This is a genomic window from Streptomyces sp. NPDC043867 (genome assembly GCF_056435845.1).
On the sequence record NZ_JBWKDS010000025.1, the window covers coordinates 15,454 to 128,620 of the forward strand.

Here is a 113,167-nt window from a genome sequence, read left to right on the forward strand (position 1 = left end):
GGTGCCGGAAGCAGGGACTCCCGGACGGGTGCCGGGAGCGGGGACTCCCGGACGAGTGCCGGAAGTGGGGACTCCCGGACAGTGCCAGGAGCGCAAGGCTCCCGAGCGGGTGCCGGAAGCAGGGACTCCCGGACGGGTGCCGGGAGCGGGGACTCCCGGACGAGTGCCGGAAGTGGGGACTCCCGGACAGTGCCAGGAGCGCAGGGCTCCCGGACGAGTGCCGGAAGTGGGGACTCCCGGACGAGTGCCGGGAGCGGGGACTCCCGGACGAGTGCCGGAAGTGGGGACTCCCGGACGGGTGCCGGGAGCGGGGACTCCCGAGCGGGTGCCGGGAGCGGGGACTCCCGAGCGGGTGCCGGAAGTGGGGGCTTCCGGACAGGCGCCGGGAATTCCGTCCCGGGCGGGCCGGGAAACCGCCCCGGCGAGGCCGGGGAACTGGCTCCCCGGATGCGGTGACTATCTCCCGGCCTGTGAGGGCGGTCACCCTTCCGTTCATTTAGTTCACGCTTACCGGGCGAGGCAGACTGACGGCATGCGCCTCCCCCGCGTCCCCACCCCCCGCAGCCTGGCCGGCCAGCTCTTCGCCATGCAGGCCGTGCTCATCGCGGTCCTGGTCGCCGGATACGCGCTCTTCACGTACATCAGCGACCGCAGCCAGGCCGAGGAGGCCGCGGGCCGCCAGGCCATGGCGGTCGCCCGCTCGGTCGCGGAAGCCCCGTCGGTCCGCGCGGCCATCCGCAGCCCGGACCCGACCCGGACCCTCCAGCCGTACGCGACCCGGGTGCAGCGGCACACCGGCGTGGACTTCGTGACGATCATGGATCCGCGGGGCATCCGCTGGACCCACCCGGACCGGAAGCTGATAGGCAGGCACTTCCTCGGCCACACGGCCCGCGCCCTGGAGGGCGAGTCGTTCACCGAGACGTACACCGGCACCCTCGGCCCGTCCGTCCGCGCGGTCACGCCGGTCACCGACGGGGGCCGCGTCGTCGGCCTGGTCAGCGCCGGCATCAAGGTCGAGGCCATCACGGCCCGGGTCCAGGACCAGGTCACGGCGCTGCTCGGGACCGCGGCCGGGGCACTCGCCCTCGGCGCCGTCGGCACGTACGTGATCAACGCCCGGCTGCGCCGCCACACCCACGGCATGAACGCCGCCGAGCTCAGCCGCATGCACGACTACCACCAGGCCGCCCTGCACGCCGTACGCGAGGGCCTGCTGATGCTGGACGGGCAGTACCGGGTGGCGCTGATCAACGACGGGGGCCGGGAACTGCTGGGGGTCACCGGCGAGGTCGTCGGCCAGTCGGTTGCCCGCCTCGGCCTGCCGGCGCCGCTGACCGGCGCCCTGCTGTCCTCCGAGCCCCGGATGGACGAGGTGCATCTGACGGCCACCCGGGTGCTGGTGCTGAACACCTCGCCGGTGTCGGGCGGCGAGCGCCGGGGCACCGTGGTGACCCTGCGCGACGTCACGGAACTGCAGTCCCTGATGGGCGAGCTGGACTCCGAGCGCGGGTTCACCCAGGCGCTGCGCTCGCAGGCGCACGAGGCGGCGAACCGGCTGCACACGGTGGTGTCCCTGATCGAGCTGGGGCGTGCCGGGGAGGCCGTCGGCTTCGCCACGGCGGAGCTGGAACTGGCGCAGGCGCTGACGGACCGGGTGGTGGCGGCGGTCAGCGAGCCGGTGCTGGCGGCGCTGCTCCTGGGCAAGGCGGCGCAGGCCAACGAGCGGGGCGTCGAGCTGGTGGTGTCCGAGGAGAGCGGCCTCGACGACGGACTGCTGCCGCCCTCGCTCCCGGCCCGGGACCTCGTGACGATCCTGGGGAACCTGATCGACAACGCGGTGGACGCGGCCCAGGGGACGGTGGGCGCCCGGGTGACGGTGACGGCCCGCACGGACGAGGACGGCCTGGTCCTGCGGGTCGCCGACACGGGGGAGGGAGTGGCTCCCGCGCACGCGGAGGCCGTCTTCCAGCGGGGCTGGTCGACGAAACCGGCGGGGCCCGGCGGGCGGGGGCTGGGGCTGGCCCTCGTACGCCAGGCGGTGAGCCGTCACGGTGGTGCGCTCGGCGTGACGGAGGCAGCCGGGGGCGGGGCGGAGTTCGAGGTGCGGATGCCGTTGCCTACGGTGGGCTCCACCGCGAACCGCTCGAACCCCGCGAACCCTTCCACGCCGGACCCCACGAACCCGACCGGGAACGGGCGCGCCGGCCCACCCGCGCCGGACCCCGCGGCCCCGCCCGCCCCGGACCTCTCCGACCCGCCCACGGAGGGGCCCGCCACCCCCGTCCGCCCCGGTGACCGCGTGCCCGGGGCCGCCGGCCCCGCCCTGCCTGGAGGCGACGCATGACCGAGCCGATACGTGTACTCGTCGTGGAGGACGACCCGGTCGCCGCCGACGCGCACGTCATGTACGTCGGCCGCGTGCCCGGCTTCACCGCGGTCGGCAAGGCCCACACCGGCGCGGAGGCACGGCGCGCGCTGGACCGTACGCCGGTGGACCTGCTGCTGCTCGACCTGCACCTGCCGGACGGGCACGGGCTGCAGCTCGCCCGCTCCCTGCGGGCCGCCGGCTATCACGCGGACGTGATAGCCGTGACGTCCGCGCGGGATCTGGCCGTGGTGCGGGAGGGCGTCTCCCTCGGGGTGGTCCAGTACGTGCTGAAGCCGTTCACCTTCGGGACCCTGCGGGACCGGCTCGTGCGGTACGCGGAGTTCCGCGCGGCGGCGGGCGAGGCCAGCGGGCAGGACGAGGTGGACCGGGCGCTGGCGGCCCTGCGCGCGCCGGGTCCCGCGGCGCTGCCGAAGGGACTCAGCGCACCCACGCTGGAGCGGGTGACGCTCACGCTGCGGGATTCCGGCGAGGGTCTGACCGCGGCGGGCGCCGCCGAGGCCGTGGGCATCTCCCGGATCACGGCACGCCGCTACCTGGAACACCTGGTCGACGCGGGCTGGGCGGTGCGCAGTCCGCTGTACGGACAGGTCGGACGACCGGAGCTGGTGTACCGGTGGGTGGAGGACCGGCCGAAGCAGAGACGCACAGACGCGTGACGACCGCGCCCGCCCGATGCACGGACGCGGTCAGCCGCCCCCCTCCCCGCGCGCGGACGCGGTGACGCCCGCCCGCCTCCCCCCGCCGGTCGCCGGTCGCCGGTCGCCGGTCGCCAACCATCCGGCTGTGCAAGGTCATTGACCTGACTAGACCATTCCTCTTACGTTCACGGGGCAGACAGACTCGGCCGACGAAGGCCCGTAGGAGGTCGTGCCCGTGCGCCCCACCGCCGCCCGCCCCCGTAGCACCGCCCCGCCGCTCCTCGCCGCTCTGCTCACGCTCCCCGCCGCCCTGGCCCTGACCGCCTGCGGCGGCGGGTCCGGCAGCGATCCGGACACGGTGAAGGTGTCCTTCAAGCAGTCCACCGACAACTCGGTCAAGGTGATGGACACCTATCTGGCGGACATCAAGAGGCAGTTCGAGAAGGCGAACCCGGGCAAGAAGGTCGAGCTCGTCCCGATCAAGGCCCCGGACTCCGAGTACTACACGAAGCTCCAGCAGATGCTGCGGTCGCCGAAGACCGCTCCCGACCTGGTCTACGAGGACACCTTCCTCATCAACTCCGACATCACCAGCGGGTACTTGAAGCCGCTCGACGGCTACCTCGCCAAGTGGGACGACTGGGACCGGTTCGTCGGCACGGCCAAGGCGGCGGCGAAGGCGCAGGACGGAAAGACGTACGGCGTCCCGGACGGCACGGACACCCGCGGGCTCTGGTTCGACAAGGGGATCTTCGCGAAGGCGGGACTGCCCGCCGACTGGCGGCCGAAGACGTGGGACGACGTCCTCACCGCCGCGCGCACGATCAGGAAGAAGGTCCCCGGCGTCACCCCGCTCAACGTCTACACGGGCAAGCCCGCGGGCGAGGCCGCCACCATGCAGGGCTTCGAGATGCTGCTGTACGGGACGGGCGACGGGACGTCGGATCCCCTGTACGACGAGGCGTCCAAGAAGTGGATCACCGGGAGCCGGGCGTTCAGGGACGCCCTCACCTTCGTGGAGACGGTCTACCGGGAGAAGCTCGGCCCGGACGTCTCCGACGCCCTCGACCCGAACTTCGGCACCAGGGTCCGCGGCGAACTCCTCCCGAAGGGGAAGCTCGGCATCGACCTGGACGGCAGCTGGCTGCCGCAGGACTGGGGCAGGGGCGCCGGGCACGAGTGGCCCGAGTGGTCGCGCAAGCTCGGCCTCGCCCCGATGCCGACGCAGACCGGCCAGGCTCCCGGCAAGGTGAGCATGTCCGGCGGCTGGACGTGGTCGATCCCGGCGAAGGCGGCCAACCCAGACCTGGCGTTCGAGTTCATCGAGACGATGCAGACCAAGGCGAACGCCCAGAAGTGGTACATCGCCAACTCCGGGATCGCGGTGCGCGAGGACGTCGCCTCCGACCCCGCGTACCTGAAGGCGCAGCCCGGCATCGAGTTCTTCACGGACCTGGTCGCGAGCACGCACTACCGGCCCGCGTACCCGGCTTACCCGAAGGTCTCCACCGCGATCCAGGAGGCCATGGAGGGGGTGACGACGGGCGACAGCTCGGTCGAGGAGGCGGCGAGCGGCTACGACGAGGAACTGAAGTCCGCCACCGACGGACAAGTGACGTCGAAGTGAGCGTCGGCACCCGGGCGGACCGGCACCCGGGTCCGGGCGGGCGAGGCGCCCCGGTTCCGGTCCCGCCGGCCGGCCCGGGGACCGCGCCTCCGCGGCGGGGCGGCCCGGGCCGCTCCCTGGTGCGGGTGCTCCCCCTCACCCCCGCCGTCGTCCTCCTGCTCCTGTTCCTCGCCGGACCGATCGGCTACTGCGGCTACATCGCCTTCACCGATCTCCAGCTCACCGGCCAGGCCCACTCGTCCTTCACCGGCCTCGACAACTTCCGGACCGCCTTCCGGGACGAGGCGTTCCTGAACGCGGTCCGGCTCACCCTCGTCTTCACGGTGCTCTCCTCGCTCGTCGGCCAGAACACCCTGGGCCTGGCTCTCGCCGCGCTGATGCGGCGCGCGTCGAAGCCGGTGCGCACGCTGGTCGGCGGCATCGTCATCACGGCGTGGGTGCTGCCGGAGGTGGTGGCGGGTTTCCTGCTCTACGCCTTCTTCCGCCGCGAGGGCACGCTGAACGCGCTCCTGGACTGGCTCCACCTGCCGTCCCAGAACTGGCTGTTCACGCTGCCGATCCTCGCGGTGTCCTTCGCGAACGTGTGGCGGGGCACGGCGTTCTCGATGCTGGTGTACTCGGCGGCCCTGAACGAGATCCCGAAGGAGATCACGGAGGCGGCGGAGGTGGACGGCGCGGGCGGCTGGCGCCGCATGTGGCACATCACGCTCCCGCTGATCCGCCGCTCCATCGGCACGAACCTGATGCTGAACACGCTGCAGACGCTGTCGGTGTTCGGGCTGATCTGGGTCATGACGCGGGGCGGCCCCGGTGGCAGGAGCCAGACGCTCCCCCTGTTCATGTACGAACAGGCCTTCCAGAAAAGCATGATCGGTTACGGGACGGCGGTGGCCCTGCTGCTCCTGGTGGTCGGCTCCCTGTTCTCCCTCGTGTACCTGCGCCTGCTGCGGACGGAGGTCTGAGATGGCGTCGCCGGCCCGGGTCGTCAAGCGCGGCGCCAGGTCCCGTCACGCGGGCCGGCGACTGGCGGCGGACGCCGGCCTGCTCGCCGTGGCGGCCGCGTTCGCGCTGCCGCTGGCCTGGGTGGTCCTGTCCTCGCTGGACGCGCACGCGGACCTGCGGGTGAAGGCACCGGACGGGGTCACCCTCGCCAACTTCGACGCGGTCCTGACGCGGGACATCATCTTCACCCCCCTGCTCAACAGTCTGATCCTGTGCGGCGGCGGCACGCTGCTGACGGTGGTGTGCGCGGCGCTGGCCGCCTATCCGCTGTCGCGGTTCCGCTCCCGCCTCAACCGCCCGTTCCTGCTGACCATCCTGTTCGCGACGAGCCTGCCGATCACGGCGATCATGGTCCCGGTCTACGCGCTGTTCGTCCGGGTGAACCTCATCGACACGGCGCAGGGCACGATCTTCTTCTTCGCCGCCTCCCAACTCCCCTTCGCCATCTGGCTGATGAAGAACTTCATGGACGGCGTGCCGAAGGAGCTGGAGGAGGCGGCCTGGACGGACGGGGCGTCGTCCTTCCAGTCGCTGCTGCGGATCGTGCTCCCGCTGATGGGGCCGGGCGTCGCGGTGGTGACGGTCTTCTCGTTCGTGATGATGTGGGGGAACTTCTTCGTCCCCTTCATGCTGCTGCTCACCCCGGACCAGATGCCCGCCTCCGTGAGCATCAACGAGTTCTTCGGGAACCGCGGAATGGTGGTGTACGGGCAGCTGGCGGCGTTCTCCGTGGTCTACTCGACGCCCGTGCTGCTGCTGTACGTGCTGGTCGCGCGACGGCTGGGCGGCGGGTTCGCGCTGGGCGGAGCCGTGAAGGGGTGAGCCTCTCCCGCCCCGGGCCACCCGTGAACGGCCCCCCGTCCCCCGCCTACACAAGCACCCGGAGACACCCGACGATCTCCGGCCACGGCACACCGACGGCTGAAACCGTATGTTCCTACAATGCGTGTTTGTGGCCGAACAGACCGTAGTCATTGCAGCCCCGCACCCATAGCTTGTGCCCGTGCACCAGCCGCCTGCCCCCCAGCCCACCCCGCCCTTCAACGCCCTCGCCGCCCGCCGACTGCGCGCCGGGCTCGGCATGGGACCCGAACACGTCGCGTACGGACTGCGCGCCTCGTACGGGCTGCCCTATGTCACGCCCGATCTCGTCGTCGCCTGGGAGCGGGGCATCGCCGCACCGAGCAGTCCCGAACTCACCGCGCTCGCCGCCGTGCTGTGGTGTTCACCGGGTGAACTCATCGGCAGACCGCGGACCTTGCGCGAGCACCGCATCGCGCGCGGCCTCGCCCCCGAGGACGTCGCCCGCACCGTAGGGCTGGAACTCCTCGCGTACCAGCGGATGGAGGAGACCGACGAGTGGCGGGGCAGCGAGCGGCAGTCGAGCGCGCTCGCCGAGCTGCTCGACCTCTCGCTGCCCGACTTCGTCACGGTGACCGGGCGCGACGGGAAGCTCGGGGAGCTGCTGCGCAGCGCGGTGACGACGCGCTGGCAGGCGTACGTACGCCCGGTGGGCAAGACGGTGCCCCTGGACCGGCGGCTGCTGGAGGACGCCCTCCAGGAGCTGCACACCGAGTACCAGGGGCAGATGGCGGCCACACTGAGCTGGGCCGGCGGCTCGGCGGCGGGCGACTCCAGCGACGCCGGCCGGGACTTCATGGACCGGATCGTCGACCACTTCTGGTCGACGATCCAGCGCAGCACGTACTGAGGACGGGAACACGCGACCGCGCCGCGCTCCCCGGTCGTCCGCAGGGGCCTAGAAGACCGACTCCGCCTCGTCGATCCGGTCCTTGGGGACGGTCTTCAGCTCGACGACCGCCTCCGCGAGCGGCACCATCTCGACCTCCGTGCCGCGCAGTGCGGTCATGCGGCCGAAGTCACCGCGGTGCGCGGCCTCGACCGCGTGCCAGCCGAAGCGGGTGGCCAGCACCCGGTCGTACGCGGTCGGCGTGCCGCCGCGCTGGATGTGGCCGAGGATGACCGGCTTGGCCTCCTTGCCGAGCCGGCGCTCCAGCTCGTACGCGAGAGCCGTGCCGATGCCCTGGAAGCGCTCGTGGCCGAACTGGTCGATCGCGCCGTGCCCGTAGTCCATGGTGCCCTCGGCGGGGTGGGCGCCCTCGGCGACGCAGATGACGGCGAACTTCTTGCCGCGCGCGAAGCGCTCCTCGACCATCGCGACGAGGTCGGAGGGGTCGAAGGGCCGCTCGGGCAGGCAGATGCCGTGGGCGCCGGCGGCCATGCCGGACTCGAGGGCGATCCAGCCGGCGTGCCGGCCCATGACCTCGACGACCATGACGCGCTGGTGCGACTCGGCGGTGGTCTTGAGACGGTCCATCGCCTCGGTGGCGACGCCGACCGCCGTGTCGAAGCCGAAGGTGCGGTCCGTCGACGAGATGTCGTTGTCGATCGTCTTCGGTACGCCGACGACCGGCAGGCCCGCGTCCGACAGCATCCGGGCGGCGGTCAGGGTGCCCTCGCCGCCGATCGGGACGAGCACGTCGATGCCGAACTCGCGGGCCATGTCCTGCGCGTTCTCACAGGCCTCGCGGAGCCGGTCGCGCTGGAGCCGGGACGAGCCGAGAATGGTGCCGCCGCGGGCGAGGATGCCGCTGACCGCGTTGAGGTCGAGGGTGCGGTAGTGGCCGTCGAGCAGGCCGGCGTAGCCGTCCTCGAAGCCGATGACCTCGTCCCCGAAATTGGTGACCGCTCGGTGCACGACCGACCGGATCACTGCGTTCAGCCCCGGGCAGTCGCCGCCTGCGGTGAGAACTCCGATGCGCATCGTGCTGTGTCTCCTGCTCGCTGTTGGTACGTGTGAGCCAGACCGATTGTTTCACGCTCCCCGGGCGGCCGCCGCTCCCGTCCACCGGGCACGCACCGCCCCCGCGCCCCGTCGCGCGACCCCCGCGGAGCCCTTGTCCCGCCTCACCAGGACGTTCGGCCTGGCGGGCGCCCTAGCCAGCCGCGGAGGTATTGTCAAGAGGGTTCTGCTCACCATAGCGGGTATTTTTCCCGAGCCACGAGAAGCACCAAAGCCGGCCCAGTGATGAAACGGAGAGCACGCGTGACGCGCAGCGTGTACGTGACCGGGATCGACCGCGGCGACGGCCGCCAGGTCGTCGAGCTGGGAGTCATGGAACTCCTGACCCGCCAGGTGGACCGGGTGGGGGTGTTCCGTCCGCTCGTCCACGACGGTCCGGACCGGCTCTTCGAGCTGTTGCGCGCCCGCTACCGGCTCACGCAGGACCCGGCGACGGTGTACGGCATGGACTACTACGAGGCGTCCGCGCTCCAGGCCGAGCAGGGCACCGACGAACTGGTGTCGACCCTGGTGGACCGCTTCCACCTGGTCGCGCGCGACTACGACGTGGTCCTCGTTCTCGGCACCGACTTCGCGGACACCCAGTTCCCCGACGAGCTGGCGGTCAACGCCCGGCTCGCCAACGAGTTCGGCGCCTCCGTGATACCGGTCGTGGGCGGGCGCGGGCAGCCGGCCGAGTCGGTGCTCGCCGAGACCCGCAACGCCTACCGCGCCTACGACGGGCTCGGCTGCGACGTCCTCGCGATGGTCACCAACCGGGTCGCCCCCGCCGACCGCGCGAAGATCCACGAGCGTCTCGCCGACCGGCTGCCCGTGCCCTGTTACGTGCTCCCGGACGAGCCCGCGCTGTCCGCCCCCACGGTCTCCCAGATCACCCACGCCCTCGGCGGCAAGGTGCTGCTCGGCGACGAGTCGGGGCTGGCGCGCGACGCGCTCGACTTCGTCTTCGGCGGCGCGATGCTGCCGAACTTCCTGAACGCGCTGACGCCCGGCTGCCTGGTGGTGACCCCCGGCGACCGCGCCGACCTGGTGGTGGGCTCGCTCGCCGCGCACAGCGCCGGCACTCCCCCGATCGCGGGTGTCCTGCTCACCCTGAACGAGCGGCCCAGCGACGAGATCCTCACGCTGGCCGCGCGCCTCGCCCCCGGCACCCCGGTGGTCTCCGTGCCCGGCAACAGCTTCCCCACCGCCACCGAACTCTTCGGCCTGGAGGGCAAGCTGAACGCCGCTACCCCGCGCAAGGCGGAGACGGCGCTCGGTCTCTTCGAGCGGCACGTGGACACGAGCGAGCTGCTGAAGCGGGTGTCGGCGCCGAGCAGCACCCGCCTCACCCCGATGATGTTCGAGCACAAGCTCCTGGAGCAGGCCCGCTCCGACCTGCGCCGCGTCGTGCTGCCCGAGGGCACCGAGGCCCGCGTTCTGCACGCCGCCGAGGTGCTGCTGCGCCGGGGCGTGTGCGAGCTGACGCTGCTCGGCCCGGTAGACCAGATCCGCAAGAAGGCCGCCGACCTCGGTATCGACCTCGGCGGTGTGCAGATCGTCGACCCGCAGACCTCCGAGCTGCGGGACCGTTTCGCCGAGAAGTACGCCGGCCTGCGCGCCCACAAGGGCGTGACCGTGGAGCTGGCGTACGACGTCGTCGCGGACGTGAACTACTTCGGCACGCTGATGGTCGAGGAGGGGCTGGCCGACGGCATGGTGTCGGGGTCCGTGCACTCCACCGCGGCCACCATCCGCCCGGCCTTCGAGATCATCAAGACCAAGCCGGACGCGAAGATCGTCTCCTCCGTCTTCTTCATGTGCCTCGCCGACAAGGTCCTGGTCTACGGCGACTGCGCGGTGAACCCCGACCCGAACGCGCAGCAGCTCGCCGACATCGCCGTCCAGTCGGCCGCGACGGCCCGGCAGTTCGGCGTCGAGCCGCGGATCGCGATGCTGTCGTACTCGACCGGCACCTCCGGCTCGGGCGCGGACGTCGACAAGGTGCGCGAGGCGACCGAACTGGTCCGCACGCGCCGCCCCGACCTGAGCGTGGAGGGGCCGATCCAGTACGACGCGGCCGTGGAGCCGTCCGTCGCGGCCACCAAGCTGCCGGAGTCGGAGGTCGCCGGGCAGGCGTCCGTGCTGATCTTCCCGGACCTCAACACCGGCAACAACACCTACAAGGCCGTGCAGCGTTCGGCCGGCGCGATCGCCGTCGGCCCGGTGCTGCAGGGTCTGCGCAAGCCGGTCAACGACCTGTCCCGCGGCGCCCTCGTCCAGGACATCGTGAACACCGTCGCCATCACCGCGATCCAGTCCCAGACCCCGAGCGAGAAGGCCACCGCCCAGTGAGCTCCACCCGCGTCCTCGTCCTCAACTCCGGTTCCTCGTCGCTGAAGTACCAGCTGCTCGACATGCGCGACAGGACCCGGCTCGCCATGGGCCTGGCCGAGCGCATCGGCGAGCGCACCGGCCGGCTGAAGCACACCCCGCTCACCGGCGACGGCACCTCCCGGGAGACGACAGGTCCGATGGCCGACCACGAGGCCGCCCTGAAGGCCGTCGCGCAGGAGCTGGCGAACGACGGACTCGGCCTGGACTCCCCCGAGCTGGCGGCGATCGGCCACCGCGTGGTGCACGGCGGCAAGCTCTTCACCCGGCCCACCCTGATCGACGACTCCGTGCTCGCGGAGATCCAGCGGCTGATCCCGGTCGCCCCGCTGCACAACCCGGCCAACCTGACCGGCATCCTCACCGCCCGGGCGCTGCGCCCGGACCTGCCCCAGGTCGCCGTCTTCGACACCGCGTTCCACACGACGATGCCGGAGGAGGCGGCGCGCTACGCGATCGACGTGCGGACCGCCGACGAGCACCGCATCCGCCGGTACGGCTTCCACGGCACCTCGCACGCCTTCGTGTCGCGCGCCACGGCGCGGCTCCTCGGCAAGGACCCGTCCGAGGTGAACGTCATCGTGCTGCACCTGGGCAACGGGGCGTCGGCGTCCGCGGTGCGGCAGGGCCGGTGCGTGGACACCTCCATGGGGCTGACGCCCTTGGAGGGCCTCGTCATGGGTACGCGCTCCGGTGACATGGATCCGGCCGTCATCTTCCATTTGATGCGTGTTGGCGGGATGTCCACGGACGAGATCGACACTCTCCTCAACAAGAAGAGCGGTCTGGTCGGCCTGTGCGGCGACAACGACATGCGGGAGATCCGCCGCCGGGTCGACGAGGGCGACGAGCAGGCGCGGCTCGCCTTCGACATCTACATCCACCGTCTGAAGAAGTACATCGGCGCCTACTACGCGGTGCTCGGCCGGGTGGACGCGGTCGCCTTCACGGCCGGCGTCGGCGAGAACGCGGCGCCGGTGCGCGAGGCCGCGGTCGCGGGCCTTGAGGGGCTGGGGCTGGCGGTCGACGGCGAGCTGAACGCCGTACGGTCCGACGAGCCGCGGCTCATCTCCCCCGGGCACGCGCGGGTCGCGGTGGCCGTCGTACCGACCGACGAGGAACTGGAGATCGCCACGCAGACGTACGCACTCGTGGACGGGTCCGCCGACCGGTCCGACGGCCTCACCTGAGCGGCCTCCCGCCCCTTTGTATCTTCCGCCAGACGGAATATTCCGTAGCGAAACAAACCGATAGGATCGCCCTATGCGCCGTTCGAAAATCGTCTGTACCCTCGGCCCCGCGGTCGACTCCCACGAGCAGCTCGTCGCGCTGATCAAGGCCGGCATGAACGTTGCCCGTTTCAACTTCAGCCACGGCTCGCACTCCGAGCACCAGGGCCGCTACGAGCGGGTCCGGGCCGCCGCCGCCGAGACGGGCCGCGCCATCGGCGTGCTCGCCGACCTCCAGGGCCCGAAGATCCGTCTGGAGACCTTCGCCGAGGGCCCCGTCGAGCTGGTGCGCGGTGACGAGTTCACCATCACCACCGAGGACGTCCCCGGCGACAAGACGGTCTGCGGCACGACCTACAAGGGTCTGCCCGGCGACGTCTCCAAGGGCGACCAGATCCTGATCAACGACGGCAACGTCGAGCTGCGGGTGGTCGAGGTCGACGGCGCCCGGGTCAAGACGGTCGTCATCGAGGGCGGTGTCATCTCCGACCACAAGGGCATCAACCTGCCCGGCACGGCGGTGAACGTGCCCGCGCTGTCCGAGAAGGACATCGACGACCTGCGCTTCGCCCTGAGGATGGGCTGCGACCTGGTCGCGCTCTCCTTCGTGCGGGACGCCCACGACGTGAACGACGTCCACAAGATCATGGACGAGGAGGGCCGCCGGGTCCCCGTCATCGCCAAGGTGGAGAAGCCGCAGGCGGTGGAGAACATGGAGGCCGTCGTGGCCGCCTTCGACGGTGTCATGGTCGCCCGCGGCGACCTGGCCGTCGAGTACCCGCTGGAGAAGGTCCCGATGGTGCAGAAGCGCCTGGTGGAGCTGTGCCGGCGCAACGCCAAGCCGGTGATCGTCGCGACCCAGATGATGGAGTCGATGATCACCAACTCCCGCCCGACGCGCGCCGAGGCCTCCGACGTCGCCAACGCGATCCTGGACGGCGCGGACGCGGTCATGCTGTCGGCCGAGTCCAGCGTCGGCGCGTATCCCCTCGAGACCGTGAAGACGATGTCGAAGATCGTCATCGCGGCCGAGCAGGAGCTGCTCTCCAAGGGCCTGCAGCCGCTCGTCCCCGGCAAGAAGCCGCGCACGCAGGGCGGTTCGGTGGCGCGCGCCGCCGCCGAGATCGCCGACTTCCTCGGCGGCAAGGGCCTGGTGGCCTTCACCGAGTCCGGCGACACGGCCCGCCGGCTGTCCCGCTACCGCGCCGCGCAGCCCATCCTGGCGTTCACCACGGACGAGGGCACCCGCAACCAGCTGACGCTGAGCTGGGGCGTCGAGTCCCACGTCGTGCCGTTCGTGAACAGCACCGACGAGATGGTCGACCTCGTCGACTCCGAGCTGCGCAAGCTCAACGTCTTCGACGAGGGTGACGTCGTCGTGATGACCGCGGGTTCGCCCCCCGGCGTCCCGGGCACCACCAACATGGTCCGGGTGCACCACCTGGGCGGCACCGGCCGCGACTGATCCGGTCCCCGTACGACGCCGAGGGCGCCCCCCGTGACGGGGGGCGCCCTCGGCGTCCGTGCGGGGCCGCGGGTCGGGCGCGGGGGCCCGTGCGCACGACGAAGACCGCGACCCGGCCCTCGCGTCGGCGAGGAACCGGGCCGCGGCCCGTGTGCGGCTCCCGAGCGGGTCCTTGGGCCGGCCTTCCGGGCCGGCGGGTGCGGCGGTCAGCCGGTGGTGTACTGGTGCAGCCCCGGCACGGTCAGGTCTCCGCCGAACTGACCGGCCTGCACGACCTTCACCTTGGTGAAGTAGATCAGCGGGATGTTCAGCGGCGGCGGGTTGTCCGGGTCGAAGGTGACCGGGATCAGACCGAGCAGGTTGCCGGAGATGCTCTCCGTGTACATGACGGTCTTGCCGTTGCGGATGGTGGACGTCGAGCCCTTGGCCGCCTGGACGTGGTACGTCCTGCCGGCCTGCTTGTCGTCGACCGTCTGGTGCAGGTCGCCGATGTCGGTGCCGTCGGAGATCACGTACTTGAGGACCTTCTTGACGGTGCCGTTGGCGGTGCGCACCTTCACGATGCCCTGGTAGTCGGCGCCCTTGAGCAGCAGCGAGCTGGCGTTCAGGTACCACGGGTCGTCGGGCAGGGACACGGTCTTCTCGACCCCGCCCTCCTCGTCGGTGGCCGTCGGGCAGCCCTCGGCGTCCGCGCTCTCGCTCGCGGAGGGGCTCGGAGAGGCGCTCGGGGAGGCGGTTGCCTCGTCGGTGGCCTCCGCCGCCTTCTCCGTGGCGTCCTCGGCCGTCTTCGTCGCCGTGCCGGTGGTGTCCTTCACGGTGTCCTCGGCCGTCCCGGTGGCCTTGCCGGCCGTGTCCTCGACGGGGTCGGACGCCTCCTTGCCGGGGGCGGCCGTGGCGGAGGCGGACGGCGTGGGGGTGGCGCTCGGCTTCTCGTCGGGCGTGAGGACGTCCTTGATGGCGTCGCCGATGCCCAGCGGGTCCAGCGGGTTCTTGCTGTTGCTCTCGGACGGTGCCGCGGTCGCCTTCGGCGTGTCGTCGCCACCGCTCTGGGACGTCCTGCTCGGGGACGGCGTCGGCGTGGACTCGGCCTTGTCGTCGGAACCTGAATCCGGCGAAGAGGTCTTGTCCGGGGTCGCCGTGGCCGAGGGAGCGGGCTCCGTCGCGTCGGCGCTCTCCGAGGCGGAAGCGGATGCGGACGGCGACGGGGAGGCCGACGGCTTCTCGGATCCGTCCAGCGCCTCGACGCACTTCTGGTACTCGTCCGCCGTCAGGCTCTTGGACGACGGGTGGTCCTCGGCCTGCGCGAGCGTCGGCGTCAGTCCCATTCCCATCAGGACGGCCGTCGGCATGGCCGCCAGGGCTATCGCCTTGCCGGCCGGCACGTGGAACCTGGTGAACAACGGCTTCCTGGGCGCCGCGTGGCGCGGCCCGGTTCTCACAGCGGACTCGTCCACGGCCGTCCCGTGGGTCAGCTCGTCAGCCGGCACTGTGCCTCCCGTTCGCCCCGTTGACCGGGTTCGTTCCTGACAGATCGTTCGGCTCGTTCGGCTGGACGGACTTGCTCAGTCCGGGCACGGGCCCGGTGGCCATACTGTCGGGGGCCTCGCTCGTGCGGGCCGCTCCGGCCGGCTCCTTGACCCGCGCTCCGGGCGCCCAGGAGACCGCCATCGCCCCGCCGATCAGGGCGAGCAGGAAACCGATCAGGAAACCGCCGAGGTTCGACACCGGGATGGACACCAGGGCCAGGAGGATCGCCGCGACACCCGCGAAGGTGCGCACGTGCTTCTGGAACCAGAGGGTGAGCCCCAGCACCACGAGCAGCACGCCGATGATCAGGGACCCCGCGCCCGCGGTGGTGGCCATGGCCAGCGTCAGATGGCCGATCTGCAGATTCGCGTACGGGAAGTAGGCGATGGGCAGCCCGCTGAGCAGGACGAACAGGCCGGCCCAGAACGGCCGGTCACCTCGCCAGGCACGGAATCGCAGCCTCTGCTGGGTGGACTGGCCGGGCGCGGCAGGAGTCTCGGCGCTCATGGAAAACAGCTCCCTGGAACGGCTTTGCTGTGAGAAGTACGCGTACTGCGGAAGGGACGGGGCGGACGGGGCAGCCGGCGGCTCCCCCGTCCGCCCCAGGGAGTGCCTAGTAGCACTCCTTGACGCCCTTGGACAGCGACATCTTCAGGCCGCTGAGCTTGAACGTTCCGGCGGTGGTCGCCCACGCCGTCTGCTTGACGCCGGTCAGCGTGGCCGAGTCGGCCTGCTGCGCGAAACCGTAGGGGTTCGCCTGGTCGCCCTTGGCGATGCCCGGACCCTTGCTGGCGTCCTTGGCGGCAACACCGATGTCGATGTTGCGGAACGTCGCGTCGGCCTGCAGGTCCTCGACGTCGATGTACAGGTTCTCGGCCTGGACCGCGGTGTCGCCACCGCCGGCCTTCAGCATGAGACTCACGGAACCGAAGATGGGCACGTCCGGGGTGACAACGGACTGGCACATGTTCGTGATCGACGCGGACTTGAACGCCGAGACGGCGACGGGGTGAGCCGTCTTCTTGCCGTCCAGGGTGTAACCCGAGTCAATGGCTCCGTACTGCGAGAAGCCCGTACCGTCGAGCCGGTCCGCCGTCACCTTGAACGACTGACCGGAGACGCTGAACGACGCGGCGAGAGCGCCCTGCGCGAGGGCGACACCTATCACTGCCGTCGCGGCCACACTGGGCACCATCACGACGGCGAACCGCTTCCATCTGGTTCCGCCACGCACCTGGGACTCCATATTTCCTCCTTCTCGGACGTACATCTCCTGGCCCTGACTGCCCCATGACGGCGGCTCAGCCGGGCAGGGATGGGAGAAGTGCTACGTCCTCGGGAAGGAGAGCGCCCGATCTCGACAGCGCGAACCGCGCCCGAATCACCGGCGATCACCCCCGAGCGACAACCACTGGTCGCGCCTGACGCACATCACGCACAACCTGCTGGACAGGCTCCGCCGAAGCAGAGACCCCCCTGTCCAAGAACCGGCACCACTGCTGCCGGCCCTACTCGGTGGGGACCCAGAGAACCCGGTTGCCCGATTGGCTGTCGGGGGTACGGAAATGGACCGAGCGTCGCCGATCGTGGTGCATTCTCGCCGTCGGCACAAGGGGGTTCGTTACTCGCTAGTAACGGGCGGATAACCGAACAACGACCCGCCGGTCTCGGACGACGACGCAGGGTGGCCCGGAGCGAGGGGGCAAAGTACTTGATTCACGGACGGAATCCGACAGATCAACGCCCGTGACTTACTCCAAGTAACAGCGGCCGCGATTACCAAGTTTTGGTAAAACGCGGCCGCACGGTCACTTCGGGGGCGAACTTTTCACTCGGGCATCACACGTCCGGGCGTTTAGGGACTGGTCAGAAGAGGGCCCGCGCCAGTGCCCTGCGCGCCGTGGCCACCCGGGGGTCGTCGGCACCGACGACCTCGAACAGTTCGAGCAGCCGGAGCCGCGCCGCGTCCCGGTCGTCGCCGGCCGTACGCCGTACGGCCTCGATCAACCGCCCGAACGCGTCCTCCACGTGACCGCCCACCAGATCCAGGTCCGCGGCGGCGATCTGCGCCGGCACGTCACCCGGCTTCTCGGCCGCGGCCCTGCGCACCTGCTGCGGGTCGGCGTCCTGCACCCGCTGGAGCAGCTCGGCCTGCGCGAGCCCCAGCTTGGCCTCGCTGTTGGCCGGATCGTCGCTCAGCACGTTCTTGTACGCCTGTACGGCTCCGGCCAGGTCGCCCGCGTCCAGCGCCCGTACGGCGGCTTCGAGCAGCGCGTCGTAGGGGCCGGCCGGGACCTGCGGCGCCGCCGGGGCGGCGGCCGGCCCGGCCTCCGCGTCGACGGTCAGGCCGGTGAGCCCGAAGCGCTCCTCCGCCACCTGGACGAGCTGGTCCAGCGTGCCGCGGATCTGCGTCTCGCTCGCGGCCCCCTGGAAGAGCGGGAGCGCCTGGCCGGCGACCACCGCGAAGACGGCCGGAATCCCCTGGATCCCGAACTGCTGCATCAGCATCTGGTTGGCGTCGACGTCGATCTTGGCCAGCACGAAGCGACCGGCGTACTCGACAGCCAGCCGCTCCAGGACCGGGCTGAGCTGCTTGCACGGCTCGCACCACTCGGCCCAGAAGTCGATGACGACCGGTACCTCGGTGGAGCGCTGCAGGACATCGCGCTCGAAACCCGCCTCGTCTACGTCGATGACGAGGCTGGCGGGGGACACGGCCCCGCCGCCGCCCTGCCTGGCCGTTTCGGCGCGCGCCTGCTCCGCCTTCGCCTTGGCCTCCTGGGCCGCCTTCACCGCGGCGAGGTCGACGACTCCGCTCATGGACATGTTCCGTGGCTGCATGAGTACATCCTCCCCCTTCCGCGCGCACGAGTGAAAAGCGTGCCCGAAGCCAGACCCGCGGCATGGTCGAAGCCCGGCCTGTTTGCGTACTGTTCGGCGCCGGGTCCCCACCTGGCGCCTGTGGTTGTCGCTCGCGCGGCTCGGCCGCACGCAGCTTTCGCTACGGGTCGTAGCGTAACTCGCCGGAGGCACCGCTGTCCGCCCCGTCCCGGTGATCTCCCTCACGACTTCACACAACAGCCGGATATCGTCCCCGGCATGCCCGGATATGGTCGCTGACATGCACCGTCGCACTCCGGCCTCCCGTACGGGGCGCCCCCGCAGCGCCGCCGCGGACGCCGCGATCCTGGACGCGACCCGCGCGGTCCTGGTCGAACTGGGCTGGTCCAAACTCACGTTGGGGGACGTCGCGACCCGTGCCGGGGTGGCCAAGACGACGCTCTACCGCCGCTGGGCGGGCAAGAACGAACTCGTCGTCGACGCCGTGGCCGTCCTCTTCGACGAACTGGAACTTCCCGACCGCGGCAGCCTCGCCGCCGACATCGAGGGCGTCGTCCTCCAGTTCGCGGCGATCCTCGGCCGCCCCGAGACGAAGACGGCCCTGATGGCCGTCGTCGCGGAGTCCACCCGCGACGAACCCCTGCGCGAGCGCATCCGCACGTCGATCGTCGACCGCCAGAAGCGCCTCGTCGTGGAGGGCCGCTCGCGCGCCCAGGAGCGCGGCGAGCTGCCCCCCGAGGAGGATCCGGAGTCGGCCGCCCGCACGGCGGACCTGATCTTCGACGTGGTCGCGGGAGCGGTGGTGCACCGCACCCTGGTCAGCGCGGAGCCCGCGGACGAGGAGTGGGTCCGCAGCTTCACCCGTGTACTCCTGCTCGGCCTGACGGGCGCGGCGACGCAGGACTGAACCGGGGGCGTTTCAGTCCGTCCGGTGCCTGTGCATGCGGGCGTCCGGGGGCGGCGCCCCCGGACGCCCGCCCGTCGCACACGGGGGTGACTCAGAACCCCGCCGGTTCCGTGTACACCCCCCACTCCTCCCGGAGCACCCCGCAGATCTCCCCGAGCGTCGCCTCGGCCCGGACCGCGTCGAGCATGGGCCCGATCATGTTCGAACCGCTCCGCGCCGCCGCGAGCATCGCGTCCAGCGCCCCCCGGACGGCCGCGTCGTCGCGCCCGTCCTTGCGGGCGGCCAGCATCCGCACCTGCTCCCGTTCGACCTCGTGGCTGACCCGCAGGATCTCCAGGTCGCCGGTCACGGAACCGTGGTGCACGTTGACGCCCACCACCCGCTTGTCCCCCTTCTCCAGGGACTGCTGGTACTGGAAGGCGGACTCGGCGATCTCGCCGGTGAACCAGCCGTCCTCGATGCCCCGCAGGATGCCCGAGGTGATCGGCCCGATCGGGTGCTGCCCGTCGGGGTGCGCCCGCAGCCCCCGCTCCCTGATCTGCCCGAAGATCTTCTCGGCCTCGGCCTCGATCCGGTCGGTGAGCTGCTCGACGTACCAGGAACCGCCCAGCGGGTCGGCGACGTTGGCGACGCCGGTCTCCTCCATCAGCACCTGCTGCGTGCGCAGCGCGATCTCCGCCGCCTGCTCCGAGGGCAGGGCGAGGGTCTCGTCCAGCGCGTTGGTGTGCAGCGAGTTGGTGCCGCCGAGGACCGCGGCCAGCGCCTCCACGGCCGTGCGCACCACGTTGTTGTACGGCTGCTGCGCGGTCAGCGAGACGCCGGCCGTCTGCGTGTGGAAGCGCAGCCACTGCGCCTTCTCGGACGCGGCGCCGTACACGTCCCGCATCCAGCGGGCCCAGATCCGCCGCGCCGCGCGGAACTTGGCGATCTCCTCGAAGAAGTCGACGTGCGCGTCGAAGAAGAAGGACAGGCCGGGCGCGAACACGTCCACGTCCAGCCCGCGGCTCAGCCCGAGCTCGACGTACCCGAATCCGTCCGCGAGCGTGTACGCCAGCTCCTGCGCGGCCGTGGAGCCGGCCTCCCGGATGTGGTACCCGGAGACGGACAGCGGCTTGTACGCGGGGATCTTCGCCGCGCAGTGCTCCATCAGGTCGCCGATGAGCCGCAGGTGCGGTTCGGGCTGGAAGAGCCACTCCTTCTGCGCGATGTACTCCTTGAAGATGTCCGTCTGGAGGGTGCCGTTCAGCACGGACGGGTCCACGCCCTGGCGCTCGGCGGCGACCAGGTACATGCAGAAGACCGGGACGGCCGGCCCGCTGATCGTCATCGACGTCGTGACGTCACCGAGCGGGATGCCCTGGAACAGGACCTCCATGTCGGCCGCCGAGTCGATGGCCACGCCGCAGTGCCCGACCTCGCCCAGCGCGCGCGGGTCGTCGGAGTCGCGTCCCATCAGTGTCGGCATGTCGAAGGCGACGGACAGTCCCCCGCCGCCGTTGGCCAGGATCTTCTTGTACCGCTCGTTCGTCTGCTCGGCGTTGCCGAACCCGGCGAACTGCCGGATGGTCCACGTCCGCCCCCGGTAGCCGGTTGCGTGGAGCCCGCGGGTGAACGGGTACTCCCCGGGCCAGCCGATCCGGTCGAAGCCCTCGTAGGCGTCTCCGGGCCGCGGCCCGTACACCGGCTCCACGGGATCGCCGGAGAGCGTGGTGAAATCGGCCTCGCGCTTGCGCGAAGCGTCGTACCGGGCCTGCCAGCGTCGGCGGCCCTCCTCGATGGCGTCAGCGTCCATGCCTTCGAATTTACTAGGACGTCCTAGTAAATGTCGATGGCTGACCGCCGTACACACCTGTACGGCGGTGGCGCGCTGTCCGGCCGGGTCCTGGTCCCGGAACCGCGGTCAGGCCTCGGCGACGGCGGGCGAGTCGTCCGCGACCCGGGGCTCGAGCTCCCGGCTGACCTTGCGCTCCACGAAGAACGCGGCCGTCGGGATCGTGCCCGCGACGAGCACCCACAGCTGCTTGCCGACCGGCCACTTCGCCTTGGAGCCCAGGTCGAAGGCGAAGACGAGATAGACGACGTAGAGCCAGCCGTGCGCGATACCGACCACCTTGGTGAAGTCCTCGGCGCCGTCGATGTGCAGCAGGTACTTGGCGATCACGCCGAGGGTCAGCAGGACCAGCAGCACACCGGTGACGTAGGCCATGACGCGGTAGCGGGTCAGCACGCTCTTTTTCATGCCTACGAGCGTAACCGCCGGTTTCGTACGGTCTTCGCGCGCCCCCGCGGCCGGACGGCGGCCGCTACTCCTCGTCGAAGTCCTGCGCCGCGAGGCGCAGCGGGCGGAGCATCGCGAAGATCTCCGCGCACTCCTCGGCGTCGTACGCCCCGAGGCCGAAGTCCATCGCCATCAGGTCGCGGGTGGCGGCGTCGACCACCTCGCGGCCCTTGTCCGTGATGGAGGCGAGGGTGCCGCGACCGTCGTTCGGGTTGGGGCGCTTGGCCACCAGTCCCGACCTGACCAGCCGGTCCACGGTGTTCGTGACGGACGTCGGGTGCACCATGAGCCGCTCGCCGATCTTCGACATGGGCAGCTCGCCCTCCTTGGAGAAGGTGAGCAGCACCAGCGCCTCGTACCGCGCGAAGGTCAGCCCGTACGGCTTGACGACCGCGTCGACCTCGGCGAGCAGGATCTGGTGTGCCCGCATGATCGAGGTGATCGCCGCCATGGACGGCACGGCACCCCAGCGCCGCTTCCACAGTTCGTCGGCGCGGGCGATGGGATCGAAGGCGAGAGCGAGGGGCTTCGGCACGGCAAAGACCCTACCGGCCGGTCATATCGTGGTCAGCCCCGTCTCGCCTTTCGGTCGCCGACCCCACGCCACCCGCGTCTTCCCGGGCCGCGAGGGCCTCTCCGCCCTCCGTGCGCCGGGCCTCGACAGCCAGCAGGGCGCAGCACAGGATGCCCAGCACCCCGGCGCCGGCGACCGTGGCGGCCACCCCGGCGAACTCGGCGGCGACGCCCGCCAGCGCCATCCCGACGCCCTGGACGGTCATCAGGCCCGCCGCGTTGAGGGCCATCGCCCGCCCGCGCAGGTCGTCCGGCACCGCCCGCACGAACCACTGGTCGAGGCCGAGCGTGTACGCCGACCCGGCACCGGCGAGCAGCAGCAGGAGCAGCGACCAGGCGAGGCCGGGGTGCAGGGCGTAGCCGAGGTAGGGCAGCGGGGAGAGGCAGACGAGCGGCAGGGTGATCCGGCCGCGGGTCGCCGGCCGCAGCCGTGAACCCGCGTACAGCTCCCCGGCGACGGTGCCGACGGGCAGCGCGCACATCAGCAGCCCGAGCCCCGCGGGACCGGCGCCGAGCCCGTCGGCGCAGGGGGCGGCAAGCGCCTCGGGGACGACGAGGAACAGTGGCGGCACCCAGCACAGCAGGAGCAGCACCCGTACCCGCCGGTCGGCGAGGACCTGCCGGGCGCCGCGCAGGGAGTCCTTGACCAGGGCCGCCCCGGAGCCGGCCCGGGCGGGGCGCCGGGCGGTGCCGAGGCGCAGCAGCGCGGCGGAGGCGAGGAAGGTGCCGACGGTGATCACGAGCGCCCCGCGCGGCGGTACGGCGCTCAGCAGCAGCCCGCCGAGCCCGAACCCCGCGAGCAGCGCGCTCTGCGAGACGATCCGCAGCAGAACGCCCGAGGACGAACAGTTCGCCGTCGCCGAGGACGTCCGTGAGAGTCGTCTTCCAGGGGACCCGGATGACGACCCTCACGCCGCGCCCTGCTGGCCGACCCGGCCCGCATGATCGAGGGGCTCGCCGGCCTGGTGGAGGCGGCCTGGCGCGCGCTGGTGGAGCCGGACTGGCCGCGGCTGCGGGCGCTGCTGGAGGCGGATGTGGCGTTCCACTCCCGCCGGCTGGCGGAGGTGGGCCTCGGCGGGCTGCTGCCGGAGCTGGACCGGAGGTTCGCCTGGCACGCGGGGACGCTGACGGTCGACGCGCGGGCCTCGCACGAGCGGGAGTTGATGGGGCAGGGTCTGGTCCTGATGCCCAGCGTGTTCGCGTGGCCCGACGTGGTCAGCGGGTTCGACCCGCCGCGGCAGCCCACCGTCGTCTACCCGGCACGGGGTATCGGCGGGCTGTGGGCCGAGCCGGGCGGCCGCGCCCCCGACGCCCTCGTACGGCTGCTCGGCCGCGGGCGGGCCGCCGTGCTCACCGCGCTGGACGAACCCGCCACCACGACGGGCCTGGCGCACCGGCTGCGCCTGGCCCCGTCGTCCGTGTCCGGGCACCTCTCGGCGCTGCGCGGGGCGGGGCTGCTCACCTCGCGGCGGTACGGGCACCAGGTGCTCTACGAACGGACGCCGCTGGGGATGGCGCTGACGTCGGGCGGGGTGTGAGGGCAGCGCCCCGGCCGAGGACGGCGCGGGGTCCGGGTGCGGGGGGCCGGCGCGCACTCGCGGGGCGCAACCTGGATCCGCTCAGCCCGGGACGGGTTGCCGCCCGCGTCCGTCAGGACGAGGCCGCCCTCCCGCGGGAGCGCCCCGCGGGCGCCGGGCTCGCACACCCATCCCGGCGCCGGCCGGGACGAGGGGTGCCCGGCGCACGGCGGGACCGGACCCGCCCGGGTCCCTGAGTCGCGCGGACTACGCGGACAGGTGGCGTTCGATCGTCTCGACCTTGGACGTCAGACCGTCCGTCACCGACGGGCGGATGTCGGCCTTCAGGACGAGGGACACCCGGGGCGCCCGGCGCTCCACGGCGGCCACCGCGCGCCTGACGACGTCCATGACCTCGTCCCACTCCCCCTCGACGGAGGTGAACATGGCGTCGGTGCGGTGCGGCAGGCCCGACTCGCGGACCACGCGGACCGCGTCGGCGACGTACTCGCCCACGTCCTCGCCGACGCCCAGCGGCGTCACGGAGAAGGCGACGATCATGACGCCTTCACGACTCCCTCGCGGCGCGCACGGGACGCGATGACCGCGTCCTCGGCCTCGCGCCGCAGCCTGCGCTCGGCGAAGAACCCGCCGGTGGGCAGTACGGAGAGCACGAAGTAGAGCGCGGCGGTCCCCAGCGGCCACTTGGTCCGGTTCCAGGCGTCGGCCCAGAAGATCACGTACAGGATGAAGAGGACACCGTGGATCGCGCCCATGACGGGCACCGCGTTGAAGTCCGTCGTGCGCTTGAGCACCGAGCAGACGAGCAGCAGCAGGAAGGACACGGCCTCGGGGGCCGAGACCAGGCGGAGACGGCGGAGGGCGGTGGCGGTCTTCAGGTCCACGGGTCACCTTCGGGGATTCGCGTCGGCGGACAGGAGCGCTTTGTGAACGCACGCACAAGCGTCCGTTCATTGTGGCATCCGGGCCCGGCTGCCCCGGTCCGGGGGTGACGGCCGACCGTCCCCTAGGGGTGCGGTCAGGGGCGTTCTCCACCCGTGGGCCCTGTCGGCGGCCACGCCGGGCGGCTACCTTCGCACCGTGGCGATGTTCCGACTCCAAGGCAGCAAGGTGCTGGCCGTAGACATGACCGGCGACGCCGTGAAGGCGAAGAACGGCTCGATGGTCGCGTACGACGGGCAGATGGCCTTCAAGAAGCTGAGCGGCGGCGGCGAGGGGATCCGGGGAATGGTGACCCGGCGCCTCACCGGCGAACAGATGATCATGATGGAGGTGAAGGGTCAGGGGACCTGCTGGTTCGCCGACCGGGCCTCCGAGATCAACCTCGTGAATCTCCAGGGGGACAAGCTGTACGTCGAGTCGAGCAACCTGCTCGCGACGGACGCCGGACTGCGGACGGGCACGTCCTTCACCGGCCTCCGCGGCGCCTCGCAGGGCAACGGCCTGTTCACGACGACGGTCGAGGGCCACGGCCAGGCGGCGATCATGTCCGACGGCCCGGCGGTGGTGCTGCGGGTCAGCTCCCAGTACCCGCTCACCGTCGACCCGGGCGCGTACATCGCGCACCAGGGCGATGTACGGCAGTCCTTCCAGTCCGGTGTGACGTTCCGCACGTTCATGGGCGAGGGCGGCGGCGAGGCCTTCCAGATCCGCTTCGAGGGCGACGGCCTGGTCTACGTACAGCCCAGTGAGCGCAACACGATCGCGGGGGATGTGTGAGATGCCCTTCCGTGAGATCAACTCGAAGATGGTCGAGGCGACCGTCCTCCCCGGGCAGCGGTTGTTCAGTCAGCGCGGCGCGATGCTCGCGTACAAGGGGGAGGTCTCCTTCACCCCGAACATGCAGGGCGGCCAGGGCGGTGTGATGTCGATGATCGGCCGCCGCCTGGCGAACGAGGCCACCCCCCTGATGACCGTCGAGGGCTCCGGCACGGTGTTCTTCGGGCACGGCGGCCATCACATCGAGGTCATCACCCTCACGGGCGACACCCTGTTCGTGGAGGCGGACCGGTTGCTCGCCTTCGACGGGACGCTGGAGCAGAGCACGATGTTCATGGGCTCGCAGGGCGGGGTCATGGGCATGGTGCGCGGCCAGGTGACGGGTCAGGGGCTGTTCACCACGACCCTCAAGGGCCACGGCTCGGTCGCGGTCATGGCGCACGGGGGCGTGATCCAGGTCCCGATCACCCCGCAGCGCCCGGTCCACGTCGACCCCCAGGCGTACGTGGCGCACCACGGCGACGTGCGCAACAAGCTGTCCACGGCGCTCGGCTGGCGCGACATGGTGGGCCGCGGCTCGGGCGAGGCGTTCCAGCTGGAGCTGAGCGGCAGCGGTGCGGTGTACGTCCAGGCCTCGGAGGAGAAGCTGTGAGCGCGTACGGAGCCTCGGGCCCGGTGGTCTTCGATCCGGCGACCCTGCCGGTCGACGACAACGTGAACAAGTACACCTTCTGCGTTGAGCTCAAGGGGAGCCAGTGGTTCCTGCAGAAGGGCAAGATGATCGCCTACTACGGATCGATGGAATTCAACGGCATCGGACACGGCCGGCTGGACCGTCTGGTGCGTACGTCGTTCCATTCGCCACTGCACGCGAGCGACTGGGTGGTGGCGGAGGGTTCGGGCAAGATGCTGCTCGCCGACCGGGCCTTCGACGTGAATTCGTACGACTTGACTGAGGGCAACCTGACCATTCGCTCGGGCAACCTCCTCGCTTTTCAGCCAACTCTCGCGCTGAAGCAGTCCATCGTCCCGGGCTTCCTGACGCTGATCGGCACGGGCAAGTTCGTGGCCGCCTCGAACGGCCCCGTGGTGTTCATGGAACCGCCGATCCGGGTGGACCCGCAGGCCCTCGTCGGATGGGCCGACTGCCCCTCCCCGTGCCACCACTACGACCACGGGTACCTGACGGGCGTCATGGGCGGTCTACGTGCGATGACGGGCATCGGCGGGGCGTCCGGGGAGGAGCACCAGTTCGAGTTCGTGGGGGCGGGTACGGTCCTGCTCCAGTCGTCCGAGGCGCTGATGGCGGAGCAGGCCACCGGAGCGGTTCCGCAGCAGGCCGGGGTACCGGGCGGCGGCGGGGTACCGGGCCAGCACGGAGGGCAAGCCGGCGCACCGCGTCTTCCCGGACAGCTGGGGGACCTCCAGCGTCGCTTCGGGCTGTGAGCGGTAGTCTGCGGAGTGTGACGTCGAACGCGTGCGCGTAGTCACACCGCCCTCACTAGTTCGCCTTTCAACCTTTTAGGTAGACTTCATTTATGGAGACCGAGACGGCCACGCGCTGGCTGACCGATGCGGAGCAGTGCGCCTGGCGCACCCACCTGGAGGTCAACATGCTGTTGACATACCAGCTCGAAAAGGACCTCCAGCCGTTCGGACTGACGATGAACGACTACGAGATCCTGGTGAATCTCTCCGAGTCGGAGGACGTACGGATGCGGATGAGCGACCTCGCGTCCGCCACCCTCCAGTCCAAGAGTCGCCTCTCTCACCAGATCACCCGCATGGAGAACGCGAACCTGGTACGTCGTGAGAACTGCGAATCCGACCGAAGAGGACTGTACGCGGTCCTCACCGACCACGGCCTGGAGACGATGCGGAAGGTCGCCCCGCACCATGTGGCGTCCGTGCGCAGGCACTTCATCGACCTGCTCTCCCCGGAGGCCCTGAACAGCCTCCACAAGTCGCTGACCCCGATCGCGGAGCAGCTGCGGGGCCAGCGGGGCCGTCCCTGACCGTCACCCGGTGCCGGCGCCCCGCGCCGACCGGCCCACGGGCAGCCTGAGTTCGAACAGCGCCCCACCTCGGGGCGCCGCGCGGACGGTGAGCGTGCCGCCGTGCCGCAGCGCGACGTCGCGGGCGATGGCGAGGCCGAGACCGGCCCCGCCGTCGTCCCGGCTGCGGGCGTCGTCGAGCCGGACGAACCGCTCGAAGATCCGCTCCCGCTCCTCCTCCGGCACGCCCGCCCCGTCGTCCTCGACCCCGAGCACGGCCCAGGCGCCCTTCCGGCGCAGGGTGACGGCGACCCGGTCGCGCGCATGGCGTCGCGCGTTGTCCAGCAGGTTGGCCAGCACCCGCGCCAGCTGCCCCCGGGAGCCGGTCACCCCGACCGCCTCCGCGTCCACCGTGACGCCGGTCCGCTCGGCGGTCTCCTCCCGGACCAGCGCCCCCAGGTCGAACCGGGCCTCCCCCGGCCCCTCCCCCGCGTCCAGCCGCGCCAGCAGCAGCAGATCGGCCGCCAGCCGTTGCAGCCGTACGGTGTCCTCGACGGCTCCTTCGACATCGAGCAGTCCGGGATGGGCCGCGCCCACCTCCAGCTGGGTGCGCAGCGAGGCGATCGGGCTGCGCAGCTCGTGCGAGGCGTCGGCGACGAACCGGCGCTGCCGCTCCACGGAGGTCTCCAGGGCGGCCAGTGTCTCGTTGGTCGTCCGGGCGAGCCGGGCCACCTCGTCGTGTGTGGCGGGCACGGGCACCCGCCGTGCCAGGTCCTCGGAGGCCGTGATGGCGGCCATCTCGCTGCGGATGCCCTCCACGGGCCGCAGCGCCCGGCGGGTGACCAGCCAGGTCACCCCGGCCACCACGCCCAGCAGCAGGGGGAAGCCGATCAGCATCACGGTCAGCGCGGTGCCCACGGCGCTCTGCTCGGTGGACAGCGGCCGGCCCGCGTACACGGTGAGACCGCCCTCGTCCCGGACGCTCACCTCCACGGCGGCGAAGCGGTAGTCCGCCGTGTCCCCGTCGATCGTGGCGGACCCGTCGCTGTGGCTCACCTCGTCGCCGATCTCGCCGGGTTCGAGCGGGTCGTCGCCGCGGCCGCCCCCGTGGTCGTCGTCCTCGCCGGCCGCCGGGGGCTCGGGCCGCACGGCGTCGACTCCCGTGCCGCTGATCCGCTCCAGGTGCTCGCTCACCGCGACCAGCCGCCCGGACTCGTCCACCACCTGCACCGGCTGGTCGTCGTCCAGCGACAACTCGTCGTAGGGGGTGCCGGCGGACAGGTCGGCGGCCACCTCCCGCGCGGCCCGCTCCGCCTGGGTGCCGGCCTGCACGATCAGGTTGGACCGCAGCGACAGCAGTACGGCGGTCCCGGCGGCGACCAGCGCGATCGCGACGACGACGGTCGCGCCGAGGGTGGCCTTGGCCCGTACCGAGCCGAACAGGCGCCTCATCGCGCGTCCAGCCGGTACCCGGCGCCGCGCACGGTTCGGATGAGGGCGGCCCCCAGCTTGCGGCGCAGCGTGCTCACGTACACCTCGACGATGTTCGGGTCACCGTCGTACGCGAAGTCCCAGACGTGCTCCATGATGCCGGCCTTGGACACGACCTCCCCGGCCCGTACGACGAGCTGTTCCAGGACCGCGAACTCCTTGGTGGTGAGGGTGACTTCGTCCTCGCCGAGGAAGACGCGCCGGGCCGCCGTGTCGACCTTGAGGTCGCCGACGACCCGCACGGGCGAGGCCCCGGCCGTGCCGCGCCGGCGCAGCAGCGCCTTCACGCGCGCCACCAGCACCACGTACGAGAACGGTTTGGTCAGGTAGTCGTCGGCGCCGGTGTCGAGCCCCTCCGCCTCGTCGTACTCGCCGTCCTTGGCGGTGAGCATCAGGATCGGCACGTCGTGGCCGGCGGCGCGGAGGGCGGCGCAGACGCGGTACCCGTTCATGCCGGGCAGCATGATGTCGAGGATCACCAGGTCGTACGTCCCCTCACCCGCCCGGTGGAGTCCGGCCGGCCCGTCGTGGACGACGTCCACGGCGAAGCCCTCCGCGGTCAGTCCCCTGGCGAGCGACAGGGCCAGCCGCTTCTCGTCCTCCACGATCAACAGGCGCATGCGACCAGCGTCCCAAACCGAAGCTGAAGAGCCCTTCAGGCGCCTTCAGGACGGCTTCAGCGGCCGTCGGGCAGGTTGGTTCCCGTCGAGACACGGCCTTGGAGTCGAAACCGGGAGGACATCTCATGAAGCGCAACATCGTCATCGCCGCCGCCACCGCCGCGGCCCTGATCGCAGGCGGCTCCGCGACGGCTCTCACGGTCGCGGGTGACGACGAGGGGCCGGCGCGGCAGCCGAGCGCACGGGGCGCGGACGACGCCCGGGACGATTCCCGCGACGACGACGCCGCGGAGGCCAAGTTGGAGGCCGCGCGGGCGAAGACGGCCGAGGTGAGCGCGGCCGAGGCCGTCGACGCCGCGCTGGGTCACACGCCGGGTACCGCGGTCTCCGTGGACCTCGACGACGACGCGGGCGAGGCGGTCTGGGAGGTCGCCGTCCTGACCCGGGGCGGCAGCTGGCGCAGCGTCGCGATCGACCCCGGCACCGGCAGGGTTCTCGGCTCGCACACCGACGACGAGGACGACACCGCCGAGGTCCGGGCCGCCCTGAAGGGCACCTCCACCTCCGCGGTCGAGGCGGCCCGCGCCGCCGCCGCGAAGGGGACGGTGACCTCCCTCGACCTCGAGGACGAGGACGGCGGGAGCGGTTTCTGGGACGCGGAGACCCGGTCCGCGGACGGCGTCGAGCACGACTGGCGCGTCGACCTGCGCACGGCGCGGGTGACCCCGGCCGCCACGTCGGACGACGACTGACCCTGGGGCACCGCCCGGGTAACTCCTGTTGTGCACCGGGGAGCAGGCACCCGGCGCCGTGGTCGGGGTGGGACGGCGGACCCCGCGCCTACGGGGTGCGCTCGCGCGCCCACCCTCCCGCGCGGCTGCCCGCACCGCAATCGGCACGACCCGCACCCGCCCTCCCACAGGAGGCCCCGACCCGCCACGTGGGGGCGAAGGCGCACCCGGCCTCAGCCGGACGTCAGCCCCGCCACCAACTCGTCCGCCGCCCCGTAGGGATCCAGCTCCCCCGCCACGATCCGCTCGGCCAGCGCGCTCAGCCGCCGGTCCCCGTGCAGGTCACCGATCCGCTCCCGCAGCGCCGTGACCGCGATCGTCTCGACCTCGCGAGCGGCCCGCGCCAGCCGCCGCTCGCCCAGCACCCCCCGCTCCTCCATCCACGCGCGGTGCTTCTCCAGGGCCTCGACGACCTCGTCGATCCCCTCCCCCCGCGCCGCCACCGTCTTGACGATCGGCGGCCGCCAGTCCCCCGGCCCCCGGGACTCCCCGAGCCCGAGCATGTGGTTCAGCTCGCGGGCCGTCGCGTCGGCCCCGTCCCGGTCGGCCTTGTTCACGACGTAGACGTCACCGATCTCCAGGATCCCGGCCTTCGCCGCCTGGATCCCGTCGCCCATCCCGGGCGCGAGCAGCACCACCGAGGTGTCGGCCTGCGAGGCGATCTCCACCTCGGACTGCCCGACACCGACGGTCTCGACGAGGATGACCTCGCAGCCCGCCGCGTCCAGGACGCGGATCGCCTGGGGGGCCGCCCAGGCGAGCCCGCCCAGATGCCCGCGGGTGGCCATCGAGCGGATGTACACCCCGGGATCCGACGCGTGCTCGGACATCCGCACCCGGTCCCCGAGCAGCGCGCCCCCGGAGAACGGCGACGACGGGTCGACGGCGAGCACCCCGACCCGCCGGCCGAGCCGCCGGTAGGCGCTCACCAGCGCCGACGTGGAGGTCGACTTGCCGACACCCGGCGACCCGGTCAGCCCCACCACGTACGCGTTCCCGGCGAGCGGGGCCAGCGCCGCCATGACCTCACGGAGCTGCTCGGACGCCCCCTCCACCAGGGAGATCAGCCGGGCCACGGCCCGCGGCCGTCCTTCCCTGGCCTGGGCCACCAGTGAGGAGACGTCCTGCATCACAGCTCCGTTCAGTCGAGTCGGTCAGTAGTGAGGAACCGCGGAGGAACCCCGTGGAGCCGTCAGGCCCTGGGCACCCGCACGATCAGCGCGTCACCCTGCCCGCCGCCACCGCACAGCGCGGCCGCGCCCACGCCACCGCCGCGCCGCCTGAGCTCCAGCGCGAGGTGCAGGACGAGGCGGGCGCCGGACATTCCGATCGGGTGACCCAGCGCGATGGCACCGCCGTTGACGTTCACCTTCTCCGAGGACACGCCGAGGTCCTTCATCGACTGCACGGCGACCGCGGCGAACGCTTCGTTGATCTCGATCAGATCAAGATCCGCGACGTCCAGGCCCTCCTTCCTCAGCGCGTGCCGGATGGCGTTGGACGGCTGCGACTGCAACGAGTTGTCCGGCCCGGCCACGTTGCCGTGCGCGCCGATCTCGGCGATCCACTCCAGGCCCAGCTCCTGCGCCTTGGCCTTGCTCATCACGACCACGGCCGCCGCACCGTCCGAGATCTGCGAGGAGGTACCGGCCGTGATCGTGCCGTCCTTGGTGAAGGCGGGGCGCAGCTTGCCGAGCGAGTCGGCGGTGGTCTCGCCGCGGATGCCCTCGTCCTGGCTGAAGACGACGGGCTCGCCCTTGCGCTGCGGGATCTCGACCGGCGTGATCTCCGCCTCGAAGATGCCGTTCTTCTGGGCGGCGGCGGCACGCTGGTGGGAGAGCGCCGCGATCTCGTCCTGTTCGGGGCGGGCGATGCCGAGGCGGGCGTTGTGCTTCTCCGTCGACTCGCCCATGGCGATGTTCTCGAAGGCGTCCGTCAGACCGTCGTACGCCATGGCGTCGAGCATCTGGACGGCACCGTACTTGTAGCCCTCGCGGGACTTCGGGAGCAGGTGCGGGGCGTTCGTCATGGACTCCTGGCCGCCGGCGACCACCACGTCGAATTCGCCGGCGCGAATGAGCTGGTCGGCGAGCGCGATGGCGTCGAGGCCCGACAGGCACACCTTGTTGATGGTCAGCGCCGGCACGCTCATCGGGATGCCGGCCTTGACCGCGGCCTGCCGTGCCGGGATCTGCCCCGCCCCGGCCTGCAGAACCTGGCCCATGATGACGTACTGCACCTGGTCGCCGCCGATACCCGCGCGGTCGAGGGCGGCCTTGATCGCGAATCCTCCGAGGTCGGCTCCGGAGAAGGACTTCAGCGAGCCGAGCAACCGTCCCATCGGGGTGCGGGCACCCGCGACGATCACGGAGGTCGTGCTGTTCGTTCCAGACATGAGGTGCGATCCCCTTACCGGCTTGCACAGCCGAGGAGTGAACGAGGGTTTACTGAGAATGTACTGAGCGGTACGCCACCCGTCATCCGGCCCGCGGTGTGATCGCGCGCACGTTGCGTAACCACCCGAGGAGCGCTGCACTGACTCCATGCTGACGCGAATCGACCACATCGGGATCGCCTGTTTCGACCTGGACAGGACCGTCGAGTTCTACCGTGCGACGTACGGCTTCGAGGTCTTCCACTCCGAGGTCAACGAGGAGCAGGGCGTGCGAGAGGCCATGCTCAAGATCAACGGGACGTCCGACGGCGGCGCCTCCTACCTCCAGCTGCTCGAACCCACCCGCGAGGACTCCGCGGTCGGCAAGTGGCTGGCCAAGAACGGCGAGGGGGTGCACCACATCGCCTTCGGCACGGCGGACGTCGACGCCGACGCCGCGGACATCAGGGAGAAGGGCGTACGCGTCCTCTACGACGAGCCCCGGCGCGGCTCGATGGACTCCCGGATCACCTTCCTGCACCCCAAGGATTGTCATGGCGTGCTGACAGAACTGGTCACTTCGGCGGCTGTTGAGTCACCTGAGCACTGACCTCCGTATATCTGGGCCGGTAGGGTTGGGGACGGCCGCCGCCACATCGGGGCGGCCCGGGGCCTGCCGTTGGGCCGGCCCCGGGGTTCTGTCTGCGACAGGACCGAGGGCCGGGGTCCAGGTTTCGGGGGGCGAGCGTCGGGGCAGCAGCCCGTGCTCCGCCGTTGATCTGACACCATTCCCCGGGGGCCCCGTTCGGCGGACGGACGGAGCTCGTTCGGAAAGACTTGCGACCAGGGGACGGATGGGACCGCGCAGTGCGGGGCTACGAACGCCAGGAGCGAGAGCCGGCGGCTGACGTCGACCACCTCTCTCGGTTCGAGGCCGAGATGGAACGGCTGAAGACCGAGCGGGAGAAGGCCGTCCAGCACGCCGAGGACCTCGGCTATCAGGTCGAGGTGCTGCGCGCCAAGCTGCACGAGGCGCGCCGCACTCTGGCGTCCCGTCCTGCCTACGACGGAGCCGACCTCGGCTATCAGGCCGAACAGCTGCTCCGCAACGCCCAGATCCAGGCCGACCAGCTGCGCGCGGACGCCGAGCGGGAGCTGAGCCAGGCCCGCGCGCAGACGCAGCGCATCCTCCAGGAGCACGCCGAACAGGCCGCCCGGCTCCAGGCGGAGTTGCACCAGGAGGCCGTCACCCGCCGCCAGCAGCTCGACCAGGAGCTGGCGGAGCGCCGGCAGACCGTCGAGTCCCACGTCAACGAGAACGTGGCCTGGGCCGAGCAGCTGCGCGCCCGCACCGAGCAGCAGGCCCGCCGGCTCCTGGAGGAGTCGCGTGCCGAGGCCGACCAGGCGCTGGCCGCGGCCCGCGCGGAGGCCGAGCGGATCGCCGCCGAGGCCCGCCAGCGGCTCACCACCGACGCCGAGACGGCCCGCGCGGAGGCCGAGCAGCTGCTGCGCCGGGCGCGTACGGACGCCGAACGCCTGCTGAACGCCGCGTCCACGCAGGCCCAGGAGGCCACCCAGCACGCCGAGCAGCTCCGCAGTTCCACCGCGACGGAGTCCGACGCCGCGCGGCGCCAGGCCACCGAGCTGAGCCGGACCGCCGAGCAGCGCATGGCGGAGGCCGAGAAGGCGCTGCGCGAGGCGCGTGCCGAGGCCGACAAGCTGGTCGCCGAGGCGAAGGAGGCCGCCGCCAAGGCGCTGGCCGGCGCGGAGTCGGCGAACGAGCAGCGCACGCGGACGGCGAAGGAGCAGGTCGCCCGGCTGGTCAGTGAGGCCACCAAGGAGGCCGAGACCACCAAGGCGGACGCCGAGCAGCTCGTCGCCGACGCCCGGGCGGCGGCCGAGAAGATCGTCGCGGAGGCCGAGGAGAACGCCCGCACCCTCACCGCCGAGGAGACCGCCTCGCAGCTCGCCAAGGCGGCGCGCACGGCCGAGGAGGTCCTCGACAAGGCGTCGGAGGACGCCAGGAAGACCACCAGGGCGGCGACCGAGGAGGCCGAGCGGATCCGCTCCGAGGCGGAGGCCGAGGCGGACCGGCTGCGGGCCCAGGCGCACGACATCGCCGAGGAGCTCAAGGGCGCGGCGAAGGACGACACCAAGGAGTACCGGGCCAAGACGGTCGAGCTGCAGGAGGAGGCGCGCCGGCTGCGCGGCGAGGCCGAGCAGCTGCGCGCCGACGCGGTCTCCGAGGGCGAGCGGATCCGCGGCGAGGCCCGGCGTGAGGCCGTCCAGCAGATCGAGGAGGCGGCGAAGACCGCCGAGGAGCTGCTGGCCAAGGCGAAGGCGGACGCGGACGAGCTGCGGACGACCGCCACCGCGGACAGCGAGCGGGTGCGCACCGAGGCCATCGAGCGCGCGACGACGCTGCGCCGGCAGGCCGAGGAGACGTTGGAGCGCACGCGCGCCGAGGCGGAGCGGCATCGTGCGGAGGCCGTCGAGCACTCCGAGGGCATCACGGCGGACGCCGAGCGGGCGGCGCTGGAGCTGCGCGAGGAGACCGAGCGGGCGCTCACGGCCCGGCGGGCCGAGGCCGCGGAGGAACTGAACCGGCTGCGCACGGAGGCCGAGGAGCGTCTCGCCGTCGCCGAGCAGGCGCTGACGGACGCCCGCGCGGAGGCCGAGCGGATCCGCCGCGAGGCCGCCGACGAGGCGGAGCGGCTGCGCACGGAGGCCGCCGAGCGGATCCGTACGCTGCAGGGGCAGGCCGAGGCGGAGGCGGAGCGGCTGCGCACGGAGGCGGCGGCGGACGCGTCCGCGTCGCGGGCCGAGGGCGAGAACATCGCCGTACGGCTGCGTTCGGAGGCCGCGGCGGAGGCCGAGCGGCTGAAGTCGGAGGCCCAGGACACCGCCGACCGGGTGCGGGCGGAGGCGCAGGCCGCGGCGGAGCGGCTGGCGGCCGAGGGTGCCGAGACGCTGGCCGCCGCGCAGGAGGAGGCCGCCCGGCGCCGTCGCGAGGCCGAGGAGCTGCTCGGTGCGGCGCGTCAGGAGGCCGACCAGGAGCGCGAGCGGGCCCGCGAGCAGAGCGAGGAGCTGCTGGCGTCGGCGCGTACCCGCGTGGACGAGGCGCAGGCGGAGGCCGTACGGCTGGTCGAGGAGGCCGACCGGCGTGCGACGGAGATGGTCGCGAGCGCCGAGCAGACCGCTCAGCAGGTGCGCGACGCCGTGGCCGGGCTGCACGAGCAGGCGCAGGAGGAGATCACCGGGCTGCGTTCGGCCGCCGAGCACGCGGCGGACCGTACGCGGACCGAGGCGCAGGCGGAGGCGGACCGGGTCCGTGCCGACGCGTACGCCGAGCGGGAGCGCGCCGCCGAGGACGCGGCGCGGGTGCGGCGGGAGGCGTCCGAGGAGTCGGAGGCCGCCAAGTCCCTCGCGGAGCGCACGGTCGCGGACGCGATCGCCGAGTCCGAGCGGATGCGTTCGGATGCCGCGGAGCACGCCCAGCGGGCCCGTACGGAGGCGTCCGACACCATCGCGAACGCCGATCAGGACGCGTCGCGCACCCGCGCGGAGGCCAGGGAGGACGCGAACCGGATCCGTTCCGACGCGGCCACGCAGGCGGACACCCTCATCAACGAGGCGCGGTCCGAGGCGGAGCGGCTGGCGAACGAGACGGCGGCGGAGGCCGAGCGGGTCCGTGCGGAGTCCGTCTCGAAGGCCGAGAAGCTCATCTCGGACGCGACGGGCGACGCGGAGCGGCTGCGCGCCGAGGCGGCGGAGACGGTCGGTTCCGCGCAGCAGCACGCGGAGCGGATCCGTACGGAGGCGGAGCGGGTCGGGGCCGAGGCGGCCGCAGAAGCCGAGCGGGTCACGACGGCCGCGCGCGAGAAGGCCGAGCAGATGCTGGACGAGGCCCGCCAGGAGGCAAACAAGCGGCGTTCCGAGGCGGCCGAGCAGGTCGACACGCTCATCTCGGAGACGGCCGCCGAGGCCGACAAGCTGCTCTCGGAGGCGCAGCAGGCGGCGCAGAAGACCACGGCGGACGCCGAGGGGCAGGCCGACACGATGGTGGGCGCGGCCCGCAACGAGGCCGAGCGTCTGGTGTCCGGGGCGACCGTGGAGGGCAACACGCTGGTGGAGCGGGCCCGTGCGGACGCCGACGAGCTGCTGGTCGGGGCGCGCCGGGACGCCACGGCGATAAGGGAGCGGGCGGAGGAGCTGCGGGACCGGATCACCTCGGAGATCGAGGAGCTGCACGACCGGGCCCGGCGGGAGTCCGCGGAGGCGATGAAGACGGCGGGCGAGCGCTGCGACGCGCTGGTGAAGGCCGCCGAGGACCAGCTCGCGCAGGCCGAGGCGAAGGCGAAGGATCTGGTCGCGGAGGCCAACTCCGAGGCGAGCAAGGTGCGGATCGCCGCCGTCAAGAAGGCCGAGGGGCTCCTCAAGGAGGCCGAGCAGAAGAAGTCCTCGCTCGTCGCCGAGGCCACGAAGATCAAGGCCGACGCCGAGCAGGAGGCACGGCGCATGGTCGAGGAGGGCAGGCGCGATCTCGATGTGCTGGTGCGCAGGCGTGAGGACATCAATGCCGAGATCTCCCGTGTCCAGGACGTCCTGGAGGCGTTGGAGTCTTTCGAGGCCCCGGCTGCCGGCAAGGACGGTGGGGTCAAGGCGGGTGCTGCCGTCGGCGCGCCCCGTTCGGGTGGCAAGACGTCAGAGAGCTAGCGGAGAGCACCTGTTCGGTGCTTGGCCAGGACCTTCGGCACAGCCGCTGGCAAGCTCTGCGACAGGTAGCCACCCAAAAGGAGTGTCATTCTCCAGATCAAACACGTATCCGCTCGATGACACACCGCTTTGGCCCCTAGGATTCCCTCTATCACCTCACCGGTCTCATTCGACAGGAACCCCATGAGCGACACTTCCCCCTACGGCTTCGAGCTTGTGCGGCGTGGGTACGACCGCGCTCAGGTGGACGAACGCATTTCGAAGCTCGTCTCCGACCGTGACAGCGCTCTGGCCCGTATCACTGCTCTCGAGAAGCGCATCGAGGAACTCCACCTCGAGACGCAGAATGCCCAGGCCCAGGTCAGCGACGCGGAGCCCTCGTACGCGGGTCTCGGCGCGCGCGTCGAGAAGATCCTCCGCCTCGCCGAGGAGGAGGCGAAGGACCTGCGCGAGGAGGCCCGTCGCGCGTCCGAGCAGCACCGTGAGCTCGCCGAGTCGGCGGCCCAGCAGGTGCGCAACGATGCAGAATCGTTCGCTGCGGACCGCAAGGCCAAGGCGGAGGACGAGGGCGTCCGGATCGTCGAGAAGGCCAAGAGCGAGGCTTCCCAGCTGCGTTCCGACGCGCAGAAGGACGCGCAGTCGAAGCGCGAGGAGGCGGACGCCCTCTTCGAGGAGACCCGCGCCAAGGCCGCACAGGCGGCCGCGGACTTCGAGACCAACCTGGCGAAGCGCCGCGAGCAGTCGGAGCGCGACCTCGCGTCCCGTCAGGCCAAGGCCGAGAAGCGTCTCGCGGAGATCGAGCACCGCGCGGAGCAGCTGCGCCTGGAGGCCGAGAAGCTGCGTACGGACGCCGAGCGCCGGGCCCGTCAGACGGTGGAGACCGCGCAGCGCCAGGCCGAGGACATCGTGGCCGACGCGAACGCCAAGGCGGACCGGATCCGTTCGGAGTCCGAGCGCGAGCTGGCGGCGCTCACCAACCGCCGCGACTCCATCAACGCGCAGCTCACGAACGTCCGCGAGATGCTCGCGACGCTCACGGGTGCCGCGGTGGCCGCGACCGGCACTCCCGCCGAGGACGAGCCGGTCTCGCGTGGGGTTCCCGCGCAGCAGTCCCGCTAGCCGGTAGCGAGGAACAGCGACAGCACGGGCCCGCGCCTCCCCCGGAGGAGCGGGCCTTCGTCGTGCGGCCCTTTTCCTGCGGTGGCAGGCCCCCGGGGCCCGTTCTAACGTGGCCGCATGATCGAGCTCGAGGGGCTGACCAAGCGGTACGGCGAGAAGGTGGCGGTCGACGACCTCACGTTCGCCGTCCGGCCCGGCATCGTCACCGGTTTCCTCGGCCCCAACGGCGCGGGGAAGTCGACCACGATGCGGATGATGCTCGGGCTCGACCGTCCCACCTCGGGCGACGTCCGGATCGACGGCAGGCACTACGACCGGCTGAAGGATCCGCTGACGTACATCGGCGCCCTGCTGGACGCCAAGGCCATGCACGGCGGCCGCACCGCGTTCAACCACCTGCTGTGCCTGGCCCAGAGCAACGGCATTCCGAGGGCGCGGGTGCACGAGGTCCTCGACACGGTGGGGCTCACCTCGGTCGCCCGGAAGAAGGCGAAGGGGTTCTCGCTCGGCATGGGCCAGCGGCTCGGGATCGCGGGCGCGCTGCTGGGCGATCCGCGGATCCTGATGTTCGACGAGCCGGTGAACGGGCTGGACCCCGAGGGCATCCACTGGATCCGCACGCTGATGAAGTCCCTTGCCGCGCAGGGCCGTACGGTTTTCGTCTCGTCCCACCTGATGAGCGAGATGGCGCTCACCGCCGGCCACCTCGTCGTCATCGGCCAGGGCCGGCTGCTGGCGGACACGTCGATGGCGGACTTCATCGCGCAGAACTCGCGGTCGTACGTCCGTCTGCGCTCGCCCCGGCACGAGCGGCTGCTCGACGTGCTGCACGGGGCGGGGATCACGGCCCTCCAGGTGGGCGACGGCACGCTGGAAGTGGACGGCGTGCGGTCGGAGGAGATCGGTGAGCTGGCCGCCCGGCACCAGCTCGTGCTGCACGAACTGAGCCCTCAGCGGGCTTCGCTGGAGGAGGCGTTCATGCAGCTGACCGCGGAGTCGGTGGAGTACCACGCGCACACCGGGCCGCCGCTCGCCGGGGCCGGGGCGGCAGCTACGGCTCCGGCTGCCGCGCCGCGGCGGTGGGGCAACGACCGGCAGGGGGACCGGTCATGACGGCGACGCAGGTGGTCAGGTCCGAGTGGACGAAGATCCGTTCCGTGGCGTCCACGGTCTGGACGCTCGGCCTCGCCGCGGTGGTCACGGTCGCGCTCGGCATCCTGATCTCGCTGCTGTCGAAGAACGAGTTCGACAACATGAGCGAGCGGGACCGGCTGGCGTTCGACCCGACGTTCATCAGCTTCGCCGGGATGAGCCTCGGTCAGCTGGCGATGATCGTGTTCGGCGTGCTGGTCGTCTCGAACGAGTACAGCACCGGCATGATCCGCACCTCGCTCGCCGCGGTGCCGCAGCGCGGCACGTTCCTCTTCAGCAAGATCACCGTGGCGACCGCGCTCGCCCTGCTGGTCGGGCTGCTCACCAGCTTCGTCGCCTTCTTCCTCGGCCAGGCGGCGCTCGGCCCGCACCGGGCGTCGATCGGCGACCCGGGCGTGCTGCGCGCGGTGATCGGCGGCGGGCTCTACATGACGCTCATCGCGGTGTTCTCGATGGGGGTCGCGACGATGCTCCGCAGCCCGATGCTCTCCCTCGGCATCCTGATGCCGTTCTTCTTCCTGATCTCCGCGATCCTCGGCAACGTCTCCGCGACCAAGAAGGTCGGCCGCTTCCTTCCCGACCAGGCGGGCAGCAGGATCATGCGGGTGGTGAACCCGCTGGACGACGACACCCCGTACGGCCCGTGGGGCGGCCTCGGCATCATGGTGCTGTGGGTGGCCGCGGCGCTGGTCGGCGGGTATCTGCTCCTCCGGAAGCGGGACGCCTAGGGCCTGTCGTTTGGATCACGCCGGCGTCGCGGGGTCCGGCACGCACATCTGCGGCGTTGTCGTCGGTCGCCGACGCTCCGCGTCGACTCCCTCCTCCGCCTTGCAGCTGCACGCGCCAGACCCCACTCGGGTCGGTCAGGACGAACCGTCGGTCACAGCCAGCCTGATCCAAACGACAGGCCCTAGGCGTTCCGGAGAAGGGGACGCGCACGAGTTCGCGGTGCGGCGCAGGAGTGGACCGCCTGCTTCCGGATCCGCCCCCACCAGGCAGGACGCGTACCTGACAAAGAAGAGCACGCCCCGCTGACCGATCACGCTCGTGACCTGCGTGGTTTTACTTTCTCTTGAGTGGAACCGTCAGCGCCCGGATATCCTCCTAAGCCTTACGGGGGCGTGTGCCCCGTCGTCCTGAACCTTTCGATGGGTGCGGAGCATGATCGAGGCAGTCGGCCTGACGAAGCGCTACGGCGCCAAGACGGCCGTGTACAACCTTTCCTTCCAGGTGCGGCCGGGTGCCGTCACCGGCTTCCTCGGGCCCAACGGCTCGGGCAAGTCGACGACGATGCGCATGATCCTCGGCCTGGACAACCCCACCTCGGGGCAGGTGACGATCGGCGGCTACCCGTACCGCAAGCTGCCGAACGCCCCCCGCCAGGTCGGCGCCCTCCTCGACGCCAAGGCCGTGCACGGCGGCCGGCACGCCCGCAACCACCTGCTCTGCCTCGCGCAGTTGTCGGGCATCCCGGCCCGCCGCGTCGACGAGGTCCTCGGCGTGGTCGGCCTCCAGGACGTGGCCAGGAAGCGGTCCAAGGGGTTCTCGCTCGGCATGGGCCAGCGGCTCGGTATCGCCGCCGCGCTCCTCGGCGACCCCCAGGTGCTGCTCTTCGACGAGCCGGTCAACGGCCTCGACCCCGAGGGCATCCTCTGGGTGCGCAACCTGATGAAGTCCCTCGCCGCGGAGGGCCGCACGGTCTTCGTCTCGTCCCACCTGATGAGCGAGATGGCGCTCACCGCCGACCACCTCATCGTGATCGGGCGCGGCCAGCTCCTCGCCGACTCCAGCATCCGCGACTTCATCTCGCACAACTCGGCCGACTTCGCCCGGGTCCGCACCCCGGACACCGAGCCCCAGCTGCGCGAGAAGCTGACCGCCGCGCTCACCGAGGCCGGCGGCCAGGTGCTGCCCGAGCAGGACGGCGCGCTGCGCGTCATGGGGCTGCCGCTGCCCCGCATCAGCGACCTCGCGCACTCCGCCGACGTACGCCTGTGGGAGCTGTCGCCGCACCAGGCCTCGCTGGAGGAGGCGTACATGCGGATGACGCAGGGCGCCGTCGACTACCGCTCGACCATCGACCAGAAGGCGGGGCTCCAGCAGGAGCTGCCGCCGGGTGCCGTGCCCCCGGGCGCCGTGCCGCAGATGCCGGTACCGGGCCAGGGCCAGCCGGGCTGGTACGCCCCGCCGCCGCCCCAGCACGGCGGACAGCCGTTCGCGATGCCGCAGGGAGCGCCTCCGGCGGGCCCGTACGGCGCCCCCGCGACCCCGGGCGCCGGCCCGGCCGCTCAGCCCAACCCGTACGCCCAGGCCGCGCCCCAGGCCCCCGGGCAGCCTTTCGCACAGCCCTCCGCGGCACCCGCCGCGCCCTCTGCCGCTCCCGACCTGAACAAGCGCGACAGCGAGGACCCCCGATGAGCACGCCCCAGCCCCCGATGCCGCAGCAGACCGCGCCCGCCCCCGACTGGCAGGCGGGGCCGGGCGGTTCGTACACCTCGCCGATCCCGGTCACCCGCACCCACCTCGGACACGCGCTCACCTCCGAGTGGACGAAGATCAAGTCGGTGCGCTCCACGATGTGGACGCTCGGCGTGTTCCTGCTCCTGGTCATCGGCATCGGCTTCCTGGTCGCCGTCCAGACGGAGGACGCGGACTACACCGACGTCCCGTACACGATCCCGGCCTTCTTCGGCCTGATCCTCGGCCAGATCTGCCTGATCACACTGGGCGTCCTGGTCGTCTCCTCCGAGTACGGCACGGGCATGATCCGTACCACCTTCACGGCCTCGCCGCAGCGCCACCGGGTGCTCACCGCCAAGCTGCTGATCTTCTTCGCGGTCGCGTTCGTCGTCTCGGCCTTCGCCATCGGGCTGGTCGGCCTGATCACGTCGGGTCTGCACGGCGGTTCCTCGGAGAACGAGTGGGGCGGCACGGTCCTCAAGGGCGCGCTGTACGTCTCGCTGCTCGGGGTGCTGGCGCTCGCCGTCGGTTCGATGCTGCGGCACTCGGCCGGTGCGATCACCACGATGCTGGGTGTCGTGCTGGTGCCCGCGATCATGCCCGCGTTCCTGATGATGTCCGAGAGCATGCGCTCCATCGGCGAGAAGATGATGGACTACAACGCGCCCAACGCCCTCGCCAAGATCTTCGAGCTGGACAGCGAGACCGGCGGCGGCAACGCGCAGCTCGGCCTGCTCGTCGGGGTGACCCTGGCGGCGATCGCCGGCGCCTTCGTCCTGCTGGAACGACGCGACGTCTGAGCCGTCCGGAGCCCGCCCCGGCCCGGCGTCCGGCCGGCGGAGAGGTACGGAGCCTCAGAACCGCGGCGCGTTACGGGACCGCTGCACCCGCGAGGTGCGGCGGTCCTTCGCGTTCCAGCAGGCCTTGTGCCAGTGGCGCCGCTCGTCCACCCCTGAGTGCTCGGGCCAGGCCACCACGTGCGGGACGCCGGAGGGAATCATCTGGTCGCAGCCCGGGCAGCGGTAGAACTTGCCCTGGGCGCCGGCACCCGCCACGTGGCGTACGCTCCATTCCTCGCCCCGCCAGCTCTCCGTGGACTGCCAGCCGCCGTAGCGGCCGGACCGCTCGTCCTGGTTCGCGGACCCGCTCGAACCGGACGAGCCGGCGCCCTTCGGACGGTTGCGACGCGGGGACACGGGACACCTCACGGAGCTGTACAGGGAGCAGGAGCCGCGTCCAGCCTACGCGGCTGCCGCCCGGGTCAGGCGTACTTCACCGGCCCCTCCGCCCCCGCTGACCGGCCTGTTCTCCAGACAATCCGCAAATCCCCCCGGCAAGCCGTGTCTTCGGCACGTGTCAGGGGGTTATGCCGGTGGGGAAGCTCCGCGTCGGTGCCAAGGAGGCAGGAGTGCGATGCGCGTAGGAAGTTTTGTACTGGCGGCCCAGTTCCCGGGTCAGGGCCCGGGAGAGGCGCTGCACCGCGCGGTGCGATCGGCCGAGGTCGCCGAGGAGGCGGGACTCGACTCGGTATGGCTGGCCGAGCACCACTTCGTGCCGTACGGGACGTGCCCCTCGGCCGTCACCCTGGCCGCGCTGCTGCTCGGCCGTACCCGGCGGATCCGGGTCGGCACGGCGGTGAGCGTGCTGCCCACCGCGCATCCCGTGGCCCTCGGCGAGCAGGCCGCGCTGCTGCACGTGACGTCCGGCGGCCGCTTCTCACTGGGGGTGGGCCGCGGCGGTCCCTGGGTGGACCTCGAGGTCTTCGGCTCCGGCCTCGACGCGTACGAGAAGGGGTTCCCGGAATCACTCGATCTGCTGGTGCGCTGGCTGCGTGAACCGTCCGTCGCCGGCACCGGGGAGCGCTTCCGCTTCCGCGAGGTCCCCGTCGTGCCGAGGCCCTCGGAGAACCTGAGCGGCGCGGCGGGCCCCGAGGTCGTCGTCGCCTGCACCTCCCCGGCGAGTGTCCGGCTCGCCGCGGAGCGCGGACTGCCGATGCTTCTCGGGATGCACGTCGGCGACGAGGAGAAGGCCGAAATGGTCGCGTTCTGGCGGCGGCAGGCGCGCGCCGCGGGGCGTCCGGCCGAGGAGATCGTCACCGCCGGTCATGTCTCGGCGGGCGTCTGCCAGATCGCCGACCGCCGCAGGGACGCGGCGGAGACCCTGCTGAAGTCGATGCCGGGCTGGCTGAAGCAGGGGCTCGAAGCCCATGTGACGGTCGACGGGCGCGCCCGCAGCATGCGGGACCCGTGGGCGTACACCGAACTGCTCTGCGGGCTGCACCCGGTGGGGACGCCGAAACTGTGCGCCGACCGGCTCGCGGCGACGTCGGAGCGCACCGGCATCTCGCGCTTCGCCCTGCTGGTCGAGGGCTCGGGAGACCTGGCGACGACCGAGGAGAACGTACGACGGCTCGGCGCCGAGGTGCTTCCTCACCTCGGCTGAGCGGACCGTTCGTGCGGGGAGCTTGCCGCCCCGGTACAGATGCACCTCCCGCGTACGGAGCGGCAAGCAGTGCGGCCGGCCGCGTCAGCAGTCCCGGAACTCCGGCGACTGGTTCAGCAGCTGGCTGCGGACCGACGTGAAGCGTGCCAGCGTGTCGTCCACCGTGGCGTCCAACGGGAACACCGCGACCCGGTGGCAGTTCTGGAAGGCCAGCCGCACTCCGAAGTGCCGCTGGAGCGCGCCGCGTATCGCGTCACTCGCGAGCGCACGCAGCAGCTGGCCACGTGCCTGCTCGTCCGGCGGCGGCGTCTGGTTGTCGGCGAAGTTGCCTCCGTCCACCTTCAGCTGGGCCACCAGGGAGCTGATCATCTCCCACGCGTAGGGCAGGGAGGTCCGGACGCAGTCGACGAAGTCAGCTTCGTCGACCTCGCCTCGCTCGGCCTGTTCGAGTAGGGCCGGTGAGACGTCGAGCGACATGGGTTCTCCTCTCGCACCCCCGGGAAAGCGGGGGTTGACGGACAGGGCGGAAGACCGCGACATCAGACACGCTGCGTACACGCATCGCGACCTCCCGTTTATACGGTAGGCAACGGAGGATGGCGGCACCAGGAGAATGCCCACACAGCGAACAACCCGTAGGCACACAATCGGCCAGTACTGAACACGGGAGTTCCAGGGCAAACAGGCGTGTTCGAAACGCCTCGCGGTGCGCCCGGGGACGGAGGGACGCGGGCGAATCGCGTGCAGCGGTACCGGTCGAGTAGCGTTGCCGACCATGCGTCTCGTCATCGCCCGGTGTTCCGTCGACTATGCGGGCCGGCTCACCGCCCATCTCCCGTCCGCCCCCCGCCTCATCCTCGTGAAGGCTGACGGGAGCGTCTCCATCCACGCGGACGACCGGGCCTACAAGCCCCTCAACTGGATGTCGCCGCCCTGCACGCTGAAGGAGGGTTCCGGCGACGAGGAAGGCGTGTGGACCGTCATCAACAAGGCGGGCGAGAAGCTCATCATCACGATGGAGGAAGTCCTCCACGACTCCTCGCACGAACTGGGCGTGGATCCCGGCCTGATCAAGGACGGCGTGGAAGCGCACCTCCAGGAGCTGCTGGCGGACCGCATCGAGACGCTCGGCGAGGGGTACACGCTCATCCGCCGCGAGTACATGACGGCCATCGGCCCCGTCGACATCCTCTGCCGCGACGCCGAGGGCCGGACGGTCGCCATCGAGATCAAGCGGCGCGGCGAGATCGACGGCGTGGAGCAACTCACGCGCTATCTGGAGCTGTTGAACCGCGACCCGCATCTCGCGCCGGTGCGCGGCATCTTCGCCGCCCAGGAGATCAAACCGCAGGCCCGCGTCCTCGCCACGGACCGCGGCATCGGCTGCACGGTGCTGGACTACAACGCGCTGCGCGGCATCGAGGACGACAAGCTGCGGCTGTTCTGAGCCGGGGCGCGACGCGGGGGGCCGGATCCTTTTCCCGGATCCGGCCCCCCGCGTCGTACGGCCCGGCTCACATCACCGGGGCACCGCTCGTCCCCGTGGGCGGGCCGGCCGGCCCGCTCGCGGAACTGGTCGTAGCCGGGCCACTGGCGGAGTTCGAGGTGGCCGGCGCGGAGGGCGTTCCGCTCGACGACGGGGATGTCGAGGACGACGGCGACGGGCTCGTCGACGGCTTGCTCGTCGAAGGCTTGGGCGACGTCGACGGTTTCGGCGACGACGGCTTGGACGTGGGCGACTTCGACGGCGACTTCGAGGGACTCGGCCCCTTCGTCCCGCTCGGGTCGTCCGACGGCGTCCCGCCTGCGGTCGGTGTCGGGTCGTCCGACGTGCCGTAGGTGCCGTCCGGCCCCGGATCGGTCGGCTTGCTCGACACCCCCGCGTCCCCGGCGCCCGTGTCGCCCTCGTCCGCGCCGAGGCTGTCGTCGTCGGTGTCCTGGCCGGCCGAGGGGCTGACGCCGACCCTGTCGGACGGGTCCTCGTTGTTGTCGGAGGTCATGCCGAGCGTGACCACGGTGCCCAGCACCGCGGCCAGGAGAGCGCCCGAGCCCGCGGCGACCAGGTTGCGGCGCGTACCGCTCACGAGGCCCTTGATGCCGCCGGGCCGCCGTACGGGGGCGGGTACCGCGGTCGTCCGCCGGGCGACGAGCGTCGCGGGCTCGGGCGGCGCGGGCAGGGCGAACGCGGCCGGTACGCCGCCGGGAGGCGTCAGGGGCTCCTCGCTGCGCGCGTCGGGCGTCTCCCCGCCCGCCGCGACGCGCCCGACGGGCGGTACGGCCCCGGAGCGGTCGGCGACCAGCGCGAGGGCGCGGCGGCCGGCCACGGTGCCGCGCTTGTCGGCGAGGGCGCCGCGCAGCCCGATGGAGGCCTCCAGTTCGGCGCGGGCCCGGTCCAGCTGGCCGGCGCAGAGCGCGAGGATGCCCAACTCGTGGTGGAAGTAGGCCTGGTCCGGGACCTCGCCGGCGAGCCGGGAGGCCTCGGCGCCGGCGCGCAGCGCCCGTTCCCAGGCGCTCCAGTGCAGGCCGGCGGCGAAGGCGGGCGCGGCGGTGCGGGCCAGCTGGACGCAGGCGCTCTCCTCGTCGTCGAGCGGGGCCGTGGTGAGCGGCGCCAGGAGGGTCAGCGCCGCGAGGACGGCGTCCGCCTCCGCGCAGACCCGCTCGGGGGTGACGGAGGGGTGTCCGGTCCACCAGGTGTAGTGCCGGGCGGCGGTGAGCGCGTGGTCCTCGATGTCGTCCGCGTATCCGGAGGCCTCGAGCTGGGCCTGTACGCCGGCCGCGAGCCGGTAGCGGGAGCCGACCGGGGTGACCAGCGCGCAGTTGGCGAGTTCGGCGAGGGCCGCGTCGGCGTGGGTGTCGCCCACGAGGGCCGGCAGATGCGCCTGGTGGGGCACCTCGCCGCCGAGCGCGACCGCGAACCGCAGGGTGGCGCGGGCCGACTCGCTGAGCCGGGAGGCGAGCAGCGCGGCGGGGGCGGCGCCCTCGGCGAGCGAGGGCAGCGGGACCGCGGGGGTGTCGTCGGCGTCGTTCGGCGCGTCGGGGTGTGCGTCCTCGCGGTACCCGAGGCCGTCGGCCGGCTCGGGGTGGGCGTGCAGCCGGTCGCGCTGCCGCAGCAGGGCGCCGGCCTGCACGAAGCGCAGCGGGAGGCCTTCGGACTCGAACCAGAGGTCGCCCGCCCAGTTCGACTCGTCCTCGGTCAGTTCCCGGCCGACGGCGCGCTCCAGGAGCTCGATGCCGCCACTGCGGTCGAGACCGCCGAGGAACACCTCTTCGAGGAGGGAGTCGCCGGACGGCGCGGGGACGTCGGGTGTGGTGCCGATCACGAAGGCGCACTCGGGGGTGGCGTCGAGCAGTTCGTCGAGGGCGCTGCCGCCGAACTCCAGGTCGTCGAGGACGACGACCGCGCCGATCTCACGGACGAGCCCGAGCAGCTCCTCCCGTTCGGGGCGGTGGCGGGGCGCGTCGTAGACGGCGGCGAACAGGTCGTGCAGCAGGTCGCCGGCCGTGCGCCGGTAGCCGCTGAGGCGTACGACGCCGTCGGGCGCGAGGTCCGCGCAGTCGTCGGCGACGGCGTCCAGGAGGGTGGTGCGGCCCGAACCGGCGGGGCCGGTGAGGCGTACGGAGCGGCCGCGGGCCAGCAGCCGGACGAGGCGCTCGCGCTCGTCCTGGCGCTCCAGGAGGGGGAGCCGGGCCTGTGCGGGTCCCGGCGGCACGGGCGGGTGGGCCGAGCGGGCCTGTTCTGCGCGGTCGGCGGCGGTGGACTTGGCCGGCCGGCGGGGCCGCTGCCCCGGCGGGCAGTTCTCTATCTCGCTGCCGTCGACGGGGTTGACGGTGAGCAGGAAGTCGCCCGAGAAGAGCTGGACGGTGCGGGCGAGTGCCGGCGTGGGCTGGCCGAAGTCGGAGGCGAGTGCTTCGCGCGGCGGACGCTGCCGAGGCGTCCGGCCGTCGTCGTCATGACCGTACTCCGCGGGTTCCCGGTGATTCGGGTCCATGATGTCCTGCCCCCCAAAAGCGTCGGGTGCCGAGCCCCTCCCGGCCTTGCTGCACACCGCGCTGTCGCTTCTGGTCCGGTGCCCGCTCCAGGGGTTCAGACTGCGGGCAGGCGAACCCTAAACCTTCGCTCAGTATCCGGGAACAGGCGGGGTACCGGGTCGCCCGAGACGTCACAGCTTCGTGAGGATTGCGTGCGAGGGTACCTTTCGTGCGGCGGGTCAGACCCGGGGCAGCGACTCGACCCCGAGGCCGCCCTCGATCGCCAGGATCCGGTGCAGCCGGGTGGCCACCAGCAGGCGCTGCATCTGCGTCGGTACGCGGCGCAGGACGAGCCGTCGGCCGCACCGCCCGGCCCGTCGGTGGGCTCCCATGATGACGCCGAGTCCGGTGGCGTCCCAGGAGTCCAGCTCGGACAGGTCGAGCACCAGGTCGCCGACTCCGTCGTCGACGGCCGAGTGCAGGACCGTACGGGCGTCCGCCGCGCTGCGGACGTCGAGGCGGCCCCCGACGACCAGCTCGGCGTGGTCGCCCCTGATGTACATATGCGCTCCCCGAGAGTGCGTTTCGTACTCCGCGTCTGTCTGTCTGCGTGTGACTGTGTGCACCGTCTGACTGCCCTGGGGCCGCAGAGGTTGCCGTCTGTGAGCGAACCGATACCGAATTCACCCGTGGGGGTGACGGCCGGGAGGACCGTACGGATTCGGTGCCTGGATTCAGTGCTTGTAGAAGCCCTGCCCGCTCTTGCGCCCGATGTCACCGGCGTCAACCATCCGGCGCATCAGCTCCGGCGGTGCGAACTTCTCGTCCTGGGACTCCGTGTAGATGTTGCCGGTCGCGTGCAGCAGGATGTCGACGCCCGTCAGGTCGGCCGTGGCCAGGGGGCCCATGGCGTGCCCGAAGCCCAGCTTGCAGGCGAGGTCGATGTCCTCGGCGGAGGCCACGCCCGACTCGTACAGCTTGGCCGCCTCGACGACGAGCGCCGAGATGAGACGGGTGGTCACGAAGCCGGCGACGTCGCGGTTGACGACGATGCACGTCTTGCCGACGGACTCGGCGAACTCCCGCGTGGCGGCGAGGGTTTCGTCGCTCGTCTTGTAGCCGCGCACCAGCTCGCACAGCTGCATCATCGGGACCGGTGAGAAGAAGTGCGCACCGACCACGCGCTCCGGGCGCTCCGTCACGGCCGCGATCTTGGTGATCGGGATGGCGGAGGTGTTGGAGGCGAGGACGGTGTCGTCGCGGACGAGCTTGTCGAGCGCGCGGAAGATCTCGTGCTTGACCTCGAGCTTCTCGAACACGGCCTCGACGACGATGTCGGCGTCGGCGGCCGCGTCGAGGTCGGTGCTGGTGGTGATGCGCCCGAGCGCGGCCTCGGCGTCCTCGGCGGACAGCCTGCCCTTGCTGACGAACTTGTCGTAGGACGCCTTGATGCCGTCGGTGCCGCGGGTCAGGGCTTCGTCGGTGACGTCACGCAGAACGACGTCCCAGCCCGCTTGCGCGGAGACCTGGGCGATACCGGATCCCATGAGACCGGCTCCGATGACGGCGAGCTTCCGTGCCACTCCGACTCCCCTTAACACGCTGTTTATGTAGCCTCTCCGGCGGACCCTAGCGCTCGTGAGGGCCGCTGTGACCGGTAAGTAATGCGCGTCACGTCTCATCTGACGGACATCACACCGGCCCGGGTCATCGCGGCGCCCGGACGGCGTAGTTGAGGACCCGGTCGCTCAGCAGGTCCTCCATCTCGTCGAGGAGCACCAGCGTTTCGCGGGACACTTCGCCCGGATTGCGCCCCTGGACCATCTCGCGTCCGATGGAGCCCATGACCGTGTGGTGGATCCAGTTGACCTGACCCGCCATCAGGGCCGGGACGGGATCGCCGGCGGCGGCGCCCGTCTCCTCGCGCAGGGTCGCCTCCAGGTTGTCCTGCACCTCCTGCTGGATGCTCCACAGGCGGGAGCGCAGGGGCGGCGCCTCGTCGATCACCTTCATGAAGCGGGCGTAGCCCTCCATCAGGCCGATCCGGGGCGAGACCGCCTCGACCTCCTCGCGCAGCTCGCGCAGCACGGCCGCGGCGGCCGACTCCCCGACGGCCCGGCCGCGCACCCAGCGCGAGAGGCGGTCGACGACGCCCTTGCTGCGGTCGAGGAAGAGGTCCTCCTTGGTCGCGAAGTAGTTGTAGACGGTGTTCACGGAGACGTCGGCGGCCTCCGCGACGTCCGCGATCGTGACCGCCAGGAAGCCGCGCTCCAGGAACAGTCCCGTGGCGATGTCCGAGATCCGCTGCCTGGTCTCGCGCTTCTTGCGCTCCCTGAGTCCCTCAGCCATCCCCGCATCGTAACGCCGACTGGACTCCCTACAATTTTGGGGGCATTGCAAAATTGCAGCGGCTCTGTTTTTCTGGGGGCATGGCAATCATCAGTACCGCCGGACTGGCCCGTACCTTCCGGACGAAGCACGGCCCCGTGGAGGCCGTGCGCGGCATCGACCTGACCGTCCGCGCGGGCGAGATCCTCGGCTTCCTCGGCCCGAACGGCGCCGGCAAGACGACCACCCTGCGCATGCTGACCACCCTGCTGAGGCCCACCGGCGGCGCGGCCACCGTCGCCGGCCACGACCTGGTCGCCGACCCGGCCGCGGTGCGGCGGGCCTGCGGCTACGTGGCCCAGTCCGGCGGGGTCGACCCGCAGATCGGCGTGCGGGAGGAGCTGGTCACCCAGGGCCGTCTGTACCGGCTGACGAAGGCGCGGGCGGCGGCCCGTGCCGAGGAGCTCGCCGAGGACCTCGGTCTCACCGGGCTGCTCGACCGCAGGGCGGGCGCGCTCTCCGGTGGGCAGCGGCGGCGCCTGGACATCGCGATGGCGCTGACCCACCGCCCGAAGCTGCTCTTCCTGGACGAGCCGACGACGGGCCTCGACCCCGGCAGCCGGGCCGACCTGTGGAACCTGATCCGCCGCCTGCGCGACGAGCACGGCACGACCGTGTTCCTGACCACCCACACCTCGACGAGGCCGACGCCCTGTCCGACCGGCTGGTGATCGTGGACGAGGGCGTCGTCGTGGCCGAGGGCACTCCGGGCGCCCTGAAGCTGCGCTACGGAGGCGCGCCGGACGCGACCCTCCAGGACACGTTCCTCGCCATCACCGGCCGCGTCCCGGCACCGGCCGACGCCGCCCCCGCCGCCCTGTAGGAGTCACCCGAAGATGCTGCTCCACGACACGGCCCTCATCTACGGCCGCTACCTCCGCCAGTCCCTCCGCTCCCGGTTCGCCCTGCTCTTCGGCGTGCTGATGCCGCTCCTGTATCTCCTCTTCTTCGGCCCGCTGCTGACGAACCTCCCGCTCGGCGGGCAGGGCAGCTCCTGGCAGGTGCTGGTCCCCGGCCTGCTCATGCAACTCGGCCTGTTCGGTGCCCTGTTCGCGGGTTTCGCGGTCATCATCGAGAACGGTCAGGGCGTGGTCGAGCGGATGCGGGTGACCCCGGTGAGCCGCCTCGCCCTGCTCCTCGGCCGGGTCCTGCGCGAAGCCACGGTCTTCGTCTTCCAGGCGGTGCTGCTGGTGCTGGCCGCGCTGGCGATGGGCCTGCGCGCACCGCTCGCCGGCATCCTGATCGGCTTCGCGTTCGTGGGCCTGCTCACGGTGTCGCTGGCCTCGCTGTCGTACGCGGTGGCGCTGCGGGTCCGCACCCCGCAGCAGTTCGGCCCGCTGATCAACGCCGTGTCCATGCCGTCGATGCTGTTGTCCGGCCTGATGCTCCCGATGACCCTCGCCCCGGGCTGGCTGGACGTCCTCTCGCACTTCATGCCGTTCCGCTATCTGGTGGACGCGGTGCGGGACGCGTACGTCGGCTCGTACACGACGGCGCACATGCTGTACGGCGTCCTGGTGGCCCTCGGCCTCACCGTGCTCGCCGTGACGGTGGGCACACGCGGCTTCCGCGGGGCCGAAGCGTAACTACGCTGGCCGCATGGTCAATCTGACGCGCATCTACACCAGGACCGGCGACCGGGGCACCACCGCCCTCGGCGACATGAGCCGGGTCGCCAAGACCGATCTGCGGATCTCCGCCTACGCGGACGCCAACGAGGCGAACGCGGCCCTCGGCACGGCGATCGCGCTCGGCGGGCTCGACGAGGAGACCGTCAAGGTCCTCACCCGCGTCCAGAACGACCTGTTCGACGTGGGCGCGGACCTGTCGACACCGGTCGTCGAGAACCCCGAATTCCCGCCGCTGCGCGTCGAGCAGTTCTACATCGACCGCCTGGAGGCCGACTGCGACCGCTTCAACGAACGGCTGGAGAAGCTCCGCTCGTTCATCCTGCCCGGCGGCACGCCCGGCGCGGCGCTGCTGCACCAGGCGTGCACCGTCGTCCGCCGGGCCGAGCGGTCCACCTGGGCCGCCATGGAGGTGCACGGCGAGGTGATGAACCCGCTGACGGCGACCTACCTCAACCGGCTGTCGGACCTGCTGTTCATCCTCGCCCGCACGGCCAACAAGGGGGTCGGGGACGTGCTGTGGGTCCCGGGCGGGGAGCGCTGACGCGGGGCGGCGCTTCGGCCAGATCAGGTAGGTGAGCGCGATCAGGCCGTGGATCCCGGCCGCCCGCAGCGCCACCCCCTGGTAGGAACGCATGGACTCGGTGCCGCCGTCCTCGCCGACGTAGGTGATCGCGCCCTGGAGGAGGGCGCAGGCGACGGCGGCCGCCAGCAGCGTACGGAGCCAGAGCCCGCCCTCGTGGCGGGCCCGGGCCAGGCCGTAGCGGGGCGGTGGCACAGGGGGCGGTCCGCCGGCGAGGCGGTGGGCCGCGTGACCGTCGAGCCACCGCACCGTGTAGTGCCCGTAGGCGACGGTGAACCCGATGTAGAGGGCGGCCAGGCCGTGCTCCCAGCCCGGCTCGGCGCCCCGCTTCAGGTCGAGGGCTGTCACCGCGAACAGGACGAGTTCCAGCAGCGGCTCGCCCAGCAGCAGGGCAAGACCGGTACGGCGCAGCCCCAGCAGGTAGCGGGCCGTCAGACCGGCCGCCAGCAGCACCCAGAAGCCCACTTCACAGGCGATGATCAGTCCGATGATCACGATCGCTCCTCTCGCTCACCTCCTCAAGGCTCCCCGCCGCAGCCTGCCGGGGCGTCGTCGGCGATGACGAGGCGCGACTGCATCCTTCGATGTAGCCGGGGACCGTCCGCGGGAAGCACGCGCCCCGCCCGCCCGCCGTGTTGGATGGAGCCATGGCCGCCCCGCTCCCCCGCCCGCACCGCTTCGACGCGTACATCGCGGCCGCCGGCCTGCTCAGCGGCGTACTCGTGTGGGCGTTCGGCCTGTATTCGAACCCCGGCCGGCTGCTCGCCGAACCGTGGGTGCTGGTCCCGCTCGCCGCGATGGCGGCCCTCGAGCTGCTGCGCCGGAGCAGGCCGCAGGCCGCCGTCGTGGCCGGCACGCTGGCGCTCGTCGCGGACCAGTTCACGCGGGGCAGCATCGTGACGGTGCTGCTGTACACCGACCTCATGTACGCGGCCGCCCTCTACGGCAGCCCGGCCGCCGCCCGCCGTCTCCCCGTCACCACCGGGCTGGTCACCGTCGGGATGACGGTCGGGTTCCTCGCCTGGTGGCGAACGCCCGACGCGCTGCTGATCGGCTTCGCGACCGGCATCGTGGCGTTCGCCCCGGCCGTCACCGGCGTGGTGGTCCGCAACCACCGGGACGCCGCCGACTCCGCCCGGCTGCGGGCCGAGCAGACCGCGCTGCTCGCGGAGATGGACCGGGTGCAGGCGGTCACCGCCGAGCGGGCCCGGATGGCACGCGAACTGCACGACATGGTCGCCAACCATCTGTCCGCGATCGCCATCCACTCCACGGCCGCGCTCTCCCTCGACGACCCTCGCACCACACGGGACGCCCTCACCGTCATCCGCGAGAACAGCGTCGACGGCCTCGCCGAGATGCGCCGGCTCATCGGCATCCTGCGGCACGACAGCGGCGACCGGGAGCCGGCCGCGGCACCGACGCTGGAGGGGGTCGGCACGCTCGTCGCGGCAGCCCGCACCAACGGTCTCGACGTCGTCCTGGAGGCCGCGCACGAGGACGGACTCCCCGCGCCGCTGGAACTCGCCGCCTACCGCATCGTCCAGGAGTCCCTGACCAACGCCCTCAAGCACGCCGCCGCGGGCCGGGTCGCCGTCACCCTCGCCCAGCGGGACGGGCTGCTCACCGTGCGGGTGACCAGCCCCTGCGGCGACCGGGACGGGCCGCGGGCACCCGGTTCCGGGGCGGGCCTGACCGGTATGCGGGAGCGGGTCGCCCTGCTCCACGGCACCTTCGACGCGGGCCCCGAGGAGCCGCCGGGCTCCCCCGGCGGCCCGCTCTGGACCGTGCGTGCCACGCTGCCCCTGAGCCATGGAGGAACCGGATGATCCGCGTGCTCGTCGCCGAGGACCAGGCCGCCGTACGGGCCGGACTCGTCCTCATCCTGCGCAGCGCGCCCGACATCGAGGTGGTCGGCGAGGCCGCGGACGGCGAGCGGGCGGTGTCGCTCGCCCGTGAACTGCGGCCGGACCTGGTCCTGATGGACGTCCAGATGCCCCTGCTCGACGGGGTCGCGGCCACCCGCCGGGTCGTCGCCGAGGAGCTGGCCGACGTGCTCGTGCTGACCACCTTCGACCTCGACGAGTACGTCTTCGGGGCGCTGCGCGCGGGTGCCGCCGGTTTCCTGCTGAAGAACACGGACGCCCGGGATCTGCTGGCGGCCGTGCGGACGGTGGCGCGCGGCGAGGGACTGATCGCACCGGCCGTGACCCGGCGTCTGATCGCCGAGTTCGGCGCCCGGCCCGTGCGTGAGCCGTCGGCCGATCCGGCCGTCCTCGAAGCCCTCACCCGCCGGGAACGGGAGGTGCTGTCCTGTCTCGGCCGGGGACTGTCCAACGCGGAGATCGCGGTCCGCCTCGACATGGCCGAGGCCACGGTGAAGACGCACGTCAGCCGCCTGCTGGGGAAGCTGGGGCTGCGCAGCCGGGTCCAAGCGGCCGTGCTCGCACAAGAGTTGGGCGTCTGATCCGCCCCCACCTCACTGGTCCAGACCTATTGACCGATGGTCCAGACCTTTCTATTCTCGCCGCACTGCGCTGGAACATGCCCACGTCATCCCCGCCACCGGTCAGCAGCCCCCGGAGGCGACCAGAAGAAGAGGAGAGGCATCATGCGCTTCCGGCAGAGAGCCAGAAACAGAGCGATCGCGGGGCTCACCACCCTGCTGCTCCCGTTCGCCGCGATGGTCGGGCTCGCGAGCCCCGCCTCGGCGGCCACCTCCGTCACCGCCACGTACGCCAAGACCCAGGACTGGGGCTCGGGCTTCGAGGGCAAGTGGACCGTCAAGAACACCGGCACCACCAGCATCAGTTCCTGGACGGTGGAGTGGGACTTCCCCTCCGGCACCTCCGTCACCTCGTCCTGGGACGCGGACGTCACCGGCTCCGGCACCCACTGGACCGCCAAGAACAAGTCCTGGAACGGCACGCTCGCCGCGGGCGCCTCCGTCTCCTTCGGCTTCAACGGCTCCGGCTCGGGCTCGCCCGCCAACTGCAAGCTCAACGGCGACAGCTGCGACGGCACCACCGTCCCCGGTGACGCGTCCCCCTCGGCCCCCGGCACCCCGACCGCGTCCGGCGTCACCGACACCTCGGTGAAGCTCTCCTGGAGCGCCGCCACCGACGACAAGGGCGTCAAGAACTACGACGTCCTGCGCGACGGCGCCAAGGTCGCCACCGTCACCACCACCTCGTACTCGGACACCGGACTGACCGCCGGCACCGACTACTCCTACACCGTCCAGGCCCGCGACACCGCCGACCAGACCGGCCCGGTGAGCGGCGCGGTCAAGGTCCACACCACCGGCGGCGGCGGCACGGACCCGGGCACCGGCGGCAAGGTCAAGCTCGGCTACTTCACCGAGTGGGGCGTCTACGGGCGCAACTACCACGTGAAGAACCTGGTCACCTCCGGCTCCGCCGCGAAGATCACGCACATCAACTACGCCTTCGGCAACGTGCAGGGCGGCAAGTGCACGATCGGTGACGCCTACGCCGACTACGACAAGGCGTACACCGCCGACCAGTCGGTCAGCGGCGTCGCGGACACCTGGGACCAGCCGCTGCGCGGCAACTTCAACCAGCTGCGCCAGCTGAAGGCCAAGTACCCGAACATCAAGGTCCTGTGGTCCTTCGGCGGCTGGACCTGGTCCGGCGGCTTCACCGACGCCGCGAAGAACCCGGCCGCCTTCGCCCAGTCCTGCTACGACCTGATCGAGGACCCGCGCTGGGCCGACGTCTTCGACGGCATCGACATCGACTGGGAGTACCCGAACGCCTGCGGTCTGTCCTGTGACACCAGCGGCCCGGCAGCGATCAAGAACCTCACCTCCGCGCTGCGCGCGAAGTTCGGGTCCAAGAACCTGGTCACCGCCGCGATCACCGCGGACGGCAGCGACGGCGGCAAGATCGACGCGGCCGACTACGGCGGCGCGGCCACCTCGCTCGACTGGTACAACGTGATGACGTACGACTACTTCGGCGCCTGGGACAAGACGGGCCCGACCGCCCCGCACTCCCCGCTGACCTCCTACTCGGGCATCCCGAAGGAGGGCTTCACCTCGGCCGCGGCGATCGCCAAGCTCAAGGCCAAGGGCGTCCCGGCGAGCAAGCTCCTGCTCGGCATCGGCTTCTACGGCCGCGGCTGGACCGGCGTCACGCAGTCCGCGCCCGGCGGCACCGCGACCGGCCCGGCTGCCGGGACCTACGAGCAGGGCATCGAGGACTACAAGGTGCTCAAGACGGCCTGCCCGGCCACCGGCACCGTCGCCGGCACGGCGTACGCGCACTGCGGCACCAACTGGTGGAGCTACGACACCCCGGCGACCATCGGCTCGAAGATGACCTGGGCCAAGAGCCAGGGCCTGGGCGGAGCGTTCTTCTGGGAGTTCAGCGGTGACACCAGCAACGGAGAGCTGGTGGGCGCGATCAACAGCGGCCTGCAGTAGACGGCACGCCGCGAGGCACCGGCACTGAGCACCAGGCCCAGGCGCTAAAGCACCAAGCACTGAGCACTAAGCACTAAGCACTAAGCACTAAGCACTAAGCGACATTGACGCGCTGACCGGGCGGGGCTGCTTCCAGCCACGCGAGAAATCCGGTCAGCGCGTCTTCGCTCATCGCCAGCTCCAGCCGCGTACCCCGGTGCAGACAGGTGAGGATGATCGCGTCGGACAGGAGCGCCAGCTCCTCCTCGCCCTCGGGGGCGCGGCGGCCGGCCACCTCGATCGCCGAGCGCTCCAGGGTCCGGCGCGGCCGGGGGGCGTAGGAGAAGACGCGGTACCACTCGATGCGGTCGCCGTTGTAGCGGGCGACCCCGTAGCTCCAGCCCTTGCCGTTGGTGTCGCTCTTCTCGGGGACGTCCCAGCGCAGGCTGCAGTCGAACGTTCCGCCGGAACGCTGGATCAGCCGGCGGCGGAGACCGAAGACGAACAGCCCCACCACCACGAGGGCCACTACCAACCCGCACACAGTCAGAGCGAGGACCATCGACACCGACCTCCTCGTCTCCTAGGTAAAGCAGGTAATGGAACGGAAAAAAGCACCCGCATCGCCTCAGCCGCGACCCGGTCTGGATTGCTCCAGTCCCGGCCGCGGCTGAGTCACGTCATTACGTGCGTGCTGGGGTCAGCGAGCCGACACCGCACGCAGTCGGACATCCGCGCGACGCTCGGCGGACGCGTCCGCGTCCGACTTCGCGCGCTCGAGCGCCCGCTCCGCACGCTGGACATCGATCTCGTCCGACAGCTCGGCGATCTCGGCCAGCAGGGAGAGCTTGTTGTCCGCGAACGACATGAAACCGCCGTGCACAGCGGCGACGACCGTCGCACCGTCGTTCGTACGAATGGTCACCGGGCCCGACTCCAGCACACCGAGCAGCGGCTGGTGACCGGGCATGACGCCGATGTCGCCGGACGTGGTACGCGCGACGACCAGGGTGGCCTCGCCGGACCAGACACTGCGGTCCGCGGCGACGAGCTCGACGTGCAGCTCAGCAGCCAAGGTGGGCTCCTCGGGTCACCACCCGGCGTTGCTGCCGGGTGTTGGGTCAAAGTCTAGTGGGCGTACGAGAGGGGGCGGGACGCGCCCGCCCCCTCTCGCCGTGAATGCGGGGCCGGCGTCAGGAGACGCCGAGCTCCTTGGCGTTGGCCTTGAGGTCCTCGATGCCACCGCACATGAAGAACGCCTGCTCCGGGAAGTGGTCGTACTCGCCGTCGATGATCGAGTTGAAGGCCGCGATCGACTCGTCCAGCGGGACGTCCGACCCGTCGACGCCGGTGAACTGCTTGGCGACGTGGGTGTTCTGGGACAGGAAGCGCTCCACGCGACGGGCGCGGTGGACGACGAGCTTGTCCTCTTCGCCCAGCTCGTCGATACCGAGGATCGCGATGATGTCCTGCAGGTCCTTGTACTTCTGGAGGACCGTCTTGACGCGCATCGCGGCCTCGTAGTGGTCCTGCGCGATGTAGCGCGGGTCCAGGATCCGGGACGTGGAGTCCAGCGGGTCCACGGCCGGGTAGATGCCCTTCTCGGAGATCGGACGGGAGAGAACCGTCGTCGCGTCGAGGTGGGCGAAGGTGGTCGCCGGGGCCGGGTCGGTCAGGTCGTCCGCGGGGACGTAGATCGCCTGCATCGAGGTGATCGAGTGACCACGCGTCGAGGTGATGCGCTCCTGGAGGAGGCCCATCTCGTCGGCCAGGTTCGGCTGGTAGCCCACCGCGGAGGGCATGCGGCCGAGCAGGGTCGAGACCTCGGAACCGGCCTGCGTGAAGCGGAAGATGTTGTCGATGAAGAACAGCACGTCCTGCTTCTGCACATCGCGGAAGTACTCCGCCATGGTCAGACCGGCCAGGGCCACGCGCAGACGGGTGCCCGGGGGCTCGTCCATCTGGCCGAAGACCAGCGCGGTCTTGTCGATGACGCCCGACTCGGACATCTCCTCGATGAGGTCGTTGCCCTCACGGGTGCGCTCGCCGACACCGGCGAACACGGAGACACCGTCGTGGTTGTTGGCGACGCGGTAGATCATCTCCTGGATGAGCACCGTCTTGCCGACGCCGGCACCACCGAACAGACCGATCTTTCCACCCTTGACGTACGGGGTGAGAAGGTCGATGACCTTGACGCCGGTCTCGAACATCTCGGTCTTCGACTCGAGCTCGTCGAAGTTCGGCGCCTTGCGGTGGATGGACCAGCGCTCGCCGTCGTAGGTCTCGTCGACGTTCAGCACCTCACCGAGGGTGTTGAACACCTTGCCCTTGGTGAAGTCGCCGACCGGGACGGTGATGCCCGTACCGGTGTTGGTCACCGGGGCCTGGCGGACCAGACCGTCGGTGGGCTGCATCGAGATCGTGCGGACCAGGCCGTCACCCAGGTGCTGGGCGACCTCGAGGGTCAGCGTCTTGAGCGCGCCCTCCAGAGCCGGGTCGGCCACCTCGACGTGCAGAGCGTTGTAGATCTCCGGCATCGCGTCGACGGGGAACTCCACGTCGACGACCGGGCCGATGACCCGGGCGACGCGGCCCGTGGCAACGGCCGTCTCAACAGTGGTCGTCATTACTTGTCACTCCCCGCGGTCGCGTCGGCGAGGGCTGCGGAGCCACCGACGATCTCGCTGATTTCCTGGGTGATTTCGGCCTGGCGGGCCGCGTTGGCAAGTCGGGAGAGCGTGGTGATCAGGTCTCCCGCGTTGTCGGTGGCCGACTTCATCGCGCGGCGCGTGGCGGCGTGCTTGGAGGCAGCCGACTGGAGCAGCGCGTTGTAGATACGGCTTTCGACGTACCGTGGCAGCAGGGCGTCGAGGACGTCCTCAGCCGACGGCTCGAAGTCGTACAGCGGAAGGATCTCGCCCTTGGTGGACGTCTCCTCCGCGACCTCTTCGAGGCGGAGCGGAAGCAGCCGGCTGTCGATCGCCGACTGCGTCATCATCGAGACGAACTCGGTGTAGACGATGTGGATCTCGTCCACGCCGCCCTCAGCCGTCTCCTTCTCGATGGCCTCGATCAGCGGACCCGCGACCTTCTTCGCGTCCGCGTACGTGGGCTCGTCGGTGAAGCCCGACCACGACTCCGCGACCTTGCGCTCGCGGAAGTTGTAGTGGGCCAGACCGCGGCGGCCGACGATGAACGTGTCGACCTCCTTGCCCTCCGCCTCGAGACGCGCGGTCAGCTGCTCCGCCGCCTTGATGGCGTTGGAGTTGAAGGCGCCGGCCAGTCCGCGGTCGCTCGTGAGGAGCAGCACCGCGGAACGGGTCGCCGTCTCCGCCTCCGTGGTCAGCGGGTGCTTGGTGTTCGACCCGGTCCCCACCGCCGTGACCGCGCGGGTGAGCTCGGTCGCGTACGGCGCGGAGGCCGCCACCTTGCGCTGCGCCTTGACGACACGCGAGGCGGCGATCATCTCCATCGCCTTGGTGATCTTCTTGGTCGCGGTGACGGATCGGATGCGACGCTTGTAGACCCGGAGCTGGGCTCCCATGAGTCAGGTCCCTTCCTTACGTCACTTGGCGGCGGCCGGAGCGTCCTCGCCGAGAAGCTTCCCGTCCGAGGTCTCGAACTGCTTCTTGAACTCCGTGATGGCGTCCGCCACGGCGGTCAGCGTGTCGTCCGACATCTTCCCGCCCTCCTTGATGGAGGTCATGAGGCCCTGCTCCTTGCGGTGCAGGTACTCCAGGAGCTCCTTCTCGAAGCGGCGGATGTCGTTGACCGGGACGTCGTCCATCTTGCCGGTGGTACCGGCCCACACGGAGACGACCTGGTCCTCGGTCGACATCGGCTGGTACTGAGCCTGCTTGAGCAGCTCGACCATCCGCTGACCGCGCTCCAGCTGCGCCTTCGACGCCGCGTCCAGGTCGGAACCGAAGGCGGCGAACGCCTCCAGCTCACGGAACTGGGCGAGGTCCACGCGCAGTCGGCCGGAGACCTGCTTCATCGCCTTGTGCTGCGCGGAACCACCGACTCGGGAGACGGAGATACCGACGTTCAGCGCGGGGCGCTGACCGGCGTTGAACAGGTCCGACTCCAGGAAGCACTGGCCGTCGGTGATGGAGATGACGTTGGTCGGGATGAACGCCGAGACGTCGTTGGCCTTCGTCTCGACGATCGGCAGACCGGTCATCGAACCCGCGCCCATGTCGTCGGAGAGCTTCGCGCAGCGCTCCAGCAGACGGGAGTGCAGGTAGAAGACGTCACCCGGGTAGGCCTCGCGCCCCGGCGGGCGGCGGAGCAGCAGGGACACGGCGCGGTAGGCGTCGGCCTGCTTCGAGAGGTCGTCGAAGATGATGAGGACGTGCTTGCCCTCGTACATCCACTGCTGGCCGATGGCCGAGCCGGTGTACGGCGCCAGGTACTTGAAGCCGGCCGGGTCGGACGCCGGGGCGGCGACGATGGTCGTGTACTCCAGCGCGCCGGCGTCCTCGAGGGCGCCACGCACGGAGGCGATGGTCGAGCCCTTCTGGCCGATGGCGACGTAGACGCAGCGGACCTGCTTCTTCGGGTCACCGGTGCGCCAGTTGTCGCGCTGGTTGATGATCGTGTCGACGGCCAGGGCGGTCTTGCCGGTCTGGCGGTCACCGATGATCAGCTGACGCTGACCACGGCCGATCGGGGTCATCGCGTCGACGGCCTTGTAGCCCGTCTCCATCGGCTCGTGCACCGACTTGCGGGCCATGACGCCCGGGGCCTGCAGCTCGAGGGCGCGGCGAGCGCTGGTCTCGATCTCGCCGAGGCCGTCGATCGGGTTGCCGAGCGGGTCGACCACGCGGCCGAGGTAACCCTCGCCCACGGCGACCGACAGGACCTCGCCGGTACGGGTGACCGGCTGACCCTCCTCGATGCCGCTGAACTCGCCGAGGACGACGCAGCCGATCTCGCGCTCCTCGAGGTTGAGGGCGAGACCGAGGGTGCCGTCCTCGAACTTCAGCAGTTCGTTGGCCATGGCCGAGGGGAGGCCCTCGACCTTCGCGATGCCGTCGCCGGCAAGGGTGACCGTACCGACCTCCTCGCGCGAGGCCGCGTCCGGCTTGTACGACTGGACAAAGTTCTCCAGCGCGTCCCGGATCTCCTCCGGCCGGATCGTGAGCTCCGCCATCTGGGTTCCCTGCTCTCCTTGTTGGGCCCGAAGTTTCAACTTGGGGGTCTGGGGGCGACCCCCAGGAATCCTCTGCAACGGCCCAACCAGGGCCGTAAGTACTGCGATCTTGCTTGTGAAGTTGCTGCTAGCTCGCCATGCGGCGGGCGGCCTCTTCGAGCCGGTCCGCGATGGAGCCGTTGATGACCTCGTCACCGACCTGCACCCGGATCCCGCCGAGGACGTCGGGGTCCACGTCGAGGTTGAGGTGCATCCGGCGCCCGTAGAGCTTGGCCAGAGCTTCGCCGAGGCGTCGCTTCTGTCCGTCGCTCAGCGGGACCGCCGAGGTGACGACGGCGACCATACGGTCCCGGCGCGCGGCGGCGAGCTTGGACAGGGACTCCAGTCCCGCCTCCAGGCTACGTCCACGCGGCACGGTCACGAGGCGCGTCACCAGTCGCTCGGTCACCGCGTTGGCCCGGCCGCCGAGCAGGCTGCCCAGCAGCTCGCCCTTGGCCGCCTTGCCGGCGGCGCGGTTGGTCAGCGCGGCGCGCAGCTCGGTGTTCGAGGCGACGATCCGGCCGAAGCGGAACAGCTCGTCCTCGACGTCGTCCAGCAGACCGGCCCGCTGCGCCACGGTGAGCTCGGCGGTGTTCGCCAGCTCCTCCAGCGCGTCCACCAGGTCACGCGGCTGCGACCAGCGGGAACGCACCAGACCCGACACCAGGTCGGCGGTCGCGCCGCCCACCTGGCCGCCGATCAGGCGCTGGGCCAGCACGGCCTTCGCCTCACCGGGCTGCGCCGGGTCGGTCAGGACCCGACGCAGCGACACCTCGCGGTGGAGCAGCGCGGTGACGGCGGCCAGCTCGTCGGCGAGCTGCGCCGCGTCCACGGACGTGGAGTCCGTCAGCGCGTCGAGACGCTCACGTGCGGCTGCCAGGGCATCGCGGCTCGCTCCGTTCATCGCGCGGCCTCGGCCTTCTCCTCGAGCTCGTCGAGGAAACGGTCGATCGTGCGGCTCTGCCGGGCGTGGTCCTCGAGGGACTCGCCGACGAGCTTGCCGGCCAGGTCGGTGGCGAGCTTGCCCACGTCCTGGCGCAGCGCCTGCGAAGCGGCCTTGCGGTCTGCCTCGATCTGGGAGTGACCGGCGGCGATGATTTCCTCACGCTGCCGCTGGCCTTCCGCGCGCATCTCGGCGATGAGCGTGGCGCCCTGCTCCTGCGCCTCCTGGCGCAGACGCGCGGCCTCGTGCCGAGCCTCGGCGAGCTGAGCCTTGTACTGCTCGAGCACGCTCTGGGCCTCGACCTTCATGGCGTCGGCCTCTTCGATACCGCCTTCGATCGCCGCGCGGCGCTCTTCCAGAACCTTGTTGATGTTCGGGAGGAGCTTCTTCCAGAAGAAGAAGAACACGATGGCGAAGGCGATGGCGCCGACGAGCAGCTCGGGACCCGGCGGGATGAGCGGGTTCTGCTCTTCCTCGGCCGCCAGCTGTACCAGGTTGGCGATCACATCAGTGCCTTTCGTCGTCTCGTGTCAGTAAGGGGTGACTACTTACCGAACACGAACGGCATAACGATGCCGATGAGGGCGAGCGCCTCACAGAAGGCGAAGCCGAGGATCTGGTTGGCACGGATCAGGCCGGCGGCCTCGGGCTGGCGGGCCAGGGCCTGGGTGCCGTTACCGAAGATGATGCCGACGCCGACGCCGGGGCCGATGGCAGCGAGACCGTAGCCGATGGAACCGAGGGAGCCGGTGACGCCAGCGGCGAGTTCGATGGTCGCGGACATGCCGTTACTTCCTTCTCTGTTACGAGCCGGTGGGGGTTGGCCACCGGACGACGGGGGGTTGGGTGCGGGGTGGGCTCAGTGGTGCTCGGCGAGCGCGCCCTGGATGTACGAGCAGGCGAGGAGCACGAACACGTACGCCTGGACAGCCTGCACGAAAAGCTCGAAGAGGATCATGACGATGGTCATGATGAAGGAGACGCCCGCCGCCGGGATCATGTAGCTGTTCAGCAGGTACCAGGAGGCAACCGTGAACATGACCAGCATCAGGTGGCCGGCGAACATGTTGGCGAACAATCGCACCGCGTGCGTGAACGGCCGGACCAGGGTGTTCGAGAAGAACTCGATGACCACCACGAGCGGCAGCACCGGGCCGAGCGACTTGTCGTAACCGGTGAGGTTCTTCAGGCCGCCGACGAAGCCGTGCCGCTTGAACGTCAGCGACATCCAGAGCACGTAGACGATGACCGCCAGCACGATCGGGTACGCGATGATCGACGACACCGGGAACTGTGCCAGCGGGATCACGGACCAGATGTTCATGAGCCAGATGAAGAAGAACAGCGAGACCATCAGCGGGACGTACTTCTCGCCCTCCCGCTTGCCGAGGGTCTCGTAGACGATGCCGCGGCGTACGAAGTCGTACCCGGCCTCACCGACCATCTGCAGCTTGCCCGGCACCACCTTGGGCTTGCCGAAGGCCGCCCAGAAGAGGCCCACGACGAGCGCGGTGGTGATGAGCGCAAGCAGCATCACCTTGTTGAACTCGAAGCCACCGACGGTGAACAGCGGCTGGAAGAGGAACGAGTGCAGACCCGGAGCCGGAAAGCCACACCCGTTGTCGGACATGATCCGACAGCTCCAGTCAAAGGCGAGCTGGGTCTGGTCAGCACTCACCACGGGCTCCTTCGGCGTGACGCATAGGTACGGCAACCTCGTTGTGTCGGCGCGGCGCGCAGCCGCGGGTCGGCACCGGACTGGTGTTTCGGATGTGGGGGCGGCTGTCGGGCATCAAGCCTCGCGATTGAGCAGGCGTCAGCTCAGATGCCCGCGCCCGCGATGCCGCAGTTGGCACCGGACGATAGCAGGGTCTCTGGCACGTCTTTATCCCGGCCCTACCCCTCACGACGACGACCCGGTCTTCTCGGGCTTCTCGCTTTTCTCGGAGTCCGGATCGATGTAGAAGATCTTGGCCTTCATGTGCGCCCGGGCCTGCGCCGCCATCCAGACGACGGTCGCGACGACGAGTCCGATCGCGAACGCCTTCGGATTGAAGAGAGACGTGTCCTTGAAGAGGGCGACGAAAATCAGGAGCAGCAGGAGCTGGGCGACATAGAGCATCAGCCCCATGGCCTGAAACAACTGCGGGAGCGTCTTTGCCGTCCACTGCAGGACGTACAGGCCGATCCCCATGAAGAGGATCGCCAGCACCGTGCCGACAGCCGCGCCGAGCGCCCCCTGGCCGCCCGCGACCGCACCACTGACGGCAACGACGAGCACACCGGCGGCCGCTGTGGGTACAGCGGTATGCAGGAGGTTTCGGGCGTCATTGGACGGCATGGCGGCAACTCCGCTTGCTAAGGGGGGCGTGTCGTCATGGACGAGCGTAGTCCCGGGCCGAGTGAGGACCTCACGCCAAGAGACCGTCGCATCACGGCCCTTCGGCTCTATCCCGGGTTCTCGTGAACCGTATCACAAACTATTTGATGAGGTCTTTACCTGGTTGGTGTGCTCGCTGTCACACATGAGAGTTACTCCGCGCGTCTGTGCGGAATCGGGGGCAACTTGTCTGGTAATGGGCCGCTTTGCGCGCAGCGTTCTTGCGGGATTCTTACCTCGCGTCAGCGCGAGGACCCCGCCCCGCGGCGGTCCAGCCGGTGCTCCCGGACCCCAACTGCCGTGGCCCCGTTGACTCCTGAGACGCCTGTGACGACCGGGGCGCGGTGCTCCTCCTCGCCCGGCGCGTACGCGGCGGACGGCCCGCCCTCGCCGTCCGGGACGGCGACGGCCCCCCGCCGGCGGTAGCGCGGCGGCACGAAGCGCTCCGCCCAGCGCGGGATGCGCGGAGTGAACCGCGGCAGCAGGAGCAGCACCAGCCCGACCGCGCTGAACAGCATGACGCCGAGCACGATCCACATGGACGCCGAGTTGACGGAATAGGCGAGGGCGCCGAAGGCGATCACCGCCGACCAGAAGTACATGATCAGGACGGCCCGGCTGTGCGAGTGCCCGACCTCCAGCAGCCGGTGGTGCAGGTGCCCGCGGTCGGCGGCGAAGGGCGACTGACCGCGCCAGGTGCGCCGCACGATGGCGAGCACGAGGTCGGCGGCCGGTACCGCGATGATCGTCAGCGGCAGCAGCAGCGGGATGTACACGGGCACCGTCTGGTGGACGGTGTTGCGCTCCGACCCGGAGAACAGGTTCATCGCGTCGGGGTCGATCTGCCCGGTGATGGAGATCGCTCCGGCGGCCAGCACCAGCCCGATGAGCATCGAGCCGGAGTCGCCCATGAAGATCCGCGCGGGATGCATGTTGTGCGGCAGGAAGCCGAGGCACATGCCCATCAGGATCGCCGCGAAGAGGGTCGCCGGGGCGGCGGCCTCGATGCCGTAGCTGTACCAGATGCGGTACGCGTACAGGAAGAACGCGGCGGAGGCGATGCACACCATGCCGGCGGCGAGACCGTCGAGGCCGTCCACGAAGTTGACGGCGTTGATGGTGATGACGACGAGCGCGACGGTCAGCAGGGTGCCCTGCCACTGGGTCAGCGCGACGAGGCCGACACCCGGGATGGGCAGCCACAGGATCGTCAGACCCTGCATGACCATGACGCCCGCGGCGATCATCTGGCCGCCCAGCTTGATCAGGGCGTCGATCTCGAACTTGTCGTCCAGGACACCGATCAGCCAGATCAGCGCCGCCCCGGACAGCAGCGCCCGCGGTTCGTTCGAGCTGGCGAAGACCCCGTTGAGGTTCTCCAGGTGGTCCGCGACCAGCAGACCCGCGCACAGTCCGAAGAACATCGCGATCCCGCCGAGCCGCGGAGTGGGTTCCCGGTGCACGTCGCGCGCCCGGATCTCCGGCATGGCTCCGGCCACGATCGCGAACTTCCGTACCGGCCCTGTCAGCAGATACGTCACCGCGGCCGTGATGCAGAGCGTCAGCAGGTATTCACGCACGGGCTTCCCCACAGGTCTCGCTGGCCATCACAGCCCCACACCCTAGCTTCGCGCGCATATGAGTGAGGACTTCCGGGTAGCGACGATGGTTGCACGAGTGGCTGTGCACCCTGCGCCGCCCGCCCCTCCCTAGCCGGGATAGGGCGGAAATCTTCCGGTCAGCTCCCGTACTTCTTCACGTGCGGCCCGGCTCGCGGTCTCGTCCCGCAGCACCCGCGCGAACAGTACGGCGATCCGCGCCATCTCCGCCTCGCCCATGCCCTGCGTGGTGGTCGCCGCCGTGCCGATCCGCAGTCCGCGCGCGTCCCCGTGCGGCAGCGCGCAGGTGTCGAGGACCAGGCCCGCGGCGGCGAGCCGGCCCCGCGCGGTGCGTCCCTCGACGCCGAGCGGCGCCGGGTCCACGACCACCAGATGGGTGTCGGTGCCCCCGGTCGTCACCGCGAGCCCCTGCGCCGCCAGCGCCGCGGCCAGCACGCGCGCGTTGGCGACCACCTGACGGGCGTACGCGGTGAAGGCCGGTGTCGCCGCCTCGCCGAACGCGACGGCCTTGGCGGCGATGGTGTGCATCTGCGCACCGCCCTGCGTGAACGGGAAGACCGCCCGGTCCACGCGCTCGGCCAGTTCGCTCCCGCACAGGAGCATCCCGCCGCGCGGACCGCGCAGCACCTTGTGGGTGGTGGCGCACACGACGTCGGCGTACGGCACCGGACTGGGCGCCGCCCGCCCGGCGACGAGACCCATGGGGTGCGCGGCGTCGGCGATCAGATACGCGCCCACCTCGTCGGCGATCTCCCGGAAGGCGGCGTAGTCGACGTGGCGCGGATAGGAGATGGACCCGCACACGATCGCCTTCGGGCGGTGCGTACGGGCCAGGGCGCGCACCTGCTCGTAGTCGATGAGGCCGCTCTCGGCGTCCACACCGTAGCCCACGAAGTCGAACCAGCGGCCGGAGAAGTTCGCGGGTGAGCCGTGGGTGAGGTGGCCGCCGAAGGGCAGGCCCATCGCCAGCACGGTGTCGCCGGGGCGCAGCAGCGCGGCGTACGCGGCGAGCACCGCGGAGGAACCGGAGTGGGACTGCACGTTGGCGTGCTCGGCGCCGAACAGGGCCATGGCGCGTTCGACGGCGACGCGCTCGGCGACGTCGACGATCTCGCAGCCGCCGTGGTGCCGGGCGCCGGGGTAGCCCTCGGCGTACTTGTTGGCGAGCGGCGACCCGAGGGCGGCGAGCACGGCCGGGGAGGTGAAGTTCTCGGCGGCGATGAGCTGCAGGGTGGTCGACTGCCGGTCCAGCTCCCCGAGCAGGATGTCGGCGAGCTCCGGGTCCTGCCGGCGCAGGACGTCCGCTTCGAGCGTGGGTGTGACCGGCATGGTGGACTCCGGACCTCGGCGGGGCGTGGCTTGTGTCCAATGTAGAACCGGGACCGGTGGCACGCCCGGTGTCAGGTCCGCGCGGGCACGCCCGGTGTCAGGTCCGCGCGGGCACGCCCGTCAGCGCCGTGACGACCGGATCCAGCGCCTCGTTGATCTCGTCGCCGATCGAACGGAAGAACGGCAGGGGGGCGCCGTACGGGTCGTAGACCTCGTCCGCCTCCGCGGTCGGGGCGAGGAGCCACCCGCGCAGCGCCGCGGCGGCCCGCACGAGGGCGCGGGCGCGGGTGACCGCGCCGTCGTCGAGGGGCGGCAGCGTCGCCGGGTCTATGGCGCGGACCAGCCGGGTGAACTCCTTGAGGGTGAAGGTGCGCAGGCCCGCCGAGTGGCCCATGGAGATGACCTGGGCGCGGTGGTCGCGGGTGGCCGTCAGCACCAGGTCGGCCCGGATGACGTGCTCGTCGAGGAGTTCCCGGCCGACGAAGCCGGAGGCGTCCGCGCCGAAGTCCGCGAGGACGGCCTCGGCGTTGGCCTCCATGGGCGCGCCCTCGTGGCCCCAGGTGCCCGCGCTCTCCACGATCAGACCGCCCCACAGGGGGTCGCCGAGGCGGTCCGCGAGGGCATGGCGGGTCAGCCGCTCGGTGATCGGTGAGCGGCACACGTTGCCGGTGCTGACGTGGAGGATGCGGAAGGACCCCTGGGGGGACCCGTTGGCCCCCGTGATCCCCGTGCCTATGCCACGCATGGGGGTGCCCCCTGGTCGAGCGGAGTCGGGAGCTTGGGGGAGTCAGGGGCTGTCAATTCGCCACCTCGAGGTCGGGTACGACCTTGCGCAGCTCTCCGGCGGACAGTGCCCCCTCGCGCAGCAGCACGGGCACCTTGCCGGTCACGTCGACGATCGAGGAGGGGACGATGCCCGGGGTCGGGCCGCCGTCCAGGTAGACCGAGACGGAGTCGCCGAGCATCTCCTGCGCGGCGTCGCAGTCCTCGGGCGAGGGGTGGCCGGTGAGGTTCGCGGAGGAGACGGCCATCGGGCCGACCTCGTTGAGCAGCTCGATGGCGACCGGGTGCAGCGGCATGCGCACGGCGACGGTGCCGCGGGTGTCCCCCAGGTCCCACTGGAGGGACGGCTGGTGCCGCGCGACGAGGGTGAGGGCGCCCGGCCAGAACGCGTCGACGAGCTCCCAGGCCATCTCGGAGAAGTCCGTGACGAGGCCGTGCAGCGTGTTCGGGGAGCCGATGAGGACGGGGGTGGGCATGTTGCGGCCCCGGCCCTTGGCCGCCAGGAGGTCGGCGACGGCCTCGGAGCTGAACGCGTCGGCACCGACGCCGTACACGGTGTCGGTCGGCAGCACCACGAGCTCGCCACGGCGGACTGCGGACGCGGCCTCGCGCAGCCCGGTCGCGCGGTCGGTCGCGTCGTTGGTGTCGTATCGCCGTGCCATTTAGCGGGCCTCCTCGTACACGTACTGCTGGTTGGGAGAGACGGTGGGCGCGCTCACGGCATCGCCCTGCGGGCGGTCGCGAACCGCGGCCGGTTGTTGAGGTCCGGGTGGTCGGCCGCGTCGGCCCAGCCCCGCTCCTCGGTGAAGATCCACGGCACCTGTCCGCCCTGGGTGTCGGCGTGCTCGACGACGACGACCCCGCCGGGCCGCAGCAGCCGGTGCGCGGTGCGTTCGATGCCGCGGATGAGGTCGAGTCCGTCCTCGCCGGAGAACAGGGCGAGTTCGGGGTCGTGGTCGCGGGCCTCCGGAGCGACGTACTCCCATTCCGTGAGGGGGATGTACGGCGGGTTGGAGATGACCAGGTCGACCTGGCCGTCGAGGTCGGGGAAGGCCTCCAGGGCGTCTCCCTGGCGCAGGTCCACCCTGGACCCCTCGACGTTCTTGCGCGTCCACCTGAGGGCGTCCTCGGACAGCTCCACGGCGTGCACGCGCGAGCGCGGGACCTCCTGGGCGAGGGCGAGCGCGATGGCGCCCGAGCCGGTGCACAGGTCGACGATGAGCGGTTCCACCACGTCCATGGCGCGCACGGCGTCTATGGCCCAGCCGACGACCGACTCGGTCTCGGGCCGGGGCACGAAGACGCCGGGGCCGACCTGGAGCTCCAGGTAGCGGAAGTAGGCGTGGCCCGTGATGTGCTGCAGCGGCTCGCGCGCCTCGCGGCGCGCGATCATCTCCCAGTACCGGGCGTCGAAGTCGATGTCCTTGACGGTGTGCAGCTCGCCCCGCTTCACGCCGTGCACGAAGGCGGCGAGCTCCTCCGCGTCGTTGCGCGGCGAGGGCACGCCTGCGTCGGCCAGCCGCTGGGTGGCCTGGGCCACTTCAGCGAGCAGCACGCTGCGGGGGTTCGGGGGTCGCCCCCCAAAATGTTGCTGCACGCTGGTCCTCCGGGACTGAGCTGTTGTCGTACGGTCTGGCTGGTACGTGTCCTTACGCGGCGGCGAGCTTGGCCGCCGAGTCCGCGTCGACGCACGCCTGGATCACGGCGTCGAGGTCACCGTCGAGCACCTGGTCCAAGTTGTACGCCTTGAAGCCGACGCGGTGGTCCGAGATGCGATTCTCCGGGTAGTTGTACGTGCGGATCTTCTCGGAGCGGTCGACGGTGCGGACCTGGCTGCGGCGGGCGTCCGCGGCCTCCTTCTCCGCTTCCTCCTGGGCCGCCGCGAGGAGCCTGGAGCGCAGGATACGCATCGCCTGCTCCTTGTTCTGCAGCTGGCTCTTCTCGTTCTGGCAGGAGGCGACCACTCCGGTGGGAAGGTGCGTGATGCGCACCGCGGAGTCGGTGGTGTTGACGGACTGACCGCCGGGGCCGGAGGAGCGGTAGACGTCGATGCGCAGGTCGTTCGCGTGGATCTCGACGTCGACCTCCTCGGCCTCGGGCGTGACGAGCACGCCGGCGGCGGAAGTGTGGATGCGGCCCTGCGACTCGGTGGAGGGCACGCGCTGCACGCGGTGCACGCCGCCCTCGTACTTCATGCGGGCCCAGACGCCCTGGCCGGGCTCGGTCGCGCCGTTGCCGCCCTTGGTCTTCACGGCGACCTGGACGTCCTTGTAGCCGCCGAGCTCGGACTCGGTGGCGTCGATGATCTCGGTCTTCCAGCCGACGCGCTCGGCGTAGCGCAGGTACATGCGCAGCAGGTCGCCGGCGAACAGGGCCGACTCGTCGCCGCCCGCGCCCGCCTTGATCTCGAGGATGACGTCCTTGTCGTCACTGGGGTCGCGCGGGACCAGCAGCAGGCGGAGCTTCTCGGTGAGCTCCTCGCGCTGCTTCTCCAGCTCCTTGACCTCGGCGGCGAAGTCGGGGTCGTCGAGGGCGAACTCCTTCGCCGTCCCGACGTCGTCCCCGGTCTGCTTCCAGGAGCGGTAGGTCGCGACGATCGGGGTCAGCTCGGCGTAGCGCTTGTTGAGCTTGCGCGCGTTGGCCTGGTCGGCGTGGACCGACGGGTCAGCGAGCTTCTTCTCCAGATCGGCGTGCTCGCCGATGAGTTCCTCGACCGCCTCGAACATCTCCGGCTCCAATGGACTGTCCCCGGCTCCGGTACGAGCGTGAGGACGTTGGTACTACGACGAATGGGGGCTGCACCGCAAAGCGCCGGTCCCGGCGTCCCCTGCTCGGGGACACCGGAGACCGGCGCTGTGGGCTCGCTACTTCTTGGCAGCGGCAGCCTTGCCGAAGCGGGCCTCGAAGCGGGCCACACGGCCACCGGTGTCGAGGATCTTCTGCTTGCCCGTGTAGAACGGGTGGCACTCGGAGCAGACCTCGGCGCGGACGGTGCCGCTGGAGATCGTGCTGCGGGTGGTGAACGACGCGCCACAGGTACAGCTGACCTGCGTCTCGACGTACTCGGGGTGGATGTCGCGCTTCAAGGGTGTCTCCTAGTTTCGGGAGGGCGCCGGGTCGCCGCCGCGGGATGCGGGTGCGTGAACCGGGGCCGACGTACCAGTCTGCCAGGACTGGGCGCATCCCCCAAAACCGGGGTGGGGGACGATCTATTCCCCGGGGCTTCCCGGAGGGTCCGGGGACTGCCCCGGCCGGTCAGCCGGAGCTGACGACGCCCTTGGCCTCGCCGGTCGCCGTGCCCTCGGTGGCCGACTCCGGGATCGCGCGGTCGTCCTTCAGCGCCGTCCAGACCTGCTCGGCCTTGGTCTTCTCGACCAGGACGCGGTTGGCGTTGGCGCTGTCGTACCGGACCGGCATCGTCACCATGGTCATCTTCGAGGCGCTGATGCCCTTGAGGCCGCCGGCGAAGGAGGCGAGGGCCTTGACGGAGGCCAGCTCCGAGTCGGTGGTGACGGTCTTCGTGGCGGTGTCGGCGACGTCGTACAGCTTCTTCGGGCTGGTCAGCACGCCGAGGTCCCTGACCTGGTCGACCAGGGCCCTGATGAACGCCTGCTGGAGCTGGATGCGGCCGAGGTCGGAGCCGTCGCCGACGCCGTGCCGGGTACGGACCAGGCCGAGCGCCTGCTTCCCGTCGAGAGTGTGGCTGCCTGCCTTCAGCTCCAGGTGGCTGTCCGGGTCGGAGATGTCCTTGGTGGTGGTGATGTCCACCCCGCCCAGGTCGTCGACGAGCTTCTGGAAGCCGCTGAAGTCGACCTCGACGTAGTGGTCCATGCGGATGCCGCTCAGCGACTCGACGGTCTTGACCGCGCAGGCGGCGCCGCCGGTGGAGTACGCGGAGTTGAACATGACGTCCCGCGCGGCGTCGTGGCCGACGCCCTCGGCGTCGGTGCAGGACGGCCGGTCGATGAGGGTGTCCCGCGGTATCGACACGACACTGGCTCTCTTGTGGCCCTTGTAGACGTGCACGACCATCGCCGTGTCCGAGCGGGCCGTGCCGTCGTCGGTGCCGCCGCCGAGCTTCTTGTTGGTGCCCGAGCGGGTGTCGGAGCCGAGGACGAGGATGTCCTGCGAGCCGTTGTCGACGTCCAGGGGGCGGTCGCCGCCCAGGGCCTGGTTGATGTCGACGCTCTTGATGTTGCCGTTGAGCTTGACGTACAGGTACCCGACGCCGGTGCCGCCGAGGACGAGGATGCCCGCCGCGGTCCAGGCCGCGACGAGCACGCCCCTGCGCCGCTTGCCGTCGGTGTCGCGGCGGCGGCCCGGGGCGCGGTGGCGGGGGCCGCTCGGCTCGCGTTCCGGAGGTGTACCGGGTACCGGCGTGCTCTCGGCAGACATGTGCTCCTCAGTCCTTGTGCGCTCGGTTACCCCCTGCTTTCAGGGCTGGGCCCGGTCTGTCGTGACTCGTACCGGTCCATGGTGACTCCGTACGGTCAGACGGGGAAACCCGGGAAAGGGTTGCACAACGCACTGTGCCCACCGCGTGGAGCGGTGGGCACAGTGCGTGACCGGTGAGCCGCGGCGGATCCGCGCTCACCTGCGCTTTCAGGCGAAGATGTCGTACTTCTCGTAACCGGTGCCGACCGTGATCCTTGTGGCGAAGATCTCGGACGTGGCCTTGCCGGTGCCCTTGTACAGGTAGAGCGTGCCGCCGGGGGTGCGGGCCAGGAAGTCGGCCTTGCCGTCGCCGGTCACGTCACCCGGGGCGTCGAAGGCGTTGTAGCCGCTCCAGGTGCGCACCTTGACGCGGGCGGAGAACGCTCCGGTGCCCGCCTTGCCGGTGCCCTTGTAGAGGTAGACGTACGAGCCGCTCTTGCTGCGGGTAATCAGGTCGGCCTTGCCGTCGCCGGTGAAGTCGCCGTGTCCGCGGACCGAGTTGTACTGGTTCCAGCCCGAGCTCACCTGGACGCGGGCCGAGAAGGAGCCGTTGCCCTTGCCCGGGTAGATCCACAGGTAGCCGGCGGAGTCGACGGAGAGCAGGTCGGGCAGGGCGTCCCCGGTGACGTCGCCGGGGGCGACGGTGCGGGTGCGGGTCTTCCAGTTGTCGAAGATCTGCTTGGTCGCCCAGGTTCCGCTGGCGGGCACGTAGTGCTGCCAGAACACGTCGCCGTCCGCGCTGCGCCGGATCACCATGTCCTGGTAGCCGTCACGGTCGAGGTCGGTCTGCAGGATGACGTTGACGCCGCTCCAGCTTCCCCAGGACTCGCGCGCGGCGAACGTGGTGCCCTTGGAGTCCTTCTCGAACCCCTCGTCGTCGGAGGCCTGGCGCAGGAACAGGTCGGCCTTGTGGTCGCCGCTGAGGTTGCTGTCCTCGACGCGCGGGTACGCGGCCCCGGCGTACGTGCTGACCTTCGAGAAGACGCTGTACGCCCCCTCCTGCACGCAGTCCTTCACACCCCAGGAGACAACACCGACGATGCGGCCCCCGACGATGAGCGGGCCGCCGGAGTCGCCGTTGCACGCGGAGGTGGTGCCGGCGTCGCTGCCGGTCGCCTGCTCGCCCGCGCAGACCATGTGGCCCTTGACGAAGTCGCTGCCGTAGTAGCCGGCGCAGGCGCTGTCCGACTGGATCGGCAGCGTCGCGGTCTTCAGCGTCTCGGAGATGTCCTCGGTGGTGGAGGTGGTGCGTCCCCAGCCGAAGAGGGTGGCCTTGGTGCCGGCCGTGTACGACGCGGTGTCGTCCGACGTCGTCATGCGGATCGGCTTGGCGCTGACGGGGTTCGGCAGGGTCAGGACCGCGATGTCGTTGTCGATCGTCGACTCGCTGTAGGACGGGTGGTCCCACTGGCGCCAGACGCCGGAGACGGTGCCGCCGTGCAGGTCGGTGCCGTTTGCCTCGTCGGTGGTCGGCAGCTGCGAGGTGCCGGTGATGACGGCGCCGTTGGCGTGCCAGTCGTAGCCGTCGACGCAGTGCGCGGCGGTGAGGACCTTCGTGGGCGAGATGACGGCGCCGCCGCAGAAGAAGCCGAGGTCGTCGCTCTCGTCGGAGGTGCCCTGTTTGTCGTGGTACCAGAGCTGCGCCATCCACGGAGCGGAGGTGATGGTGGTCTCGGTGCCGCCGATGATCTTCGGGTCGATTCGCGCGGCGCTCGTCCCGGCGCTGAGCGACGACTTCTTCGGCGTCTCACCCGCCGTGTCGTCACCGGCGACGGCGCCCGCCACCCGCTCCGTCAGCTCGGCGAGCGTCGCCGAGCTGGTGGCGGGCTTGACGGTCGGCTTCGGCAGCGCGGTGGCGGCGTCCGCGGACGACATCAGGAGCGCACCGGCGACGGCGGCCGCGAGAGAGGCCGCCGCGAACGGGACGGCTATGCGGATCCGGCGTCTGTGCCGTCCGGCTCCGGACGTGGTTGTACCCACTCAAGTCCCCCCACAGAGTCAAGAGTTGAGAGCGAAGCGCCGTCGAACAACAATCGAAGACTTCTTCGACTCAAGATGAAGTCGCGATCGTACACCGGCCCCGAGCAGCACAAAGGGCCGCCCCCGTCACCTTCGTGACGGGGGCGGCCCTCGGCGGTTCGTGCGCTCTGACGTCAGTCGTTGCCGTTGCCGGGCGACGGCGTCGTCTTCTGGATCTGCAGCAGGAACTCGCCGTTCGACTTCGTCTGCTTCATCTTGTCGAGAAGCAGCTCGATCGCCTGCTGCTGGTCGAGTGCGTGCAGCACCCGGCGCAGCTTCCAGGTGACGGCGAGCTCGTCGCTGCCGAGCAGGATCTCTTCCTTACGGGTGCCGGACGCGTCGACGTCCACCGCCGGGAAGATGCGCTTGTCGGCGAGCTTGCGGTCGAGCTTGAGCTCGGCGTTGCCGGTGCCCTTGAACTCCTCGAAGATGACCTCGTCCATGCGGGACCCGGTGTCCACCAGCGCGGTGGCGAGGATGGTCAGCGAGCCGCCGTCCTCGATGTTGCGGGCCGCACCGAAGAAGCGCTTCGGCGGGTACAGCGCGGTCGAGTCGACACCACCGGACAGGATGCGGCCGGAGGCGGGCGCGGCGAGGTTGTACGCACGGCCCAGACGCGTGATCGAGTCGAGCAGCACGACGACGTCGTGGCCCAGCTCCACCAGACGCTTGGCGCGCTCGATCGCCAGCTCGGCGACCGTGGTGTGGTCCTCGGCCGGACGGTCGAAGGTCGAGGAGATGACCTCGCCCTTGACCGACCGCTGCATGTCGGTGACCTCTTCCGGACGCTCGTCGACCAGGACGACCATCAGGTGGCACTCGGGGTTGTTGTGCGTGATCGCGTTGGCGATCGCCTGCATGATCATGGTCTTGCCGGTCTTCGGCGGGGCCACGATCAGACCGCGCTGGCCCTTGCCGATCGGCGCGACGAGGTCGATGATCCGGGTCGTCAGCACCCCCGGGTCCGTCTCCAGACGGAGGCGGTCCTGCGGGTACAGCGGCGTCAGCTTGTTGAACTCCGGGCGTCCGCGGCCGTGTTCGGGCGCCATGCCGTTGACGGAGTCGAGGCGGACGAGCGCGTTGAACTTCTCGCGGCGCTCCCCCTCCTTGGGCTGGCGGACCGCACCGGTGACGTGGTCGCCCTTGCGCAGGCCGTTCTTGCGGACCTGGGCGAGGGAGACGTACACGTCGTTCGGACCGGGCAGGTAGCCGGACGTGCGGATGAACGCGTAGTTGTCGAGGATGTCGAGGATGCCCGCGACGGGGATCAGGACGTCGTCGTCGGCGACCTGCGGCTCGTTGGGGCCGAACTCCTCACGGCCACGACGGCCACGGCGGTCGCGGTAACGCCCGCGGCGGCCGCGGCGCCCGCCCTCGAAGTCGTCGTCGTCCTGCGGGCCGTTGTCGCGCTGCTGCCGGTCCTGGCGGTCCTGGCGGCCGCCGCCCTGCTGCTGGCGGTCCTGCCGGTCCTGGCGCTGCTGACCGCCGCCGCCCTGGCCGGCCTGGCCGCCCTGCTGCTGGTCGTCGCCCTTGCCCCGGCGGTCACGGTCGCGGTCACGGCCACCGCGCTCGGCACGGTCACCACGCTCGCCCCGCTCGGCACGGTCACCACGCTCGCCGCGCTCGGCACGGTCACCGCGCTCGCCCCGGTCCCGGTCACGGCGGCCCTGACGGCCCTGGCGGCCCTCGGCGCCGCCGTCACCGGCGTCGACGGAGGCCTCGGCCTTGGGCTCGCTCTTCGCCTCGGCGGCGACCGTCTCGGGGCTGCCCGCCTCGGCGGTGGCCCGGCGCCGGCGGCGCTCGCCCGCGGGGGCGTCGTCTCCCCCGTCGCGGGAGGGGCCGCCCACCGGCTGGCCGGGGATCTCGATCTGCTGCTGGGCCACGGCCGCCTCGGCGGCCTTGCCGGCCTTCTCCGCCGGCTTGTCGGCGGACTTCGCGGCGGGCGCGGCCTCGTCACCCGTACGGGCCTTGGAGGTGGCGCGGCGCTTCGGCTTGGTCTCGGCGGCGTCGGCGGTCTTCGCCGGCGCGCCTCCCCCGGCCTGCGCCTCCTTGATGACCTCGATCAGCTGGCTCTTGCGCATACGCGCGGTGCCCCTGATGCCGAGGCCGGATGCGACCTGCTGCAGCTCGGCCAGCACCATGCCGTCGAGGCCGGTGCCGCGGCGCCGCCGGGAGCCGGCACCGGCGGCAGGCGCGGAGGCGTCCGTGGCGGGCGCGGCAGCGGTCTCCTCGACACGTGCGCCCATCAGATCGGTGGTGTCGCTCACGAAGGGTCCTTCCCTGGAGCGGACGTCGGCCTGTCTGGCTCGGCGACCGGTTGTGCTGTCCGGATTGGTCCTGTCTCTGTGGACCGTGCCGGGGCGGTGGTCCGCCTAAGCGGCGGAAGAGATATCTGGTGATGACGATTCCCGGAGCCGTGGCACTCGGTGCCTGTGTCACGCGGCTCGGTCACGCCGGTTCCGGAGCGTGCTCGGCAAACCGCTCAGCGTTGTCGTACGAGGTACGAAACACCGTGCGGCTTGGGAGGCTCCCGGAAGAATGGTTGTCCCGGACGGGGACACGAAGCACCTCGCCGTGGCGGGGTCGGGTGCAGACTTGAGGTTAACACTACCGGATCCAACAAACATTCCCCCTCTCGAAATCCGGCAACCGTGGCTCCTAGTGGGTGCCGGTGGGCGCGAGCGGCAGCACGCTCGCACCCTGCGCGTCGAGGTCCAGCCGGTTGGCGGCCCAGCCCTCGCCCGCCAGGTGGGCGACCTTGTCCGCGGTCGCGTCGTCGGCCAGCGCCAGGACCGTGGGCCCCGCGCCGGAGATCACCGCGGGCACGCCGTCGGCCCGCAGCCGCTCCACCAGAGCGGCGCTCTCCGGCATGGCCGGGGCGCGGTACTCCTGGTGCAGCCGGTCCTCGGTGGCGGGCAGCAGCAGCTCGGGGCGCCTGGTCAGGGCCTCGACGAGCAGCGCGGCGCGGCCCGCGTTGGTGGCGGCGTCGACGTGCGGGACGGTGCGCGGCAGCAGTCCCCGCGCGGTCTCGGTGAGCACCGCCCTGCCGGGCACGAAGACCACCGGAACGACGGACCGGGCGGGGTCCATCCGGATCGCCCGCGCGGCGCCGCTCTCCATCCAGGAGAGCGTGAAGCCGCCGAGGAGACAGGCCGCGACGTTGTCGGGGTGGCCCTCGATCTCGGTGGCGAGCTCCAGCAGGGCCGTGTCGTCGAGCCGGGCGTCCCCTCCTATGGTCACGGCACGCGCGGCGACGATGCCCGCGCAGATGGCGGCCGACGAGGAGCCGAGGCCGCGGCCGTGCGGAATGCGGTTGGCGCAGACGATCTCGAGACCGCGGGGCTGTCCGCCCAGCAGGTCGAAGGCGGTGCGCAGGGAGCGTACGAGCAGGTGGCTCTCGTCGCGCGGGAGCGTCTCGCTGCCCTCGCCGGCGATGTCGACGTGCAGCCCGGAGTCGGCCACCCGGACGACCACGTCGTCGTAGAGCCCCAGTGACAGGCCGAGGGCGTCGAAGCCCGGGCCGAGGTTGGCACTGGTGGCGGGGACGCGCACCCGGACGGCGGCGGCGCGGAAGGCTGGACCGGCCATCGCTCGATGACTCTCCTTGAGCTGCGTGATGTACGAGATGTCGATGAACTGCGATACGTGCGAAGGACCCGTGGGCCGCTGGCGCGGCGCGCTCCGCGGCATATGCGGCGGGCGGGTTCGGTACAGCCTATCGAAGGAAGGTTCTGTGGCGACATAGGGCGCACGGGAGGCGCACGATGCGTGTCGTGAGCCCCTCGTGCATCCGCCGCCGGGTGCGCCCGAACCGGGGCCGCGGGCGGCCGCTTCCGGTGCCTTCGGGCGCCGTTGGCGGTACTTGCGGCGCCCGGGGGGCAGCCGCCGCGGGTGCCCGCCGTCCGGCCCTGCGGGGAGGCGTCGGCGGTGCTTGCGGGTGTCCCGGGCGGTGCAGGCGACGTCGGGTGTCGGCGCTGGATGCTCCCGGGTACAGCCACCGGCGGAGCCGGCCGCGTGTCGCCTGAACCAGCCATGGTCAGCTGACCGGACTCCGGGAAGCCGTCGGCGGTACCGCCCCTGAACCCGCAGGGTCGCGGGGAAGCCGTCGGAGTGCCGCCCCGGAGCCCGCAGGGGCGCGAGGAAGCCGTCGGAGTGCCGCCCCGGAGCCCGCAGGGGCGCGAGGAAGGCTTCGGCGTGCCGCCCCGGAGCCCGCGGGGGCGCCCTGCGTGCACCGTCGCCGGTGTTCGCCGGGCGCCGCGCGAGGTGAGCGCCGGCGTTCGTCGGTCCTCCCCGGGGCACGGGGCCGCGCCCCGGACCCGGGGGCCCGGGGCGTGGCGGCGTCCCGCTCTACGCGAGGCCGAGCCGCTCGGCCGCGGTCACCGCGTCCACCGGGACAGTCACCGGCTGCGGCGCGCCCGCGACGGCCCAGTCCGGGTCCTTGAGCCCGTTCCCGGTCACCGTGCAGACGATCCGCTGCCCGGGGTCGACCAGGCCCTGCTCGGCGGCCTTCAGCAGACCGGCGACGGACGCGGCGGACGCGGGCTCGACGAACACGCCCTCCTGCGCGGCCAACAGCCGGTAGGCGCGCAGGATCTCACGGTCCGTCACCTCGTCGATGAGGCCGCCCGACTCGTCCCGCGCGGCGAGCGCGAACTGCCACGAGGCCGGGTTGCCGATACGGATCGCGGTGGCGATCGTCGACGGGTCCTTGACGACCTCGCCGCGCACGATGGGCGCGGAGCCGGAGGCCTGGAAGCCCCACATACGGGGAGTGCGCGAGGCGATCGAGTCCGCGGCGTACTCGCGATAACCCTTCCAGTACGCCGTGATGTTGCCCGCGTTGCCCACCGGCAGGACGTGGATGTCGGGCGCGTCGCCGAGCATGTCGACGATCTCGAACGCCGCGGTCTTCTGGCCCTCGATCCGCACCGGGTTGACCGAATTGACCAGCGCCACCGGGTAGTTGTCGGACAGCGCGCGGGCCAGCGTCAGGCAGTCGTCGAAGTTCCCGTCGACCTGGAGGATCTTCGCTCCGTGCACGAGCGCCTGGCCCATCTTGCCGAGCGCGATCTTGCCCTGCGGCACCAGGACGGCGGAGACCATCCCGGCCCGTACGGCGTAGGCGGCCGCGGACGCCGACGTGTTGCCGGTGGAGGCGCAGATGACGGCCTTCGCGCCCTCCTCCTTGGCCCGCGTGATGGCCATGGTCATACCGCGGTCCTTGAAGGACCCGGTCGGGTTCGCGCCTTCCACCTTGAGGTGGACCTCGCAGCCCGTGCGCTCGGAGAGCACCTGCGCCGGCACGAGCGGCGTACCGCCCTCCCGGAGCGTCACGACCTCAGTGCTGTCGGAAACCGGCAGCCGGTCCCGGTACTCCTCGATGATTCCGCGCCACTGGTGGGTCATTGCTGGTTACTCTCCTTCAACCCGCATGATGCTGGCGACACCCCGCACGGTGTCGAGGCTGCGCAGCGCCTCGACGGTCCCGTTCAGAGACGCGTCGGACGCTCGGTGGGTGACCACGACGAGGGAGGCGTCGCCGCCTCCGTCCTGTCGGCCTTGCTGGCGCACGGTGTCGATGGAGACCCCGTGCTCGGCGAAGACGGTCGCGACCTGGGCGAGTACACCCGGTTTGTCCGCCACGTCGAGACTGATGTGGTAGCGCGTGACGACCTCGCCCATCGGCGAGACCGGCAGCTGGGTGTACGCGGAGTCGCCGGGCCCGGTCGCGCCGTTCAGCCGGTTGCGGCACACGGCCACCAGGTCGCCGAGCACGGCGGACGCGGTCGGCGCGCCGCCGGCACCCGGCCCGTAGAACATGAGCTGGCCCGCGGCGTCCGACTCCACGAACACCGCGTTGTACGCGCCGCGCACCGAGGCCAGCGGATGGCTGAGGGGAATCATCGCGGGATGCACGCGCGCGGTGACCGACCCGCCGTCCGCGGCCCGCTCGCAGATGGCGAGCAGCTTGATGGTGCAGCCCATCCGCCGCGCCGAGGCGAAGTCGGCGGAGGTGACCTCGGTCATGCCCTCGCGGTACACGTCGTCGAGACGCACACGCGTGTGGAAGGCGATCCCGGCGAGGATCGCGGCCTTCGCGGCGGCGTCGAAGCCCTCGACGTCGGCGGTCGGGTCCGCCTCGGCGTACCCCAGGGCGGTGGCCTCGTCGAGGGCTTCCTGGTAGCCGGCGCCCGTCGAGTCCATCTTGTCGAGGATGAAGTTGGTCGTCCCGTTGACGATGCCGAGCACGCGGTTGACCTTGTCACCGGCGAGCGACTCGCGCAGCGGCCGGATGAGCGGGATGGCACCCGCGACGGCGGCCTCGTAGTAAAGGTCCCGCCCCTGCTGCTCGGCCGCGGCGTGCAGGGCGGCGCCGTCCTGGGCGAGCAGGGCCTTGTTGGCCGAGACGACCGACGCGCCGTGCTCGAAGGCGGTGGTGATGAGCGTGCGGGCCGGCTCGATACCGCCGATGACCTCGACGACGACGTCGATGTCCCCGCGTTTGACCAGCGCGGTGGCGTCCGTGGTGACCAGCGCCGGATCGATGCCCTCGCGCACCTTGGAGGGCCGGCGCACGGCGACGCCGGCCAGCTCCACCGGGGCGCCGATCCGCGCCGCGAGGTCGTCGGCGTGCGTCGTCATGATGCGCGCCACCTCTGAGCCGACAACCCCACAGCCCAGCAGCGCCACCTTCAGCGGACGCGTACGCATCATCCGACCTCGTTTCCTCATACCGTCACGGTGGGACCAGTCTCACTCACCGGACGGGAGTTTCTATCCTTCGTCCGGATCGTGAGATGTCTATTTCATTTTCCTGAGCGGCGGACACAGGAGATCTTGCGCCCGCCCGCAGGTGTCCCCGGAGGCGCTCGCGGGCCTCCGGGCAGATGTCATCCGACGTCGAGCCGCAGAAGGTCCTCCTCGGTCTCCCGGCGGACGATCACCCGCGCCTCGCCGTCCTGGACCGCGACGACCGGCGGCCGCAGCGCGTGGTTGTAGTTGCTGGCCATCGAGCGGCAGTACGCACCGGTGGCCGGCACCGCGATGAGGTCCCCCGGCGCGAGGTCGGCGGGCAGGAACGCGTCGCGGACGACGATGTCACCGCTCTCGCAGTGCTTGCCGACGACCCGGACGAGCATCGGCTCGGCGTCACTCGCGCGCGACACGAGGGAGACGCTGTACTCGGCGTCGTACAGCGCGGTCCGGATGTTGTCGGACATGCCCCCGTCGACGGAGACGTACGTCCGCAGACCGTCCAGCTCCTTGATGGTGCCGACCTCGTACAGCGTGAAGGCGGTCGGCCCGGCGATGGCGCGCCCCGGCTCGACCGAGATGCGCGGCGTCCGCAGCCCCGCCGCGTCGCACTCGCGCGTGACGATCTCGCCGAGCGCCTTGGCGATCTCGTGCGGCTCGCGAGGGTCGTCGTCGCTGGTGTACGCGATGCCGAGACCGCCGCCGAGGTCGATCTCGGGCAGCTCGATCCCGTGCTCGTCGCGCACGGCGGCCAGCAGCGCGACCACCCGCCGGGCGGCGACCTCGAACCCGGCCATGTCGAAGATCTGCGACCCGATGTGCGAGTGGATGCCGATCAGTTCGAGCCCGTCGAGGGCCAGCGCGCGCCGTACGGCCTCGGCGGCCTGCCCGTCGGCGAGCGCGATGCCGAACTTCTGGTCCTCGTGCGCGGTGGCGATGAACTCGTGCGTGTGGGCCTCGACGCCGACGGTGACCCGGATCTGCACCCGCTGCCGCCTGCCGAGGCTGTCGGCGATGTGCGCGACCCGGACGATCTCCTGGAAGGAGTCGAGCACGATGCGCCCGACCCCGCTCTCGATGGCCTCGGTGATCTCGCGGGTCGACTTGTTGTTGCCGTGGAAGGCGATCCGGTCGGCGGGCATCCCGGCGGACAGCGCGGTGGCGAGCTCGCCGCCGGAGCAGACGTCGAGGTTCAGCCCCTCCTCGTGCAGCCAGCGGACCACGGCACGCGACAGGAAGGCCTTGCCGGCGTAGAAGACGTCGGCGTCGTGCCCGAAGGCGGAGCGCCAGGCTCGCGCCCGCGACCGGAAGTCGGCCTCGTCGAGGACGTAGGCGGGGGTGCCGAACTCCTCGGCCAGCCGCGTCACGTCGATCCCGCCGACGCTGACGACTCCGTCCTCGGTACGCGTGACGGTCTGGGCCCACACCTTGGGGTCGAGGGCGTTCAGGTCCGTGGGAGGGGCGCTGTAGTGGCCCTCGGGCAGCACATCGGCGTGACGGGGCCCGGCGGGGTGTGCGGAACGGCTCATTCTTCTCTCACAGGTAGTCAGGGGCACTGATGCCGAGCAGGGACAGGCCGCCGGCCAGCACCGCCCCGGCGGCTTCGGCGAGCGCGAGCCGGGCACGGTGGGCGGCCGAGGGTTTCTCGTCCCCGAGCGGCAGCACGGTGTGCTGGAAGCCGAGGACCCCGTAGGCGACGACGACGAGGTTCCGGGCGAGCCGGTCGGGCGCGTACTGGGTGGCGGCGGCGCGCAGGGCCGGGGGGTGGTCGGCGAGGGCGCGCAGGAGAGCGGCGGCGGCGTCCGGCGCCTGCGGATCACCCGGGACGCCGGTGAAGCCCAGGTGGGCGGCGTTACGGGTGAGCGCCCGGGTGCGGGCGTGGGCGTAGCGCACGCGGAACAACGGGTTGGCCGCGCGCTGCACGAGGTGGTCGGCGGTGACGCGGGGCCGGTCATGGCCGGCGGGGTGGAGCAGGGCCCACCGGGCGGCGTCGGGACCGAGGGGGGTGGGGTCCTCGGGTGCGGGGACGGGCCGGAGGTCGACGGGGCGGGGGCCGGTGGGGGCGGTGGGGGCGTCACCGGGCGTGCGGTGCTTGACCTGGGCACGGCTGCCCTGGGGGGCGACGGGCCCCAGGGGGGTGGGGCCGTGGGCGGCGCCGGGCGTGCGGTGCTTGACCAGGGCACGGCTGCCCTGGGGAGCGGCGGGCCCCGAGGGGGCGGGGCCGTGGGCGGCAGCGAGGGCACCACCGGACGTACGGTGTTCGACCTCGGCGCGGCCGCCCTGGGTGGCGACGATCCGGACGAGGGTGTCGGCGACGACTTCGGCCCGGATGTCGTACGGGATACGGAACCGCAGGACCTGCCCGGCGAGGGCGTCGCTGTGACCGTACTCACCGGCCTGGATCTCCCGTACGAGGGAGGCGACGGGGCCGGCGGCCGCGTCGAGGCGGATGTTCAGGAAGCCGGGCCCGGTGATCTCGACGCCGGCGACACCGTCGGCGCGGGTGAGGTGGGGCCGCAGGATGTGCGCCACACGCAGGGGCGGCTGTCCGGCGGGACGCGCCAACTGCAACGCGATGGTGGTGGCGTAGTCCCCGCAGCCTCCGGGCCCGGGCACGGTCACCACGGCGCGTGCGGGCACGGCCACGGTCAGCTCCCCCTCGTCCACAGCACGACGCACCGCGCGCAGCACGGTACGGGAGAGCTCGACGGGGGTCACGGGACAAGCGTAGGGGAGGAGGGGGGTGGGGAGGCGAGTCGGTTTCCCGGGGGTCCGGGATGTGGACGGGGGTGGCCCTGCCTGCCAGTCCATCCGTCCGTCGGCCTGCCTAACCGTCCGCTCGCCGCAGGCCTGTCTGGACGCCTGTCCGTTCAATGACCGGTGCGGCTGGCGCGCTCGGGGTCGCCGGGGCCGGGGGCACTGCCACCGTGGGCGCTGCCGTAGGGGCCGGAGGCGGGCTCGGCCGCGCTGCCGGTCCCGGCCGCACGGCCGATCAACTGCCGTACGACTCGGACCAGTTCGGCGGGCTCGAAGGGCTTGGCGAGGAAGGCGTCGATACTGACGTCGAGCCCGCTGTCGACCTCGTACTCGGTACAGGCGCTGACGATGGCGAGGGGAAGATCCCGGGTGCGAGGGTCGGCACGAAGGCGCGCGGCGGTCCGCAGCCCGTCGAGGCGGGGCATGACCACGTCGAGGGTGACGACATCGGGCCGGACCTGATGAACGATGTCCAGACATTCGGCACCGTCGGCAGCGGTCACGACCTCGATGCCCTCCAGCTCGAGGTTGACCCTGATCAGCTGCCGGATAACCTTGTTGTCGTCCACGACAAGGACCCGGCCGGACGCGCCTGGCACAACTCGAGAGTAGGTCGGCACCCGGCGCCGCGTCCGGGATTTCCCGACTTCCACCCCCTGCGGGTCATGGCGCCCAGTTCAGGGCGCCGACTCCCCACGGAAACCTGTTCATGGCACCCCCTACTGAGCTGGTAGGGTTCTACCCGTCGCCGCACACCACGGCCGACACGCCCCCGTAGCTCAGGGGATAGAGCAACGGCCTCCGGAGCCGTGTGCGCAGGTTCGAATCCTGCCGGGGGCACCTTGATTCAGGTGCCCAAAGACCCCGTCATCAGCGGAAACGCTGAGGCCGGGGTCTTCGCGTATGTGCAGGCGGATGCAGCGCGGCGGGCGTATGTCGGGGTCCGTGGACGGGATCTTGGGGCATCAGGCCAGGTGAGCCCCGCAAAACGATGTGACCCTGGGACAGGCTCAGGGGCCATATCGCCAAGTGGCACCAGCCCCCCTGGTGGCAGTGACCCCCAGTAGCCGATTTGCACGGGCCTACCGTCGCGGTAGAACACTGTGCAGTTCCCCTGGGTGCGGCTTGGGAAGTCCAACCGCTCGGAATCGAGAGCGGCGTCCCATTCCTCGTAGGTGGGTCGGCCGCGAGGAGCCCACGCACGCACCTCACGACCGGTCAGCGGCGAGCCCAAGCGTGCTGTCGTATCCCTCAAAGCCGACTGGTGTGCGGGCTCGTGTTGGGGCGCCACGAAGCTTGCGGGTGATCGTGGCGATCGGGTGCGTCGCCAGTGTGGCACCAGCTCGTTTCTGTGTCCGTCGGTTGCCATGGACAAGGTGAGGAGCCATACAGATCGGGGAGGGCTAAGTCGGATCGCGCACAGGCGCGCGGTCAGGCAACGGCGCCTCAGCAGCGGTGCGGGCGGGCAGCATTTTGGCGGTTTGGGCCGGGCCCAGTGGCTTGGGCTCATGGTGGCCACCTTGCCTGGCCTGGCCGCAGTGTTTGCGCTGCTGTTCACCTGGCGGGAAGTACGGGTTGCCGAACAGGGACAGCTCACCAGCCGGTTCAACGACGCGATCACCAATCTGGGGTCGCCGTCGTTGGACGTGCGCTTCGGAGGGATCTACGCGCTGGAGCGCATCATGCAGGACTCGCCTCGCGATCAGCCCAGGATCATCTCGGTCCTGTCGGCGTACGTGCGAAGCCACGCGCCTGTACCGGCCAGCGGCTTCGTGAAAGAGCCCAGGGACCTTACGGTGGCACTCAAACACCGCCCGTCCACTGATGTAGCGGCCGTGATAAATGTGCTGGCTCGCCGCCCACTTGGCCATGACGGAGGAGCGCAGCTCGACTGGAACCAAACGGACCTACGCGGCCTGACGCTGTCCACCTGGGAAATAAGGGACATCGCGGCAATCCCCAAGGGCGGCGAACTTCCCAGCACGCGTTCCTCATTCAGCTACGCGATTATGGAGGGGGCAGACCTGCGACATGCAGTGGTTGCGGGAGTAGATCTGCGGAACGCGTTCGCCAGCGAGGCCAACATGAGCGGAGCCACATTCCTGCGTGGAAGCCTGACCAATGCCCAACTGGACGGAGCAGACCTGACCGGCGCGGCACTTGTTGAGATAGACCTGACCGGTGCAGACCTCAGCAACGCGAACTTGCACGAGGCCGAGCTGGGGCAAAGACCGGACGCGCCAGTCGGCACCGAATCGTCCGATCTCACCAATGCCGTCCTCTGGGACGCGGATCTCACAGGTGCAAGCCTTCAAGGAACGAACCTGACCGGAGCGATCCTGGTTGATGCCAACCTGGAGGGCGCATCCCTGCCTAGGGCGAAGCTGCACGGCGCGAAGCTCAGTGCGGCTGACAAGTCCCTACAATCGAAGATCACCTCTGGCGCAGTCACGGACAGCGCGAATCTGGCGAACGCCGACCTGAGCGGTGCCGACCTAACAGACGCTGACCTGCGCGGTGTGAACCTGACCGGAGCAAACCTCGCCAACGCCGACCTGCGAGGAGCACGGCTCACCGGGGCCAAGCTCACCAGAGCCAAGACCCACGGGGCGCGCGGACTACCATCCTCGTCCTCCCCGGGCTGATCTTGGTTGGAGATCTAGCCATTGATCGAACTTCAAAGCTTGTGCTCAGCCAGCTGTGTACTGTCCGTGGACTCGTCCAACCTGCTTCAGCTCATCCGGCGGGGATGGGCGCGAATCCGTGGTTCTCCCCCAGCTCCGCCACGATCCTGAGTGTCCGGTCCGTCGCTAGAGATCGGAAGGCATTGCGGGTCGCGGCGCTCACCACTTCCCGCCGTGCGGCGACGGTCATGGTCTGAAGATACGAGCAGGCCCTGACACCCCCTCATGGCCCTTCCAAGGCAGCGTCTGATCTCCCTGGAGACCAGAGACCTGACCGCCGCTACGTGCTCTGGTGCTAGCGAATCCCCTCTGGGACCCTGTGCTCATGTGGGAGGCCATATGCGGATTGGTCGGGGCGATTATCGGCGCAGGACTCACCGGCTGGATGTCGCTCTCCGCAGCGAAGAGAAGCAGCAGCGATCGCGAAGAGAAGGGCCGCGAGGAGAGGGTCCGAGAAGCCCTTGAGCTTGGCATCCAGATCCGTATCAAAGGGCGAGACGTGATCGTCTTCCTCCAAGACACCATGCATGCCATTTCATCCGGGCAAGCTGTTGACTTAGAGGAATTCAAGATTCAGCTGGCGGACCTGGATCGGAAGTCGTACGAAGCTCAAGCGAACGCAGGTCGAGCGTTCATACACGTTGGTTCAGGGTCCATCACTTTCAACCAGCTTTCCCGCGAGGCAGGACGAGAGTTGGCGCTCTACATTTTCCGGCTTCAAAACGCCGGGCGTGTCCCCCTTACGCCGCCCGCCAGCTTCCAGGTCATGCACCCGCAGCAGCTTCCAGACGCCGCTGCGGTCAAGGCGATGATCGAAGATGCAAACAAGGCCCGCGTGTACTTGAACGAAACGTACTTGCTCGCCCTTAAGCGAGTCGGCATCTACGTACGAGATCTTCCTCTGCCTCCTGACGGCCACAGGGGCCTACCAGGCCCGCCCCAGGACACGTGAGTCGGGTTCAGGGGAGTCGAGCCTCGCCTCCGAACCCCGGGCCACCCGGCCCGCGTGACGGCCAGGGGACGACGAGACCCCTGGGGAGACCTTCGGCCTCTGCCGGCGGACGGCTGTGATCGGATTTCCACGCAGCTCCCCCAAGTCGACCGCACAATGGGCCGCGTTGATATCGCGAACCATATGTGTTGCATGGGACGACACTGCGGCAACGCCTTTGCCAGCCCCATTCGATCAAGGGAGGATGCGAGGTAGGATAGGTGGCATGAGCGAGCCTACCGGCAAGTACTCGATCACCATGCCGCGCGATATCGCCGAGGCCGCCAAGGCCCGCGGTGGCCCCTCCGGACTGTCCGCTTACGTCGCCGCAGCCGTCGCCCGCCAGATCGAGCGGGACAACCTCAACGACCTCATCACGGTGGCGGAGGCCGAACACGGCCCCATCGCCGACGAAGAGATCCAGGCGCTGCGCGACCAACTCCACCAAGCCCGGGAGCAGCAGCCCCGAGGCGGGGCGAGCACCGCGTGACCCCCTCTCCCGTCACCCCCGGCGGCACCCTGGTCCTTGACAGCGGAGGGCTGGCCAAGGCCGTCCTGCGCGACCGTACGGTCACCGGCTGGCTCGCCCTCGCCCGCGCCGACGACCTGCGGGTAATCACTTCCGCAGCCACCCTCGTGGAAGTGATTCACCCAAGGATCAATCGGCCAGCCCTGGAATGGACCCTGTCCCGCCTCGTCATCGAACCGGTCACCGAGCCCATCGCCCGTCACGCCGCCGCCCTCCTCGCCGACGCCGGTCTGCACGGCCACAAGTACGCCATCGACGCCATGCTCAGCGCCACGGCACTGGCTGCCCCCGGCCCCGTCACCGTTCTCACCTCCGACCCCGAGGACCTCGCCGTGCTCTGCCGCGAGCGCGTCACCGCCATCAAGATCTGACGGCACTCCACCCGCCCGATCAATCACCCGGAAGTGCCCGGGGGTTCGAATCCTGCCCGGGGCTCCAGTCGCCCCCGGTGATTCACCCCAGCCAGGCGAGTGGGTCTTCCTCGTCCTGACCAGATGCCTGGACCGTCGTGAAGGTGACCGGGACTTCCAGGTCGGCGAGACCGGCGAGAACGTCTGGTGAGATGCGGAGTGCCGATCCTGACTCGGCGACGCCTGACACATCGACCTTCACCGATTTCCCGGCTGCCTTCAGCGCGTCGAGCGCCGGCTTGCGGGGGCCGAGGAGCGCGACGAGGTGCGCGGCCTGTTCGTCGGCGCTTTTCGAGTGCCGCTCGTCAACGGTCAGCGTGGCCCAGCCGGGGCCGGAATAGACGTCCACGCCTCCGGACGAGGACAGCTCTTCACTCGCGGCGAGTTGCAACGCCCCGAGCAGAGAAGCGGAGTCCACTTCCTGACCTGCCACAACCAAGGACGCGCTCAGGTCAGCCCACGTCTTCATTTTCGCTCCAGGTTCCATGGTTGCTCTTTCGGCGTTCGTTCAGCGTTCGTTCATGTTGGCCGCGACCCGGAGAGGGAAGCCGAGAACGGAGATTCGCTTGAGTTCCTCGGGGTGGAGGGTGAGGGCGCAGTCGTTACCGGAGAATCCGTAGATGTCGACGATCACGTCATATCCCCGCTCGACCAGTTGCGCGAGCTCGGTCCGCTTGCTCTCCGTAGTGGAAAGGATGGTGTCCAACTGCTCGTGGAAGTCACGGCTGACGTTCGAGTTGCAGTTGATCCCCCATTCTCCGTCGACCTCGTCCGGACGACCCCATTTGCTGGGTCCCGGGTTGCGCACACCAGTGGGCTCGATACCGAGGAAGGACGTGATCTCCGCGGGCTCGAGATCACGTCCCTTGACGACGAGTGACACATCGGTCAGTACCCAGTGGCGCTTTTCTTCTACAGCCATGTACGGCTCCTCACAGATCAGGGCATTCTACTTGAGCTCACGGCACGCCGCCCAGTGCACATTTCCCATGCCGGGTTTCAGCAGTTCGCTCATCGCAGTCTCTTTTCCGACGGTCGTCGAATTCTCGAACACGCTGAAACCTCCGCCGCCCGTCGATGCGGGAGGCGCCAGCGTGTAGTTCGGGATGACATCGCCCGGACCGAACGTCTCCACGTAGCCTCCCGGATACACGCCTCGCTCGACGGTCAGGCCGTTGAGTCCGGGAAGTGCGTCTCCGTGCTGCACGTAGAAGGAGATGTTGGTTCCCTCGGGCACCACGGTTTCGCCGGCTCTGGCTGGGAGATAGCCGTGACCGGCGAAGACTTTCTCGCCGTCCAGACGGCCACCGGACAGCACGCGGTCCGCATAGTAATGGCCCTCGGTGTCGGGCCACTTCTTGTTCACGATCTGCGGGTTGGAGTCGCGCAGCGCCTGCATGACGTCCGCACGCTCGGGCATGGGGTCCCCGGAACCTCTGGCCGCCTGACGCTCGAGGCCCTCCCTCGCTCCGCGTTGCGCCGCCGTCTCCAGGCCCTCCTTCGTCGCCATGCGCAGTCCGCCGCGGGCGAGGCCGGCGCCTTTGGTGCCGATGAGTTCGGGGATGAGGCGGCCGACGAACTCGGAGGGGTCCTTCTTGAAACCGTCGACGGCGGCCTGGACGACCCGTTCGGGATGGGAGGCGGTGGAGACCAGGCCGGCCAGCGTCATGTTGACGTTCTGCAGGTAGGCGGCCGGGTGGGTGAGGTTGTACGGGTCGGTGGGGTTGAGGCCGCGGACGAAGTTGAGCAGTCCGGCCGTGCCCTTGAGAGCGCCGCCGACGACATGGGTGAGTTCGGTGTTGACGGCCTGGTAGCCGTCCACGAAGTCGTTGCCCAGGCGCTCCAGCGGCGGGGGTTCGGCGGGCGCGTGGGCCACGGCCGCCTTCACCTTGCCCTGCGCCTCGGCGGCCGCCGTGTTGCGCTGCCTGCGGGCCTCGGCGAGCTTCTCGGCGGCCGCCCTGACGTCCGCCTTGCCGGGGTCCTTGAACGGCTCGGGCCGCGGACCGGGGTCCTCGTTCGCCTTGATCTTCGCGTTGTAGGCGTCGACCTTCTTGTTGTACGCGTCGGCCGCGTCCTTGGACGCCTTGATGCCCTTCTTGTAGAGCTCCACCGCCTCCTTGGCCTGCCCCTGCGCCCACTTGACGGTGCCCGCGTACGCCTCCAGCGCCCCCGCCGCCGCCTCACACGCCTCGGACGCCTGTGCCCACTTGGCGGGGTGGACGCCGAACTTCTCCCGGAACGCGGCGCCGCCCTCGCCCTGCCAGCCGGACGAGTCGATCTTCTTCAGTCCCGAACCGACCTTGTCGAAGGCGCCGTGGAAGTCCTTGAGGTGCTTGGCACTCTCGCGGATCTTGTCCGGGTTGCCGTGGACGAGCTCGTTGGCCTCCTCGGTCTGGCCGAGCTGCTGCTCGCCGGGGGTGGCGCCCAGGTCCGAGGCGACCTCGTCGCCCCAGTCCTCCACGCTGTCGGCCCAGTCGTGCGCACCGACCTTGTCCAGGCCTTCGCCCAGCTTGTCCGTGGTCCAGTCGACACCCTCCCCGAGCTTCTCCTTGCCCGCGTCGTAGAGGTCCTCGGCGCCGCCCAGCAGCGAGTTGGTGAGGTCTCCGAGTCCCATCAGCCGTCAGCGCCCTGCTGTTGGGCCGCCTTGGCCCGCTCCTCGGGAGAGGGGCCGAAGGTGTCGTCCAGGAAACTGTCGTACTCCTGGTCCGACACCCCGAGCGTGCCGTGCAGATTCTCGGGGTTGAGGCCCAGCGGGCCGACCGTGTGCGAGGTCATCACGTCCCGGCCCGCGTCCTTCCAGGCCTGCCCGCTGTTGGCCAGCGCCTGGTCGAAGGACTCCTTGCTGTAGTCCACGTCGCCGCCGTAGACACCGGACTTGGCGAGGTCGCCCCAGCCCATCTTCTCCACCTCCTCCTCGGAGGCGTACGGATTGCCGATGGCCGAGTTGGCGACGACCTTGAAACTGCCCTCGACGTAGTGCTCGGTCTCGTAGTAAGTGCCCGCCGACAGACCCGTCTTCACGGCGAACCCGTTGCCCTCGTTGATCAGCGACCGCACGCCCCATTCCCAGCGCTCGCAGAACGACTTGAAGCCGGCGGTCAGCCCCTCGTGGCCGAGCTCCAGTCCGGACAGGGCGATGTCGCCGAAGCCGCGCCCGGCACCGGCCTCGCCCACCATGCCCAGCTCCTTCAACTCGCCCAGCGCCTCGGTCAGGCCCTGGGCGATCAGGGCGAGCCCGTCCGCCTTGAGATCCTTGCCCCCGTCGCCGGTCATGCCGCGCCCCCCGTCTCGAAGTCAACCGCCGCCCGGTCGGGAACGACGCCCCGCACCGGTGGAAACACCATCCCGTCCGGCCCGTCCGCGCAGTCCAGCGCCACCCCGCAGGGCACCCCGGCGGCCGGGACCGCCACATCCAGCAACCGCGCGCCGAGGACCGTCTGGTACGTCCACTTCCGCGCGAACTCACCCCGTGCCTGCGCGTAGCGTGCCAGCGCCTGCCCGTCGGAGAACGCCAGGATGAAGCGCACCCCGTTCCAGTCGGCGGTCAGCAGCCCGCGCTCAGCGTCCGGGCCGTCCGCCTCACCCAGCGGCACCAGCACCGCCGTATGCCGGAACTCCTCCAGCAGCTCCGCGAACCGCCGTCTGCGGGCGGCCACTTCAGGATCCTCGGCAACCGGGACCGGGGGCTGCCCGGCCGGTGCCGGGACGTACTTGTCCACGTAATCGGACAAGCGGGATCTTGGTCGGTGCGCGTTCGCCGTTCTGTCTTCCCCGTTGTTGGACACGACCGCAATCATCACATCGGCTTGTCGGCGCGGACAATGAGGGCTTACGAGGCTTCGACCACCGGCCTGACTGCGCCCACCGGGCCCAGGGATCGAAGCAAGGGCGCTCCGGGGACTCAGGTTTGTCGCCGCATCCGACATCCGAGGTGTTCGTCCCGCTCGCGCGAGACTGTTCGGCGCGTCGGGAGATGCCCACTTGATGCGCTGCTGCGCTGGTCGGCGGCGCTCGGCGACCCCAGACTCGGCAACTCGATCGGTTTCGGCGGGCGCAGCGGGGCGTACTCGGGCTGCGCCTCACCGGGACGCGGTGGCCGTCAGGCCGATGCGCGCTTGCGCGGTGCGGCCTTTTTCGCCGCGTTCTTCGTTCCGCTCTTCTCCGCGGACCTGGCCGTGGTCCCGGCCGTCTTCTTCGCGGCCGTCTTCCCGGCCGCCGTCGACTTCTTCTCCGCGGCCTTCTTCGCGCCTGTCGTCTTCGTGGCCGTCGTCTTCGCCGCCGTCTTCTTGGCCGCGGTCTTCTTCGCGGCCGACGTGGACTTCTTTCCGCCGACGTCCTTCGGGGCGGCCTCGGCCGATTTCCGCGAGGTCTGCTTGCGGGGTGACTGCTTGCGGGCCGTGAGGTGCGTGACCTCCGCCTCCTCCCCCGCCGGGGTCTCCTCGCCGCGGGACTCCTTGGCGGCGCGCACGCTCTTCTCCAGCGCGGCCATCAGGTCGAGCACCTTGCCGCCGTCCCCTTCCCGGGCGGGCGGACCCGCCACCTCCTCGCCGGACGCCTTCGTGGCGATGAGTTCCTCGACGGCGTCGCGGTAGTCGTCGTGCAGATCCTCCAGGTCGACCTCGCCGAGGGTGTCCATCAGGGCGTCGGCCAGGTCCAGTTCCTGGTCGCGCACGGTGACGCCGGTCTCGGGGGCGACGCCCTCGGGCGCCCGGATCTCGTCCGGCCAGAGCAGGCCGTGCATGGCGATGACGTCGTCGACGACGCGCAGCATGCCGAGGCGCTCCCGCCCGCGCAGGGCGAACTTCGCGATGGCGACCTTGTTGCTGCGCTTCAGTGCCTCGCGCAGCAGGGTGTACGGCTTGGCGGCGGGGACGCCGTTCGCGGAGAGGTAGTACGCCGTGTCCATCTGGAGGGGGTCGATCCGGTCGGCCGGGACGAAGGCGACGATCTCGATGGTCCGGGCGGTCGGGATCGGGAGCTGGGCGAGGTCGTCGTCCGTGATCGGGATGATCGTGCCGTCGGCGTCCTGGTAGCCCTTGCCGATCTCGCCGGTCGTGACCTCGCGGTCCTCCAGTTCGCAGACCTTGCGGTAGCGGATGCGGCCGCCGTCCTCCAGGTGGATCTGGCGGAAGGAGATGGAGTGGCTCTCCGTGGCGTTCACGAGTTTGATCGGGATGCTGACCAGGCCGAAGGAGATGGCGCCGTTCCAGATGGATCTCACGTGCCGCACCTTTCAGGTCGATATCACCTGGTTTCGTGGGATTCTCATCGTATGACGCCGATTACCGAGGTGGAGGGGCGACGGCTCGCGCTGAGCAACCTGGAGAAGGTCCTGTATCCGGCGACCGGCTTCACCAAGGGCGAGCTGCTGCACTACTACGCGACGACCGCGGACGCCCTGCTGGCGCACCTCCACGCCCGGCCGCTGTCCTTCCTCCGCTACCCGGACGGCCCGGACGGCCAGGTCTTCTTCGCCAAGAACGTGCCGCCCGGTACGCCCAGCTGGGTCACCACGGCCGAGGTCCCGCGTTCGGAGGGCCCCGCCCGGATGGTGATGATCCAGGATCTGGCCAGCCTGATGTGGGCGGCGAACCTCGTCACGGAGTTCCACACGCACCAGTGGCGGATCGAGACGCCCGGGTGCGCCGACCGGATGGTCTTCGACCTCGACCCGGGGGCGCCCGCGACCGTCGTCGAATGCTGCGAGGTGGCGCTGTGGCTGCGGGAGCGGCTGGCGGCGGACGGGATCGAGGCGTACGCGAAGACGTCCGGTTCGAAGGGGCTGCACCTGCTGGCGGGGATCGAGCCGACGCCGTCCGACGAGGTGTCGGCCTACGCCAGGAAGCTCGCCGTGGAGGCGGAGGGGGCGCTGGCCGGCCGGGTCACCCACCGGATGACCCGGAGCCTGCGGCCGGGGAAGGTGTTCGTCGACTTCAGCCAGAACGCGGCACGCAAGACGACGGCGACCGCGTACACCCTGCGGGCCCGGGCCGAGCCGAGCGTCTCCGCGCCGGTGACGTGGGACGAGGTCGCGGACTGCACGGACCCCGGCCACCTGGTCTTCCTAGCCGCGGACATCGAGCCCCGCCTCGCGCGGTACGGGGACCTGCTGGCACCGCTGCTGGACCCCGGCCACGCGAGACCGCTCCCGAAGTGAGCGGCCTCCCGCGCCGGGTCCGGGGGCCTACTTGCTCTGGAGCTTGCCGAGCGGGTGGGGGTACTCCTCCAGCGCGGAGCACGCCGCCTGCCCGACGGAGTCCTCCGGGTGCAGGGCGCTGCGCAGGTAGGCCCAGGTGAGCCGCTGGATCAGGGCGACGCGTGCGGGGCTCGCGTCGGTCGTCTCGGCGGCGTCGTGGCCGGAGACGCCGCCGAGGGAGTGTTCCGCGCCGAACAGGGTGAGCAGACTCTTGCGTCCCGGGCTGAGGAAGTAGGGGTCGGTGAACCAGTCCGGCCCGCGGGTGGTCAGCGCGGACTGGTCCTCGTCCCCGGCGACGACGAGGGTGGGGACGGCCATGCCGTCGAAGGACGGGTTCATGAACGGGAAGTGCTCGGCCGCGAACGGTGACAGGTCGTCGCCGCCCCGCCCGGTGCAGGCGAGCAGTACGCCCGCGCCGACTCGCGGGTCGGAGAAGTCCTCGCCGGGGTTGCCCTCGGCGTCGAGGACACGCGCGCCGAGCAGCGTACTCACCGTCTGGGCCCCCCAGGAGTGCCCGGCCACGGCGATGCGCTCGCGGTCGACGCGGCCGCGGAGTCCCGGCACGGCGGCCTCCAGGACGTCGATCTCGTCGAGGACGCGCTTGACGTCCTCGATGCGGAAGCGCCACATGCGCGGCGTACGGGGATCGTCGGCGGGGATGCCGAGCGTCCTCGAATCCAGATGGGTGGGCTGGAGGACCACGAAGCCGTGAGCGGCCCAGAAGTCCACCAGCGGGGCGTAGCCGTCCATCGAAGAGCCGTAGCCGTGCGAGAACACGATGACGGGCAGGTCGGTCCCGGTCGCGGGCGCGGACACGCGGACCTGGAGGTCCTCACCCCGGCCGGGGGCCGGCAGGACGCCGGGCTTCACGGACAGGATCGGGGCGGGCGCACCCGCGCTGTCCGGCAGGATCGCGGTGGTCGGGACGGGCATGGCCGTACTTCCATTCGATAGCTGTGCGACGGCCGCACGGGGCCGGCACTTTGTCGCCGGAACGGCGCCTGGCATCATAATGAAACGGAACGTTGTTCCGGAAAAGACGATACGGAACGACGTTCCGTTTTGGCAAGCCCGTAATGGAGGGAGCGACGCGGTGAACGACAGCGACGAGGGGGCGGGACAGCGGGCCCGGCCCAAGCGGAGGGACGCCCGGCGCAACGAGGGGACCCTGCTCGACGCGGCCGCCGCCGTTTTCGTCAGGTCGGGCGTCGAGGCGCCGGTGCGCGAGATCGCGGCCGAGGCCGGGGTCGGGCTGGGCACGATCTACCGGCACTTCCCGACGCGGGCGGATCTCATCATCGCCGTCTACCGGCGACAGGTGGACACCTGTGCCGAGGCGGGGCCGGAGCTGCTGGCGAGCAGTGCGACCCCGCACGCCGCGCTGGGGCGGTGGATCGACCGCTTCGTGGACTTCCTGGTCACCAAGCACGGGCTCGCCGCGGTCTGGCAGTCCGGCGATGCCGGGTTCGAGGCGCTGCACGCGTACTTCCTCGACCGGCTCCTGCCGGTGTGCGCCCAGTTGCTGGAGGCGGCGGACCGGGCGGGGGAGATTCGGTCCGGGATCGACGCGTACGGCCTCATGCGGGGGGTGGGGAATCTCTGCATCGGGGCGGAAGGTGACCCCCGCTATGACGCGCGCCGCCTGGTCGAACTCCTGATCGCGGGCCTACGCCGCCCTCAGTGACCGGGGTCGTCCGGGTGCGTTGAGCCGACGAGCTGCCGCCTGCCCCCACCCCTGCCCGCAGCAAGCCGACACGACCCGCACCCGCCCGCCCGCAGAAGGGGCCGTGCCGGTACATCAGATGCCCGTTGCAGGTCGGGCAGACAACCCCGGCGCACCTCGGTAACCAGCGTGCACGCCCGACATGCAACGGGCGGATGCACCGGCACGGCCCCGACCCACCCACCGGGCCAAGGCGCCCCACCCACCGGGGCAAAGGCGCAGCGGGACGGACCCACCCACCGGGGCGAAGGCGCAACCGGGCGCACCCGCCCACCGGAGCAAAGACACAACCGGACGGACCCACCCACCGGAGCAAAGACACAACCGGACGGACCCACCCACCGGAGCAAAGACACAACCGGGCGAACCCACCCACCGGAGACAGGCGCGGGCCCGCCCTACCCACCCGAGAGCGGGCGCGGCACCCGCACCGCTCACGCCCGCAGCCACGTCCCCCGGTCCCGCGCCATCGCGTGCAGCGCCTCGACGTCCGCCGGTTTCAGGACGCCGCCCAGGCGGGCCAAGGACGGCACGTCCGCATCCCGCAGGATGCGGACCGCACGCGGCGGAGCGGTCACCGCCACACCGGCGGGTTCGGCCAGCACCAGCACGGGCCTGACCTCCGCCGTCAGGGCGTACGACGCACGGTCCGCCTCCGCCCGGACCTCCCGCAGCAGCGGCTGCGGCTCCCGGCGCCCCACCGTCACCATCGGGTCGGCGACGAACACCCGCTGCCTGCGCGCGTACAGGGTCCGTACGGAGAACAGCCCGCCGGGACCGATCACGAGGTGGTGGAGACGGTCCCCGCCGGGCAGCGGCACCGAGTGCAGCGTGTGCCACCCGGCGCCGTCCAACTCGTCCAGCGCCTCTCCGACGGCCTGCTCGACGGCCAGCGCCCGCCGCCGCGGATCGGGCCGCAGCCGGTGCGCGGGCCCCGGATCACGGTCGAGGGCGATCAGCAGCGCCTCGCCAGGCCGGTTCGGCGCCAGGTCGTCGTCCGGGTGCAGGGTGAGGCGGGCCAGCTCGGCGGGCGTCGGGACGGGTGGCGGTCCCACCGCCACCGGCCCGGTCAGGAAGGGCCCGAGCGCGTCGAGCACGTCCTCGCGCCGGTCCTCGCTGAGCACACTCACCCGGGCCGCCTCGCGGTCGTACCAGGCGACGTTGCTCCCGTCCGTACGACATACGTACAGCCGCTCCTGGCCGTGCCGCCAGGTCGGTATGACGCGCAGTCCGCTCATGCACCATCACCCCATGACCATGGGAACAGGAGGGGTGCTCCAGGGGCAACACCCCGTTACCTTTGTCAGGAGTCGGCCGGGCCCGAGGCTGGGGACCGCCATGGGGGGAGGCACCTTTGCGGACCCGCGGGAAGCATTCCGACGTACCGGCCCCGGACAGCGCGTGGAGCGAGATCGTCCCCGGCCTGTGGATGGGCGGCCACGAGTTCCGGGCACACTCCGGACAGCACGAGTTCGCGGTGGTCCACGACGAGTTCGACCTGGTCCTGACGCTGCTGCGGCTCCCCGGACACGGTCCGGACCCGGGCGTGGAGCACCACGTGTGGCCGATCCCGGACGGCCCCCTGGACGGTACGCAACTGGCGGGCGTGATGCGTCTGGCGCAGTCCGCGTGCGAGGCGCTCGACGACGGCAGGCGCGTGCTGGTCCGCTGCTGGCACGGCTACAACCGGTCGGGGCTCGTCGTGGCGCACGCCCTGATCCGCGCGGGTCGCGCCCCCGAAGAGGCGATCCGCCTCATCCGTACGCGCCGCTCGCCGTGGGCGCTGCACAACGAGCTGTTCGTGGAGTACCTGCGGTCAGGCCTGGCGACGGCCCGGCTTCTCGAGGAACTGGCCGAGTAGCGCGGCGCCCCGACCCGGGGCACAAGGGAGGTTTCCTGCCGAGGAGCACCGCACATAACGCGCATAAGGTGGACCGGACAGTCGCGTCGCCCCGCACCCAGGAGCCCAGTGACACCGGACCGCCCCGGCCACCCCACGCAGCGCCCCCTCCCCACGCACCGCTCGCGCCCCGCGCCTCCCCACCGCCCTCGTCCCGGCTGCCGCCCTCGCCGCTCTCCTCCTCGCGACCGCCACGGCCTGCGGCGACCCCGGCGACCTGCGCGGAGCCGGATCCACGCCGACGGCCGTCGGTCCGACGCGGCTGTGGCCGGAGGTGCCGCCCGCCTCGACGCCCGCCCTCGACTACGGCGAGGCGGACACCGAGACGGTCCGGGGAGTCACGGCGCCGGGCGACGACATCCACCGCGTGGACCCGCTCGACGTGGTGCGCGCCGAGGTGGCCGCGCACCCGGACCAGTACAGCGGCCCGCACGCCTCGTACGCCGAGACGGCGGACCGGCTCGGGGACTGCGGTGGCGGGACTACGCACGGCGGAAAATGTCCGGTCCTGCGCGCCTGCTACCGGGACCTCACCGGCGACGGGAAGGACGACATGGTGCTCGGCATCCGCTTCCCGGGGAACCAGCTGGCGGTGCGGGTGTACACGTTCGTGAAGCACGAGCTGGTCCAGATCATGGGCACCGCCGACAGCACGGCCGGCGTCGAGCTCGCGGGCCGGGCCGTGATCATCCGCTCGCCTTCGACGCTGCCGGGTTACGAGTACCGGACGGTGTGGACATGGGACCGGCACCAGCACGCGATGCTGGCCACCCGGGACGAGATCCTGCGCGTGGGCACCCCGACGCCGAGCGGGTCGCCGGTGCCGTCGGCGAGCGCCTCGTGAGACCGGCCCTGCCGCGGTGGACGGCCACCCTCACCGGGAAGGCGGCGGCCTTCATCACGGTGATGTGCTGCGCGCTCGCCGCACTGCTCGGGCTGCTCGTGCACGTGTCGGTGACCAACCACACCGTGGGCGAGGCCCGGACGCAGGCGCTGGACCGGCTCACCGCGGCCACGGAGTCGTACGAGGCGGGGGACCGGCTGCCGCCGGGCGCCGGCGTCGACCTGCCGGGGCTGCCCGCGCGGCTGAGGGCCCTCGCGGCGGGCGGGCGGCGCGGCACGATGGTCGGCGAGCACGACCCGCGCCCCACGATGTGGGCGGCGGGGCCCGCCGAGGAGGGACACGCGCTCGCCGTACGGGTCGACTACGCACAGGGCGCCCGCACGATCGACGCGCTGGACGAGGCGATCGTGTGGTCCTCGGCGCCGGCCATCGGGGCGACGCTGCTGGTGGGCGCGTTCGCGGTGACGCGGGTGACCCGGCGACTGCACGGGACTGCGCAGGTGGCCCGGCGGATCAGCGCGGGGGATCTGGACGCGCGGGTGGACGATCCCCGTACGAAGGATCCGTCGCGGCGCCAGGACGAGGTGGCCGCGGTGGCCGGCGCGCTGGACACCATGGCGTCGACGCTGCAGGGCAAGCTGCTGAGCGAGCAGCGGTTCACCGCGGACGTGGCGCACGAGCTGCGCACCCCGCTGACCGGGCTGCACGCGGCGGCCGAGCTGCTGCCGCCGGGCCGCCCGACGGAGCTGGTCCGCGACCGGGTCGCCGCCCTGCGCACGCTCACCGAGGATCTGCTGGAGATCTCGCGGCTCGACACCGGGGGCGAGCGGCCCGCCCTCGACGCGATGCGGCTCGCGGCGCTCGCGGGGCGGGTGGTGCGGGAGTCCGGCACGGAGATCCGCGTGGTCCGGGACGTCTGGGTGGAGACCGACCGGCGCCGGCTCGAACGGGTGCTCGGCAATCTGGTGGCGAACGCGCACAAGCACGGGCGGCCCCCGGTGGTGCTGACCGTCGACGGGCCGGTGGTGACCGTGCGGGACCACGGTGACGGGTTCCCGGAGTACCTCGTGGCGCACGGACCGCAGCGGTTCCGTACGGAGGGCGGCGCCAGGGGGCACGGGCTCGGTCTGACCATCGCGGCCGGCCAGGCCGAGGTGCTGGGGGCGCGGCTCACCTTCGGCAACGCCGCGGACGGCGGAGCGGTCGCGACGCTGACGCTTCCCCGGGCCGGGACGCGGCCCCCGCCGACGGGGCCGGAGGCGCCGCCGGACCTCGCCGCGGAGACACCTGCGCATCTCTCCGATGGCGCAGTGTGACGGGCGTACCGGCGGCGCCCCTCCTAGTGTGGCGAGCAGTCAGCTTCGCCCCGTTCACGGAGGAGCACCCATGACCCTGCGGTCCACGCTCACCCGCCTCGGCACAGTCGCCGCCGGCGGCGCCCTCGCCGCGCTGGCCGCCACGACCGCCCCGGCCCTCGCCGACGGCCGGGACTCCGACTCCGGCGAGAACCAGGTCAGCGGCAGCCAGGACCACGACGACACCCAGGGCTGGAACGAAGGCGGCCTCGGCTGGAACAACAGCGGCCGCGACTGGAACCACGACGGCAACCACAGCCCCAGCCTCTACACCGGCCGGGTCACGGCCCGGGGCGGGCTGGTGCTGCGCGACGCGCCGGCCCGCGGCAGCGCGGTCGTCCGCGTCGAGCCCTACGGCGCGACCGTCCAGATCTTCTGCAAGACGAGCGGCGAGCAGGTCGGCCACGACAACCTCTGGTACCTCCTGACGGACGGCACCTGGGCCTGGGGTTCGGCGAAGTACATCGACACCATCGGTGCGGACCCCCGCTGGTGCTGACCGCGCCACCCCGACGCGCGCACCGCACTCCGAGGCGGACCGCGTTGGCCCGTTTGTAGCGACATAACAGGACATCAGGGTCCCACGCTTGCTACGTTCCGGACATGATCGAGGCCGGAACCACCGTGGCAGCGGATCCGCCCACCTCCGCCGTACGCCTGCCCCGGCGCCGCGGCGTCGAATTCACCCTCCTCGTGGTCGCCGTCCTGCTCTCGGTTTACGGCTACTGCGCCGTCGGTCTCGCGCAGCACGGCACCCTCCCGCCCGGCGCCGCCGGTTACGGCGCCGGGCTCGGCGTGCTCGCGCTGCTGGCCCACTTCGCGGTGCGCCTGCGGGCGCCGTACGCGGATCCGGTGCTGCTGCCGATCGCCGTGCTCCTCAACGGCCTGGGCCTGGTGCTGATCTACCGGCTCGACCTGGAGACGCCGCACGACCAGGCGGCCACCACCCAGCTCGTCTGGTCCACGCTCGGCGTCGCGTTCTTCATCGTGGCCGTCGTCGCGCTGCACGACCACCGGGTGCTCCAGCGCTACACCTACGTCAGCGTGGTCGCCGCGCTCGCCCTGCTCACCCTGCCGATCTTCTTCCCGTCCGTGAACGGCGCCCGGATCTGGATCAGGGTCGCGGGCTTCTCCTTCCAGCCGGGCGAGTTCGCGAAGGTGCTGCTCGCGGTCTTCTTCGCCGGCTACCTGGCGGCCAACCGGCACGCGCTCGCGTACTCGGGCCGGCAGCTCTGGCGGTTCACCCGGCTCCAGCTGCCGACCGGGCGGGTGCTCGGGCCGATCGTCGCGATCTGGCTGCTGAGTGTGGGCGTGCTGGTCCTGGAGCGGGACCTCGGCACCTCGCTGCTCTTCTTCGGCCTCTTCGTGATCCTGTTGTACGTCGCCACGGGCCGCACCGGGTGGATCGCGGTGGGGCTGCTGCTCGCGGTGGTCGGCGCGGTCGCCGTCGGCCGGCTCGAACCGCACGTGCACAGCCGGGTCGAGGACTGGCTGCACCCCTTCGCGTCGATCGAGGCGGGCCGGGGACCCAACCAACTGGCCCAGTCGCTCTTCGCGTTCGCCGCGGGCGGTGTGACGGGCACCGGTCTGGGCCTGGGGCACTCGATCCTCATCGGCTTCGCCGCCAAGTCGGACTTCATCCTGGCGACGGCCGGCGAGGAACTGGGCCTGATCGGGCTCTGCGGGATCTTCCTGCTGTACGCACTGCTGGTGGAGCGCGGCTACCGGGCCGGCATCGCCCTGCGCGACCCGTTCGGGCGGCTGCTGGCGATCGGTCTCGCCTCGATCCTGGCGCTGCAGGTGTTCGTGATCGCGGGCGGGGTGACCGGGCTGATCCCGCTCACCGGAATGGCGATGCCGTTCCTCGCCCAGGGCGGCTCCTCGGTCGTCACCAACTGGATCATCGTCGCGCTGCTCATCCGGATCAGCGACTCCGCGCGCAGTCAGTACGACGGGACGGAGGCGCCGTGACCCGCTACATCCGCCGAGCGGCGGTGCTGTGCGCGGTGCTGTTCGTCGCGCTCCTGGTGAACGCGGTCCGCGTCCAGCTCGTCGAGGCGCCGTCGTACGACGACAACCCGGCCAACCGCCGCGGGACGATCGCGCGTTACGGCCAGCCGCGCGGGGACATCGTGGTCGGCGACGCGCCGGTCACCGGGTCCAAGGACACGGGCGAGCAGCTCCGCTACGAACGGACGTATCGGGACGGGCCGTTGTACGCGCCGGTCACCGGTTTCGCCTCGCAGGTGTACGGGACCTCGCTGCTGGAGAACGCGGAGGACGGTGTCCTGTCGGGCGCCGATCCCCTGCTGGCCCCGCTCCCCCTGTGGAACGGCTTCACGCGGGCCAGGAGTCCGGGCGGTGAGGTGGTCACCACGATCCACGCGGCGGCGCAGCGGGCGGCGTTCCGCGGACTGGGCGCGCGCCGGGGTGCGGTGGCCGCGATCGAGCCGTCCACCGGACGGATCCTCGCGCTGGTCTCGGCGCCCTCGTACGACCCGGGACGGCTGTCGGGCACCGGCCCGGCGGTGAAGCGGGCGTGGGCGCGGCTGAACGGCGACGAGGCCAGGCCGATGCTCAACCGGGCCATCCGGCAGACCTATCCGCCGGGTTCGACGTTCAAGGTGGTGACGGCGGCGGCGGCGCTGGACTCGGGTACGGTGACCGACCTGGACGCGCGGACGAAGTCCCCGGACCCGTACACGCTGCCGGGGACCACGACCCGGCTGACGAACGAGGTGTCGGACTGCCGGGACGCCTCCCTGCGCTACGCCTTCGAGTGGTCCTGCAACACGGTCTTCGCGAAGCTCGGCGTGGACGTGGGGCTGGACGACATGACCAGGTCGGTGACGAACTTCGGCTTCAACGACCGCGAGTTGAGGATTCCGTTGTCCGTCGCGCCGAGCAACTTCGACACCCGGCTGGACCGGGCACAGCTGGCGTTGTCGTCCATCGGGCAGTTCGACACCCGGGCGACCCCGCTGCAGATGGCGATGATCTCGGCGGCGGTGGCGGGCGGCGGCTCGGTCAAGGCGCCGTACCTGGTGGAGCGGACGACCACCGAGGCGGGCACCCCGGTGCGGACGAAGGGCACGAGGACGCTCCACCAGGCGATGCGGCCGGCGACCGCCGCGAAGCTGCGGCAGATGATGACGGACGTGGTGAAGAGGGGCACCGGCGCGAACGCCGCGATCCCGGGGGCCACGGTCGGCGGCAAGACCGGCACCGCCCAGCACGGCATCGGCAACTCCGGTACGCCGTACGCCTGGTTCATCTCCTGGGCGCAGGCGGCGGACGAGATGCAGCCCGCGGTGGCGGTCGCGGTGGTGGTGGAGGACGCGGCGGCCCGCCGCGGGGACATCAGCGGCGGCGGGGACGCGGCGCCGATCGCCAGGGCCGTCATGCAGGCCGTGCTCGACTCGTGAACGCGGGCGGGCGCGGGCGGCGGCCGTTGCACCGCCCACTGCCACCACCCTGCGGACACTGTTCCCGCCGGGCCGGCGAGAGCGACGGGCCCGGCGAGAGCGACGGGTCGGCGGGACCCTGGGCCGGCGAGAGCGGCGGGCCGGCGGGACCGTGAACCGGCGGGAGTTGCCGAGCCCGCCGTGATGGCCCCCGTCCGCCGTGGCGTCCCCGTGACGCCGCGGCGACCGATCAGCCGATCGGCTTCCTGATCTCCGAGCGCACCTCGACCGCGGTCTTGGCGGCCGCCTCCAGGTCCACGTCGGAGGGGTCCTTCGTCATGCTCTCCGCGGTGATCTCGGCGACGGAGGCACCGGTGTTGCCGTCCACCCAGCCGCACATCGGGATGGTCATCGTCGTGCCCAGCTGGTCCTTGGTGAGCACCTGGCAGGTGATCGTGGTGTCCGAGCCGGCGGGCTTGAAGTCCTTCGGCGGTACGGCCACCTTGGCGCCGTCGGACTCGGCGGCGCCCTCCATCATCTTGTCGCGGGCGGTGCCGGTGTTCTTGAACCGGCCGTACATGCCCGAGATGACCAGGTTGCCCTTGGTGGTGTCGCCGCCGACGCTGTACTGGCCGACCACGGCGGTGACGTCCCGCGCGTCCCAGGCGCCGTCCGCCTCGCCCTCGACCTTGGAGCCCTCGGAGTCGGAGAGGTCCTGGGCGAGTTCGTAGCGCTCGTCGAGCAGGGTCTTGGGCAGCGTGAGCTTGAACTCCGCCTCGGGGAAGCCGCTGTCGGTCTTCGAACCGATCACCGCGAGCCCCACGACGATCACGACGACGAGGGCGACGACTCCGCCCACGATGCCGAGGACGAGACCCACCCGGCTCTTCTTGGGGGGCGGCGCCATCGGGGGCGCACCCCAGCCGTAGGGCTGCTGGCCGGGCTGACCGGGCTGACCCGGCTGCCCGTACGGGGCTCCCTGCGGCGCTCCGTAGGGCGCGGCCTGCTGGCCGTACGGGCTCGGGGGCGGCTGCTGACCGTAGGCAGGCGCGGGCGGCTGTCCGCCGTACGGGCCCTGGGGCTGCTGCCCGTACGGGTTCTGCGGATGCTGGGGCGGTGGAGGCGTGGACACGCCAGAACCGTACTCCAGACGGGTGAACCGCGGTGACCCGGCCGGAAGTCGCCGGAACGTCAGTCCTCCGTCGCCCCCGACTCGATCGCCTCCCGTACCTCCGCCACCCGCTCCCGCTCCTCGGCCGCGAACCGCTCGGCGTCCAGTTTCTCCGCGATCTCCTCGTCCTGGGCCATCAGGAGGTCGAGGTTCGAGTCGCCCATCTCGAAGACGCCCATGTCGACGTAGGCCTGCTGGAGGCGCTTGCCCCACAGGCCGATGTCCTTGACGCAGGGGACGATGCGGCTGAACAGCAACTGCCGGAACAGGTGCAGGAACTCGGACTGCTCGCTGTACTCCGCGGCCTCGGCCCTGGGGATGCCGAAGTTCTCCAGGACCTCGTCCCCGCGCAGCCGGTCGCGCATCAGGTAGCAGCCCTCGATGACGAACTCCTCGCGCTCGCGCAGTTCGGCGTCGGTGAGCTGCTTGTAGTAGTCGCGCAGCGCCATGCGGCCGAAGGCGACGTGCCGGGCCTCGTCCTGCATGACGTAGGCGAGGATCTGCTTGGGCAGCGGCTTGTCCGTGGTGTCGCGGATCATGCCGAAGGCGGCGAGCGCGAGGCCCTCGATGAGGACCTGCATCCCGAGGTAGGGCATGTCCCAGCGGGAGTCGCGCAGGGTGTCGCCGAGGAGCGCCTGGAGGTTGTCGTTGATCGGGTAGAGCATCCCGATCTTCTCGTGCAGGAAGCGGGAGTAGATCTCCGCGTGGCGGGCCTCGTCCATCGTCTGGGTGGCCGAGTAGAGCTTGGCGTCCAGGTCGGGGACGGACTCGACGATCCGGGCGGCGCAGACCATGGCGCCCTGCTCGCCGTGCAGGAACTGGCTGAACTGCCAGGACGCGTAGTGCTTGCGCAGCTCGCCTCTGTCCCGGTCGGTCATCTTGGCCCAGTACGGCGTCCCGTGGAGGGTCATCGCCTCGTCCGGGGTGCCGAGCGGATCGTACGGGTCGACCTCCTGGTCCCAGTCGATCCGCTTCCGGCCGTCCCACTGCTTGTCCTTGCCCTTCTGGTACAGGGCGAGCAGGCGGTCGCGTCCGTCGTCGTACTCCCAGCTGAAGCGCGCGGCTCCGCCGGCCGGCACGCTCCACGAAGGGTCTCCCGCGTTCATGGCATAGAGCTCATACGTCGGCATACCTGGCAGGCTCACACGAGGCGGACCCGGGGTCAACAAGTCGCGCGCAGGGGATTGACGAGCTTGCTGACAAGCACTCTCATAAGACGTGACCGCCGGTAACGCTGGTGTGCCCGGCTCCTGTTCATCCGGTACGACGAGGTGGGAACAGTCATGACGACAGTCACGGAAGCCGATGTGCTGCGCGACGCGCTCGGCCTGCTCAAGGACCGGGAGCAGGTGGCCGAGCGCCTGCTCGACTCTTCCGCCAAGCACTCCTTCGACCCGGACGAGGAGCTGGACTGGGACGCCCCGTTCGAGCCGGGCAAGTGGTTCTGGCCCCCGGAGCTGGTGTCCCTCTACGACACCCCCTTGTGGAAGCGGATGAGCGAGGAGCAGCGCATCGCGCTCTCGCAGCACGAGGCCGCGGCCCTCGCCTCGCTCGGCATCTGGTTCGAGATCATCCTGATGCAGCTGCTGGTGCGGCACATCTACGACAAGGCGGCGACGAGCGCCCACGTGCGGTACGCGCTCACCGAGATCGAGGACGAGTGCCGCCACTCCAAGATGTTCGCGCGCCTGATCAGCCGGAGCGGGACGCCCCACTACCCGGTCAGCCGGGCGCACCAGAACCTGGGCCGGCTCTTCAAGACCGTCTCGACCACGCCCGGTTCCTTCACGGCCACCCTGCTCGGCGAGGAGGTGCTCGACTGGATGCAGCGGCTGACGTTCCCGGACGAGCGCGTGCAGACCCTGGTCCGCGGTGTGACGCGCATCCACGTCGTGGAGGAGGCCCGCCACGTCCGGTACGCCCGTGAGGAGCTGCGCCGCCAGATGATGACGGCGCCGCGCTGGTCGCAGGAGTTCACCCGGGTCACCTCCGGCGAGTTCGCCCGCGTCTTCTCGCAGGCCTTCATCAACCCCGAGGTCTACACGAACGTGGGTCTCGACCGGCGCGAGGCCGTCGCCCAGGTGAAGGCCAGCGGTCACCGCCGCGAGGTCATGCAGACCGGCTCCAAGCGCCTGACCGACTTCCTGGACGACATCGGAGTGCTGCGCGGGCCCGGACGCCGGCTGTGGAGGTCGTCGGGGCTGCTGGCGTAGCCGTGTCCGGGGAGCCGCGCCCCGCGGTCGCGGCGTGCCCGGGGGCGAACACGGTTACGCTGCCCGACATGACCCCGCAGGCCTCCACCCCCGCGTACCGCAGGCTGAGTGTCGAGGAGCGGCGCAGTCAGCTGCTCGACGCGGCGCTGTCCCTCTTCGCGCACCGCGCGCCGGAGGAGATCTCGCTCGACGACGTGGCGGAGGCGGCGGGGGTGTCGCGTCCGCTGGTCTACCGGTACTTCCCCGGCGGCAAACAGCAGCTGTACGAGGCCGCGCTGCGGTCCGCCGCCGAGGAGCTGGAGCAGTGCTTCGCGGAGCCGCCTCAAGGGCCGCTGACCCGGCGGCTGTCGCGGGCCCTCGACCGGTACCTCGCCTTCGTCGACCAGCACGACGCCGGATTCAGTGCCCTGCTCCAGGGCGGCAGCGTCGTCGAGACCTCGCGGACGACGGCCATCGTGGACGGGGTGCGGCGGGCCGCGGCCGAGCACATCCTCGCGCACCTGGACGTGGCGGATCCGGGGCCGCGGCTGCGCATGACCGTCCGGATGTGGATCACCTCGGTCGAGGCGGCCTCGCTGATCTGGCTCGACGAGGACAAGGAACCGCCGCTGGACGAGCTGCGCGACTCGCTCGTCGAGCAGTTCGTGGCCGTGCTCGCGGCGACCGCCGGCCGGGACCCGCAGGCCGCCGCCGTGGTGCGGGCGGCCCTCGCCATGGAGCCGGCGGACGGGCCCGTGGGCGCGCTGGTCCGGCGTGTGCTGCCCGTGGTCGGCGACGCGGCGCACCTGCTGTGACACTGGGGGCGTGAAGAGCGAAGACACCCCCTTCGAGGGCGGGCCCCTGGACGGCCGCGTCCTGCCCGTCCTGCTCGGCATGACCGGACACCCCCCGAAGGTGTACCGCGTCCCGGTGCCGGACGCCGCGGGGGGCCCGCCGACCGTCCTCGTCTACCGCCGCGTCCAACGCCCGCCCGGCGGACGGTTCGCCCTGCATCCGGGGTGGAAGTACGCGTACGACCCGGCGGGCGGGAAGGGCGGCGGCCTGAAGTGGCCGTGGTCCAAGCCGGCCCCCGCCCCGGACCTGGGCACCGGGAAGGGCACGGAGCACGGTGCCACGCCGACCGGCAAGCCGGACGACGCCGACGAGTGACCCCGTTGGGCCGAACCGCCCACCTTCCGCGCGCGGACCGCGCGCAGGCATCTGATCCTCACGGTGCGGGACGGAGACACCGCCCCCCCTCGGAGGTGATGACATGTCAGGAAGGCTTCTGCACCTGGTCTGTACGGCGGCGGTGGCGGCCGGAGCACTGTTCGCCCCCTCCCCCGCCCTGGCCGCACCCGGACCGGGCACCGGTTCCGCCGTCGCCGAGTCCGCGCCGGACGGCCGTTCCCTGGCCGCCCTGCTGACGGATCTTCAGAAGCTGTACCGGCAGGCCGAACAGGCCACCGAGACGTACAACGCGACCGAGGAGCGGCTGCGGGCGAAGCGGGCCGACGCCGCGAGGCTGGAGAAGGAGCTGGCCGGGGCGCGGCTCTCGTTGCACGACAGCCGGGGCGCCGCGGGACGGCTGGCCCGCCAGCAGTACCAGAACAGCAGCGAGATCTCCCCCTACGTACGGCTGCTGCTCTCCCGCGATCCGCAGCACGCGCTGGAAGAGGGGCACGTGATCGGGCAGCTGGCACGCCGGCGGGCGGAGACCGTCGGCCGGCTCACCGTCGACGAGAGGCGCAGGGACGCCCTGGCGAGGGCCGCGCGCAAGGCCCTGGACGACCAGCTCACCCTCACCGAGCGGCGCAGGAAGGACCGCGACAAGGTCAGGGGAAAGCTGGCGGAGGTCGAGGAGCTGCTCGCCTCGCTCAGCGCGGACCGGCTGGCGAAGCTGGCCGAGCTGGAGGAGACGGGGACGGCGAAGGCGCAGCGGACGTTCATGGCGTCGGGTGCGCTCAGCAGCGGGCGCACCCCGTCGCGGGAGGGCGGCGAGGCGCTCCGCTACGCCGTACGGCAGCTGGGCAAGCCGTACGCGTGGGGTGCCGAGGGCCCGGAGTCGTACGACTGCTCGGGACTGACCTCGCGGGCGTGGGAGCACGCCGGGCGGGCCGTGCCGCGCACCAGCCAGGAGCAGTGGGCCGAGCTGCCGCGGATCCCGCTGGCCGAGCTGCGCCCCGGCGACCTGGTGGTCTACTTCCCCGAGGCCACGCATGTCGCTCTCTACCTCGGCGACGGCATGGTGGTGCAGGCGCCGCGGCCCGGCGCGCGGATCAAGGTGTCGCCGATCGCGGCGAACCCGGTGCTGGGCGCCGTGCGGCCCGACCCCGGCGGGGAGCCCCTGCGGCGGTACACGCCGCCGGAGCCGCCCCGGGACGCCGGGGACGGGTCCGACGAGGGCTACTCCTTCGCGGAGCCGGTCACGGAGGCGAGGTAGACCTCGGTCTTGGCCGGCTCGAAGAAGAAGTTCTCGAAGTCCGCCGGGTCGTTGAAGCCGTTGGCGAACCGGTCGGCGACGGGCTGGAGCTGCCCGGCGGCGCCGATCAGGTTGAGGACGTGCTCCGGCGGGACCCCGAGCATGGCGTTGGTCCACTTGGTGACGTGCTGGGCGGTGTCCCAGTAGCGGTCGAAGGTGGCCTGCATCCAGGCCTCGTCGAAGGGCTGCTCGCCGCGCTCCAGGATGGAGGCGAGGTAGGCGGCGGCGCACTTGGACGCCGAGTTCGAGCCCTGGCCGGTGATCGGGTCGTTGGCCACGACCACGTCGGCGACGCCGAGGACCAGGCCGCCGCCGGGCAGCCGGCCGATCGGGTTGCGGACGGTCGGGGCGTAGCGGCCGGCGAGGGTGCCGTTCGCGTCGGTCAGCTCGACCTTGGTGGCCCGCGCGTACTCCCAGGGCGTGAACTTCTCCATGAGCTCCAGGGTCAGGGAGAGGTGCTCGGCGGGGTCCTTGACGCCGTTGAAGACGTCCAGCGGGCCGCCGGGTACGCCCTCCCAGAAGAGGATGTCGGCGCGGCCCGAGGTGGTGAACGTCGGCATGACGAAGAGCTCGCCGACGCCGGGGACCAGGTTGCAGCGGACCGCGTCGAAGTCGGGGTGCTCGGGGCGCGGACCCAGCCCGTGGACGTAGGCGACGGCGAGGGCGCGCTGCGGCTCGGTGTACGGGGAACGCGCGGCGTCGCGGCCGAACATGGAGACCAGCTCGCCCTTGCCGGCGGAGACCAGCACCAGGTCGTAGGTGCGGGAGAAGTAGTCGAGGTCGGAGACCGCCGCGCCGTGGATGACGAGCTGGCCGCCGCGCTGGGCGAACGTCTCCATCCAGCCGGCCATCTTGACGCGCTGGTCGACGGACTGGGCGTAGCCGTCCAGCTTGCCCACCCAGTCGATCGCGCGCTGGGTGGGGCCCGGGTCGTGCGATCCGGGCGCCGCCACCGAGACGCCGAGGCCCTCGATCTTCGGGGCCTGGGACTCCCAGAAGTTCAGCTGGAGGTCGCGTTCGTGCTGGAGTGCCGTGTCGAACATGCACTGCGTCGACATGACCCGGCCGGACCGGATCTCGTCCGCTGTCCGGTTGGACATCAGGGTGACCTCGTACCCGTGCGACTGGAGGCCGAGGGCGAGCTGGAGGCCGGACTGGCCGGCTCCGACGACGAGTATCTTCCGCATGCGGGTCCTTAACTGTGCAAGTGCGTACGACTTATTCGGGGGTGACGTCGAGTGCGTGGCCGACCAGGGCCAGCAGGGTCTCCACGACCGAGATCCGGCGCCGCGCGTCCATGATCATGACAGGTATGTGCGCGGGCACCGTCAGGGCCTCGCGCACGTCCTCCGGCTCGAACCGCTCGCTGCCGTCGAAGTGGTTCACGGCGACGACGTACGGCAGTCCGCAGCTCTCGAAGTAGTCGAGCGCCGGGAAGCAGTCCGTCAGGCGGCGGGTGTCGGCGAGGACCACCGCGCCGATCGCCCCGCGCACCAGGTCGTCCCACATGAACCAGAAGCGCTGCTGCCCCGGCGTGCCGAAGAGGTAGAGCACCAGGTCGTCGTCGAGCGTGATGCGCCCGAAGTCCATGGCCACCGTGGTGGTCAGCTTCTCCGGGGTCGCGCTGAGGTCGTCGGTGTCCTCGCTGGCCTGCGTCATCAGCGCCTCCGTCTGGAGGGGCGTGATCTCGGAGACCGCGGTGACGAGGGTGGTCTTGCCGACGCCGAAGCCGCCCGCCACCACGATCTTCGTGGCGATCGGGGCGCGCGTCCGGTCGGTCTGCCAGGCCTGGAGCTCCTCCTCGGGCTCGACGAGGCGGAAGACGTCGGTCTCGACGTCCGGGGAGACACCTGTGGTGGCGTCAGAGACGACGGAGTCCACTCAGCACCCTTTCCAGCAGTGCGCGGTCCGGCTGTCCCGGGCCGTGACCTGTTCCGTACACGCGAATCTTTCCCTGGTCCGCCAGGTCGCTCAGCAGCACGCGGA

At 71.1% G+C, this 113,167-nt stretch carries 104 protein-coding genes, 1 tRNA gene and 4 pseudogenes (1 of these 109 cut by a window edge); 48 read left to right on the forward strand and 61 right to left on the reverse strand.

Annotated features, from left to right (window positions below; all coding sequences use genetic code 11):
* Positions 1-532 precede the first annotated feature (532 nt).
* The 6 genes from AC069T_RS23915 (at position 533) to AC069T_RS23940 (ending at position 7,370) form a co-directional block, all read left to right on the forward strand.
* The gene (locus tag AC069T_RS23915; RefSeq protein WP_478784664.1) at positions 533-2,347 is read left to right on the forward strand and encodes a sensor histidine kinase; all 1,815 of its coding nucleotides are present in this window, start codon (positions 533-535) and stop codon (positions 2,345-2,347) included.
* A complete protein-coding gene (locus tag AC069T_RS23920; RefSeq protein ID WP_478784665.1) occupies positions 2,344-3,048 on the forward strand; it encodes a response regulator in 705 nt (234 codons plus the stop codon). Before AC069T_RS23915 ends, AC069T_RS23920 begins: the two co-directional genes overlap by 4 nt.
* Before the next feature lie 217 nt (positions 3,049-3,265).
* A complete protein-coding gene (locus AC069T_RS23925) occupies positions 3,266-4,657 on the forward strand; it encodes an ABC transporter substrate-binding protein (RefSeq protein ID WP_478784666.1) in 1,392 nt (463 codons plus the stop codon).
* Positions 4,654-5,619, forward strand: coding sequence for a carbohydrate ABC transporter permease (locus AC069T_RS23930; protein ID WP_478784667.1), 966 nt, complete (start codon positions 4,654-4,656; stop codon positions 5,617-5,619). The genes AC069T_RS23925 and AC069T_RS23930 overlap by 4 nt, the downstream gene beginning before the upstream one ends.
* 1 nt (position 5,620) lies before the next feature.
* The gene (locus AC069T_RS23935) at positions 5,621-6,481 is read left to right on the forward strand and encodes a carbohydrate ABC transporter permease (protein WP_478784668.1); all 861 of its coding nucleotides are present in this window, start codon (positions 5,621-5,623) and stop codon (positions 6,479-6,481) included.
* A 259-nt stretch (positions 6,482-6,740) separates the two neighbouring features.
* Positions 6,741-7,370, forward strand: coding sequence for an XRE family transcriptional regulator (locus tag AC069T_RS23940; protein WP_478784750.1), 630 nt, complete (start codon positions 6,741-6,743; stop codon positions 7,368-7,370).
* Positions 7,371-7,418: 48 nt separating this feature from the next.
* Here AC069T_RS23940 and AC069T_RS23945 read toward each other — a convergent pair whose 3' ends face one another.
* Complete coding sequence (locus tag AC069T_RS23945) at positions 7,419-8,444, reverse strand: ATP-dependent 6-phosphofructokinase (RefSeq protein ID WP_478784669.1); 1,026 nt, start codon at positions 8,442-8,444, stop codon at positions 7,419-7,421.
* A gap of 282 nt (positions 8,445-8,726) precedes the next feature.
* Here AC069T_RS23945 and pta point away from each other — a divergent pair, with 282 nt between their 5' ends.
* The 3 genes from pta to pyk all read left to right on the forward strand — a co-directional run bounded on the left by pta (position 8,727) and on the right by pyk (position 13,550).
* A complete protein-coding gene (pta, locus tag AC069T_RS23950) occupies positions 8,727-10,817 on the forward strand; it encodes a phosphate acetyltransferase (RefSeq protein ID WP_478784670.1) in 2,091 nt (696 codons plus the stop codon).
* Entirely contained in the window at positions 10,814-12,046 is a 1,233-nt protein-coding gene (locus AC069T_RS23955; protein WP_478784671.1) for an acetate kinase, read from the forward strand. The genes pta and AC069T_RS23955 overlap by 4 nt, the downstream gene beginning before the upstream one ends.
* A gap of 73 nt (positions 12,047-12,119) precedes the next feature.
* Positions 12,120-13,550: a pyruvate kinase gene (gene pyk / locus AC069T_RS23960; RefSeq protein WP_478784672.1), complete on the forward strand. Its 1,431-nt coding sequence runs from the start codon at positions 12,120-12,122 to the stop codon at positions 13,548-13,550.
* Between the two features lie 206 nt (positions 13,551-13,756).
* Here the strand turns inward: pyk and AC069T_RS23965 are convergent, their stop codons facing one another.
* The 4 genes from AC069T_RS23965 to AC069T_RS23980 all read right to left on the reverse strand — a co-directional run bounded on the left by AC069T_RS23965 (position 13,757) and on the right by AC069T_RS23980 (position 17,918).
* Positions 13,757-15,037, reverse strand: a complete 1,281-nt coding sequence (locus tag AC069T_RS23965) for a hypothetical protein (RefSeq protein WP_478784673.1) — start codon at positions 15,035-15,037, stop codon at positions 13,757-13,759.
* Complete coding sequence (locus tag AC069T_RS23970) at positions 15,027-15,584, reverse strand: DUF6114 domain-containing protein (RefSeq protein ID WP_478784674.1); 558 nt, start codon at positions 15,582-15,584, stop codon at positions 15,027-15,029. Before AC069T_RS23970 ends, AC069T_RS23965 begins: the two co-directional genes overlap by 11 nt.
* Before the next feature lie 106 nt (positions 15,585-15,690).
* Positions 15,691-16,323 (reverse strand): DUF6230 family protein, encoded by a 633-nt coding sequence (locus AC069T_RS23975; RefSeq protein WP_476754811.1) that lies wholly within the window; start codon positions 16,321-16,323, stop codon positions 15,691-15,693.
* A gap of 620 nt (positions 16,324-16,943) precedes the next feature.
* Positions 16,944-17,918 (reverse strand): tetratricopeptide repeat protein, encoded by a 975-nt coding sequence (locus AC069T_RS23980; protein WP_478784675.1) that lies wholly within the window; start codon positions 17,916-17,918, stop codon positions 16,944-16,946.
* A gap of 280 nt (positions 17,919-18,198) precedes the next feature.
* Here AC069T_RS23980 and AC069T_RS23985 point away from each other — a divergent pair, with 280 nt between their 5' ends.
* Positions 18,199-18,825, forward strand: a complete 627-nt coding sequence (locus AC069T_RS23985) for a TetR/AcrR family transcriptional regulator (protein ID WP_478784676.1) — start codon at positions 18,199-18,201, stop codon at positions 18,823-18,825.
* A 91-nt stretch (positions 18,826-18,916) separates the two neighbouring features.
* Here the strand turns inward: AC069T_RS23985 and AC069T_RS23990 are convergent, their stop codons facing one another.
* The 4 genes and pseudogenes from AC069T_RS23990 to AC069T_RS24005 all read right to left on the reverse strand — a co-directional run.
* Positions 18,917-20,617 carry an acyl-CoA mutase large subunit family protein gene (locus AC069T_RS23990; protein WP_478784677.1) on the reverse strand — a complete coding sequence of 567 codons (1,701 nt, stop codon included), beginning with the start codon at positions 20,615-20,617 and terminating at the stop codon, positions 18,917-18,919.
* A 108-nt stretch (positions 20,618-20,725) separates the two neighbouring features.
* The gene (locus tag AC069T_RS23995) at positions 20,726-21,064 is read right to left on the reverse strand and encodes a DUF3817 domain-containing protein (RefSeq protein ID WP_478784678.1); all 339 of its coding nucleotides are present in this window, start codon (positions 21,062-21,064) and stop codon (positions 20,726-20,728) included.
* 64 nt (positions 21,065-21,128) lie between these two features.
* The gene (locus tag AC069T_RS24000; RefSeq protein WP_476754806.1) at positions 21,129-21,638 is read right to left on the reverse strand and encodes a MarR family winged helix-turn-helix transcriptional regulator; all 510 of its coding nucleotides are present in this window, start codon (positions 21,636-21,638) and stop codon (positions 21,129-21,131) included.
* A 10-nt stretch (positions 21,639-21,648) separates the two neighbouring features.
* A pseudogene (locus tag AC069T_RS24005) lies at positions 21,649-22,555 on the reverse strand (MFS transporter); the annotation flags it as partial.
* Positions 22,556-22,581: 26 nt separating this feature from the next.
* Between AC069T_RS24005 and AC069T_RS24010 the strand changes: the two are divergent.
* Positions 22,582-23,214 (forward strand): annotated as a pseudogene (locus AC069T_RS24010) (ArsR/SmtB family transcription factor); the annotation flags it as partial.
* Between the two features lie 246 nt (positions 23,215-23,460).
* Here the strand turns inward: AC069T_RS24010 and AC069T_RS24015 are convergent.
* Both AC069T_RS24015 and AC069T_RS24020 read right to left on the reverse strand, forming a co-directional pair.
* Positions 23,461-23,754, reverse strand: a complete 294-nt coding sequence (locus AC069T_RS24015) for an MTH1187 family thiamine-binding protein (protein WP_358854230.1) — start codon at positions 23,752-23,754, stop codon at positions 23,461-23,463.
* Complete coding sequence (locus AC069T_RS24020; RefSeq protein ID WP_476754804.1) at positions 23,751-24,098, reverse strand: DUF3817 domain-containing protein; 348 nt, start codon at positions 24,096-24,098, stop codon at positions 23,751-23,753. The genes AC069T_RS24015 and AC069T_RS24020 overlap by 4 nt, the downstream gene beginning before the upstream one ends.
* Positions 24,099-24,300: 202 nt before the next feature.
* Between AC069T_RS24020 and AC069T_RS24025 the strand changes: the two genes are divergently transcribed.
* From AC069T_RS24025 to AC069T_RS24040, 4 genes are all read left to right on the forward strand, one after another.
* Positions 24,301-24,933, forward strand: coding sequence for an AIM24 family protein (locus AC069T_RS24025; protein WP_478784751.1), 633 nt, complete (start codon positions 24,301-24,303; stop codon positions 24,931-24,933).
* 1 nt (position 24,934) lies between these two features.
* Complete coding sequence (locus AC069T_RS24030) at positions 24,935-25,585, forward strand: AIM24 family protein (RefSeq protein WP_478784679.1); 651 nt, start codon at positions 24,935-24,937, stop codon at positions 25,583-25,585.
* Positions 25,582-26,379, forward strand: a complete 798-nt coding sequence (locus AC069T_RS24035) for an AIM24 family protein (protein ID WP_478784680.1) — start codon at positions 25,582-25,584, stop codon at positions 26,377-26,379. Before AC069T_RS24030 ends, AC069T_RS24035 begins: the two co-directional genes overlap by 4 nt.
* A gap of 92 nt (positions 26,380-26,471) precedes the next feature.
* The gene (locus tag AC069T_RS24040) at positions 26,472-26,948 is read left to right on the forward strand and encodes a MarR family winged helix-turn-helix transcriptional regulator (RefSeq protein ID WP_476754802.1); all 477 of its coding nucleotides are present in this window, start codon (positions 26,472-26,474) and stop codon (positions 26,946-26,948) included.
* A 3-nt stretch (positions 26,949-26,951) separates the two neighbouring features.
* On the opposite strand, the gene AC069T_RS24045 is transcribed toward AC069T_RS24040, so the two are convergent.
* Complete coding sequence (locus AC069T_RS24045) at positions 26,952-28,379, reverse strand: sensor histidine kinase (RefSeq protein ID WP_478784681.1); 1,428 nt, start codon at positions 28,377-28,379, stop codon at positions 26,952-26,954.
* Positions 28,376-29,038, reverse strand: a complete 663-nt coding sequence (locus AC069T_RS24050; RefSeq protein WP_478784682.1) for a response regulator transcription factor — start codon at positions 29,036-29,038, stop codon at positions 28,376-28,378. The genes AC069T_RS24045 and AC069T_RS24050 overlap by 4 nt, the downstream gene beginning before the upstream one ends.
* 125 nt (positions 29,039-29,163) lie before the next feature.
* Between AC069T_RS24050 and AC069T_RS24055 the strand changes: the two genes are divergently transcribed.
* On the forward strand, positions 29,164-29,790 hold the full coding sequence (locus tag AC069T_RS24055; RefSeq protein WP_478784683.1) for a PepSY domain-containing protein: 627 nt from the start codon (positions 29,164-29,166) through the stop codon (positions 29,788-29,790).
* Between the two features lie 212 nt (positions 29,791-30,002).
* On the opposite strand, the gene meaB is transcribed toward AC069T_RS24055, so the two are convergent.
* Entirely contained in the window at positions 30,003-30,959 is a 957-nt protein-coding gene (meaB, locus tag AC069T_RS24060) for a methylmalonyl Co-A mutase-associated GTPase MeaB (RefSeq protein ID WP_478784684.1), read from the reverse strand.
* 62 nt (positions 30,960-31,021) lie between these two features.
* Positions 31,022-32,224 (reverse strand): acetyl-CoA C-acetyltransferase, encoded by a 1,203-nt coding sequence (locus AC069T_RS24065; RefSeq protein WP_478784685.1) that lies wholly within the window; start codon positions 32,222-32,224, stop codon positions 31,022-31,024.
* Between the two features lie 148 nt (positions 32,225-32,372).
* Here AC069T_RS24065 and mce point away from each other — a divergent pair, with 148 nt between their 5' ends.
* From mce to AC069T_RS24100, 7 genes are all read left to right on the forward strand, one after another.
* Positions 32,373-32,813: a methylmalonyl-CoA epimerase gene (gene mce / locus AC069T_RS24070; RefSeq protein ID WP_478784686.1), complete on the forward strand. Its 441-nt coding sequence runs from the start codon at positions 32,373-32,375 to the stop codon at positions 32,811-32,813.
* Between the two features lie 257 nt (positions 32,814-33,070).
* Complete coding sequence (gene scy / locus AC069T_RS24075; protein WP_478784687.1) at positions 33,071-36,919, forward strand: polarized growth protein Scy; 3,849 nt, start codon at positions 33,071-33,073, stop codon at positions 36,917-36,919.
* A gap of 183 nt (positions 36,920-37,102) precedes the next feature.
* Positions 37,103-38,038, forward strand: a complete 936-nt coding sequence (locus AC069T_RS24080) for a cellulose-binding protein (protein WP_476754799.1) — start codon at positions 37,103-37,105, stop codon at positions 38,036-38,038.
* A gap of 117 nt (positions 38,039-38,155) precedes the next feature.
* Positions 38,156-39,151 (forward strand): ATP-binding cassette domain-containing protein, encoded by a 996-nt coding sequence (locus AC069T_RS24085; RefSeq protein WP_478784688.1) that lies wholly within the window; start codon positions 38,156-38,158, stop codon positions 39,149-39,151.
* Positions 39,148-39,918, forward strand: a complete 771-nt coding sequence (locus AC069T_RS24090) for an ABC transporter permease (protein WP_478784689.1) — start codon at positions 39,148-39,150, stop codon at positions 39,916-39,918. The genes AC069T_RS24085 and AC069T_RS24090 overlap by 4 nt, the downstream gene beginning before the upstream one ends.
* Before the next feature lie 433 nt (positions 39,919-40,351).
* Positions 40,352-41,608 (forward strand): ABC transporter ATP-binding protein, encoded by a 1,257-nt coding sequence (locus AC069T_RS24095; RefSeq protein WP_478784690.1) that lies wholly within the window; start codon positions 40,352-40,354, stop codon positions 41,606-41,608.
* A complete protein-coding gene (locus AC069T_RS24100; RefSeq protein WP_478784691.1) occupies positions 41,605-42,450 on the forward strand; it encodes an ABC transporter permease in 846 nt (281 codons plus the stop codon). Before AC069T_RS24095 ends, AC069T_RS24100 begins: the two co-directional genes overlap by 4 nt.
* Positions 42,451-42,504: 54 nt before the next feature.
* Here AC069T_RS24100 and AC069T_RS24105 read toward each other — a convergent pair whose 3' ends face one another.
* Complete coding sequence (locus AC069T_RS24105) at positions 42,505-42,846, reverse strand: ATP/GTP-binding protein (RefSeq protein WP_478784692.1); 342 nt, start codon at positions 42,844-42,846, stop codon at positions 42,505-42,507.
* Between the two features lie 217 nt (positions 42,847-43,063).
* Here AC069T_RS24105 and AC069T_RS24110 point away from each other — a divergent pair, with 217 nt between their 5' ends.
* Complete coding sequence (locus AC069T_RS24110; RefSeq protein WP_478784693.1) at positions 43,064-44,092, forward strand: LLM class flavin-dependent oxidoreductase; 1,029 nt, start codon at positions 43,064-43,066, stop codon at positions 44,090-44,092.
* Positions 44,093-44,176: 84 nt separating this feature from the next.
* On the opposite strand, the gene AC069T_RS24115 is transcribed toward AC069T_RS24110, so the two are convergent.
* Positions 44,177-44,569 carry an SCO5389 family protein gene (locus AC069T_RS24115; RefSeq protein WP_355791419.1) on the reverse strand — a complete coding sequence of 131 codons (393 nt, stop codon included), beginning with the start codon at positions 44,567-44,569 and terminating at the stop codon, positions 44,177-44,179.
* 298 nt (positions 44,570-44,867) lie between these two features.
* Here AC069T_RS24115 and nucS point away from each other — a divergent pair, with 298 nt between their 5' ends.
* On the forward strand, positions 44,868-45,539 hold the full coding sequence (gene nucS, locus AC069T_RS24120; RefSeq protein ID WP_358854211.1) for an endonuclease NucS: 672 nt from the start codon (positions 44,868-44,870) through the stop codon (positions 45,537-45,539).
* 67 nt (positions 45,540-45,606) lie between these two features.
* Here nucS and AC069T_RS24125 read toward each other — a convergent pair whose 3' ends face one another.
* The 4 genes from AC069T_RS24125 to AC069T_RS24140 all read right to left on the reverse strand — a co-directional run bounded on the left by AC069T_RS24125 (position 45,607) and on the right by AC069T_RS24140 (position 50,410).
* Positions 45,607-48,081 carry an ATP-binding protein gene (locus AC069T_RS24125; protein ID WP_478784694.1) on the reverse strand — a complete coding sequence of 825 codons (2,475 nt, stop codon included), beginning with the start codon at positions 48,079-48,081 and terminating at the stop codon, positions 45,607-45,609.
* Between the two features lie 219 nt (positions 48,082-48,300).
* Entirely contained in the window at positions 48,301-48,624 is a 324-nt protein-coding gene (locus AC069T_RS24130) for an STAS domain-containing protein (protein ID WP_358854209.1), read from the reverse strand.
* A 171-nt stretch (positions 48,625-48,795) separates the two neighbouring features.
* A complete protein-coding gene (locus AC069T_RS24135) occupies positions 48,796-49,644 on the reverse strand; it encodes a 3-hydroxyacyl-CoA dehydrogenase family protein (RefSeq protein ID WP_358854208.1) in 849 nt (282 codons plus the stop codon).
* Between the two features lie 124 nt (positions 49,645-49,768).
* On the reverse strand, positions 49,769-50,410 hold the full coding sequence (locus tag AC069T_RS24140) for a TetR/AcrR family transcriptional regulator (protein WP_478784695.1): 642 nt from the start codon (positions 50,408-50,410) through the stop codon (positions 49,769-49,771).
* An 80-nt stretch (positions 50,411-50,490) separates the two neighbouring features.
* On the opposite strand from AC069T_RS24140, the pseudogene AC069T_RS24145 reads away from it, so the two are divergent.
* The 3 genes and pseudogenes from AC069T_RS24145 to AC069T_RS24155 all read left to right on the forward strand — a co-directional run bounded on the left by AC069T_RS24145 (position 50,491) and on the right by AC069T_RS24155 (position 52,621).
* Positions 50,491-51,272, forward strand: a pseudogene (locus tag AC069T_RS24145) (ABC transporter ATP-binding protein).
* 13 nt (positions 51,273-51,285) lie between these two features.
* Positions 51,286-52,035 (forward strand): ABC transporter permease, encoded by a 750-nt coding sequence (locus tag AC069T_RS24150; protein ID WP_478784696.1) that lies wholly within the window; start codon positions 51,286-51,288, stop codon positions 52,033-52,035.
* A gap of 13 nt (positions 52,036-52,048) precedes the next feature.
* Complete coding sequence (locus AC069T_RS24155) at positions 52,049-52,621, forward strand: cob(I)yrinic acid a,c-diamide adenosyltransferase (protein WP_358854204.1); 573 nt, start codon at positions 52,049-52,051, stop codon at positions 52,619-52,621.
* Here AC069T_RS24155 and AC069T_RS24160 read toward each other — a convergent pair.
* Positions 52,622-53,155 (reverse strand): annotated as a pseudogene (locus AC069T_RS24160) (hypothetical protein); the annotation flags it as partial. It lies immediately after the preceding gene.
* A gap of 152 nt (positions 53,156-53,307) precedes the next feature.
* On the opposite strand from AC069T_RS24160, the gene AC069T_RS24165 reads away from it, so the two are divergent.
* From AC069T_RS24165 to AC069T_RS24175, 3 genes are all read left to right on the forward strand, one after another.
* A complete protein-coding gene (locus AC069T_RS24165) occupies positions 53,308-54,489 on the forward strand; it encodes a sensor histidine kinase (RefSeq protein WP_478784697.1) in 1,182 nt (393 codons plus the stop codon).
* Positions 54,486-55,127, forward strand: a complete 642-nt coding sequence (locus AC069T_RS24170) for a response regulator (protein WP_478784698.1) — start codon at positions 54,486-54,488, stop codon at positions 55,125-55,127. The genes AC069T_RS24165 and AC069T_RS24170 overlap by 4 nt, the downstream gene beginning before the upstream one ends.
* Before the next feature lie 144 nt (positions 55,128-55,271).
* Positions 55,272-57,107, forward strand: a complete 1,836-nt coding sequence (locus AC069T_RS24175) for a glycosyl hydrolase family 18 protein (RefSeq protein ID WP_478784699.1) — start codon at positions 55,272-55,274, stop codon at positions 57,105-57,107.
* A 94-nt stretch (positions 57,108-57,201) separates the two neighbouring features.
* Here the strand turns inward: AC069T_RS24175 and AC069T_RS24180 are convergent, their stop codons facing one another.
* The 26 genes from AC069T_RS24180 to AC069T_RS24305 form a co-directional block, all read right to left on the reverse strand.
* The gene (locus AC069T_RS24180; protein WP_358854199.1) at positions 57,202-57,648 is read right to left on the reverse strand and encodes a DUF2550 domain-containing protein; all 447 of its coding nucleotides are present in this window, start codon (positions 57,646-57,648) and stop codon (positions 57,202-57,204) included.
* Between the two features lie 138 nt (positions 57,649-57,786).
* Complete coding sequence (locus AC069T_RS24185; RefSeq protein WP_478784700.1) at positions 57,787-58,161, reverse strand: F0F1 ATP synthase subunit epsilon; 375 nt, start codon at positions 58,159-58,161, stop codon at positions 57,787-57,789.
* Between the two features lie 118 nt (positions 58,162-58,279).
* A complete protein-coding gene (atpD, locus tag AC069T_RS24190; RefSeq protein WP_358854197.1) occupies positions 58,280-59,716 on the reverse strand; it encodes a F0F1 ATP synthase subunit beta in 1,437 nt (478 codons plus the stop codon).
* Positions 59,716-60,633 (reverse strand): F0F1 ATP synthase subunit gamma, encoded by a 918-nt coding sequence (locus tag AC069T_RS24195; RefSeq protein ID WP_478784701.1) that lies wholly within the window; start codon positions 60,631-60,633, stop codon positions 59,716-59,718. Before AC069T_RS24195 ends, atpD begins: the two co-directional genes overlap by 1 nt.
* Positions 60,634-60,654: 21 nt before the next feature.
* The gene (atpA, locus tag AC069T_RS24200; protein WP_478784702.1) at positions 60,655-62,244 is read right to left on the reverse strand and encodes a F0F1 ATP synthase subunit alpha; all 1,590 of its coding nucleotides are present in this window, start codon (positions 62,242-62,244) and stop codon (positions 60,655-60,657) included.
* Positions 62,245-62,371: 127 nt separating this feature from the next.
* Positions 62,372-63,187, reverse strand: a complete 816-nt coding sequence (locus AC069T_RS24205) for a F0F1 ATP synthase subunit delta (protein WP_478784703.1) — start codon at positions 63,185-63,187, stop codon at positions 62,372-62,374.
* Positions 63,184-63,732, reverse strand: coding sequence for a F0F1 ATP synthase subunit B (locus AC069T_RS24210; protein ID WP_478784704.1), 549 nt, complete (start codon positions 63,730-63,732; stop codon positions 63,184-63,186). Before AC069T_RS24210 ends, AC069T_RS24205 begins: the two co-directional genes overlap by 4 nt.
* A 38-nt stretch (positions 63,733-63,770) precedes the next feature.
* The gene (locus tag AC069T_RS24215) at positions 63,771-64,010 is read right to left on the reverse strand and encodes an ATP synthase subunit c family protein (RefSeq protein ID WP_389390440.1); all 240 of its coding nucleotides are present in this window, start codon (positions 64,008-64,010) and stop codon (positions 63,771-63,773) included.
* A 75-nt stretch (positions 64,011-64,085) separates the two neighbouring features.
* Positions 64,086-64,856, reverse strand: a complete 771-nt coding sequence (atpB, locus tag AC069T_RS24220; RefSeq protein ID WP_478784752.1) for a F0F1 ATP synthase subunit A — start codon at positions 64,854-64,856, stop codon at positions 64,086-64,088.
* 273 nt (positions 64,857-65,129) lie between these two features.
* The gene (locus AC069T_RS24225; RefSeq protein WP_478784705.1) at positions 65,130-65,567 is read right to left on the reverse strand and encodes a hypothetical protein; all 438 of its coding nucleotides are present in this window, start codon (positions 65,565-65,567) and stop codon (positions 65,130-65,132) included.
* A 281-nt stretch (positions 65,568-65,848) separates the two neighbouring features.
* The gene (locus AC069T_RS24230) at positions 65,849-67,186 is read right to left on the reverse strand and encodes an MraY family glycosyltransferase (protein ID WP_478784706.1); all 1,338 of its coding nucleotides are present in this window, start codon (positions 67,184-67,186) and stop codon (positions 65,849-65,851) included.
* Positions 67,187-67,315: 129 nt separating this feature from the next.
* A complete protein-coding gene (locus tag AC069T_RS24235) occupies positions 67,316-68,554 on the reverse strand; it encodes a serine hydroxymethyltransferase (protein ID WP_478784707.1) in 1,239 nt (412 codons plus the stop codon).
* A gap of 97 nt (positions 68,555-68,651) precedes the next feature.
* A complete protein-coding gene (locus tag AC069T_RS24240) occupies positions 68,652-69,299 on the reverse strand; it encodes an arsenate reductase/protein-tyrosine-phosphatase family protein (protein ID WP_388786697.1) in 648 nt (215 codons plus the stop codon).
* A 52-nt stretch (positions 69,300-69,351) separates the two neighbouring features.
* On the reverse strand, positions 69,352-69,999 hold the full coding sequence (locus AC069T_RS24245; protein WP_478784708.1) for an L-threonylcarbamoyladenylate synthase: 648 nt from the start codon (positions 69,997-69,999) through the stop codon (positions 69,352-69,354).
* 53 nt (positions 70,000-70,052) lie between these two features.
* A complete protein-coding gene (prmC, locus tag AC069T_RS24250; protein ID WP_478784709.1) occupies positions 70,053-70,892 on the reverse strand; it encodes a peptide chain release factor N(5)-glutamine methyltransferase in 840 nt (279 codons plus the stop codon).
* 94 nt (positions 70,893-70,986) lie between these two features.
* Positions 70,987-72,063: a peptide chain release factor 1 gene (prfA, locus tag AC069T_RS24255; protein WP_476754773.1), complete on the reverse strand. Its 1,077-nt coding sequence runs from the start codon at positions 72,061-72,063 to the stop codon at positions 70,987-70,989.
* A gap of 138 nt (positions 72,064-72,201) precedes the next feature.
* Positions 72,202-72,423, reverse strand: coding sequence for a 50S ribosomal protein L31 (gene rpmE, locus AC069T_RS24260; protein WP_010984345.1), 222 nt, complete (start codon positions 72,421-72,423; stop codon positions 72,202-72,204).
* 169 nt (positions 72,424-72,592) lie between these two features.
* Complete coding sequence (locus AC069T_RS24265) at positions 72,593-73,732, reverse strand: LCP family protein (RefSeq protein ID WP_478784710.1); 1,140 nt, start codon at positions 73,730-73,732, stop codon at positions 72,593-72,595.
* A gap of 207 nt (positions 73,733-73,939) precedes the next feature.
* On the reverse strand, positions 73,940-75,751 hold the full coding sequence (locus tag AC069T_RS24270) for a trypsin-like serine protease (RefSeq protein ID WP_478784711.1): 1,812 nt from the start codon (positions 75,749-75,751) through the stop codon (positions 73,940-73,942).
* A gap of 173 nt (positions 75,752-75,924) precedes the next feature.
* Complete coding sequence (gene rho / locus AC069T_RS24275) at positions 75,925-78,057, reverse strand: transcription termination factor Rho (protein WP_478784712.1); 2,133 nt, start codon at positions 78,055-78,057, stop codon at positions 75,925-75,927.
* 391 nt (positions 78,058-78,448) lie between these two features.
* A complete protein-coding gene (gene thrB / locus AC069T_RS24280) occupies positions 78,449-79,378 on the reverse strand; it encodes a homoserine kinase (protein WP_358854056.1) in 930 nt (309 codons plus the stop codon).
* A 759-nt stretch (positions 79,379-80,137) separates the two neighbouring features.
* Positions 80,138-81,196, reverse strand: coding sequence for a threonine synthase (gene thrC / locus AC069T_RS24285; protein WP_358854055.1), 1,059 nt, complete (start codon positions 81,194-81,196; stop codon positions 80,138-80,140).
* 6 nt (positions 81,197-81,202) lie between these two features.
* Positions 81,203-82,501: a homoserine dehydrogenase gene (locus AC069T_RS24290; RefSeq protein ID WP_476754833.1), complete on the reverse strand. Its 1,299-nt coding sequence runs from the start codon at positions 82,499-82,501 to the stop codon at positions 81,203-81,205.
* Positions 82,502-82,680: 179 nt separating this feature from the next.
* Positions 82,681-84,072: a diaminopimelate decarboxylase gene (lysA, locus tag AC069T_RS24295; protein WP_478784713.1), complete on the reverse strand. Its 1,392-nt coding sequence runs from the start codon at positions 84,070-84,072 to the stop codon at positions 82,681-82,683.
* Positions 84,073-84,079: 7 nt separating this feature from the next.
* A complete protein-coding gene (gene nrtL / locus AC069T_RS24300; RefSeq protein ID WP_478784714.1) occupies positions 84,080-85,261 on the reverse strand; it encodes an ArgS-related anticodon-binding protein NrtL in 1,182 nt (393 codons plus the stop codon).
* Between the two features lie 152 nt (positions 85,262-85,413).
* Positions 85,414-85,920 carry a response regulator gene (locus AC069T_RS24305; RefSeq protein WP_478784715.1) on the reverse strand — a complete coding sequence of 169 codons (507 nt, stop codon included), beginning with the start codon at positions 85,918-85,920 and terminating at the stop codon, positions 85,414-85,416.
* A 148-nt stretch (positions 85,921-86,068) separates the two neighbouring features.
* Here AC069T_RS24305 and AC069T_RS24310 point away from each other — a divergent pair.
* From AC069T_RS24310 to AC069T_RS24330, 5 genes are all read left to right on the forward strand, one after another.
* A tRNA-Arg gene (locus AC069T_RS24310) sits at positions 86,069-86,140 on the forward strand.
* A 668-nt stretch (positions 86,141-86,808) separates the two neighbouring features.
* Positions 86,809-87,945 carry a pentapeptide repeat-containing protein gene (locus AC069T_RS24315; RefSeq protein ID WP_478784716.1) on the forward strand — a complete coding sequence of 379 codons (1,137 nt, stop codon included), beginning with the start codon at positions 86,809-86,811 and terminating at the stop codon, positions 87,943-87,945.
* 364 nt (positions 87,946-88,309) lie between these two features.
* Positions 88,310-88,936, forward strand: coding sequence for a hypothetical protein (locus AC069T_RS24320; protein WP_478784717.1), 627 nt, complete (start codon positions 88,310-88,312; stop codon positions 88,934-88,936).
* Positions 88,937-89,201: 265 nt separating this feature from the next.
* On the forward strand, positions 89,202-89,465 hold the full coding sequence (locus AC069T_RS24325; protein WP_478784718.1) for a CopG family transcriptional regulator: 264 nt from the start codon (positions 89,202-89,204) through the stop codon (positions 89,463-89,465).
* Positions 89,462-89,875 (forward strand): PIN domain-containing protein, encoded by a 414-nt coding sequence (locus tag AC069T_RS24330; protein WP_478784719.1) that lies wholly within the window; start codon positions 89,462-89,464, stop codon positions 89,873-89,875. Before AC069T_RS24325 ends, AC069T_RS24330 begins: the two co-directional genes overlap by 4 nt.
* Before the next feature lie 82 nt (positions 89,876-89,957).
* On the opposite strand, the gene AC069T_RS24335 is transcribed toward AC069T_RS24330, so the two are convergent.
* The 6 genes from AC069T_RS24335 to ku form a co-directional block, all read right to left on the reverse strand.
* The gene (locus AC069T_RS24335; RefSeq protein ID WP_478784720.1) at positions 89,958-90,383 is read right to left on the reverse strand and encodes a hypothetical protein; all 426 of its coding nucleotides are present in this window, start codon (positions 90,381-90,383) and stop codon (positions 89,958-89,960) included.
* A 39-nt stretch (positions 90,384-90,422) separates the two neighbouring features.
* Positions 90,423-90,836 (reverse strand): DUF4279 domain-containing protein, encoded by a 414-nt coding sequence (locus AC069T_RS24340; protein WP_478784721.1) that lies wholly within the window; start codon positions 90,834-90,836, stop codon positions 90,423-90,425.
* A gap of 27 nt (positions 90,837-90,863) precedes the next feature.
* Positions 90,864-92,528, reverse strand: a complete 1,665-nt coding sequence (locus AC069T_RS24345; RefSeq protein ID WP_478784722.1) for a putative T7SS-secreted protein — start codon at positions 92,526-92,528, stop codon at positions 90,864-90,866.
* A complete protein-coding gene (locus AC069T_RS24350) occupies positions 92,528-93,187 on the reverse strand; it encodes a hypothetical protein (RefSeq protein ID WP_478784723.1) in 660 nt (219 codons plus the stop codon). Before AC069T_RS24350 ends, AC069T_RS24345 begins: the two co-directional genes overlap by 1 nt.
* Positions 93,184-93,711 (reverse strand): hypothetical protein, encoded by a 528-nt coding sequence (locus AC069T_RS24355; RefSeq protein WP_478784724.1) that lies wholly within the window; start codon positions 93,709-93,711, stop codon positions 93,184-93,186. The genes AC069T_RS24350 and AC069T_RS24355 overlap by 4 nt, the downstream gene beginning before the upstream one ends.
* A 302-nt stretch (positions 93,712-94,013) precedes the next feature.
* Positions 94,014-95,135, reverse strand: coding sequence for a non-homologous end joining protein Ku (gene ku, locus AC069T_RS24360; protein WP_478784725.1), 1,122 nt, complete (start codon positions 95,133-95,135; stop codon positions 94,014-94,016).
* A 51-nt stretch (positions 95,136-95,186) separates the two neighbouring features.
* Here ku and ligD point away from each other — a divergent pair, with 51 nt between their 5' ends.
* Positions 95,187-96,071 carry a non-homologous end-joining DNA ligase gene (gene ligD / locus AC069T_RS24365; protein WP_478784726.1) on the forward strand — a complete coding sequence of 295 codons (885 nt, stop codon included), beginning with the start codon at positions 95,187-95,189 and terminating at the stop codon, positions 96,069-96,071.
* Positions 96,072-96,098: 27 nt separating this feature from the next.
* Here the strand turns inward: ligD and AC069T_RS24370 are convergent, their stop codons facing one another.
* Positions 96,099-97,043, reverse strand: a complete 945-nt coding sequence (locus tag AC069T_RS24370) for an alpha/beta hydrolase family protein (protein ID WP_478784727.1) — start codon at positions 97,041-97,043, stop codon at positions 96,099-96,101.
* 160 nt (positions 97,044-97,203) lie between these two features.
* Here AC069T_RS24370 and AC069T_RS24375 point away from each other — a divergent pair, with 160 nt between their 5' ends.
* Positions 97,204-97,794: a TetR/AcrR family transcriptional regulator gene (locus AC069T_RS24375; RefSeq protein WP_478784728.1), complete on the forward strand. Its 591-nt coding sequence runs from the start codon at positions 97,204-97,206 to the stop codon at positions 97,792-97,794.
* A 473-nt stretch (positions 97,795-98,267) separates the two neighbouring features.
* Here AC069T_RS24375 and AC069T_RS24380 read toward each other — a convergent pair whose 3' ends face one another.
* Positions 98,268-99,071, reverse strand: coding sequence for a nuclease-related domain-containing protein (locus AC069T_RS24380; RefSeq protein WP_478784729.1), 804 nt, complete (start codon positions 99,069-99,071; stop codon positions 98,268-98,270).
* A 116-nt stretch (positions 99,072-99,187) separates the two neighbouring features.
* Here AC069T_RS24380 and AC069T_RS24385 point away from each other — a divergent pair, with 116 nt between their 5' ends.
* The 6 genes from AC069T_RS24385 to AC069T_RS24410 all read left to right on the forward strand — a co-directional run bounded on the left by AC069T_RS24385 (position 99,188) and on the right by AC069T_RS24410 (position 105,357).
* Positions 99,188-99,694 (forward strand): protein-tyrosine phosphatase family protein, encoded by a 507-nt coding sequence (locus tag AC069T_RS24385; protein WP_478784730.1) that lies wholly within the window; start codon positions 99,188-99,190, stop codon positions 99,692-99,694.
* A 313-nt stretch (positions 99,695-100,007) separates the two neighbouring features.
* Positions 100,008-100,577: a hypothetical protein gene (locus AC069T_RS24390; protein ID WP_478784731.1), complete on the forward strand. Its 570-nt coding sequence runs from the start codon at positions 100,008-100,010 to the stop codon at positions 100,575-100,577.
* Positions 100,574-101,893: an ATP-binding protein gene (locus tag AC069T_RS24395; protein WP_478784732.1), complete on the forward strand. Its 1,320-nt coding sequence runs from the start codon at positions 100,574-100,576 to the stop codon at positions 101,891-101,893. The genes AC069T_RS24390 and AC069T_RS24395 overlap by 4 nt, the downstream gene beginning before the upstream one ends.
* Positions 101,894-101,963: 70 nt before the next feature.
* Positions 101,964-102,431 carry an SH3 domain-containing protein gene (locus tag AC069T_RS24400; protein ID WP_478784733.1) on the forward strand — a complete coding sequence of 156 codons (468 nt, stop codon included), beginning with the start codon at positions 101,964-101,966 and terminating at the stop codon, positions 102,429-102,431.
* Positions 102,432-102,535: 104 nt separating this feature from the next.
* On the forward strand, positions 102,536-103,903 hold the full coding sequence (locus tag AC069T_RS24405) for an FtsW/RodA/SpoVE family cell cycle protein (RefSeq protein ID WP_478784734.1): 1,368 nt from the start codon (positions 102,536-102,538) through the stop codon (positions 103,901-103,903).
* On the forward strand, positions 103,900-105,357 hold the full coding sequence (locus AC069T_RS24410; RefSeq protein ID WP_478784735.1) for a penicillin-binding transpeptidase domain-containing protein: 1,458 nt from the start codon (positions 103,900-103,902) through the stop codon (positions 105,355-105,357). Before AC069T_RS24405 ends, AC069T_RS24410 begins: the two co-directional genes overlap by 4 nt.
* A 229-nt stretch (positions 105,358-105,586) precedes the next feature.
* Here the strand turns inward: AC069T_RS24410 and AC069T_RS24415 are convergent, their stop codons facing one another.
* Together AC069T_RS24415 and AC069T_RS24420 are read right to left on the reverse strand one after the other, a co-directional pair.
* Positions 105,587-106,468, reverse strand: a complete 882-nt coding sequence (locus AC069T_RS24415; protein ID WP_476752283.1) for a hypothetical protein — start codon at positions 106,466-106,468, stop codon at positions 105,587-105,589.
* Between the two features lie 59 nt (positions 106,469-106,527).
* Positions 106,528-107,637, reverse strand: a complete 1,110-nt coding sequence (locus AC069T_RS24420; protein WP_478784736.1) for a ferritin-like domain-containing protein — start codon at positions 107,635-107,637, stop codon at positions 106,528-106,530.
* A 153-nt stretch (positions 107,638-107,790) separates the two neighbouring features.
* Between AC069T_RS24420 and AC069T_RS24425 the strand changes: the two genes are divergently transcribed.
* The 4 genes from AC069T_RS24425 to AC069T_RS24440 all read left to right on the forward strand — a co-directional run bounded on the left by AC069T_RS24425 (position 107,791) and on the right by AC069T_RS24440 (position 111,142).
* Entirely contained in the window at positions 107,791-108,720 is a 930-nt protein-coding gene (locus AC069T_RS24425; protein WP_478784737.1) for an AurF N-oxygenase family protein, read from the forward strand.
* A gap of 68 nt (positions 108,721-108,788) precedes the next feature.
* Positions 108,789-109,514, forward strand: coding sequence for a TetR/AcrR family transcriptional regulator (locus AC069T_RS24430; protein ID WP_478784738.1), 726 nt, complete (start codon positions 108,789-108,791; stop codon positions 109,512-109,514).
* A 10-nt stretch (positions 109,515-109,524) separates the two neighbouring features.
* Entirely contained in the window at positions 109,525-109,869 is a 345-nt protein-coding gene (locus AC069T_RS24435; RefSeq protein WP_478784739.1) for a hypothetical protein, read from the forward strand.
* A gap of 103 nt (positions 109,870-109,972) precedes the next feature.
* The gene (locus AC069T_RS24440) at positions 109,973-111,142 is read left to right on the forward strand and encodes a C40 family peptidase (RefSeq protein ID WP_478784740.1); all 1,170 of its coding nucleotides are present in this window, start codon (positions 109,973-109,975) and stop codon (positions 111,140-111,142) included.
* On the opposite strand, the gene AC069T_RS24445 is transcribed toward AC069T_RS24440, so the two are convergent.
* The 3 genes in view from AC069T_RS24445 to AC069T_RS24455 are tightly spaced (at most 31 nt apart) and all read right to left on the reverse strand, a layout consistent with a single transcriptional unit that may run on beyond the window.
* Entirely contained in the window at positions 111,106-112,368 is a 1,263-nt protein-coding gene (locus tag AC069T_RS24445; protein WP_478784741.1) for a styrene monooxygenase/indole monooxygenase family protein, read from the reverse strand. The genes AC069T_RS24440 and AC069T_RS24445 overlap by 37 nt on opposite strands.
* A 31-nt stretch (positions 112,369-112,399) precedes the next feature.
* The gene (locus tag AC069T_RS24450; RefSeq protein ID WP_478784742.1) at positions 112,400-113,062 is read right to left on the reverse strand and encodes a GTP-binding protein; all 663 of its coding nucleotides are present in this window, start codon (positions 113,060-113,062) and stop codon (positions 112,400-112,402) included.
* Positions 113,043-113,167, reverse strand: the 3' portion of a protein-coding gene (locus tag AC069T_RS24455; RefSeq protein ID WP_478784743.1) for a DUF742 domain-containing protein. Its footprint extends 274 nt past the window's final position; only the last 125 of its 399 coding nucleotides appear in the window; the start codon falls outside the window, past its right edge; it ends in the stop codon at positions 113,043-113,045. Before AC069T_RS24455 ends, AC069T_RS24450 begins: the two co-directional genes overlap by 20 nt.

Coding starts and splice junctions, on each gene's coding strand:
- AC069T_RS24150 (WP_478784696.1), top strand. CDS start 51,286: ATGCTGCTCCACGACACGGCCCTCATCTACGGCCGCTACCTCCGCCAG.
- AC069T_RS24350 (WP_478784723.1), bottom strand. CDS start 93,187: ATGACCGGCGACGGGGGCAAGGATCTCAAGGCGGACGGGCTCGCCCTG.
- prfA (WP_476754773.1), bottom strand. CDS start 72,063: ATGTTCGAGGCGGTCGAGGAACTCATCGGCGAGCACGCCGATCTGGAG.
- AC069T_RS24245 (WP_478784708.1), bottom strand. CDS start 69,999: ATGGCACGGCGATACGACACCAACGACGCGACCGACCGCGCGACCGGG.
- AC069T_RS24370 (WP_478784727.1), bottom strand. CDS start 97,043: ATGCCCGTCCCGACCACCGCGATCCTGCCGGACAGCGCGGGTGCGCCC.
- AC069T_RS23995 (WP_478784678.1), bottom strand. CDS start 21,064: ATGAAAAAGAGCGTGCTGACCCGCTACCGCGTCATGGCCTACGTCACC.
- AC069T_RS24320 (WP_478784717.1), top strand. CDS start 88,310: ATGTGGGAGGCCATATGCGGATTGGTCGGGGCGATTATCGGCGCAGGA.
- thrC (WP_358854055.1), bottom strand. CDS start 81,196: ATGACCCACCAGTGGCGCGGAATCATCGAGGAGTACCGGGACCGGCTG.
- AC069T_RS24290 (WP_476754833.1), bottom strand. CDS start 82,501: ATGCGTACGCGTCCGCTGAAGGTGGCGCTGCTGGGCTGTGGGGTTGTC.
- AC069T_RS24205 (WP_478784703.1), bottom strand. CDS start 63,187: ATGAACGGAGCGAGCCGCGATGCCCTGGCAGCCGCACGTGAGCGTCTC.
- AC069T_RS24405 (WP_478784734.1), top strand. CDS start 102,536: ATGATCGAGGCCGGAACCACCGTGGCAGCGGATCCGCCCACCTCCGCC.
- AC069T_RS24355 (WP_478784724.1), bottom strand. CDS start 93,711: ATGATTGCGGTCGTGTCCAACAACGGGGAAGACAGAACGGCGAACGCG.
- AC069T_RS24235 (WP_478784707.1), bottom strand. CDS start 68,554: ATGCCGGTCACACCCACGCTCGAAGCGGACGTCCTGCGCCGGCAGGAC.
- AC069T_RS24240 (WP_388786697.1), bottom strand. CDS start 69,299: ATGCGTGGCATAGGCACGGGGATCACGGGGGCCAACGGGTCCCCCCAG.
- AC069T_RS24175 (WP_478784699.1), top strand. CDS start 55,272: ATGCGCTTCCGGCAGAGAGCCAGAAACAGAGCGATCGCGGGGCTCACC.
- AC069T_RS24215 (WP_389390440.1), bottom strand. CDS start 64,010: ATGTCCGCGACCATCGAACTCGCCGCTGGCGTCACCGGCTCCCTCGGT.
- AC069T_RS23985 (WP_478784676.1), top strand. CDS start 18,199: ATGCACCGTCGCACTCCGGCCTCCCGTACGGGGCGCCCCCGCAGCGCC.
- AC069T_RS24315 (WP_478784716.1), top strand. CDS start 86,809: ATGGTGGCCACCTTGCCTGGCCTGGCCGCAGTGTTTGCGCTGCTGTTC.
- AC069T_RS23945 (WP_478784669.1), bottom strand. CDS start 8,444: ATGCGCATCGGAGTTCTCACCGCAGGCGGCGACTGCCCGGGGCTGAAC.
- AC069T_RS24225 (WP_478784705.1), bottom strand. CDS start 65,567: ATGCCGTCCAATGACGCCCGAAACCTCCTGCATACCGCTGTACCCACA.
- AC069T_RS24265 (WP_478784710.1), bottom strand. CDS start 73,732: ATGTCTGCCGAGAGCACGCCGGTACCCGGTACACCTCCGGAACGCGAG.
- AC069T_RS23920 (WP_478784665.1), top strand. CDS start 2,344: ATGACCGAGCCGATACGTGTACTCGTCGTGGAGGACGACCCGGTCGCC.
- AC069T_RS23915 (WP_478784664.1), top strand. CDS start 533: ATGCGCCTCCCCCGCGTCCCCACCCCCCGCAGCCTGGCCGGCCAGCTC.
- AC069T_RS24170 (WP_478784698.1), top strand. CDS start 54,486: ATGATCCGCGTGCTCGTCGCCGAGGACCAGGCCGCCGTACGGGCCGGA.
- AC069T_RS24025 (WP_478784751.1), top strand. CDS start 24,301: ATGTTCCGACTCCAAGGCAGCAAGGTGCTGGCCGTAGACATGACCGGC.
- nucS (WP_358854211.1), top strand. CDS start 44,868: ATGCGTCTCGTCATCGCCCGGTGTTCCGTCGACTATGCGGGCCGGCTC.
- AC069T_RS24400 (WP_478784733.1), top strand. CDS start 101,964: ATGACCCTGCGGTCCACGCTCACCCGCCTCGGCACAGTCGCCGCCGGC.
- AC069T_RS23970 (WP_478784674.1), bottom strand. CDS start 15,584: ATGAGCGCCGAGACTCCTGCCGCGCCCGGCCAGTCCACCCAGCAGAGG.
- AC069T_RS24380 (WP_478784729.1), bottom strand. CDS start 99,071: ATGAGCGGACTGCGCGTCATACCGACCTGGCGGCACGGCCAGGAGCGG.
- AC069T_RS24100 (WP_478784691.1), top strand. CDS start 41,605: ATGAGCACGCCCCAGCCCCCGATGCCGCAGCAGACCGCGCCCGCCCCC.
- AC069T_RS24090 (WP_478784689.1), top strand. CDS start 39,148: ATGACGGCGACGCAGGTGGTCAGGTCCGAGTGGACGAAGATCCGTTCC.
- pyk (WP_478784672.1), top strand. CDS start 12,120: ATGCGCCGTTCGAAAATCGTCTGTACCCTCGGCCCCGCGGTCGACTCC.
- atpA (WP_478784702.1), bottom strand. CDS start 62,244: ATGGCGGAGCTCACGATCCGGCCGGAGGAGATCCGGGACGCGCTGGAG.
- atpD (WP_358854197.1), bottom strand. CDS start 59,716: ATGACGACCACTGTTGAGACGGCCGTTGCCACGGGCCGCGTCGCCCGG.
- AC069T_RS24430 (WP_478784738.1), top strand. CDS start 108,789: ATGACCCCGCAGGCCTCCACCCCCGCGTACCGCAGGCTGAGTGTCGAG.
- thrB (WP_358854056.1), bottom strand. CDS start 79,378: ATGGCCGGTCCAGCCTTCCGCGCCGCCGCCGTCCGGGTGCGCGTCCCC.
- AC069T_RS23990 (WP_478784677.1), bottom strand. CDS start 20,617: ATGGACGCTGACGCCATCGAGGAGGGCCGCCGACGCTGGCAGGCCCGG.
- lysA (WP_478784713.1), bottom strand. CDS start 84,072: ATGAGCCGTTCCGCACACCCCGCCGGGCCCCGTCACGCCGATGTGCTG.
- AC069T_RS24125 (WP_478784694.1), bottom strand. CDS start 48,081: ATGGACCCGAATCACCGGGAACCCGCGGAGTACGGTCATGACGACGAC.
- AC069T_RS24340 (WP_478784721.1), bottom strand. CDS start 90,836: ATGGCTGTAGAAGAAAAGCGCCACTGGGTACTGACCGATGTGTCACTC.
- AC069T_RS24050 (WP_478784682.1), bottom strand. CDS start 29,038: ATGCGCCTGTTGATCGTGGAGGACGAGAAGCGGCTGGCCCTGTCGCTC.
- AC069T_RS24155 (WP_358854204.1), top strand. CDS start 52,049: ATGGTCAATCTGACGCGCATCTACACCAGGACCGGCGACCGGGGCACC.
- AC069T_RS24040 (WP_476754802.1), top strand. CDS start 26,472: ATGGAGACCGAGACGGCCACGCGCTGGCTGACCGATGCGGAGCAGTGC.
- mce (WP_478784686.1), top strand. CDS start 32,373: ATGCTGACGCGAATCGACCACATCGGGATCGCCTGTTTCGACCTGGAC.
- AC069T_RS24080 (WP_476754799.1), top strand. CDS start 37,103: ATGAGCGACACTTCCCCCTACGGCTTCGAGCTTGTGCGGCGTGGGTAC.
- AC069T_RS24345 (WP_478784722.1), bottom strand. CDS start 92,528: ATGGGACTCGGAGACCTCACCAACTCGCTGCTGGGCGGCGCCGAGGAC.
- AC069T_RS24425 (WP_478784737.1), top strand. CDS start 107,791: ATGACGACAGTCACGGAAGCCGATGTGCTGCGCGACGCGCTCGGCCTG.
- AC069T_RS24110 (WP_478784693.1), top strand. CDS start 43,064: ATGCGCGTAGGAAGTTTTGTACTGGCGGCCCAGTTCCCGGGTCAGGGC.
- ligD (WP_478784726.1), top strand. CDS start 95,187: ATGACGCCGATTACCGAGGTGGAGGGGCGACGGCTCGCGCTGAGCAAC.
- AC069T_RS24195 (WP_478784701.1), bottom strand. CDS start 60,633: ATGGGAGCCCAGCTCCGGGTCTACAAGCGTCGCATCCGATCCGTCACC.
- meaB (WP_478784684.1), bottom strand. CDS start 30,959: ATGCAGGACGTCTCCTCACTGGTGGCCCAGGCCAGGGAAGGACGGCCG.
- AC069T_RS24130 (WP_358854209.1), bottom strand. CDS start 48,624: ATGTACATCAGGGGCGACCACGCCGAGCTGGTCGTCGGGGGCCGCCTC.
- AC069T_RS24115 (WP_355791419.1), bottom strand. CDS start 44,569: ATGTCGCTCGACGTCTCACCGGCCCTACTCGAACAGGCCGAGCGAGGC.
- atpB (WP_478784752.1), bottom strand. CDS start 64,856: ATGTCCGACAACGGGTGTGGCTTTCCGGCTCCGGGTCTGCACTCGTTC.
- AC069T_RS24140 (WP_478784695.1), bottom strand. CDS start 50,410: ATGGCTGAGGGACTCAGGGAGCGCAAGAAGCGCGAGACCAGGCAGCGG.
- AC069T_RS24045 (WP_478784681.1), bottom strand. CDS start 28,379: ATGAGGCGCCTGTTCGGCTCGGTACGGGCCAAGGCCACCCTCGGCGCG.
- AC069T_RS24165 (WP_478784697.1), top strand. CDS start 53,308: ATGGCCGCCCCGCTCCCCCGCCCGCACCGCTTCGACGCGTACATCGCG.
- AC069T_RS23980 (WP_478784675.1), bottom strand. CDS start 17,918: ATGCAGCCACGGAACATGTCCATGAGCGGAGTCGTCGACCTCGCCGCG.
- AC069T_RS23940 (WP_478784750.1), top strand. CDS start 6,741: ATGGGACCCGAACACGTCGCGTACGGACTGCGCGCCTCGTACGGGCTG.
- AC069T_RS24015 (WP_358854230.1), bottom strand. CDS start 23,754: ATGATCGTCGCCTTCTCCGTGACGCCGCTGGGCGTCGGCGAGGACGTG.
- AC069T_RS24335 (WP_478784720.1), bottom strand. CDS start 90,383: ATGAAGACGTGGGCTGACCTGAGCGCGTCCTTGGTTGTGGCAGGTCAG.
- AC069T_RS23975 (WP_476754811.1), bottom strand. CDS start 16,323: ATGGAGTCCCAGGTGCGTGGCGGAACCAGATGGAAGCGGTTCGCCGTC.
- AC069T_RS24085 (WP_478784688.1), top strand. CDS start 38,156: ATGATCGAGCTCGAGGGGCTGACCAAGCGGTACGGCGAGAAGGTGGCG.
- AC069T_RS24445 (WP_478784741.1), bottom strand. CDS start 112,368: ATGCGGAAGATACTCGTCGTCGGAGCCGGCCAGTCCGGCCTCCAGCTC.
- AC069T_RS24030 (WP_478784679.1), top strand. CDS start 24,935: ATGCCCTTCCGTGAGATCAACTCGAAGATGGTCGAGGCGACCGTCCTC.
- AC069T_RS24325 (WP_478784718.1), top strand. CDS start 89,202: ATGAGCGAGCCTACCGGCAAGTACTCGATCACCATGCCGCGCGATATC.
- AC069T_RS24180 (WP_358854199.1), bottom strand. CDS start 57,648: ATGGTCCTCGCTCTGACTGTGTGCGGGTTGGTAGTGGCCCTCGTGGTG.
- AC069T_RS24420 (WP_478784736.1), bottom strand. CDS start 107,637: ATGCCGACGTATGAGCTCTATGCCATGAACGCGGGAGACCCTTCGTGG.
- AC069T_RS23935 (WP_478784668.1), top strand. CDS start 5,621: ATGGCGTCGCCGGCCCGGGTCGTCAAGCGCGGCGCCAGGTCCCGTCAC.
- AC069T_RS24065 (WP_478784685.1), bottom strand. CDS start 32,224: ATGTCTGGAACGAACAGCACGACCTCCGTGATCGTCGCGGGTGCCCGC.
- AC069T_RS24095 (WP_478784690.1), top strand. CDS start 40,352: ATGATCGAGGCAGTCGGCCTGACGAAGCGCTACGGCGCCAAGACGGCC.
- AC069T_RS24440 (WP_478784740.1), top strand. CDS start 109,973: ATGTCAGGAAGGCTTCTGCACCTGGTCTGTACGGCGGCGGTGGCGGCC.
- AC069T_RS24055 (WP_478784683.1), top strand. CDS start 29,164: ATGAAGCGCAACATCGTCATCGCCGCCGCCACCGCCGCGGCCCTGATC.